Here is a 112,101-nt window from a genome sequence, read left to right on the forward strand (position 1 = left end):
AGATCAAGGAAATCCAGCATCAGCTCGGCTGCACCGTGGTCTATGTAACTCACGATCAGCGCGAGGCGCTCGCCATGTCGTCGCGCATCGTCGTTCTGCGCGACGGCCGGATCGAGCAGGTCGGCACCCCGTCCGAAATGTACGACGCGCCGAAAAGCCGCTTCGTCGCCGATTTCATCGGCCAGACCAACCTGCTGGCCGCCGATCTGTCGACGGCCGGATCGGTGTCCATTTCCGAACTGGGCGCCGTTTACCGGGATGCGGACTCCCAGGCCCGCCAAGGGGCTTGGTACGCCAGCGTTCGTCCCGAAAAGCTTCAGCGCCGCCCGGCCGAAGGGGCGGACATTGCCGTGGGCGTGACCGTTCAAGAAGCGGTGTTCCTCGGCGACGTGATCGAGTACAGCGCCCGCACCGCCCATGGTGCGCTCATCCACTTCCGGGAACAGAGACGCGACAGGGATCGGATCCCGGAACGCGGCGAGACGATCAGTCTCGTCCTGCGACCCTCCGACGTCGTCCTCGTTCCGGATCTCGCCAAGACCGGTCGCTAAAGAACTGATTGGGAGTGCCGTTATGAAGAAGCTGCTGTGGAGCCTCTCCGTTGGAGCGGCGATTGTCGGCGGTGCCGGCGACGCCGCCCTGGCCCAGTCCGGCAACAAGTCGATCACGATCGCCAATTACGGCGGTGCGTGGGCGGAAACCCTGAACCGCATCTGCATCGAGCCGTTCACCAAGGAGACCGGCATCACCGTCACCCAGGCGGCGACCGAAGACTCCCTTGCCCAGATCCGCGTCCAGCAGACCACCAAGAACATCCTGTGGGACATTGCGCCCACCGAACGTTCGGGCTTGCCGGTCTCGTCCAAGAATGGCTGGCTGGAGCCGATCGACTGGTCGGTGGTCGACCCGGACAACAAGCTCCCGCCGGTTGCCCGCAAACAGTACGCCATCGGCGCAATCGCCTATTCCACCACGATCGGCGTGCGCACCGATAAGCTGCCGGAAGGCAAGAGCTTCGGCGGCTGGAAGGACTTCTGGGACGTCAAGACCTTCCCCGGCCCGCGCACACTGCGCAACTCCCCGGCGGAAAATCTCGAATTCGCCCTGATCGCCGACGGCGTAAAGCCGTCCGAAGTCTATAACGTGCTGCGGTCGCCGGAAGGCGTCGACCGCGCGTTCAGGAAACTGGACGAGATCAAGCCGGCGATCACCGTCTGGTGGACCAGCGGCCAGCAGCCGGTCCAGCTGCTCGCCAGCGGCGAGGTCTTCTACGCGACAGCCTTCAACGGCCGCATCCAGCAGCTTCAAAAGGACAAGCTGCCGGTCAGGATCATCTGGGATGGCGGATCGCTGGACGTCAGCTACTATTCCATCGTGAAGGGCGCCCGCAACGTGGCCGATGCCCAGAAATTCATGAACTACTGCTGGAACACACCGACGCGCCTGGCCGAGATCGCCCGCGCCATGCCCTACTCCTCCTTCAACCCTGACATCTACAAGATCCTCTCGGCCGACGAGGCCAAGGAACTGCCGACCAGCCCGGCGAACCTCGACGTTCAGTTCGCGCTGGATTCCGAATATTGGGCTGAAAACCTCCCGCGCATTCAGAAGCGGTGGGAAGCTTGGCGCCTGCAATGAGCGACGGCGTTGCCATGCCGCGCGATGGGAAAGGGGCGGCGCGCGGCAGGCGCGCGCCTCTCTCCTCCCTCTGGCTGCTTGCCCCGGCGGCCGTGCTGTTCCTCTTCGTGTTCATCCTCCCGGTGGGCGAGGTCGCGTTGTGGAGCGTGCAGGGTGAAGCCGGGCTGTCGGCGGAGAATTACGAGGCGGCACTCGGCGCGGGCCCATACCGGACGATCCTGTTCGGAACCTTGCAGCTTTCCTTCGGCGTGGCCTGCGCCTGCATCCTGGTCGGTTATCCGGCCGCCTATTTCCTCGCATCCCGCCCGCCGCGCAACCGGACCCTGCTGCTCCTGCTCATCCTGACCCCGCTGTGGGTCAGCGTGCTGGTGCGCACCTTCGGCTGGATCGTCGTTCTCGGCCGGGAAGGGCTGGTGAACTCCATGCTGATCGGGATCGGCGCCGTCGACGGGCCGCTCCAGATGCTGTACACGCGCGGAGCCGTCTACATCGCGATGGTTCAGGTCCTGCTGCCGGTCGCCATTCTGGTCATGTTCTCGACCATGACCACCATCAACCGCTCTCTGTTGATGGCGTCCCGGATTTTGGGCGCATCGCCGTGGCGCGGCTTCGTCCACATCTTCCTTCCGCTGAGCGCGGGGGGAGCGGTCAACGCCTGGATGCTCACCTTCGTGCTGGCGCTCGGCTTCTTCATCACCCCGGCGCTGGTTGGCGGTCCGAAGGAGACGATGATCGCGAACCTGATCGCGACGCAGATCACGCTGACCCTCGATTGGGGCCTGGGTTCGGCGCTGGGCGTGGTGTTGCTGATCGCGGGCTTTGCCGTGGTGGGCGCCATCGCCCTGCTCTTCCGGCGCGTGACGGGGCTGAGCGGCCATGGAGGCTCGCGATGAAACGATCACTTTGGGAAAAGTCCGGGCGCTACCTGCTTCCGGTCTATTTCGTCGGCGTCCTGCTTTACCTGCTGCTGCCGTTGTTGCTGGTCATACCGATGTCGATCAGCGAAACGCGCTACCTGAAGTTCCCGCCGCAGGGCTTCACGCTGCGCTGGTATGAGGAGTTCTTCGCCTCCGCCGGCTGGATCGACGCCACCCTGCGCAGCCTGCTGATCGCCGCGGCCAGCGCTGCGCTGGCCACCGCCATCGGCACCGCGGCCGCCCTCGCACTGAGCCGGGAGAACAGCAAGGCTGCCCGCGCGGCCGGACCGGTCTTCCTGGGTCCTCAGGTGGTTCCGGTCATCATCCTGGCGCTGGGCACCCTGCTGGTCTTCAGCCGCTTCGGCCTTTACGGCTCGCTGTGGGGGGTGGTTCTGGTCCATGCCGTTCTGGCTCTGCCCTTCGTCACCACCACGGTGTCCGGGGCGCTGCGCCAGACCGGCGACACGCTGGCCCGCGCGGCCCGCGTGCTGGGGGCGAAGCCGCATGAGGCCTTCTGGCACGTCACCTTGCCGACGATCCGTCCGGCGGTGATCTCGGCCGGCGTGTTCGCCTTCTTCATCTCCTTCGACGAGCTGGTCATCGCCCTGTTCGTCATGGGGCAGAACGAAACCCTGCCCATGCGCATCTGGGCGGACATGCGTCACGACCTGACGCCGGTCGTGGCCGCCGTCGCCACGCTGCTGATCGTCGTCACCTTCGTCGCTGTCTTCATGAGCGATCTGATCCAACGCCGCGCCCAACGGCGCGCGGGGTGACGGGTCGCCCGGCACCGCGCGCCAGCGCCGCACCTCAAATGGGCCACCGCACCCGACGGCCCCATCACCCAGGGAAAGTGTGATGTTCTCAGATTTCCGCAGGGAAGAACCCGATGCTCTTGCCCACCGCCTGGAGGCGATGACGCTTCCAGATTCGGTGTATGACCTGCTGCTGACCACCGCCACCCGTGTCCCGACGGCGCCCGCTTGGCGCTTCCTCGACGATAGGGTGGAGCGGAACTGGGGCGAGGTCCTTGCCAGGGTCGATACCGCCGCCGCCGCCCTGTCCGCCATCGGCATCGGCCCGGGGGTCCATGTCGCGGTTATGGCGTGGAACCGCGAGGAATTCCCGATCACTTGGCTGGCGCTGTCGCGTCTCCAGGCGGTGATGGTGCCGGTCAACGCGACCTACACCGCGCGTGAGGTCGAGTATGTCCTGAGGACCTCGCTCGCCACCTACATGATGCTGGAAGCGGAGTTCCTGCCGCATCTGGACAGGCTGGAAACGGTGACGCTCGATCCCTCCCGCATCATCGTGATCGGCGATGCGGTGTCGGACCGTCACCGCAACTGGCAGGTCCTGATGGACGAGGCCCGTGGCCGTCAGGCCCCGGCGATCCCCCGTTCGATGGACGCCACGCTGAACCTCCAATACACCTCTGGCACGACGGGCTTCTCCAAGGCCTGCATGCTCAGCAACGAGTATTGGCTGTGCCTCGGCATCAGTTCGACCGAGTTCTTCGCCACCGACCTGCGCCGCTTCTATGTCGGTTCCAGCTTCTTCTACATGGTGGGGCAGCGCATCCTGCTGAACGCCATGGTCAGCGGAGGCTGCGCCTTCTTCCCGCGCAAACCGGGCGCCAAGCGCTTCATGCCCGACGTATCGGCGCTGGATTGCGATTACTGCGCCCTGTTCGAGATGGTTTACAAGCAGCCGCCGCGCCCGGGCGACGCGGACAACAAGCTGAAGATCGCCACGATCTTCGCATTCGGCCCGGAGAGCCACGTCGACTTCCAGCGCCGCTTCGACGTGTATGGCCAGGAATTTTACGGCATGACTGAAATCGGCGGCGGCAGCTATGTCCCCGCCCATCGCCTGCCGGAGATGACTGGATCGGGAAGCTGCGGCGTGGCCGCTCCCTTCCGCGAGCTGATGATTGCGGGCGAGGACGGCAAGCCGGTCCCAACCGGCCAAACGGGCGAGCTGTGGGTTCGCGGCCGTGGCATCCTCAAGGGCTATTTCGGCAATGAGGAAGCGACGGTGGACGCCTTCACCGACGGATGGTTCCGAACCGGCGACCTTTGCCGCGTGGATTCCGAGGGCTATCACTACATCCTTGGCCGCACCAAGGACATGGTCCGCCGCATGGGCGAGAACATCGCCTCGCGCGAGGTTGAAGTGGTGCTGCGCGCGCTCGACCAGATCCAGGACGCCGCCATCGTGCCGGTGCCCGACGATTACCGCGGCGAGGAGATCAAGGCCTACATCCTGCTGGCCCCCGGTGTGTCCCCGGACTCCTGCACGCCGGAATTCATCGCCGATCACTGCTCCCGCCATCTCGCCGGGTTCAAGGTCCCCCGCTACTACGAGTACCGCGACAGCTTCCCGCTGACCGACTCCCAACGGGTCCAGAAGAAGCATCTGATCGCCGAGAAGCCCGACCTGCGCGTCGGTGCCTATGACCGGCAGGAAAAGACCTGGCGCTGACGCCAACCCCATCCCATCCCCATCGACCCAATCCGAATAGGCCAGCCGGCCTTGAATGAGGACTATTGCCATGCCCGAAATTTCCACGCGGACGGAGGGCGCAATCCGCATCCTGACCATCTCCAACGAACGCAAGCGGAATGCGTTCGAAGGGTCGATGGCGGCGGACTTCCTCCGCCTTCTGAACGAAGCGGAAAGCGATGACGCGGTGCGCGTGATCGTGGTCACGGGGGCCGGGGACATCGCCTTCTCCAGCGGCCATGACCTGAACGAGATCGCGTCCGGCGCGCACGCCGAAAGCAACCTGGGGGAAGAACCCTTCTTGCGCCCACGCAGCATGCACAAGCCGGTGATCGCGGCGATCAACGGCCATTGCTATGCCGCGGCCCTCATCTTCGCGGTGAACTGCGACCTGCGGGTGGCGAGCGCGAATGCGGCCTTCGGTTCGCCGGGGGCGCGTCTCGGCATGCTGCCCGAGGGCGGCCAGATCGGCCGTCTGCCGCGTCTGATGACGTCGGCCCGCGCGCTCGAGATGATGCTGACAGCGAACCCGCTGTCGGCCGACGAAGCCTACCGGACCGGCTTTATCAACCGCCTGACTGAAAAGGGCGAGGCTTTGAACGAAGCCCTCGCCCTGGCGCGCGACATCGCCAGGAATTCCCCGTCTGTGGTCGCCGCGATCAAGGCCGGGGTAATCCTGGGTGAACTCGAAGGGGTCGAGGCCGCAGCCATCTATGAAGCGACGGTCGCCCGCCGACTGGAGACGGAAGCCGATGCCCGTGAAGGTGTCAGCGCCTTCCTGCAAAAGCGCGCTCCCGTGTTCCGTGGCGGTGCATGACGATGGTCTTGGAGGGTGGAAGACAACGGTACCGTCAATTTGTCATCCACCCAGTTGCCTGGGCCAACGGTAACGGGATATGGGGCAGCATGACAACGCGCCCCGATCCCCGCTCCGCCGGCTGCCGGTATCCCGCTGAGATCATCGCGACGGCGGTGTGGCTGTACTTCCGTGGTGCTGTCAGGTTGGCGAGCTCGCCCTGTTCGTGGCAGGTTTCCGGTCATGAGCACGACGCCAAATCCGTACCGCGGCTTCCGCTTTCCGGCGGCGATCATCAACGAGGCCGTGTCAGCCTGTGTGAAAACAGGATTCCCGCCGCCTGACGGTCGAGCGACAATGCCCGCAACGCAAGCTGCGGGCATTGTCATGTCAGGCCGCATTGAAGGTGTGAACCGCGCCGGCTTTGGCGGAGGCCGCGAGGGTCGGGACAGACCACAATGATGGTCTTCCCATCAGCCCACAGCGTAAGGCGGCGGACCAACCTCTACGCGCCCCCCCCCGCCGCGTACCAGCCCCTGCTCCTTGGCCCGGTCCAACAGGTTCTTCACCGACGACCGGCTCCAGCGCAGACCGCCGCGCGGCGTGCCCTGCCCTAAGCCCTGCAGCCGGCGCGCGGCGCGGCGTTGTCAGGTTGGCGTGGGCCTCTCCGGCGTGGCAGGCTGGCGAGCATGAGCACGGCGTCCAATCCCTATCGCGGTTTCCGCTTTCCGGCCGAGATCATCAGCGAAGCGGTGTGGCTGTACCACTGCTTCAGCTTGAGCCTGCGGGAAGTCGAATTGATCCTGGCGGCGCGGGGCATCGAGGTCAGTTACGAGACCATCCGGGAGTGGGGTTTGCGCTTCGGCCGGGAGTTCGCCACCACGCTCAAGCGCCGTCGACCCCAGCCGGGCGACAAATGGTTGTTGGATGAGGTGTTCATCCGCATCCGCGGCAAGCAGCACTACCTGTGGCGCGCCATTGACCAGAACGGGGTGGTGCTGGACATCCTGGTACAGAGCCGGCGCAACACGAAGGCAGCCAAGCGCTTCTTCCGCAAACTGCTGAAGAGGTTGCGCTATGCGCCGCGGGTCGTCATCACGGACAAGCTGAAATCCTACGCGGCAGCGAAGAGGGAGATGAGGCTCGCCAGTGAACATCGGCAAAGCCAATACCTGAACAATCGCTGCGAGGTCTCGCACCAGCCGACCCGACGGCGTGAGCGACACATGAAGCGGTTCAAATCCGTCCGGCAGGCCCAGCAATTTCTCTCCAGCCATAGCCCGATCCACAATCACTTCCAACTGCGCCGCCACCTGATCTCCGCCTCCGAGCACCGCGCCGCCCGCGCTCGCGCCTTCACCGCTTGGCGCGAGGTGACTGGCCTTGCTCAGGTCAGCTGACCTACGCCCCACAAGCGGGGCTGCTCATCTTCATTGCGTCCTTGGCTGGTCAAGTTGACAACACCCTTGCCGGCTTCACCGGCAGCTCCGGCAGGCCCGGCGGCGAACAGGGCCTCGTCTTTCCGCTCAGGAGCGGCGGCCAGCTGGTCGTCGCCTCGGGGGCGGGCGCGTCCGGCGCCACGGCCTACCGGGTTGCCGTCGCCGATCCGGCTGCCGTGGCGGAGCGCCTCCGGCACCGGAACCTGCCGTTCCGGACCGCCGGCGATGGCGTGACGGTTGGAGCGGCCGAGGCGTTCGGCGTGGCGATCCAGTTCGACACGGCCGGGACGCGGTGACGGGGGCCTGAGGACAAAGCTCATGCACGGCCGTCATGCCGCCGTGAACCGCCGCCGTCTCTGCTCGTGATCCTTCACCAACAAGACGGCCTTCGTCGGAGGCCGACCGCCAGGCGATATCAGAGAACCGCAATGTCATCACTCGAAGCCGGCCACGACACGCCCGCCGCGCCCGCCTCCCCGCATGCCCACGAGCGTGGCAATGTCCTGCGCCTTGCCGTCGCACAGGCGCTCGCCGGCGCGAACGCGGTGGTCATCTACGCGACGGGCGCCATCGTCGGTAACACGCTGGCGCCCAGCCCGGCATTGGCGACGCTGCCGATCTCCATCTTTGTTGTGGGGATGGCGCTGTGCACGCTGCCGGCCGGCGTCATCGCCCGGCGCCACGGCCGCCGCGCCGCCTTTCTGGCAGGAACGGGATGCGGTGTGCTCGTCGGCCTAATGTCCGCCCTCGGCGTCGTGCTGGGATCCTTCTGGCTGTTCTGCGCGGCGATGATCTTCGGCGGGGCCTACGCGGCCGTGGTGCTCTCCTTCCGCTTCGCCGCCGCCGATTGCGCCCCGATGGAGCGCCGGCCACGCGCCATGTCCGCCGTGATGGCGGGCGGGGTGTTCGCCGGGGTCATCGGTCCGCAGCTCGCCACCCACACGATGAACCTGTGGCCACCTTACCTGTTCGCGGCCACCTATCTGGCGCAGGCGGCCGTGGCAGCCGTATCCGCCCTCGTCCTGGTCGGCGTCCGGCTTCCGATTCCAACGGCGGCGGAGGTCGCCGGCGACCGTCCGCTCGGGGCCATCGCACGGCAGCCCCGCTTCATCACCGCCGTCATCTGCGGGCTGGTGTCCTATCTGCTGATGAACTTCCTCATGACGGCCGCCCCTCTGGCGATGCGGCTGTGCGGCCTGCCGCAGGAGACCGCGAATCTCGGCCTGCAGTGGCACGTGATCGCGATGTATGCTCCGAGCTTCTTCACCGGGCGGCTGATTACCCGATTCGGCGCTCCCCGCATGGCGACCGCCGGACTGGCGCTGATTGCCGCCGCCTCCGCGGTCGGGCTGGCCGGGATGGAGGTGGCGCATTTCTGGGTCAGCCTGATCCTGCTGGGCGTCGGCTGGAACTTCGGCTTCCTGGGTGCGTCGGCCCTCGTGTTGGAGTGCCACCGTCCCGAGGAGAAGACGCGGGTCCAATCGCTGAACGACTTCATCGTGTTCGGGACGATGGCTGTAGGCTCCTTCGCCTCCGGCGGCCTGCTGACAGCCTATGGATGGGACACCGTCCTCTGGGTGTCGTTCGCTCCCCTCGCGGTGGCGTTGGCCGCTCTCGCCGCCACGGCGGCCCTGCGACCCGACCATAATACGGTCGGCTGAAATCGGCACCCGGCTGGCGCGGCAACAGCGGCTCTCTGGACGGCTGCTGTGGCGAGCGCCAGGACAAAGTTACTGGCGGAGTGCTTGTCCTGTTTGCCTGCCTGCTGTTTCGCATCTTGAACACCCCGATCTTGCCACCGATCCGGCTGAAGGCGCATCATCAGTGCCCATGGACAGCGAGGCGAGGGTGTTCAGTGTCAGCCAGGACGAAGCCGCAGTTATCCAGAACGCTTTCCACGAAAGCGGGGAATGGGCAGCGGTGGCGGAACTACGGCGCTACTTTCCCATCCAGGACAACGCCGACGCGCTGAACGCCGTCCGGGCCATTGCCCGCTGGACGCAGCGGCCTCGCGCCCCCTCATCCGCCAATCCGTGATTTGGCTGGAAGCCAACTTATCTGCGAAGCGGCGTATGGATCGCGCCGATTTGCTCGGCATATCGGCTGCACGGATCATAAAGGGGGCACTCCATAGGACGGGCGAGAAACTACCGTAAGGAGACAGAGCCGGAACATGGGGCATGCCGGGATCAATAAGAACTCTTGGAAGCGCTCCAGGAAGCCGCAGAAATTCTTGGTTTCACGGAGCTGAAGTTCGGCTGGATCGATAGTGCCCGGTTTCTGGACTGCTCAGATGCCGGCGAGAAAAGTAAACCATATCAATGGCTTGCTGCTTATCGTATAACGTCGTCCGTCCTATGGAGTGCCCCCTCATTGGCGAAGAACCGGTAAGCCGCCTTGGTGTCGGCCCAGTCCTGACAAGCCAAGGGGATGCTGTCGCCCATCGCCCCGGCCATCTGATCGAGCAGTGTGCTCAGGCGCCGGCCCAGCCGCTCGTCGGCAGGCGGCAGCCGGCGAGTTCATCCTCGATCCAAGCGTTGATTCTCAAGGCCATCGGCACCCCCGAACATCATTCAATGCCAATAAGCTGGAGATCGCCAGGACCCAAGGCGGAACCCGCCGTTACCAACCCCTCGGCCGGATGTGGGTAATTGAAAGAATCACTCGATGCATACAGCAATGCTGCGTTCAGCTGCGGACATCGTCGGCGGTCGTGAGGCGTAGATCAGGTTCCGGCATGGAGGAGTCCGTGCTCATGCCGAGGGGGAGGCCAACGGTTGCGAGCACGCGAAGGCCATCCAAAGGGATGACCGTCATCTGTTGGCGCACGATCAAACTCGGGTCGGCGACGCCGCGATCCGTATAAGAAAAGGAGAGCACATCGCTTTTACCTTCGAGCATAGGCAGAGAATACTGTTCGGCCATTTCACCATTTCGCCCACTAAGCTTCGGCAACATTGAGGAGCCGAGAACCTCAAGCTGATGTGTGACGAACATTCTCTCCAGCGGGCGCGTCAGAGCATGGACGGTCAAGCCTGGCGTATAGAGCGCGGAAAGCTGGTCCGTCGCCCGGACCATCGCCTTGACGCCAAGGAAGGTCGGATGGTTTTCGATGTGGCCGGAGAGCAGGTCGCGTAAAGCCGCCTGCATAAACGGCCCGGGCACATCCAAGCTCTTTTCCCGGTGTTGTCAACTTGACCAGCCAAGGACGCAATGAAGATGAGCAGCCCCGCTTGTGGGGCGTAGGTCAGCTGACCTGAGCAAGGCCAGTCACCTCGCGCCAAGCGGTGAAGGCGCGAGCGCGGGCGGCGCGGTGCTCGGAGGCGGAGATCAGGTGGCGGCGCAGTTGGAAGTGATTGTGGATCGGGCTATGGCTGGAGAGAAATTGCTGGGCCTGCCGGACGGATTTGAACCGCTTCATGTGTCGCTCACGCCGTCGGGTCGGCTGGTGCGAGACCTCGCAGCGATTGTTCAGGTATTGGCTTTGCCGATGTTCACTGGCGAGCCTCATCTCCCTCTTCGCTGCCGCGTAGGATTTCAGCTTGTCCGTGATGACGACCCGCGGCGCATAGCGCAACCTCTTCAGCAGTTTGCGGAAGAAGCGCTTGGCTGCCTTCGTGTTGCGCCGGCTCTGTACCAGGATGTCCAGCACCACCCCGTTCTGGTCAATGGCGCGCCACAGGTAGTGCTGCTTGCCGCGGATGCGGATGAACACCTCATCCAACAACCATTTGTCGCCCGGCTGGGGTCGACGGCGCTTGAGCGTGGTGGCGAACTCCCGGCCGAAGCGCAAACCCCACTCCCGGATGGTCTCGTAACTGACCTCGATGCCCCGCGCCGCCAGGATCAATTCGACTTCCCGCAGGCTCAAGCTGAAGCAGTGGTACAGCCACACCGCTTCGCTGATGATCTCGGCCGGAAAGCGGAAACCGCGATAGGGATTGGACGCCGTGCTCATGCTCGCCAGCCTGCCACGCCGGAGAGGCCCACGCCAACCTGACAACGCCATCGTAGGCCTCCGGGGTGCATAGATGAAAATTCCCCACGCCACGGCGGCACAGGGCGATCTATCTCTCCCGCGCTGAGGAGCGTGCCGAGCTCCGCGGCGCCTGCCGTCCAGCCCCTTCTCCCACCAGCAGCTCGATTCCCGTCCGCAAGGCCGGGAGGGCCGTGGCCCGCGAGGGGTCGCCCTCCCACTGGCCGGCGAGCGCTTCCGACACGGTCAGGCGCAGCCGGATCTCATCGGGACTCATCGCCCGAACCAGCGCCTTCGCCTTCCGGCGGCCTTCCTCCGTCGGTTCGGCGAAAAACGGCTGGAGCGTCGCCGGTGCGATGTCGGCTGGGGCCAAGAGGCCGGCGAGGCGATAGGAGCTGTTCTTGCTTCCGCCCGGGTTGGCGGCCAGAAGCCCTTTGGCCAGGAGGTCGGCAATGTCGCGCTGCGCCGTCGGCAAGCTGCAGCCCGTCAGCTTCGCCCATTTCGGCGATGTTATGAAGCCTTTCCATTCCGGGTCCAGCATGCGAACGAGCACAGCCTCCTGACGCGGCGTGACGCCGGATTGGCGCGCCTGGTCCAGCATCTTCGTGCGGCGGAGCACGCCGCCGATCGCCACCTCGGCGTCGCGGGCCGAGCGGTCGTAAGCGTCGACGAACCACGCCAACCAGCCGGTCACATCACCGTTGCCCTTTTGGGTCTCCTCCAGCCGGTCCCAATACCCCTCCCGATCCCCCGCGATGGCCTGCGACAGGCTCAGCAGCCGCTGCGGCATCGCCTCGTCCTGGGCAAGAGCCCGGTCGGCGATGGCGCGCCCGATCCGGCCATTGCCATCCTCGAAGGGGTGGATGGTCAGGAACCACAGCTGCGCCAGGCCGGCCCGCAACACCGGGTCGAGCGCCGCGTGTTCGCCCGGGTCGTTGAACCAGGTCAGGAAGCGGGCCATCTCCGCCGGCACGGCGTCCGCCGGGGGCGCCTCGTAATGCACGACGGGGTTATGGGCCGGTCCGGACACCACCTGCATCGGCTCCGGCCCCGGGCGCCATTGCCCGACCGGTATCCGCCTCATCTCCGACCAACCGGTCGGAAACAGGGCCGCATGCCAGCCGAAAAGGGTTTCGTCCGTCAGGGGCCGGCTCGGGTCCCGTGTGGCGTCCAGCAGCATCGCGACGGCCCCATCCGCCTGGCGGTCGCTCGATCCTCCGGGGCCGGCTTCGAGGCCGAGGCGTCGCCGGGCGGACGCGCGGACGCTGTCGCGGGCCAGCGTCTCGCCTTCGATGCGCGACGACTGGATCGCGTCCTCGGTCACCGCGTCGGACTGGACGAGCAGCCGGTCCTGTTCTCCCAAGGGGTAGAGCAGCCCAGAGAGGGCTCCATGCCGACGCGCCGCGGCCGCAAGCGGTTGGATCAGGCGGGCGGCGTCCCATCGGAAGCTCGGCCAGTCGTCGCGTTGCCAGATGTACATCCGCTTCCCCGATGAGGCGAATGAGGCAACGTTCGCCTCATTTCGTGATGCGAATATCGGCTCATTCGCCTCACGGCGCAAGGGTGACCACTTTAGCTAGGACCAGAAATCTCATTGTTTGGGCGTGATCACAACCTCCAGCGACCTGACGGCACCAGTGCTAAGACCTGAGACAAATGGCGAATCTGGCAGCTTAGCCAAGCTTTTGAAGGCTTCCGATCCACTGCCGGATTCCGTGATGTTGACGGTGATCGTGCCAGCAGAGGGCACGGAGGTGAAGGTCACGTCCCTGAGCGTGGTGTAATACCAAGTCCTGCGGATTACGACTCATGCAATGATTACAATGCCGCCGCCCTGCGTCGGCTTGCCCGTTCCTCTCACGACCCCGGCCAGGTCCGCCGACTGCTTGCCCTGGCGACGATCTACGACGGAGAGCCGCGTTCTGCCGCGGCGCAGATCGGCGGGGTCGGCTTGCAGACGGTGCGCGACTGGGTGCTGCGCTTCAATGATGCGCGACCGGAGGGCCTGGTGACCAGCAAGGCGCCGGGGCCGCAGCCGCGTTTGGCCGAGCACCACCGGGCGGCCCTGCGCCACGTCGTCGAGGATGGGTCGATGCCGGCGGTGTATGGGGTGGTGCGTTGGCGGATTGCCGACCTGCTGCACTGGCTCTGGGATGAGTTCCACCTCTCGGTCTCCAAGCAGACGCTGAGCCGGGAACTGCGCGCTCTGGGTTTCCGCAAGCTGTCGGCCCGCCCCCGCCGAGGCGTTCACAAACGTATGGCCCGCCCCGTCGGCAAGTGGTTTTGATCCAGCGCTGAAAGTCTGCCCCAACGTATCCGGCCTCGGAGCAAGGCTCCCGGCCCAGATGGAGATCCGCGGACAATTCGGTTCCTTCAGCCGGATCCCACCCTGCATCCGATGGTGGAACGCGCCGCCTGGAGGCCCCCCCTGCCCTGGCGCCTTTCGAAGACGCAACCAATTCCGCCAGCTTCTGTTCTCCCGGCACGACGCCATCAGAATGGCTCACAGACACGGTCTGGAGCAACGCATGGTCCCGCCGACGGATGGTTGGTGGAATCGGCAGTGGCATGGCTGCAACAACGGTCGAACCGGCCTTTGCGCAGCAGAATCGGCAGCACACTCCCAGCCAACGCAGCGAGCCAACGATGCAGGATCCGCGCTCCAAGTACCCGAAGCCCCCCTTCCGAGCCCAGACCCAGCCATGGCCCGGCCTGGCGCGGGACATGGACCCAAAGCCGGACCATGGCGAGGCCAGCTACCGCGGCTCGGGCCGGCTCGCCGGACGCAAGGCGTTGATCACGGGCGGCGATTCCGGCATCGGCCGGGCGGCGGCGATCGCCTACGCGCGCGAAGGGGCGGATGTCGCGATCAACTATTTCCCCTCAGAGGAGCCGGATGCCCGCGAGGTCATCGAACTGATCACGGAAGCCGGCCGGAAGGGCATTGCCATCCCCGGCGACCTGCGCGACGAAGCCTTCTGCCAGCGGTTGGTGGCCGAAGCGGTGCAGGGGCTCGGCGGGCTCGACATCGTCGTCTGCAACGCCGCGCGGCAACAGGCCAAGCGCTCGATCCTTGACGTCACGACCGAGGACTTCGATGCGACGATGAAGACCAACATCTACGCGCCCTTCTGGATCATCAAGGCCGCCCTGCCCCATCTCCAGCCGGGATCCTGCATCATCGGCACGACCTCCGAACAGGCGTATGATCCGTCCCCGGATCTCTACGACTACGCCCAGACCAAGGCGGCCACCATGAACTACGTCAAGTCGCTGGCCAAGCAGCTCGGCCCGAAGGGGATCCGGGTCAACGGCGTGGCGCCGGGGCCGGTTTGGACCCCGCTGCAGATCAGCGGCGGCGCTTCGGAACCGAAATACGAGAAATTCGGCAGCACCACCGTCTTCGGCAGGCCCGGGCAGCCGGTCGAGCTTGCCTCCATCTATGTCCAACTCGCCGATGCCGACGCGAGCTTCGCCACCGGAAACGTGTACGGTTCGAGCGGCGGCCAGGGGCAGCCCTGATACGTTGTCTCGCAAACCGGCTCCGCAGCCGCCTCCTTGCCGCTCTTGCCGTTGGTCTCCGGCGGGAGTGCGGCACGGCGGCGGGCTCACGAACGGACAGGCCCGCCAGTGGTGCCGGGCGCGGTGTGCTCAGGCGCGCAGCGACAGCGCCGCCCAACGGGCCGGTGTCAGCCCGTAGGTTCGCTTGAACAGCCGCGACATATGGCTCTGGTTGGCGAATCCGGCCTCCACCGCTGCTTCGGCCAATGGCATGCCGTCCCGGATCATCCGGCGCACCCGATCCAGCCGCCGCATGGTGCGGAACGCGCTGGGGCTGGTGCCGAACGCCGCGCGGAATTGGCGCGCCAACGTCCACCGGTCCAGACACGACACGCGCTCCAGCGACTCGGCGCTGTGCGGTGTGAAGGGGTCGGCGGCGATCAGGTCGCGCACGTGCAGCAGGGACGGCAACCGGAGCGGCGTGCAGTGGTCGGTGCCGCCGGACAGCCGGACGAGCTTGTCGGACAGGGCGGCGACCAACTCCACCTGTTCGATGTCGGAAAGCGGGTCCTCCAACCGCCACAGGGCGGCGGGCAGAACGCTACGGAAAATGCGCCCTTTCGCAACAGCCACGTTGCGCCTTCGTACTGGCCGCGCTCGGTCAACTGGTCATCGGCTGACAGCAAGTCCAGGCGGTACAGCACACATCACGTCTGCCCCGACCCGCCGTGCATCGACCGCCCGACCAGATGCGCCCAGGGTTGGCCCCGGTAGTAGCTTATCAACGCCCGAACCATTGCCGGCGACAGCATGAGCAGCGCCGGCGCACCGTTCGCATCAGAATCAGCATCGTGTCATGCAGGACGGGGTGCACGACGGAAACTCCAGTCAACTCCGCTTGACGCGCGCCTTATCATGTAACAAGATGTGATACATGAGCCGCGATACTCGTTTATCTGGTGTTCTCCATGTGCTGCTGCACATGGCCGAGCACGAGGGGCCGGTCACGTCCGAGGTGTTGGCGCGGGCGATGCAAACCAACGCCGTTGTCATTCGCCGGACCATGGCAGGACTGAAGAAGCAGGGCTATGTCCGATCGGAGAAGGGGCATGGCGGCGGCTGGAGTCTGGCGTGCGACCTGAACACCGTGACCCTGGGTGATGTCTACGAGGCCCTGGGCCGCCCGCCGCTGTTCGCGATCGGCAATCGGAGCGAGGCGCCACAGTGCTTGGTGGAGCAGGCGGTCAACGCTGCACTGGACCAAGCCCTCCGCCAAGCTCAGGAGCTTCTTCTCGCCTCCTTCCATGGTGTGACGCTGGCGGCACTCAGCGCCGACTTCCACCGGCGCCTTGAGTGCCACCCGTTCAAACAGACCGGAACCGACCATGCCTGACGACAGCGCGAATGGCGCGAACCACTTCCTGAAGACCTTCTCCGATCCGGACGCGGTTGCCCGCTACACCGAGGGGCCGAAGCGTTTCGTTCCCGGGTTGGACGGGTTGCACCGGATGACCGGCGTGCTCCTGGCGGAAAAAGCGCCGCGCATTGCGCGTGTGCTTGTGCTGGGGGCCGGCGGCGGACTCGAACTCAAGGCCCTGGCCGACGCTCATCCCCACTGGCGCTTCGTCGGCGTCGATCCGGCTGCGGAGATGCTGCGGCTGGCGGAGCGCACGCTTGGGCCGCACATGGGCAGGGTCGAGCTTGTCGAAGGGTATATCGACGACGCTCCCGAAGGGCCGTTCGATGCGGCGACCTGCCTGCTGACGCTGCACTTCCTGGCGCCGCCGGAACGCGAGAGGACGGTTCGCCAAATCCATCGGCGGCTCGTCCCCGGTGCGCCGTTCGTCGCCGCGCACGGCAGCTTCCCGCAACGGCCGGCCGAACGCGGTCTCTGGCTGGATCGCTACGCCGCCTATGCCGTTGCTTCGGGGGCTGATCCCGAACAGGCAAACGCTGCTCGCAGCGCCGTGGAGGCGAGTGTGCAGATGTTGAGCCCCGAGGAAGACGAAGCAGTTCTGCGAAAGGGTGGCTTTACCGATGCCCAACTCTTCTACTCGGCGTTCACATGGCGCGGTTGGGTCGCTCACGCATGAAGCGTGTGGCGTAGTTGGGCGCTGAACAATGTGCAAAGTCTTTGATGAGCCGACATAGGGCCGCGAACCGCCTCGATCGCGGCGACGTCGATTTTGGTCATGCCCATCACCATCTGGAACGCATGCTTCGCTTCTGCTCCTGGCGCTTGGCCGACCTCGAAAGCGGTCGGCCAAGCTGCCAACCACTGCGTCGACAAGCGGCGATCGGCATTGAAAAGCAGTTGATGGCGCATTTCTATGATGCGCCTCGTGAAATACGCCGAGAGCGCGCCATCTTGCGGCGAGAGAGGCCGATCTTGATGCCGACCAGCACGGGAGCGGCGATCACGAAGAGCAGGGCGACGGCGGTGAACGCCGTGTCGAAGGCGATCACCGTGGACTGACCCGTCACGGTCCGGCCCAGAAGGCTCGTCGCGACCCGGCTTGCGGCCGCCGCCTCCAGCCCCTTCGCCGTCAGCGTGGCTGCGGTGGTCATCAGCCGCTCGATGGGCATGAGGCCTCCCGCGGCGACGTTGGCGCCGAGGACCGCGGCGTTGGCGGGGATGTCATGGTCGATCAGGGTCTGGAGCGCCGCGACTCCCATCAGGCCGCCAAGCTGGCGACCGGTGTTGAAGAGGCCGATTCCGGCCGCCAGACTCCGGCGATCGAGGGTGCCGAAAGCGATCAGTGTGATCGACAGGAACAGCAAGCCGAGGCCCAGACCGCGCAGCAGGATCGCCGCCATCATGTCGTCAGCACCACTCTCGGCGGTCGAGCCGGACAGCATCCACATGGCGCCCGTGATGGTCAGGATGCCGAAGGGCACCGTGGCGAACGGAGGGACGCGGCGCACCTGAATCAGAAAGGCGGCCATCAGGAGCGAGCCGATGAAAAGCGCGCCGCTCGGCAACAGCAGCAGGCCGGCCTCGGTGGGCGTGAAGGCGAGGACGGACAGGGCGAACGACGGAATCAGGAACGCGCTTCCGAACAGGGCGGCGCCGGCGACGAAGCTGACAATGAAGGCGAAGGAAAAGGCGTCCGACTCGAACGGGGAGACGTCGAGCAGGCCCTGGCCCTTCATCAACGCCTGTTGGCCGAGAAAGACCAGCAGGGCGGCTGCGCCGGTCACGGCCAGCCACAGGATGCGGGGCTCCTCGAGCCAGTCCCACCGGCTGCCCTGGCTGAGGACGCCGGTGACGCAGAAGAGTGTGACGGCGATCAGGGCAAAACCGACGCCGTCAAAAGGACGGGGAGCGGTCTTGGCGGGCATCGGTCCATCGGCGATCAGCAGAGGTCCCGCGGCCGCCAGGGCCAGCGGAACGACGCTGAAAAAGATCCAGGTCCAGGATTGGCTGTCGAGCAGCGCCCCCTGAAAGGCCGGGGCGATGGTCGCGGGAGCGACGACGGCCCCCATGGCGAACAGGGCCTGCAGGGCCGGCTGACGGGATCGGGGACAGGCGAGGAAAAGCATAGCCTGTCCCCCGACAAGCAGGGTGCCGCCGGCGAAGCCCTGGACGGTGCGAAGGGCGACCAGCAGGTCCAGCCGATCGGTCACAGCGGCCATGCCGCACGCCATGCCCATGACCAGGGTCGAGCCGACGACCACGCCGCGCGGAGGGTTGCGGGTCATCAGCCAGGGGGCGGCCATGAAGCCGATAAGCTTGAGCGTGGTGTAGCCAATGTCCAGCCAGGCGAACTCGTCGGGGGTCGCGTGGGTGTCGCCCATGATGTCGCCGCGCCCGAGCGACAGGACGGTGCCGGCGACCGCCTCCGTCAGTGTGGCGAGCAGGATGCCGGCAACGAGGAAAATTTCGGCCGCGGCCCTGTCGCGGCTCGGCGTGGCGGTGGGGGCGGTGGTCATTGGTCGCCTCCCTCGGTGATCTCGACACGCGCCGACAGGCCGGGCACGAGACGGCCGGGCAACGGGTTGCCGACAAGCCGAATCTTCACCGGCACGCGCTGGACGACGCGAACGAAGTTCCCCGTCGCGTTGTCCGCGGGCAGCAGGCTGAAGGCGGACCCGCTGCCGGGCGCAAGGCTGTCGACCACGCCGTCGAACGTCCCGTCCGGATAGCCGTCGACGGTGACGCGGGCGCGCTGGCCGGGCCGGATGTGTTCGAGCTGGGTTTCCTTGTAGTTCGCCACCACCCACACATCGTCGACCGGAACGATGTCGAGCAGGGAGGCGCCCGGCGCGACGAGGCGGCCGACGCGGACCTGGCGGTTGCCGACGGCGCCGCCGACCGGCGCGCGCACCACGGTGCTCTCGAGATCGATCTGGGCGAGGTCGCGCGCGGCCTGAGCCTGCGCCAGGGCGGCAACGGCCGCGTCGCGTTGCGCGGCAAGGATGGCGATGCGTTGCTGCTGGGCCTCGACCGTCGCCGAGGCGGCCGACAGGCCCGCCTCCGCTTTCAAGCGCGCCGCCTCGCTTTCATCGAGGTGGGATTGGCTGACGGCGTTGCCGCGGATCAGTTCACGGCGGCGGTCGTAGGCCCTGGCCGCGAGAGTCATCTCGGCCATGGCCGACCGTCTTTGGGCTTCGGCCTGCCGGATCAGGACGTGTTGAAGACGGGTTTCCGCATCGACGTTCGTAAGCCGGGCCTGGGCCGCCTCGACATTGGCCACCGCTTGAGCCAGCCGCGCGCGGTAATCACGGTCGTCGATCCGGAACAGGACATTGCCGGCTCCGACGGTCTGGTTGTCCTCGACCTCGACGGCCGTGACGTAGCCGGCGACCTTCGGGGCGAGCGAGGTCACGTTGCCGCGGACATAGGCGTTGTCGGTCGCCGTCCCGCCGTTTGAACGGGCCCAGTTCCACCCACCCGCCGCGACCATGACGGCGCCGAGGCACAGCAGCACGCCGACCGTCCTTCTTTTGCTGGGGCGCTCCGCGGCGGCACCGACCGCGGAGCGTTCGCCTGTGACGTTTGTGCCGGCGACGACGGCCCCCCTGTCCTCGAGCGTGTCCATTCCCTCGTTCCCTGTTGGGGGTGTCCCGAAGTCACAGCTAATCGCCACGCCACCGCTCCCATCCGCATCGGCTCAGGCCTTGGCGGCCACCGGGAGACGGAAGGGGGCACCCAGCCGGTTGAAGGCGTTCATCGCCGCGATGGCGATGGTGAGATCGACCAGATCCTTCGGCTCGAACGCCGACGATGCCGCCGCATAGGCGGCGTCGGACGCGTGGGTTTCGCTGACGCGGGTCACCTCTTCGGCCCAGGCCAGGGCCGCGCGCTCCGTGTCGGAGAACAGGTGCGGGACCTCCTCCCACACCGGCACCAGCGTGACCTTGTCGATCGACATGGTCTTCCGGAGGTCGCGGCTGTGCAGATCGATGCAGTGAGCGCAGCCGTTGATCTGCGAGACCCTGAGGAACACGAGGTGGATGAGTTCCTCGGGCAGGTTGGTGCGCTTCGTGACGTAATGATGGACGCCGAAGAGAGCCTTTGCGCCGTCGGGCGCGACCTCGTACCAAGCCAAGCGTGCCATGTCCCTTGCCTTTCCTATCAAGAATTGATTGCGGTTCCCACAGCGCCGGCCCATGGCCGCCGCTGGGTGTCTTCGACGCCCCTCAGCGCGCGGTTTGCCGGCCGAGCCAGTCCTCGAACCGGGTGGTGCCGAGGCGGGGGTTCCGGCCGGGGGTCAGCGATTGATCGTTGAGGACGTCGCCGAAGTAGCGCGCGTGGATGTCCGGCACGACCTTGCGCGTGTCCTTCGTCGCCTGCAGGAGGCGCCGAACCAGCTCGTCGAGCGGGATCGCCTCCGGACCGGCGACTTCGAGCGTGCCGTTGACCGGCGACGCGAGCGCGACCTCCGCGAGGGCCGCCACCACGTCGTCGGAGGCGATCGGTTGGATCAGCGCCGGCGACAGGCGGATCTCCCCGCCGACCGTGGCCGCCTGCGCGATCCCGCCGACGAATTCGAAGAACTGCGTGGCGCGCAGGATGGTGTGGGGAATGCCCGACGCCTTGATGAGGCTTTCCTGGGCGACCTTCGCCCGGAAGTACCCGTTGTCGGGAAGCCGTTCGCTGCCGACGATCGAGAGGGCGACGTGGTGACGGACACCGGCGGCCGCTTCGGCGGCGAGCAGGTTGCAGCCCGAGGTCTCGAAGAAGTCGAGGACGGCCTTGTCCTCCCAGACCGGCGCGTTGGTCACGTCGACGACGACGGCGGCTCCGTCCATCGCCTGGGCCAAGCCCTCGCGGGTGATGGTGTTCACGCCCGTTTTTGGGGAGGCTGCGAGCGCATCGTGGCCGCGCTCGCGGAGGGTCTGCACCAGCTTCGATCCGATGAGGCCGGTGCCTCCGATGACGACGATCTTCATGTGGGCTCTCCGCTTCTCGACGGAAACCAGCGCCGTCGATGGAAGGGAGAGTGCCCGCGCGCGCCGGGGAAGTCCTTGCGGCGGGCTTGAATTGCCCTCCAAGGACGCTTGGATTTCCGTCCAAGGAAGCCATACGGCGCATCTCGACGCGAACGGTGCAGCCGTCCATGCGCCGCCGTGCTATCAAGGGCGCATCGTTCGCCCGCTGCCCCGGACAGGGAGGCGATGGCGCTCGGTCCAGGGAGGTGCGGGCCTTGCCGTTCCGTTTCGGAGAGTGTGTGCTCGATCAGGAGCGCCGGGAACTGACCCTGCGCGGACAGGTCGTGGGCGTTGGCCCGCAGGTCTTCGACCTGCTGCTGCATCTCGTCCGCAACCACGACCGCGTCGTCAGCAAGGATGATTTGCTGGAGGCGGTGTGGAACGGACGGATCGTCTCGGAATCGACAATCACCAGCCACATCAACGCGGTTCGCAAGGCCATCGGCGACAGCGGCGGGGAGCAGCGTCTGGTCCGCACGGTCCCCCGCAAGGGGTTCCGCTTCGTTGGCGCGATAGACGTCAGGGGGGCCGAGGTCGGCGCGATCGGGGAGACACCGCAGCCCGGCGGGTCAGGCATCGCCAGCCGTTCCTCCAGCGAAGGCCGGGAGACGCCGTCCGGGCCGGTCCTGCCGGGCAAGCCCTCGATCACCGTGCTGCCATTCCAGAACCTGAGCGGCGACCCGGAGCAGGACTATTTCGCCGACGGCGTGGTGGAGGACATCATCGCCGCCCTGTCGCGCATCCGCTGGCTGTTCGTCATCGCGCGCAACTCGAGCTTTGCCTTCAAGGGCCGGGCGGTGGATGTGACGGACATCGGCCGCGAACTGGGCGTCCGCTACGTGCTCGAAGGCAGCGTCCGCAAGGCCGGGACCAGGGTGCGCATCACAGGGCAGCTCATCGACGCGACGAGCGGGACGCATCTCTGGGCCGAGCGCTTCGAAGGCATGCTCGACGACCTTTTCGAGCTGCAGGACCGGATCGCCGAAAGCGTCGTCGGCGCGATCGCGCCGCAGCTCGAGCGGGCGGAGATCGAGCGCGCCAAGCGCAAGCCGACGGAAAGCCTGGACGCCTACGATTACTATCTCCGCGGCATGGCGAAACTGCACAGCGGAACCCGCGAGGCGATCGACGCGGCGCTGCCCCTGTTCCACAAGGCGACGGACCTCGACCCGGAATTCGCATCGGCCTATGGCGGGGCGGCTTGGTGCCATCTCTGGCGCAAGGTGAACGGTTGGATGACCGACCGCCCCCGGGAGATCGCCGAAGGGGTGCGGCTGGCGCGGCTGGCGGTGGAGTTCGGCCGAGACGACGCCGTCGCGCTGACGCGAGCCGGACACGCGCTTGGTCACTTCGTCGGCGATCTCGATGGCGGCATCGCGCTCATCGACCGGGCCGTGCTGCTCAACCCCAATTTCGCCCCCGCCTGGTTCCTCGGCGGCTACCTGCGCGCCTTTCGCGGTGAAACGGAAAGCGCGAGCGAGCATTTCGCCCATGCCGCCCGCCTGAGCCCGCTGGACCCGGAGATGTTCCGGATGCAGGCGGGGACGGCGCTCGCGCATTTCTTCGCCGGGCGCTACGATTGCGCGGTGGCCTGGGCGGACAAGGCGTTGGGGAACCTGCCCAGCCTCCTGGTCGCCATCGCCCTAACGGCGGCGAGTCACGGGCTTGCCGGGCGGACGGAGGACGCGCGGGAGACGATGCGGCAATTGCGTGCGCTCGACCCGTCCTTGCGCGTCTCCACTCTCAGGGAGTGGCTGCCGATCCACCGTCCCGAGGATCTCACGCGGTTTGCGGAGGGGCTGAGACTGGCCGGGTTGCCCGAGTGAACGCAGCCCTTGTTTGAAGCGCGCCGATGAGCGGCGCTCGACATCGAGAAGCAACCAATGGCGCATTTCTATGATGCGCCTTGTGCAGTAGGCCGAGAGCGCGCCCTTTCGCGACACCCGCGACCGCTGCCGCCGGGCAGCAGCTCGCATCTTTTCCCGGACCTTCCCCAGCTCCGCCATCGGCCAGTTGGCCACGGCGCCTTCGTCGGCACCTTCCCTGAAGGAATCGACCATGTCCGCCGCGAACCGGATCGCGTCCATCTCAGCCTTGGTCAACGACAGCGAAGCCATGTCCGCGCCCTTTCGCAACAGCGTTGTCGGTCAGTAGAACTCTTCCAGCCACTCGGCATGGACCCACGCAAGATCACGGTCACCTGTGTCCGCTACGTCGTCACGCAATGGTTCATGAGCCACATGCATAACGCGAAGCCGCTGCACGCGACCGCGATCATCCGTAATGTTAATTCGATCCCCTGGAGACGGGAGTTGGATGAAACGGAATCTCCCCCACAGTTTACGGTCTCCATCACGGTAAACTATCAAAGGCACTGAAATCATATCTCGCCCTTTCACGACACCGGTTCGACGTATGCGCACACCGAATGAATCGGCTCACCGGTGTGCGTTGAGGGCGACCAGCCGGGCACGATCCAGTGCGCCACTTCCACCACCTTGAAAGAGGTGGTGCCGTGCTTTTCCCGGAAGGCTTCGCCGTCGGCTGCGATCCAGAGGTATTCCCCGACGCGCGGCGCCTCTCGCATCCACACGCTTGCGATCTCTTCGTCGCTTTGGCTGTGCACTTTGACTTCGATCATCTCGCGCACTTTTACGTCGGAGACGGAACCAACAATGCTGGCGTGCTGATGCCCTACTCTTTGCAGGGGCTCGGCTGGGTGGCCGTGTGGTTCGTGCGTCGTGGTTCGACCTTGGAAGCCTGGATGAATGGCACGCTAGTGGCCACCGTTTCCGCAGGCTCTGTCGGGTCCCTTGCCAACACCGCGGCCACTCTGACGCTCGGAAACGTGAGAACTCTGGGCGCCAACGCAAACTCGTCTCTTGCCATGTTCCGGGTGACTGGGACCGCCCCAACCCCGGCGTAAATTCGTCGGATGTACGCGGACGAGGCACCGCTGTTCCAGGCCGGCGCGAAGGAGCTGCTGGGCGGGACGAGCAACGCCGTGTCGGCCCTAAGCCAAGACCCGCTCACTGGCCGGTTGGCTGTCGGCACCGGTGATGGTGTGTCGATCTTCCAGGGCCTGCGACGGGTGTCCTATCTGGACGAGGTGGCTTTGGCCGCAACCACCAGCGATACCGTGCGGTCGGTCGCCTTGCGCGGCGGCGTGCTGGCCATCGGCACCGCGGCTGAGGTCGGTGTGGTGCTGGACGCCATCGGCGGCAAGGAGGCTATCGCAGTAGGCGGCCCCCGCCCGGTCGGTGGCGGCTTCGTCGCTCGCGGTGTGACCACCGACGCCACGCCGCTCGATCTGGCGCCGCGGGTGCCGGTGGGTGAACGTGAAACGGTGTTGGTCGAGGCGCGCATAGTCGGGCGTGTCGTCGGCGCCGCTGACACGGAGCGGCTGGGCTACGTCCGCAAGGCCACGGTCTACCGGGACGCGGGCGGCAACGTGACGATACAGGGCAGCGTCCAGACGATAGGCACGGACACCGAGGCGACCAGCACCGCCGACGCGACGTTGCAGATCGACACGACGGCCCAGACCGTGGCCGCCCGCGTGACCGGGGTGGCCGGCAAGCGGATCGCCTGGACCGCCGCCATTACCATCACCCTTATGAGCGAGGAGAACGCCTATGCTGCGTAGCGCGGGCATGCAGCCTGACCGGTACCGGCACGACCGGTACCTGCGGCAGTGGACCATATTCGACGGGCACCCCCGGTGCCTGCTGGATGCTATGGACACGGCCAAGGCGACCGAAGAGGAAGTCGTGGCGGTGGAGGAGCTAAACCGCGAACTGGCGGAGCGTCTGGCGGCGGTGGAGACGTTCGAAGCCGCGCAAGCCCTGCTCACGCAGGTGTCTGCGCAGGGCGCCCCGCCGCCGGAAACGATCCCGTCATTCGGGGCCAACGGCCAACCGGCAACAGCACCGAATCCCGAATGGGAGGCGTGGCACGCCGCCCTTGCGGTGGGGCGTGACGCCTCCGACCTGACCCGCGCTTATGCTCTCGTCCGTGCTGGCAAGCCGCCGGAGCCCGCGCCGGGTGGCGCCGTCTCGGCGGAATGGACGGCTTACCAGCAGGCGGTCGCCACCATTGAGGCGGCGGGCTGATCGCCCGCGACAAGACTCCCAACCCGTTCACCACCCGGCGCCCGCGAGGCGCCTTTTTCATGCCCGCGCCTCGGCGCCGGCCGCAGGAGGTCCCACGCCCGATCCATCGTCCGCCGCAGACGGCGGTGTACAGAACAATGCCCTCAGCTATCTCGGAACGGGCGCCCTCGGGGCGGCGGTTCTTTGGCGGGCGCTGGTCTACTTCGGCCGTCACGACCGCGCCGCCAAGATGGAGGCGGAGCTGCGCGACGATCTCCGCCTGCGTCTCGACAAGGCAATGACCGACATCGCCTCGATGGCCCATGAGCGGAACCAGGCCGTGATGGTGAAGCTGCAGCTCGAAACCGAACTGCGGCTTTCCAACGAGCATCTGGCATCGGCCCGGTCGGAACGGGATGACGCCCGAACCGCGCTGATGCGGGTCCAACAAGAGGTGGAAAACCTGATGGCGACGAACCAGCGGCTTGTCGAGGAGGCCGCGGTCGCTGAGGCTGAAGCTCGCGGCGCGCCGGCCGGCACAAAGCCCACAGCGCGGCAGGTGCCCGGAGAGCAGCCATGGAAACGCTGAGCGAGCCGGACCAGTTCGACGCCCAGCAGGTCGCCACGCAGGCTCTGTCCGATTGCGAGGGCAGCAAGGACGGCGCCCTCCTGCTGCTGGCGCACCTGCTCATCAACGCGCGCCTGGGCATGTCCCCCGGCTTCCTGCGGCTCGGGCCGCCGGGGTGGCGGTCTGCCGGCTGAACCTCTCCCCTGTCGAACCTCGGCGCGCCGGCAAAAAGAATGGCGGCCACAGAGAGCCGCCAAGGTTCAGCTAATTCTGCCGTGGAAAGCAGATGGCGCAACGCTAAACGGCGCCATTCTTTAAAACAATTCCAATGAGGAAGTAACTCATGACCACCACGCCCGCCGGCGCGGCGACCCCGCGCGAGATCCACGACGACGCCCTGGCCCTCGTCCGCCACTTCGAGGTCCTGTAACTCAAGGCCTACCTGTGCCCCGCGGGTGTTCCCACCATCGGCTACGGCCACACCGCCGGGGTCCGGATGGGCCAGACCATCACCTCCCTCCAGGCTGAGGTCTACCTGCGTGCCGACATGGCCGAGGCCGCCCGGGACGTCGACCGGCTCGTGAAGGTGCCGCTGACCGATCGGCAGCGCGGCGCCCTGGCCTCCTTCGTGTTCAACCTGGGGGCCGGCGCCCTGCAGACCTCGACGTTGCTGCGCCTGCTGAACCAGAGCGACCACAAAGGCGCCGCCGGCCAGTTCGGGCGCTGGGTATACGCCACGGTGAACGGGGAGAAGGTGGAGCTGGAGGGGCTGAAGAAGCGCCGGGCGGCGGAGAGAGCGATATTCGAGGCGGGCTGATTTGGGCACGGCTATCGCGTTGGGGGTGGCGTGTCAGCAGGCCGGTGGCTCTACAAGCAATAGTGCTCATCGGCACGGCGCGTGATAAAAAATTGAGCCTACCTCGTGCGAGATGAGAATGAGAACGCCTAAAGCCTTAACAGAATCCCGAAACGTCTTTTGTGGACTACTGGCGCTACTATCCGTTGCGGCCCTGACTGCGCCGGCTGCTGCGGAACCGGCCTACGGCTTCGCACCAGGGAACACACTGCCGATCTTCACATTCCACGGCGAGGACGGTGTGCGTCGCTCAACGGCGGAGTTTCGTGGCAAGTGGTTCCTTTTCAAGCGGGGAGCCGAATGGTGCATGCCGTGCATCGGAGAGCGGCCTTCGGTCGAGAGCTTCATGAAGGCCCACCCGGATGTGCCTGTCGTAATGATCGTTTCCCCGCGTCCCAGCGAGACCGACCTGGAAGGGGCATTCCAGCGTGACCTGAACTATCAGCGGCGAAAGGGGCTGCGTACGGATTACATCGCCGTGTCTGACAGCCGCGACCCAGCACCCCGCGACCTTCCATCGCCGAAGTCCGTCACCGACCTTCCGTTGACCATCGTCGTCGATCCTCAGGGCGTTATCGCCGCGCTGTGGACCAGCACGTACCAATACCAACGCCACTTCATGAGGCATGGGATCGTCGGCAAGGCTGAACCAGAGTTCCGTGACTACGTCGAGGCTTTGCTTTCGTGTAAGGGAGCTAAAGGGGTGGCTGCGACCTCCTCAGCGCTGGAGATTGCGAAGTCGTTCGACGCTTCCTGCTCATGACGTAAGGACGCCTCGGCGACCAGCCCAGCATCGCCGATCAGCACCGTAGACCCAGCCCGCCCGAACTTCCGCGGCGGGCTTTTCCTTTTCCGCAGCCCCCATGGCCGAACTCCTCAACCCGAAACCGGCCCGCCCACCGGCTCGGGCGATGGGGCAATGCCGCTGGGATCGACGGAAAGCGCTCATCGGAAAGGAGCAGCCAACCCCTGGAAGCAACTGGCTGGCGACTGGTTCAGGCTGGCCCAGAACGCGCTCAAACTACGGATCGCCTCAGATAAAGCTTCGGAATCCATGGGCTTAACAACGAACGCGTTCGCGCCCAGCTCGTAGCTGAGTATGATGTCGTTGTGCTCGCATGACGCCGTGAACATGACGATAGGGACGTGCCGGATGGCCGGGTTGCTCTTCACCCGTTCCAGCACTTCCAGCCCATCGATCTTCGGAAGATGGAGCTCGAGCAGGACGACTGCGGGAAGCTGGGTTGGCCATCCGGTTTCCGGATCGCGAAGAGACAGCAACCGCAGCGCTTCTTCACCATCGCGGGCGACAATAATACCGTTGGAAAGTTTGCATTTCTTCAGCGCCGCCAGCGTCAGTTCCAGGTCCCGTAGGTTGTCCTCGACCACCAGGATGGGCTTTAGGGCACTTGTCGTCACTCGCGTCTCCCGCATCAGTTAGTTTGTCGTTGAACACCGCGGGCGCGAAATTATTCACTCACTACCCAAATGTGACGATTGGTGCTCCTTCGATGCTGTCCAGGGAATTTAGGCGGAGGCGGGGCGGTACAGGTTCAGGCCTTCATTGGCTATCAGTTGCCGAACTGGTGAGGGTGACAGCAACCCGCACGCTCTCGCCGAATATTCCAGCGGGCGAGTTGGTTTGAGGGCGTGACCGCCGGGTAGGGACGTCACCCCCTACGTTCGGTCGCCCCACCCGAAGATGGGCCGACGCCGGCCCGTATTGTCCGGTCCACACAACGGTCACTGTCCGCGACGTGTGCGTGCTGAGCCGAGGCTCCCCCGCCACCCAACGTCCGAAACGTCTTCGCAGACTGCCCAAAGCCTACAGCACCGAGGTTTCACCCACCAGCCGCCCGGCCCTCGCCGAGGCGGCATTTTTCATGCTCGAAGGAGGGGCACCCATCATGCTGCCACTGCTCATCCCCATCATCTCCGCCCTGGCACCGGTGCTGCTGCCGGAGGTCGCCAAGGCTGCGGGCGGCACCGGCGAGACCGCCCAGAAGGTCGGCGAAGCCGCGGTGTCCGTCGTCTCCGCCGTCACCGGCGTGCCGACCGAGACCCCGGCGGACGCTGAGCGCGCCGTCGCCGCAGTGCAGACCGATCCGGCGAAGCTGGCCGAGCTGTACCGCCAGCAGAGCGATCAGGTCGTGGCGCTGCTCCGGCTGGACAATGAGGACCGGGCCGACGCCCGCGCCCAGACGGTCCAGCTTGCCCAAGCCGGAAGCCGCATCTCCTGGGGAGCGCCGGTCGTCTCGACCATCGTCCTGGTGACGTTCGGCATCGTGCTTTACCGGGTGCTGAGTCAGCCGGCCGGCGCGATCGACCAGAACGCCACGCTGATGCTCGGCGCCCTGACCACCATGGCATCGGCGGTGGTGTCCTACTGGGTCGGCTCCAGCGCCGGCAGCGCGGCGAAGGACAAGCTGCTGCGGAAGTGAGGGACTCGACGTGACCATTCCTCACCTCTCCGACCTTGCCTGGGCCGCCGGGTTCATCCTGGTTGCCCTCTGGCCCTGGCTGTCCGGGCACTGCCGCTTTTCCGGAAGCATCACCTTCGTCACAGTGGCTTGCGGAAAAAAACGACGCGTTCCGTCTCTTCAAAGCCGAGCGCGGCGTGCATGCGTTGGGACACGTCATTTCCGATGTCCGCGTCGGAGGCGAACTCCGAACAGCCCTTCTCCTTTCCCCAACTTTCAACGGCCTGGATGAGCCGGCGGGCGATGCCGCGTTTCCGCTGTTCCGCCCGCACGTAGATCCCTTCCAGGAACGCGACAGGTGAGGTCTCGCATCCATTCACATAGTCCCGACGCAACGAGGCCTCTGCAAAGCCCACAGCTACCCCATCCTGGTCCCAAACGATGAAAGCGACCGCTCGATCCGGAACACTGAGGTCATCGGCGGCTTCGGTGCGGTGGGTCTCGATCGGCGCCTCCGGCCAGAGTTCCCACCGCAGCGCGACCAAATCATCAAGCGTTTCGTGCGTGCATCGCTCGATGCGCATCCGGCACTCCCATCCTCTGCCCATCATCAGGTCGGGTGATTTGCGAAGCGATGATACGGCCTTCAAGGCGTACAATGTCTATTGGGGTTTACTACACGAAAGTGCGCAAATTGTTCGGGATGTGAGAACGCTGCATGAACTTAAACTCTGCCGCGCTCCAACGCTCTTTTCTGCGCCCTTTCGCGACAGCACCAGGGCGGGTGAGCCCGCCCCTTTCCGACGCAGCTTGAGTGAGCTTCTGCCCTGAAGCGGACGGCTGAAATTGGCTTACGGTGTGTCCGCCATCCTTCCTTCCCAAACGCATCTTCAGGGGCTGATGGGGATGGCCGGCATCCGTGATCGGCAAGTCGCTACCGGCCAGCTTGGCGGGTCTTCAACAGCAAGGCGAGACTGCTTGCGGCCGAAAGCACTGAACCGCCAAGAAGCGCGAGGCGTGGCCAAAGATTCCCATGACCAATGAACACAGCAGCCACACCGATAACCGCCAGAATGACGCAAACCAAAAAGAAAAACCAAAGAAAATTTCTGCCAGATCCATAAACTAGATCTCGCCAGGATCTTTGCCATAACTCAGAAAATGTTATTCGTTCATCTGAAATCTGATTACCTCTCACTGGTAAGTACGAAATGGTGTTCGCTACCGTAAAAAGCGCAGAAATGAGAAAAAATTTTACCATAAAAGAAGAATTTGCTCTTAATATAAAGAACGCTGCAGGAGAAAGAATTATAACACCCCAAAACAAAATTTTCTTTAATTTTTTCTCCTCTCTCTCGCTTGACAGAATGCGTCCACGCCCGAACGCCCCAAACGGGTAATATATCCGTTGCCCGGTGGCGCTCGTTTTGAAGACCATTTCGATCATATTGTCAGAGTAGCTCATTGAGATGCCCCACCCCACCGCTTCAAGCGCATGCTGTGGTGGAACAATTACACAAAATGGAGAAGAAAAAAAGAACAGCCGACATGGATTATTGTTTTATAGACGTCTGTTGCCGATATTAAAACCGGTGGTTGAGCAGCCTTCACACCAGGGTACAATTTGACGCAGCTCCGTGATGGCGCTCTCAAGCGCACCGTGACGCTTCGCACCCAGGATCACCGCATAAGGATCGCACCCACATCGGTCACAGTGTGAGGCGAGGTCTGGATGAGCTGGCCAACATGCTATAGGAATTCGCGCCCTTTCGCGACAGCACTCAGCACTCCTTGACACCTTCTGCCCAGCGCCGGAGTTGTGCGAAGTCAGCTAACAGCCTTTGTCCTTCTACGCTGACTTCGCTGCCACGGGGCGTATTGCGGATCATCAGATATCCGATTCTCAGGGGGATTGTGCTGTCGATGACGAGATGCCTCGCACCGTCCGGTAGCTCCTGTCCCTCCATTGGCCCCTGATCTAAGAAATCTTTCCGGCATGCAGCGATCATGGTCTTAAGCCGAAGAACAATGAGGGTTGGCTCATCCGCAACTAGCAGGGTGCGGAAAAAGGGCTGTGCACGGGCGGTTGGTCGTGATTCTTTTCGGTTGAGAAGAACGCGACCGACGAGGGGACGATGCGGGGTTCGGACGAACGCAGCGAGGGTCTGTTCAGCTACGTGAGCTGCGAGGCGCGGGTTCCAGCCAACCACCCGCTGCGAGCGATCCGGGCCATCGTGGACGAGGCGCTGGAGGTGATGTCGCCGGCGTTCGAGGGGCTGTACTCCAAGATCGGGCGCCCCTCGATCCCGCCGGAGAAGCTGCTGCGGGCGCTGCTGCTCCAGGCCTTCTACTCGGTGCGCTCGGAACGCCAGTTGATGGAGCAGCTCGATTACAACCTGCTGTTCCGCTGGTTCGTCGGCCTGTCCATGGACGCCCCGGTGTGGGACGTCACCGTGTTCACCAAGAACCGCGAGCGTCTTCTGGCCGGCGATGTGGCGGCCAAGTTCCTGGCGACCGTGCTGGGTCAGCCGAAGGTCAAGGCGCTGCTGTCGGACGAGCATTTCTCGGTGGACGGCACGCTGATCGAAGCCTGGGCGTCGGTGAAGAGCTTCCGGCCCAAAGACGGCAGCGGCGAGCCGCCGGGGCCGGGGCGCAACGGCGAGCGCGACTTCCATGGCGAGAAGCGGTCCAACGAGACGCATGCCTCGACCAGCGATCCCGAGGCGCGGCTCTACCGCAAGGGCAACGGCCAGCCGGCGAAGCTGGCCTTCATGGGCCACGCGCTGATGGAGAACCGCCACGCCCTGGTGGTGGACGTGCGGCTCACCGCGGCCAGCGGCCTGGCCGAACGTGCGGCGGCGGTGGCCATGATCGAGGCCATCCCCGGCCGCCACCGCATCACGGTCGGCGCTGACAAGGCCTACGACACCAAGGATTTCGTGGCGGACATGCGCGACTTGGGCGTGGCTCCGCATGTTGCCCGAAATACCAGCAACCGCCGCTCGGCGATCGACGGCCGGACCACCCGCCATCCCGGCTACGCCGTCAGCCTGCGGGTCCGCAAGCGGATCGAAGAGGTCTTTGGCTGGATCAAGGGAGCCGGCTTGCGCAAGACGCGCCATTGCGGAGCAGCCCGTGTCGGTTGGATGTTCACCCTAACCGCCACCGCTTACAACCTGATCCGCCTGCCCAAGCTGCTGGCTGCGGCATAATCACGCCCGCAATCCGCCTGAACGGCGGTTCTGGGAGCCTCGGAGCGAGGAAAAACGCTCCGTCCCGACCAAATCGCCCGCTGAAACCCGCATTCTCAGCCTCAGCGGAGGAAAAAGGCCGGAATATGTTCGTTTTTCCGCACCCTGCTAGAAACCATGGTGCTCTGGGATGGATAAGAGTTGCAGTCGCCATTCGCGGCGGCTCTGCACAAGCGGACAGCGCTAAAGCTGTAAATACGGGAAGGGCCGGGTGTAATTTTGAGCGTACACGTTCGGCAGCACCGACAAAAAAATCAATCATTACATGCCTTTTCGCGACAGCATCAAGGCGGGCGAGCCCGCCCCTATTCCGGCTGCAGCTTGAGTGACCTTCTGCCCTGAAGCGGACATCCGAAACTGGTCTACGGTATGTCCGCCAACCCTCGGCCAGTCGGACGCTCAACATGCAACGTATAGCCCGTGGGTTGATGAAAAGCGTCTACACCCCGTGCCGCCGCTGCAGGATGTCAGCGGCACGCTCGCCCACGATCGCGCACGGTGCTTGTGTGTTGCCCGTCGTCACCCTCGGGAGGATCGAGCCGTCCGCGACGCGCAGCCGGTCGATGCCGTGGACCGCCAGCGACGCGTCGACGACCGACCGGTCATCCATGCCCATCCGAGCCGTCCCGCATTGGTGCCAATAGGTCACCGCCGCGTCACGGAGGAATTGATCGTCGATCGCCGCCCCCGCCCCAGGGATCGCCTCGCGCCGGACATGGGGCGCGAAAGCCGCATCGTTCCCGATCTCGCGGCACAGCCGCACGCAGGCGCGTGCCGTTTCCAGGTCCCGCGGGTCGGACAGCATGTTGGGATCGACCACAGGCGCCACGGCCGGGTCCGCCGACCGCAGCCGCACCTCGCCACGGCTGTGGGGCTGCGCCAAGCCTGCGAACATCGTCCACCCGTGATCGGGGACGCCGCGCGCCGCCGTGCGCTCGCTGGGAACGGGGAATTCGACCTGGCAGAACAGAAGGTCCGGCGCCTCCAAGCCGGGGCGGCTTGTCCAGTAGAGCGTCGCCTCGCTTCCACTGGCGCGCGGAGCGATCGGCTCCCGGTACTCCCAGGTGCAGCCGAACGACACATGATCCTGCAGGCCGCGGCCGACGCCGGGCAGATGGCGCACGACCGGAATGCCGTGCCGGTCAAGCTGGCTCCGGTCGCCGATCCCGGACAGCATGAGCAGCTTGGGCGTGTTGATGGCGCCGGTGGACAGGATGACCTCCGAGCCTGCCGTGATCGACCGAATCCGGCCGTCCCGTTCGACCTCGACGCCGGTCGCCGTCGTCCCGTCGAGGAGCACGCGGCGCACGAGCGTGTCCGTCAGGATCGTGAGGTTCGGTCGATCGGCCACAGGATGGACATAGGCGCGGTAGAGCGAGTTGCGCCGTCCATCCCGCACGAGCATGTCGGTGTAGGCCACGCCTCCCGCGGTTTCCATCATCCGGCCATTGGGGCTGTCGTGGCGCGGGATGCCGAGGGACCCGGCCGCGCTGAGCAGAGCGTCGGCGATCGGACTCGGGTTCTGGGCAGGCTGCACCCACACCGGTCCGGAGTTGCCGCGGTAATGCGGGTCCGGCGCACCCCGCCAGTTCTCGATGCGTCGGTAGATGCCGAGAACCGCCTCATAGCTCCAGCCGGCATCGCCGGACTGGTCCGCGAAGTGATCCCAGTCGGCGCGATGGCCCCTTGCCCACACCATGACATTGATGCTCGACCCGCCGCCGAGCCCCTTGCCCATGGACATGGGAAGCGTGCGGCCACCCAGATGCGGGTTCGGCTCCGCCTGGAACCCCCAGTCGCGCCGACCGCCGAGGTTGGTGGGCCACAACGACGGATTCAGCACCGCCTCATCCTCGTCGCTGCCCCCCGCTTCGATGAGGAGCACGGAGCAATCGGCATTCTCAGCCAGGCGGCGTGCGATCACGGATCCCGATGCGCCGGCACCGCAGACGATGAAGTCATAGGCCGGCTTGAGGTTGGCGAGTCGTTGCGTCTGGTTGTCACGGACGCGCCGGTTGAACTCCTCGGAACCGCCGGAAATGGAATGGTTCATGGCATGGACCTTGTGATGAGCGGAGAGAATGGTCCGACGGGACCGGGGCCTAGGGCGAAACCGCGCCCGACTGCTGGGCCGCGTCGTCGATCACCGTCGCGACCACCTCCGCCCGCGTGACGTAGACGGCATGGCTGGCCGGGACGTTCGTGACCTTCGCACCGATGCGTTTGGCCATGTCCTGGAGCATCCGCTGATCGAAAGCCTTGTCCTCCGTCGCGATCACCGCCCAGCTGGGCTTGGTCCGCCAGGCGGCATGCCGGAGCGTCACGCCGAAGCTCGCCATGTTGATCGGAACCTGCGACGCCGTCAGGAAATCGACGTCGGCCTTCGTCGCATCCGCCGCGAAGCCGGCGGCGAAATTCTCCGGCTTGATGAAGCCGAAGCCGTCCCCGCTCGTCTCGATGACGAACTCGGGCGGTGTCGTATAGCCGTCATACTGCTGCGCCGTGGTTTCGCCGGCGTCGGGCGACAGGGCGGACACATAGACCAGACCACGCACCTTGGGATGGACACCGGCTTCGGTGATGACCGTGCCGCCCCAGCTGTGGCCGACCAGAACGGCGGGGCCGTCCTGCCTGTCGAGCGCCCGCCGCGTGGCCGCCACATCGTCTTCGAAGGAGGTGAGCGGGTTCTGGACGATCGTGACCCGGTATCCCCGGTTGGTCAGGTCCTCATAGACCTTCCGCCATCCCGATCCGTCGGCGAAGGCGCCATGGACGAGGACGATGTTCCTGACGACCGCCCGATCGACGGAATGGCTGGTCGGCTGCGCCTGCGCGATCGACACCGGGAGCGTGACGACTGACGCGGCTAGGATCAGGGTCCGAAGCGTGTTCTTCATGCTTGCCTCTGCTTGATTGCGATAATTGTTATTGCGATAACTGTGTGTACCGCCGGCGCATCTCCTTGTCCAGGAAATTTTATCGCGATATATGTCGGTGGAAGATGCGCTGCGAAGGGAGCCAGCCTGTGTCGAACGAGAACAACCCGCCGGTGCCGCTGGAGGATCAGCTCTGCTTCGCGATCTACTCGGCCGGCATCGCCATCCAGCGGGCCTACAAGCCGCTGCTGGACGCCCTTGGCCTCACCTATCCGCAGTATCTCGTCCTCAACATCCTGTGGCGGGAGGACGGACAGACGGTGGGGAGCATCGCCCAGCAGCTCGCCCTTGAGTCCAGCACGCTGACGCCCCTGCTCAAACGCCTCGAGGCTGCGGAGCTGATCCAGCGCACGCGCAACCCGACCAACGAGAGGCAGGTGATCGTGTCGCTGACGGCCAAGGGAATGGATCTGCGCTCCAGGGCCGGCTGCCTGGGCGATACGCTGCTCCACGCCTCCGGACAGTCGCCCGCCGCCTTGGCGAAGCTCAACCGCGAGATCGCGCAACTGCGGGATTCCGTTTACGCGCATATCGGCGGCTGGACGTCCCCCGACGCACATTGATGAGCGGGGCGCACGATGGTGCAGGGTGAGGGCAGTGCGAGGATGATGCGCCCCAACCGATCCTGTGGTCGATCCAGGCGTGGGCAAAGCCGGTGGCCGGGAGCGTCATGCCTGCGCCACAGGACCCGCTGCTTCCCGACGCCCCCCACGGAGGCCGAACGTCGGGGTGATGACCTCAGACAGTCCGAACGGTGCCGCCGTCGATGATAAACTCGGCGCCGTGGATCGCGGCGGCGCGATCCGAGGCCAGATAGGCAATGAGATCGGCAACCTCATCGGGCTTGGCCGCACGCCCGATCGGGATCCCACCCAGAGCATCAAGGACAGCTTGCCGCGCCTCCTCGATCGTTCCGCCATTGGCGGCCTGCAGACGCTTCAGAAAGTCGACGGACGACTCGGTCATGATCCAGCCGGGGGAGACGGCGTTGACCCGCACGCCCTTCGGTCCCAGCTCCTTGGAGATCGACTTGCTGTAGGTCCTGAGCGCAGCCTTTGCGGCGGCGTAGCCAGTGGTCGATTCGGGAAGCGGCAGGATCGATTGGATGGACGTGATATGCACAATCGCGCCGGCACCCCGTTCCATCATCTGCGGAGCCAAGAGGCGATCAAGGCGGACAGTGGCCAAAAGGTTAAGGTTCAGTTCGGCGAGCCAGTGATCTTCTGTCAGGGCAAGAAAGCCGCCGCCCGGCGAGGCCGAGCCGCCGATCACATGAGCGAGGATGTCGATGCCGCCCATACGCTCGAGCGCCGCCTTGGCCAGGGTTGCCCCGCCCTCGGCTGTCGTCAGGTCTGCCTGGACGAACTCGACGCCGTTGATCGGCTGTGGAGTTCCGCGGGCGGCGGTGATCACCTGGGCGCCACCGGCCAGGAAGCGATCGACGGTAGCGCGGCCCAAGCCCTTGGTGCCGCCGCTGACGAGCACTCGTTTCCCCGCGAACTCAGTTGGATCAGCCTTGATGTTCATACCGTGATCTCCAAGGCTTTGATCGCGTCGTGTTCGAGCGTGAAGCGATAGGTGAAGCGGATCGGGCTGCCCTTGAAGTCGCCATGGGCAGGGCCTTCGACCACGACTTGCCCGTTCTCGTCGCGAACAGTGTCCGGCGTGAAGATGGCCTTGACCGCAATCACCTCGTCTTCAAACAAGGTTCGCAGCTCGGCGTGGCCGTTGTGACGTTTTCCGTTGTCCAAGAGGACCGCGTCGGCGGCAAAAGGCGTCAGCATGCCGTCCACATCGAGTTGTGCATTAGCCTCGACATAGTCGGCTATGGGTTTGGGCAGTTCGATCGACATCGCTCGGCTCCTTGACGTTGCAAGGTTGATTTAGAGCCAAACATCAATCACGATAATCGGGGTAAATCAGCATGCGGTATTGCGAAAAGCGGGACAATGTCGAAACACGGTCTGATCGAATTTGATGCTGTTCTCGCCATTGCGCGGCGTGGATCGTTCCGGGCAGCGGCCTTGGAACTTGGCCTGTCGACCACCGCACTAAGCAACGTCATCGGGAAGCTGGAACGTCAACTCGGCGTCCGACTGTTCAATCGCACGACCCGGAGCGTCTCCCTGACCGACGCCGGGCGGCAGTTCGTGGATAAAATCAGTCCCGCGCTCCAGGACATCCATGAGGCGATGGAAAACGCCCAGTCGCAGCAGGATACGCCATCGGGCACCTTGCGGATCAACAGCTTTGCCGCAGCCGCGCGTGAGATCCTTCCCCTCCTGCTCCAGTTCCTGCGACTCTATCCGCAGGTCCATGTCGATCTCGTCACCGAAGGCCGGCTCGTCGACATCGTCGCGGACGGTTTCGATCTCGGCATCCGCACCGCGGACCTCGTCCCCAGCGACATGATCGCGGTGCCGCTCGGTCCGCACCGCCGCTATGCGGTGGTTGCATCACCGGGCTATTTCCGCACCCGGGGCCAGCCAAGGTCGCCCTCCGACCTGCTGTCCCATCCGTGCATCCGCGTGAGGCTGCCCAATGGAGCGCTTTATCGGTGGCAGTTCGAGAAGGGGGGACAGCCGATCCAGATCGACGTGGACGGCCCGATCACCCTGGACGAGGCCAGCCTCGCCCGCATGGCGGTGCTGGAGGAAATGGGGATCGGTTTCTTCATGGAGTCCGATGTTCAAGGCGACCTAGCCGCCGGCCGCCTCGTTCGCATTCTCGAAGACTGGACCCCGCCACTGGAGCAGCTTTGCCTCTACTATCCCAGTCGGCGACACCCGTCTGCCGCGTTCAAAGCACTCATTGATCTTGCCCGGAAATTTTCTGTTTCAACAACTGCGATGGCTTGATCATCGCCGCAGGGTTCCATTGCAAAGATTGACGGCGGGCGGCGATCGCCCCGCGTTTGTTGCCGTTGTCGGGTAGTTCGTGTGAAAAGCCGGATTCCAGGGATTCTAACGCCCTGCTTGGCCCCGTTTTGCAGACCGGATCATGCGAAATGCGGGCGGTTTATGCGAGAAGCTCCCCGGCGGGGCGCGTGGAATCGCCTCATGTGTGGACGGCCCTCTCGGCGCAAGGGGCGAATTCGTGTTGACGGTTGGTCGGGTGCATCCATGTGTCCGGCCTGTCGTCGCGACCTCTGGTCACCCCAGGTTTGCGACGGTCTGATGTAACGATGCCCATTCCCTGTTCCGCCGATCACGCAGCTGGTGGTGACTATATAACATAAACGCATACGGAATCGATAGCAGCGCATTTGATTTTATGCGCATCCCTGAATATCGTTCACCTCCATTTCTCACGGAACGAACGATGCCGACCACAACCGCAGCGGTCTCACGCTTCTTCTCGGAGTTCCAGCTCAAGGATGCGCCGACCGAGGTGCGTCATGAGGCCAAGCGCATCCTTCTCGATACGTTGGGTTGTCTCGCCGGTGGGCGGGCCTGCGAAATCGCGCCGACGTCCGACAGACTAGCGCTCTTGCTTGGGCAGCGGCTGGCGTCCGGGGGCAGCACGCTCGTCGGGCAGGGCAACACCACGTTGATTTCCGCGGTCTACGGCAACGCACGAATTGCCAACGCGCTTGATTTCGACGAAACCTTTCCGGTCGGTGTTCATTTCGGCGTGGCCGCGGTGGCGGCCGCTCTGGCGACGGCCGAGGAGCGTGGCGCCTCGGGCGACGATGTTCTGCACGCCGTCATCGTGGGCTACGAACTGGGGGCGCGGATCGCGACCTACATCGGTCCGATGACCGAGGTGGTCGACGGCCAAGTGAAAGGCTTCTCGAAGGTTTGGGGCGTGGCGGCGCCGGTCGTGCTTGCCGCCATGGGGGCCGCCGCCGCGGTCGCGCGACTGGACGAGCGCCAGTTTGCCCAGGCGATCGGGCTGGCCGTCTCGAACAGCCCCCTGCCCGCGGGGGCGCTGTGGTCCAACGCAGTCGACCTGCCCAACTGCAAATATTGTGACGCCGGTTGGTGCGCCGTCGCGGGGGTCTTCGCGGTGCTGTCCGTCGAGGCCGGTTCGACAGGTTTCACCGATGCGCTCGATGGCCCCTACGGCCTCGCCCGGATGTGCGGGGTGCAGACCTTCGACGAGGGGAGTCTGACGAGCGGACTTGGGACGAACTGGCTGATTTCCAACGCCACGTACAAGCCCTGGCCGACGTGCCGCTTCACCCACTATCCCCTGACGTCGCTCGCACGCATTCTCCGGCGCGAGACCATCGCCCCGGGCGAGATCGAGGAGGTCGTGATCGAGACCGGTCCGATGGCGGCTTCGCCCCGGTTTACCAAGCCTCTGCCGCGCACCTTCGCCAGCCGCAGCTTTAGCTATCCCCATATGGTCGCCATGCTTGTTCGTGGTGTCGCGGCGGGGCCGAAATGGCTGGACGCCGAGAGCGTCACGGACCCGGACACCCTGAGCATCGCGGACAAGGTCCGTGTGGTCGCGCATGAACGAGGCAACGACTTCGCCCGGACGATGGAGGCCAACCAGATCCGCACCATGCCGGGCGGCGTGCTCGTCCGAACGGTGAGGGGTGAATTCCGCGACGAGGACGATTTCGCCCTCGGCGATCCGTGGACGGACCATTCCCGACTGAGCGACGCCGATCTCACCGAAAAGTTTCTCGGCATGTCGGGGAGCGGGGCGGCCGATCTCGTCGACCGGATCTTCAACGTAGAGCGCGAACCCTCGGCTCACGCGCTGATGCAGCGGCTGAACGACTGCCTTGAGAACACCCGTGCGAACGCCGCCTGATGTGTTGAACGGTCGCTGGCTCGACGCCGCGAGCCGCTGGCCAAAGACTTCATTGAGCGCATTGCTTCGGTCGGTCAACGATCAATAACATGCAGAACAGAGAGGCGTAGAATGGGCCCGATTACTTTCAATCGCCGGCAGGCGCTGTCCTTGGTCGCTGCGGCTGCCACTCTGCCGATGAGCTTCCGCGCGCAGGCGCAATCGACGACGTCACAATCGCCGGCGTCTCTGCTGCGCGCGGCGATCACCGGCTACACGGTCATCAACACGTTCGATCCCGCGAAGGTCACGCAGCTGCCCGAAAGTTACGTCGTCTGGGCCGTGTTCAACGCGCTTGTCAAGTTCAACGACAAGATGGAGATCGTCCCCGATCTGGCCGAAAGCTATTCCTTCATCGATCCCACCACGCTTGAGTTCAAGCTTCGCAAAGGCGTGAAGTTCCACGATGGAAGCGAACTGACGTCCGACGACGTGAAGTTCTCGCTGCAGCGCGTGCTGGATGAAAAGACGGCTTCGCCGAACCGCGCCAAGCTTTCGTCGATCAAGACGATCGAAACCCCGGACGCCCACACGGTTCGGATCATCACCCATGCGCCTTTCGCGCCGCTCCTGACCTATCTGGCCAACACCCGCACGGGCACGCAGATCGTGCCGCGGAAGGCCGTCGAGAGGCTGGGCGACAAGTTCGATGCCAATCCGGTCGGCACCGGCGCCTATATGCTCAAGGAGTGGAAGACCGGGAGCGGCGTCAAGCTGGAGGCGTTCCCGGACTACTTCGACGGCGCGCCGAACTTCCAGACCGTGTCGATGCCCTTGATCGGCGAGGAATCCAGCGGACTGACGGCCCTGCAGGGGGGCAGATCGATCTGACCTCGACGGCGCCGTTCGCTTCCATTCCAAACCTCGTCAAGGACCCGAAGATCAAGGTCTACAAGCAGACCGGCCTGAACGTCCGCTACATCGGCTTGAACGGCCGCAAGGCGCCGTTCGACGATCAGCATTTCCGCCGTGCCCTCTCCATGGCGTTCGATCGCCAGGCGATGGTCCGCTCCGTCGTCTTCGGCGAGGGCAGCCCGGCCACCGGCCTGCTTCCGCCGGCCATCGCCAAACCCGGCCAGCCGGTGCCATCGCTGCTGAGCTTCAACCCGGCCGCGGCGAAGGCCGAGCTTGCCAAAGCGAAGTACCCGGCCGACACCGAGATCAAGCTCCTGATCTGGGGTCCGACATGGTGGCGGAAGATCGGCGAATTCTTCGTCATCCAGGTCAATCAGGTTCTCGGCACGAAGATTCAGATCGAGGCGGGAGAAAGCAACGCCGTCTTCAGTCGACTGCGTTCGGGCGACTATCAGGCGGCGGTCTGGGGCTGGCTCGGCTTCATCGACGCGGACGAGTATCTGGGCGATCTGCTCGGGAAGGACGGGTCGCGCAACTTCCACGGGTACAACAACCCGGCGTTCGAGACCCTGCTTGAAAAAGGCCGCAGCGAGGTCGACCCGGCGGTCCGCCGCGATGTCTATCACAAAGCGGAACTCCTGATGCTGGAAGACATGCCGCTGATCCCATGCTTCAACTCGAACGTGCACAACCTGTCGGTTCCGGCCCTGAAGGGCTTCACGCAGCTGCCCTATTCGAACTACGGCGATCAGTTCGCCAAGTTGCAGCTCGGCTGAGGTTGACATGGCTTTCGCACTCCTACGCCATGTCGTGACGCGAAGCGCCGGGGTGTTGATTCTGGCCCTGATGGGGGCGGCCGTGGTGTTTTTCGCCATGCGCGCCGCCCCCGGGGATCCGGCTTTGACGGCCCTTGGCGAAGGCGCCTCCACGGAAACCATCGCGGCCTTTCGGGCGCGATGGAATCTCGATGAACCTCTGCTCGTTCAGTTTGGGCTGTGGGTCGCAAACGCCCTGCGTGGAGATTTCGGACAGTCGCTGTCGATCGCTTCCGGAACGGCCGTGTACTCGCTGTTCGCCGACCGGCTGCCCAACACGCTCTTCATCGGTGTCTACGCCATCATCCTGGCGGTGCTGATTTCCCTCATCGCTGGCACCGTGGCGGCGCTCAACCGGGGGAAGATCATCGACACCGTTGCAACGTCGATCGCGGCGGCCGGCATCTCCATGCCGGATTTCTGGATCGGCTACGTGCTCATCTACGCCTTCGCGCTCGGCCTGGGCTGGTTTCCGGCCTACGGCTTCATCTCGCCGGTGGAATCCCTGGGGGGCGCCCTTCTCAGCGGATTCCTGCCGGCGCTTGCCATCGCGGCGCCGATGGCGGCCTCCTTCACGCGCATCCTGCGCTCCGCGCTGATCGACAACGCACACCGCGACCATGTGCGTGTCGCCCGATCGCTGGGGCACGGCCCAAGCTTCATCTTCCTGCACCATGTCCTGCGCAACGCGCTGATTCCCTTCGTCACCGTCATCGGCCTTCAGGTCCGCTACCTGCTCGGCGGCACGGTGGTCATCGAACGCATCTTCGGCATCAACGGCGTGGGATCCCTTATGATCGACGCCGCCTTCGGGCGGGACTATCCGATCATTCAGGCCTGCGCCCTCACGTTCCTGCTGATCGTCCTGCTCGTGAACATCGTCGTCGACCTGATCTGCACCATGCTGAACCCGAGGATGCGATGATCCCTGTGCTGAAGCGGCTTGCCGCAAACAAGACTGCATTGACCGGGGCAATCATTTCGGTTCTGGTCGCCTTCGCCGTCATCTTCGGGCCGATGATCTCCCCCTATGACGGGGACGCCATGGACGTCATGGCCATGCTGGCGCCGCCGAGCCTCGCCCATCCGTTCGGCACCGACACGATGGGACGGGACGTCCTGACGCGGGTCCTTTATGGAGCCAGGCTGTCCCTTCTGATTTCCATCTCGGGCGTCGGCATCGCCGCCGTTCTGGGGTCGATGATCGGCCTGTTCATCGCCTACCGGCCGGGGTTCGTCAGCAACGTGCTGATGAAGGCGTCCGACCTGCTGTTCTCGTTCCCCAGCTTCGTCCTGGCGCTGTTCCTGATGGTGGTCCTGGGCTATGGCGTCTTCAACGTCGCGCTTGCGATCGCGTTGATCTACCTGCCGATCTTCGTGAGGCTCGCGCGCAATCTGGCGCAGCTCATCGTGCAGGAGCCGTGGGTGCAGGCGGCGAAGCTGTTCGGCCAGCCCACCCATTCGATCCTGCTGCGGGAACTGTTGCCCAACGCCCTGTCGCCGCTCCTGGTGCAGGCGACGATCGGCGTCGCCTTCGGCATCGTCATCGAAGCGGGTGTCAGCTTTCTCGGCCTGGGCGTCCAGCCGCCGGCCCCGTCCCTCGGGCTCGTGATGTCGGATGGGCGCGAATACTTCAACACCGCCCCCTGGGTGCTCACCATGACGGGCCTGGCCATTTCCATCGCCCTTCTCGGCCTGAATCTCCTGGGCGACGGCCTGAGGGACCTGACCGATCCGAAACTGAAGGAGCGCCTGTCGTGATGCCGACTCCCCTTCTGCGCGTGCGTGACCTGAGAACCTCCTTCGGCTCGGGCGATCGGAGATCCGAGGTCGTCAAAGGCGTCTCCTTCGATCTGAACAAGGGCGAGGTGTTGGGCCTCATCGGCGAGTCCGGATCGGGGAAGACGGTGACGGGACTGAGCGTTCTCCAGCTCCTGCCCGACAACGCCCATGTGGAGGCGGCGGAACTGACCTACAACGGCCGGTCGCTGGCCGAGGTCGGCGCCAAGGACATGCAACGCCTTCGCGGCGCCGATCTGGCGATGATCTTCCAGGACCCCGTGGGCTCGTTCAACCCCGCGAAGACCATCGGCTGGCACATCGTGAAGGCACTGGGCCGCCATTCCGCCGGGCCATCCGGGGACCTGAGGCCCGGGGACCTGAAGGAGGTGGCCGCCGACCTTCTGAAGCAGGTCAACATCCGGGAGCCGGAACGCACCATGGCGTCCTATCCGCACCAGCTGTCCGGCGGGATGCTGCAGCGCGTGCTGATCGCGATGGTGTTCGGACTGAACCCGAAACTGGTGATCGCCGACGAGCCCACGACCAATCTCGACAATCTCGTGGAACGCCAGATCCTGGAACTCATCCGGAGCCAGCAGCGGCAACACGACACGGGCGTCCTGTTCGTCACGCACGACCTGACCGTCGCGCGGCATCTGTGCGACCGGGTTGCGGTCATGTACAGCGGCCGCATCGTCGAGATCGGCCCGACGGAGCGGATCCTCGAACGGCCGGCGCATCCCTACACGGCGGGCCTGCTGGCGACCGCGCGCTCCCTGGAGAAGCGCGACGCGGCGCTCTATGAGATCAAGGGCGAGCCGGGCGCCACGAGTTGGGCGAAGCGCTGCGCCTTTTCGGCGCGCTGCCCCCAGGTGACCGACCGTTGCACGGCCGCGGAGCCGACCGAGCGCACGGTGGAGGCTGGCCACAGCGTAAGGTGTTTCAATCATGCTGCATAACGCGATCGACGCGATGCCGGTGGGCGCCTCTCCGCTCATCCGCATTCGCGACGCCGTTCTCGAATTCAAGATCGGCAAGGCCTGGGGCGCCAAGCGCGACCTCCGCGTCCTCGACGACATTTCGCTCGACGTGAAGGAAGGGGAAATCATCGCGCTTCTCGGGGAATCCGGCTCGGGCAAGACCACGCTCGGCAAGGCGATGCTCGGTCTCCACCCGCTGACCTCCGGGAGCATCAAGGCCGAACCCCCGAAGGCCGCAGCGCCGCGCCGTCAGGACGCGCACGATCTGCAGATGGTGTTCCAGGATCCCCTGTCCTCGTTCAACCCGCGCTTCACCGTCGGGTCCTCGATCGCGCTGCCGCTGCGCTTGCATCGGAAGCTGTCCGAGGAAACCATCGTCGAACGGGTCGCCGAGCTGCTGAGCCGGGTTGGTCTCAACGCGGGCTTCGCTCAGCGCCACCCGCACGAGATGTCCGGTGGCCAGTTGCAGCGCGCCGCCATCGCGCGCGCCCTGGCCTTGTCGCCGCGCCTGATCGTCGCCGACGAGGCGGTGTCGAAGCTCGACGTCTCCGTGCGCGCCCAGATCCTCAATCTGATCAAGTCGCTGAACCGTTCGGAAAAGATCGCGTTCGTCTTCATCACGCACGATCTCGGCGTCGCGCAGTTTCTCGCCGACCGCGTCGCGGTGATGTATTTCGGCCGGATCGTCGAACTCGGCCCCGTCGATCAGGTCATGGACAGCCCGCGCCATCCGTACACGACGATGCTGATGAACGCGCGCAAGGGACAGGCCCCGGTGGCGGACGAGGCCAAGCGGAGCGCGAAGGGCTGCAATTTCGCGAACCGCTGCCCGCGCGCGCTCGGCAAATGCCACGAGGTCCGGCCCGAGGTCACCGTGTTCGGCGACGATCACGAATTCCGGTGCTTCAATCCGGTCTAGCGACCCGATCCGGCGACAAAAGAGGACATCCGATGAGAAGCGAGGATCGTGCAACCCCATCCGTTGCCGTGGTGGTCGGCGGAACGAAGGGAATGGGACGGGCCGCATCGCTGGCCTTGGCTCGGGACGGTTTCGAGGTCTTCGCCTGCAGTCGGGACCGGAAGGACGTCGATGCCCTGTGCGAGGAGGGGCGCCGGGCTGATCTGCGGATCGACGGGGCCGTCTGCGACGTCGCGGACGAAGCGGCCCTGAACGGCTTCATCGACGCGGCCGCCCACCGGCATGGGCGCATCGACACGCTCGTCTTCGCCGCGGGCCGGGCCTACCCCGGCAACGCGCTCGAACTCACCAGCGAGGACTGGGATTCCTGTTTCCGGCTCAACCTGCGCGCGCCGTTCCTTGCGGCGAAAAGGGCCTTGCCGGTGATGATCGCCGGCGGCGGAGGCTCTCTGGTGTTCGTCTCGACGATCTGGGCCTTCACGACGCCGTGCGACCGTTTGGCCTATCTGACGGCGAAGTCCGGATTGACGGCGCTCGTCCGCGGGCTGGCGGTCGATCACGGCGGCCAGGGCATTCGCGCCAACGCGGTCGCGCCGGGCTATGTCGACACGGAGTTCCTCCGGCGGTCCATCGAAACGGTTCACGGCAGCGCGCAGACGCCGGAGGTTCTGGCGAACGTGCTCAAGGCCCATCCCATGGGACGGATGGTCCGGCCGGAAGAGGTCGCCGAGGCGATAAGTTTCCTTGCCGGCGAACGGTCCAACGGCTTTAACGGCCAGACCTTGATCGTGGATGGCGGGGCGACGACCAAATTCTCGCTGGCCGACGCCTGGCGCCGGAATGAATGAACGAAACGAGTGAACGGCCGCGTTGGCGGGGGGCCACAATGGTGACGGATGCCGAGAAAACGCCGAAGGGCAGCGCCCGCGACATCGGCTATGGCCAGGTGCGGTTGAGCGTTCGCCAGCTCGAGGCGTTCCGGGCCTTCATGCTCGCCCGCACCACGAATGGGGCGGCTGCGATCCTCGGCATTTCCCAGCCGGCGATCTCGCGCTTGATCGAACAGCTCGAACGCTCGCTGCGCTTCGAGCTGTTCGACCGCAAGAACGGCCGCCTCGTCCCGACGCCGGAGGCCGACATCTTCTTCGAAGAGGTCGAACGGACGTTCGTTTCCGTCGACAAGATCTCGGAGATCGCGCGCGATATCCAGGCGGCCCGCATGGGCAGCCTCACCGTCGCGACCATGCCGGCTCTGGCGCACGCGTTTCTGCCGACGGTCATCGCTCGCTTCGCCAGGCAGCATCCCCAGGCTCGCATTTCGGTGCTGGTCTTCCCGTCCACGAAGATCGAGGAACTGGTCTCGGCCCACCACGTCGATTTCGGCCTGGGCGAGTTCCCCTTCGTCCGCAGCGGCATCAACGCCGCGGAGTTTTGCTGCACGCCCTACGTCCTCGGCATGCCGGCCGGGCACCCATTGGCGGCCTTGCCGCAGGTGTCGGTGACCGATCTGGCGGGCGTGCCGTTCATCTCGCTCAGCAGCAACACGGCGGCCCGGCACGCCATCGACCAGCAATTCCTGATGGCCAATGTGCCGCGAGAGCAATATTACGACGCCCAGAACTCCGGGGTAATCGCGGGCATGATCGCCCAAGGGCTCGGCGTCGGGCTGATCGATCCCTTTACGGCGCGGGATTTCCAGGGCCGCGGGATCGACGTGCGGCCGTTCGAACCGAACATCCCCTTCCGGGTCGGCGTCCTCCACCCCGCCCACCGTCCGCTCTCCCGGGTCGGCCGCGAATTCCTCGGGATGCTCCAGGCGATCCGGAAGGAATGGGGGATCAAGTGAGGCGGCCTCCCCCGGATGCCGTCCCACCCACCGCATTCGCGAGCGCATGCGTCCGCGCCGCGCAGCCGCGACAAGCTCGGCGGAGCGCTAGGAAAATCCATGAATCTCAGTCACTTCGAAGCCTTTCGCGCCATCATGCAGACGGGAACCGTAAGTGGCGCGGCGGAAATTCTCGGGCGCAGCCAGCCGGCGGTGAGCCGTATGATGGACCGCCTGGAGTACGAGATCGGCCTGACCCTGTTCGTCCGCCGCAAAGGTCGGGTGTCGCCGACCGCCGCGGCGCATCATCTGCTGGACGAGGTGGAACGCGCCTTCGTCTCGCTGTCCTCCCTGCAGGACTTCGCCCGCCGCCTGCAGGAAGGCGACGAGAGCGAGGTGGCCTGCTCCGTCATGCCGGCGCTCGGCATCGACTTCATGCCGCAGGTCATCAGCCGCTTCCTCGCCAGCCATCCGCGCACGCGCGTCACCCTGAACGTCCGCATGTCGGTCAACGTCGAGGATTGGGCGGCGACGCAGCAGGTGGATTTCGGCCTGGCGGAAACGCCTTTCAAACGGTCCGGTTTCCGCACGGAGCCGTTCAGCGAAGCTCCCTACGTCGCCGCCGTTCACGCCGATCATCCGCTGGCGAAGCGCGGCGAGGTCCGCGCGCGCGATCTGGCGGAGTTTCCCCTGCTGTCATGGTCTCCCTTCGCCACCGTGAACCGGATGCTGGAGGAGGTAATGCAGAGTGCGGGGGTGCGACCGCGTCCCATCTGCACCACCACCTTCTCCTCGTCCATCTGCGGCATGGTCAGGCGTGGGCTCGGCGTTGGAATCGTGGACCCCTTCACCGCGGCGGCGCAGAAAGGCAACGGCCTGTGCGTGCTGCCCTTCGTGCCGGACATCCCTTGCCGCGTCGCCCTGCTGCTGCCCGATACGCGCCCGCCGACGCCGCTCGCGAGCGCGCTCATCACGTATGCGGAAGAGGAGCGCGACCTCCTGCTGCGGGGGCTTTTCGACAAGGCGTGACTATGCGGTTTGCGCATAACGTAGGGAGTTCTTCTCATTTTGCGCAAACCCATCGCTGCCGCCTAATGGCTTCCTACGCTCCACGTTACCGACAAAGGTCAGAGGCGATGGCACAGACCACAGTGGCCGGCACACGGACCAGGCAGCAGGAACTGCCACAGGATGAGCCACTGTACGACTCCGTGATCATCGGCGGCGGCATCAACGGCACAGCGGCGGCTGTGGAACTGAGCCGAGCGGGATACTCCGTGCTGCTGTGCGAGAAGGGCGACTTTGCCGGCGGTGCGAGCGGGCGGTCCTCCCGGATGCTGCACTGCGGCCTGCGCTACTTCGAAACGCCCAGCCCGGTGCGCGATTTCGCCATGCATCCACGGCGCTTCGTCTCGGCGCTGTCCATGGCCCGGGCGGCCATGGAAGCCCGGGCGGATCTGGCGCAGGACCACCGGGTCGCGACACGGCCGATCACCCTGTGCTTTCCCATCTGGCCGGACAGCCCCGTCCAGCGCTGGCACCTCTCGGCGGGCTTGCGGCTCCTGCAGGCGCTGCACACCAAGGGTCCGTCCCTCGATGCCCGCATCCTCGGCGCGGCCGAGGCGCGCAGCCATCCCATCACGCAGGACCTGCGCGATCTCGACCGCTTGCAGGCCATGGCGGCCTTCCGCGAATACCTGTTCGTCCATCCGGAACGCCTGTGCCTCGACGCGGCCCTGGATGCGGAGGCCCACGGCGCGACGATGGAGCTTTTCACAACGGCGCGGATCGCTGACCGGCAGCCGGACGGCACGTGGCGGGTCGCGCTGGACACGCCGCGGAGCCAGCGCCATGTCCGGGCGCGCACCGTGATCAACATGGCGGGCACCTGGATGGAGTCGGCGGGCACCATTCCCGGTCGGCTGGTGCGGGGGACCAAGGGCGCCCACATCGTCGTCCGCCTGCCGGAGCGCTACCGCGACCACGGCATCGCGACCATGCATCGCGGCGGCCATCCCTTCTACTGCCTGCCGCTCGGCGACGAGTTCTTCTACTTCGGGCCGACCGAAACCCCCTTCGAAGGCGATGCGACCGACGTGGCGGCCGATCAGGAGGACATCGACTTCCTGCTGGCCGAAGCCAACCATCTGCTGCCGGGCCTGGGATTGACGCGCGCCGACGTGCACCAGACCTGGGCGGGTGTGCGGCCGCTGACATGGGACCCGCAGCGCCCGATGGGCGCCCGCGAGCGCATCCTTCACGACCTGGAAGGCCGCGGCATGCCGAACGTCTTCGCCATGACCGCCGGCCCAGTCATGAGCCACCGCAGCGCCGGCCGCGAGATCCTGGACAAGGTTCGCGGGCGGCTCGGCAGCCGCAAGCCGGTGAACGCGCAGTCCCCGGCCAAGCCCTCGGCGTTCGGCGCGGACCCCATCCTGCCCGGCCGCGGCGGTGTGCCGAGGCAGGCGCTTCTGGATGCCGTGACGCGTGAACACGCCCGCGACCTCTACGGCGTGCTCGTGCAACGGACAGGCCTGGTCTGGCAGGGTCTGCTCAGCCGCGAGGATGCGGCTGCGGTGGCCGATGTGATCGCCGGTCCGCTCGGCTGGTCGGAAGATGACAAAGCGCGGGAGGTCGATGCTTTCCTAGCGCTCCAGGCGCGGCGCTTCGCTCCCCCCACACCGACACCGACGGCATCGCCAAGCCGGCCATAGGCCGGGAAAATCGGAAGAACGGCGAGAACAACGCACGGCGAGAAGGCTCAAGGCCGGCCCACCGTTCAACATTCCCGTGCAGAGCGGCGGCGTCCGGGGTCACGAGGCTTCGGAGCCGAGGCCTCCTGCACCCACACTGAGTATCATAAGACATGCTCGACCAGGCCATCACGACGACGCACGACCCTCTGCTCGAATCGCTGACCATCAAGAAGACGGTCTTCCGCAACCGCATCATGAGCACCAGCCACGCCTGCGGCCTGGAAGAGGACGGGATGCCCAAGGAGGCCTACCGCGCCTACCATGTGGAAAAGGCCCGCGGCGGCATCGCGCTGTCCATGTTCGGCGGGTCGTCCAACGTCGACCGCGACAGCCCCAACATCTTCCGCCAACTCAATGCCGGTTCCGACGGGATCATCCCCCACCTGCAGCGCTTCTCCGAGGCCATGCACGCCGAGGGGGCGGCGCTCATGTGCCAGATCACCCACCTCGGGCGGCGGGCCGACCCCTACGCCCAGGACTGGCTGCCGGCCATCGGACCGTCCGCCCTGCGCGAGACCCTGCACCGCGCCATCCCGCGCGAAATGGACGATTACGACATCGAACGCGTGGTGAAAGCCTACGCCGCCGCCGCCCGCCGCTGTTGGGAGGGCGGCCTCGACGGAATCGAAACGCTCGCGGCTGGTCACATGATCGGCCAGTTCCTCTCGCCCAAGACCAACCAACGCACCGACCGCTTCGGCGGCAGCCTGGAAAACCGCATCCGCTTCGGTCTCATGGTCCATGAAGCGATCCGCAAGGCGGTCGGCGACGACTTCCTGGTCGGCATGCGTTTCGTCGTCGACGAAGGCATAGACGGCGCCCTGAAGGCGGACGACTGCATCGCCGCCGCCGAGATCCTCAAGCGGGAAGGGGCGGTCGATTTCTTCAACGCCATCTATGGTTCGATGGACACGGCGCGGGCCCTGACCGAGGAGAACATGCCCGGCATGGGCACGCGCCTTGCTCCCTGGGTGAGCGCCGTCGGCGCCTTCCGGCGTGAGATCGGGCTTCCGGTGTTCCATGCCGCCCGGATTTCCGACATCGCCACCGCCCGCTACGCCGTCAGCGAGGGGATGGTGGACATGGCCGGAATGACGCGCGCGCAGATCGCCGACCCCTATCTGGTTACGAAGCTGGCGCGCGGCGAGGAGCATCTGATCCGGCCCTGCGTCGGGGCGACGCACTGCCAATCGCCCTACCGCCCCCGCTGCCTGCACAACGCTGCGACCGGACGCGAGCTTGCCCTGCCGCACGTCGTCCGCCCCACCACCGGTCCACGCCGGCGCGCGGTCGTCGTCGGCGCCGGCCCGGCGGGGCTGGAGGCGGCGCGCGTGCTGGCGGAGCGTGGCCACGACGTGTCGGTACACGAGGCCGGTGCCGAGGCGGGCGGACAGGTGCGCATCGCGGCCGAAGGGAAGTGGCGCCGCGACATCATCGGGCTGGTCGACTGGCGGGTGGCGGAACTGGAGCGGCTGGGCGTGACCGTGTCCTACAATGCCTACATGGAAGCCGCCGACGTGCTCGCGCTCGCGCCGGATCTCGTCATCGTGGCGACGGGCGGACTGCCGCAGACGGAATTCGGCGAAGGGGCGGATCTGGTGGTCCCCTCCTGGGACATCATCGGGCGCCAGGTTCCGCCGGCGGCGGAAGTCCTGATCTTCGACGGCACCGGCCGCCATCCGGCGCCGCTTGCCGCCGAACGGGCGCATACGGCCGGGTCGAATATCCATTACTTCAGCATCGACGGGTTCCTGGCGCAGGAACTCACCTATGCCGAGCGGACCCGGTGGAAGCAGGAGTTCATCCGCATGGGGATCACGCCCCATCTGGAGCATCGTCTGGTGAAGGTGACGCGCGCCGGCAATCGTTTCGCGGCGACGGTGCTGGATGAGCTGACCCACGACCTGCGTGAGATCCAGGTCGACCAGGTCATCGTCGAGATGGGGACGGTGCCCATGGACGACCTGTTCGAAGGGTTGCGGAGCCACGCCGGCAACCGCGGAGTCACCGACATTCCGGCCCTGCTGGCAAACAAGCCGCAACCCATGCGCAACGAAGGGTTCGAGCTGCATCGTATCGGGGATGCCGCCGGCAGTCGGAATGTCCATGCCGCCGTGCTCGATGCTCTGCGGCTGGCTCATGTGTGCTGAGGCTTCAAAAGCTCAGCGGCCACATCCCTGAGGATTGGTGTAGCAACCGTGCCCGCCTGGAAGAGGGGAACCGGCACTGTCACACGAACGGTCGAGGCGCGCGATATTCCGTGAGCTTCGGGCGGTCTCACACCGCAGCGGTTGCGGCGTGCCAGTCGGCCACGGCCAGCGGCCATTGCCTGCGCGTCGACCGGCATGTCGATGCGGGCGCCCTGCGCCGAGTGCTCGCCGTTCTGGAGCGCCGATGCCGATGCCGCCTACAGCGAGGCCCTGACCATCTATCGCGCCCTGTCGGCGAACCAGCCAGACATCTGCTTAAGGAAGGTCGAGCAGATGACGGCCGTATTGGCAATAATCAGGGAAGCCTCTGCCCCGTCGCGATGATCGCGGAACGGCTTTTCCGGGAAACACGGATCCTCAACCGGCCGTGCCTCTTTTCGCCTTTTCGCGACAGCACCAAGGCGGGCGAACCCGCCCCTATTCCGGCTGCAGCTTGAGCAGCTTCTGTCCTGAAGCGGACACCCAAAACTGGTCTACGGTGTGTCCGCCAACCCTCCATTTCGCAACAGTTCTCCGCCGGCCTGGCTATGTCTGCCGGAAGTAGGCGATGACGTGGCGCCCCGATCCTGCCCAGCCGACCGGTGTCGATGCGCCGGACACGATCTTCCATCCCCTCAATGCCCCGTCGAAGTCAAGCCAAGTCGTCCGCGTCAAACTCCTCATCCGTCATGATGAGGATCGCTACGATGATAATTCCTCTCAGCGATTTCGTTCAATCTGAGGATGCTCTAGATTGACTTCCACTCACCTCGCCAATCATACAGCGGGTCTGTTGTGGCATATTCGCGCAAATACGAGATCTTACCATCACGCAACTTTGCAATGGTTGCTCCATCAAAGGTTCTCTCTTCGCCGCGCAAAGTGTAGTGGAATGTCCATTCGACAATTTCCAAGTCGCCCAGCGACTGCAAATCGTGGATTGTCCAGTCGAGGACGCAGCCGTTCTCGGCGAGCCACGTCGAAACCCATTGTTCCACCCAAGCGTGACCGCGGTAGACTGGTCCAAAACTCTCGATGACGACGCAGTCCGGAGTGAGCGTTGCGAGGATCGCATTCGCGTCCTGCGCGCGCCAGCCAGCGATGTACCGCTCTAATAACATCATTTATATAAACTCCTCGTTTTAGCGTCAGGCGGCGTTGAGGGTGGGGATGGTGGCCAGTTCATCCTCCAGCTCGGTGGCGAGGCGGGCCAAATCATAGCGGGCCTGGAGGTTGACCCAGAGATCCGGCCCATTGCCGCACAGCTTGCCCAGGCGCAGAGCCATAGCCGGGGTCACCGGCGCCTCTTCACGCAGGATGGCGTGCAGGGTCTGACGAGAGACCTTCAGCAGCTTGGCGACGTCGGACACCGGACGGTCGAGCGCCGGCAGCACGTCCTCGCGCAGGAGGGCGCCGGGGTGCATCGGGGCGAGGCCCCGCTTCAGAGTGGTGGCGGTCATCAGTGATAGTCCTCCAGGTCGACGTCGATGGCGTCCGGGGCGTCCCAGGCAAAGGTGATGCGGTAGTTGGCGGTGACCCGCACCGACCAGCGCTGTGGTGTCCCCTCCAGGCCGTGGAAGTGATAGCCGGGAAGGTTCATGTCCTCGGGCTTGGTCGCAGCGTCCAGCGCCAGCAGGATGCGGCCGACGCGGGCAACGGCGGCACCCTGCACCGGCAGCTTGTCGGCTTTGCCGGTTTCGAAGTAGCGCCGCAGCGCCTTATTCTGAATGGCGCGGATCATGAATGTAATGTACTGCTTTACACTCATGGCATCAACGGGAAAGTGTAAGGCAGCGGTTTACATTCTTGTCGGGTTCGCGGCTATGCCAAAACCGAGCGGTTCCGGCACTGGCCGCCTAAGTGACCCCAAGAGGCTCCAGCCGCTACCGCCTCCACCACGCGCCAACGACCGTTAAAGCTCGCCTCTCCAGCCCCTGCCGCTCCCAGACGGTGAGGCCTGACGCCCCTCCGCCAGCTTAAAATTCACGCCGATAAAGGGGGCACGCCATAGAACGGGCGAGAATATACGCTAAGCGGACAAAGCCGGAACATCATGCGGCCAAGAGTTCGGTTGGCGCGCGCAATGGGCGATAGCCGGTCATGCTTGGCACACGGTTCGCGCTCCAGAGGGCACTGTCAACTTGTTGATTCTGGCGGTTCTCGAGGGCACGTGTTACCTATGGACGCCCCGGGACCGGGCGATCACGCAGCAACCAGCGGCGCGCCGACGACCTCGGCCCAGGTGGCGAAGGCCTGGGCTCGGGCGGTGCGGTAGTCGGAGGCGGGACGGCTGTCGCGGCGGAGATGAAAAAGGTTGTTGACCGGGTCGTGGATAGAGAGGAAGCGCTGCACTTGGCGGGGTGACTTGAAGCGCTTCATCTGGCGTTCCCGTCGTCGGGTCGGTTGGTGAGAGTTCTCGGCGCGGTTGTTGAGCCCCTTGTGCTGACGGTGCTCCACCCCCGGCATGATGTCCCGCTTGGCGGCGGCGTAGGACTTCAGCTTATCGGTCACCAGCACTCGCGGCGCGCGGCCCTGCTTTTTCAGCAATTTGCGGAGCAGGTGCGTACGCCTCCGGTGAGCGCCGCCTTGGCAAAGTAGGGGTCAGCGTCTGAGGTTTGTGTGGCGCGTCATCGCGCGGACGCAAACGAGTTGCAAACGTCATGGCTTACCAGCGGGTCGAGGTTCTGACGGGAACGGAGCGGCGGCGGACCTACACGCCGGCGGAGAAGGTACGGATGGTCGAGGAGGCGTTCCGCCCCGGCGTGGTGGTGACGGAGGCGGCCCACCGGCTGGGCGTGCACGAAAGCCTGCTGTACCGCTGGCGGGGGCTGATGAAGGCCACGGGGGCCGTCGTGGCCGAACCGTCCAGCTTCGTCGCGGTGACCATCACGCCGGAGCCGACCCTAACCGAACCGCCGGTCGTGGAGCCCCCTGGGCCATTGCCGCTTCCGGCCGCGCCGGCCACGCGCCCGGCGGTCCTCGAGGTCATCTTGCCCAGCGGGGCACGCCTGCGTCTGGAAGGGCCGGTCGACCCGGCTTTGGCGGCGGCTGTCATCGGTGCCCTGGCATGATCCCGGTGCCGAGCGGGGTGCGGGTCTGGCTGGCCACCGGGCACACCGACATGCGCAAGGGCTGGGCGAGCTTGGCGTTGCTGGTGCAGGAACGCTTCGCCCAAGACCCGCACAGCGGCCATCTCTTCATCTTCCGCGGACGCCGCGGCGATCTGGTGAAGATCATCTGGCATGACGGCCAGGGCAGTTGCCTGTTCATGAAGAGGCTGGAGCGGGGCCGTTTCATCTGGCCCACGCCGGCGGACGGCGCGGTATCGATCTCGGTCGGGCAGATGGGCTATCTGCTCGAAGGCATCGACTGGCGCAATCCGCAGAAGACTTGGCGCCCCGAGACCGCGGGGTGACTGCGACACGGTGAATCGACGGACCGGTTCAGGGGGGATTGCGGCGGTTCGACGGCGCGATCCCAGGTAAACTGGCTCCATGACCGCCACCCTGCCCGACGACATCGCCCGCTTGCGCGCCGCCTTGGCGCAGGCCGAGGCACGGGCGGACGCGGCGGAAGCCGAAGCGGCCCGGGCCAGGGCGATGGCGTCGAACACCGAGGCGCTGATCGCCAGCCTGAAGCTGGAAATCGAGAAGCTCCGGCGCGAACTCTACGGCACGCGCTCCGAGCGCAAGGCGCGCCTGCTGGACCAGTTGGAGTTCCAGCTCGAAGAGCTGGAAGCAACGGCCAGCGAGGACGAACTGGCGGCCGAGCAGGCCGCCGCCAAAACCACCGCGGTGACGGCCTTCACCCGCAAACGGCCATCGCGCCAGCCCTTTCCCGACCACCTGCCGCGTGAGCGCGTCGTTGTGCCGGCCCCGGCGAGTTGCCCGTGCTGCGGCTCGGACAAGCTGTGCAAGCTGGGCGAGACGATCACCGAGACGCTGGAGGTGATCCCGCGCCAGTGGAAGGTGATCCAGACAGTGCGGGAGCGGTTCTCCTGCCGGGCCTGCGAGACGATCAGCCAGCCGCCGGCGCCGTTCCACGCCACCCCGCGGGGCTGGGCCGGCCCCAACCTGCTGGCCACCGTTCTGTTCGAGAAGTTCGGCCAGCATCAGCCGCTGAACCGGCAAGCCGAACGCTTCGCGCGCGAGGGCGTGCCGCTCAGCCTGTCCACCCTGGCCGACCAGGTGGGCACCGCCGCCGCGGTGCTGAAGCCGCTGCACGACCTGATCGCGGCGCATGTGATGGCGGCCGGGCGGCTGCATGGAGACGACACGCCGGTGCCCGTGCTGGCCAAGGGCAAGACCGACACCGGGCGGCTGTGGGTGTATGTGCGCGATGACCGGCCGTTCGCCGGCCAAGCCCCACCGGCGGCGCTGTTTCACTATTCGCGCGACCGTAAGGGCGAGCATCCCGAACAGCACTTGGCCGGCTTCACCGGCTGGCTGCAGGCCGATGCGTTCGCCGGCTACAACCGGCTGTACGAGCCCGACCGTCGGCCGGGGCCGATCCATGCCGCGCTGTGCTGGGCGCATGCCCGGCGCGGCTTCTTCAAGTTGGCCGACATCGCCGCGAACACCAGACGCGGCAAGGACGCCCCGCCGATCTCACCGCTGGCGCTGGAGGCCGTGAGGCGCATCGACGCCCTCTTCGATCTCGAGCGCGCCTTGAACGGCAAGCCGGCGGCCGAGCGGCGGGCGGCCCGCCAGGAGCACGGCATCGCCCTGGTAGCCGCGCTGGAGGGCTGGATGCGGATGGAGCGTGCCCGGCTCTCCCGCCATGCCCCCGTGGCCAAGGCGATGGACTACATGCTGACCCGTTGGGACGGCTTCACCCGCTTCCTCGGCGATGGCCGGCTGTGCCTGACGAACAACGCCGCCGAACGCGGCCTGCGCGGGATTGCCTTGGGCAGAAAGGCGTGGCTGTTCTGCGGCTCCGATCGCGGCGGCCACCGGGCCGCCATCATGTACGGCCTGATCACCACAGCCAAGCTGAACGACGTTGACCCGCAGGCGTGGCTGGCCAATGTGCTGGCCCGCATCGCAGACCTCCCGCAAAACCGCCTGCCCGAACTGCTGCCCTGGAACTGGAAGCCAGCCTGACCGCGGCGCTCACCGGATGCGTACGCAGGTGCTTGGCCGCCTTGGCATTGCGCCGGCTCTGCACCAGCACATCGAGCACGAAGCCATCGCGGTCGACGCCCCGCCAGAGATACAGCTTCTTGCCAGCGATGGTCAGGACAACCTCGTCGAGGTGCCACTTGTCGCCGCGCTGGGGAGCACGTCGGCGCAGTTGGTCGGCGATGTCGCGGCCGAACTTCAGGCCCCACTGCCGCACCGTCTCATAACTGACGAGGATGCCGCGCGCTGCCAGCATCTCCTCGACCATCCGCAGGCTCAGGGGAAAGCGGAAGGACAGCCAGACCGCCGTCGCGATGACCTCGGCGGGGCAGCGGTAACCAGTATAGCGGTGGTCGGCGCGGGTCGTCATGCCGCTCCATATCCCGCCTTCGTCCGATCCCGCAACCCGTCCAACGCCAAATTGACGGTGCCGACGTCACCGAAAAGCTCTTCCGCTCACGGGACGAGGGCGGCTTCTGAGCAGGAAATTTGGTCCCCATTTCCCGGATTAGATGTTCTCCCGCCGTGCGTTGCATCATTGTCGTCGGGAACAAGGACCATGTGCCGTCTACCCGGATCGAATCGCCGCGATCGAAGAACACACTGTTACCTCGTCGTACAGGGAGCGAGCCCGGCGTAGATCCTGCGTCCCCCAGCCTTCGCCGTACCGCCCGAGCACGTTGGACAACGTCGTGGTCGCTTCGGCCGTGTCACCTTGATCGCGGAGGAACCGGGCGAAGCTCGTCGCGGCACGCAATTCCCAGGCAAGGGCGCCCTGCCGTCGGCTCTCGGCCAATGCGCGTTCAAACCAGCGCCGCGCCTCCACCGGGTTGCCATTCCGGGCTGCCAGTTCACCACGCACCCGTTTCAAATCGGCCGCGCACCACCCTTCGCCATTCCGGCGCAGGCGGCCGAAGGCCTCGCGCAGGGCCCGCTCGGCCTCAACAGGGCGGCCGGCGTCGATCAGGATCGCCGCATACTCCCCAAGTATATGCGTCAGAAGCGGTCCATGTCGGATGTGGCGCAACTCGCCCAAGACCTCAGCCAGTTGACGCAGGCCGATGTCACGCCGGCCGTGACCGATCAGGAGGAAGCTCTCGTAGCAGCGGCCGAGAGTGTGCCAGATGGCCAAGCCGGCGCCCTTGGTGCGGGCCATCAAAAGGCCAGCGAAGCCATCCAACTCTTCGAGGTTGCCATTGCGCAGAGCGATCGGGCAGGCCGCCTCCGACAGGGCATAGCTGATGCTGCCGGCATGGTCACTGGACACCGCATCCTCGACGTTGCGCCGGCTGACGGCGCGCGCCTGTTCCGGGAAGCCCTGCAGCCACAGGATTTGCGCCTCGAAGCAGCGGGCGGCGACCGACTGGTCGAACTGGAAGGCGGCGATCTGCACCGAACGGGGAATGGTTCCGCTGCGCGCGAGCATGCGTTCGATGCTGCCGCGCGCTGTCGCGAACCGTCCGACAAAGAAGTGTGAGACGCCAAGCATCCGATCGCCGAGGATGGCGAACAGCGGATCGTCGACACCGCTGGACAGGCGCGCATAGGTTTGGGCGATCGTCAGCGCTCCACGGGCGTCACCCTGATTGCGCCGGTCGATCCACAGCCCCCACAGCGCCTTCAGCCGTGCCTCGCGGTCGCCCAGCTCCTCGGCGATGACCAGCACCGTACTCCAGGCGGCTTGCACGCGCTCGCCGGCTCCGTCGATGTTCATCAGAGCGCCGCCCAGCGCGGCGTGAAGCCGCATCACGTCGCGCCGCCGCGTGGGATCACCCGACGGGATGGCGTCGAGTGCGTGTCCGACGGCCTCGATGGTTTCGGCGATCAGCGACAGGTTGGTCCACAGCGGCACGGCGGCGAGGGTAAGGCGCACGCCAAGCGGTAGCCCCTCCTCCGTCGACCAGCACCAGCGCAACGCCGAACGGACGTTGGCGAGCATCGCCTCCCAGCCTGTCCGTTGTGAAGCGCTGTCCGCCGGCTCCGGCGTCCAGTTCTCCAACCGCATCGTCCAATGCTCGGCATGCCGTGCCATCGCGGCATCCTGTTCGCCGTTGGCGACCAACTCCGCCCAGGCGAAGTCCCGGTTGGTGTCGAGCATGCGACAGCGGACGCCAAGCCCGTCGGGCGTCACCTCGATCAGCGATTTCGAAGCCAGCCGCTGGAGCAGACCTTTCACGAGGGCGGCGTCGGCGGCGTCGAAGGAAAGGACGGCAACCGCGTCATCCCAGGCGACGGCGCCGCGGAGCACGCTGAAGCAACGAAAGACCCTCCGCTCCGCCTCGTCAAGCAGGCGATAGCTCCACTCCACCGTCGCCAACAAGGTCTGGTGGCGGGGCAGTGCCGTGCGGTAACCGCTGGTGAGCAGCGCGAAGCGATCGGAAAGTGCCTGCAGAAGACCGGCGACACCGAAATGGGGAACCAGGGCCGCAGCCAGTTCGATGGCCAGCGGCAGCCCGTCCAAGCGCCGGCAGATGTCCGCCAGGATGGGCGCCTCCGCCGCACCGAAGCGCAAACCGGCGGAGGCCGCGCCGGCGCGTTCGATGAACAGCCGCACCGCCGGGAAGGTTAGCGCGTCGGCCGGTGCCACTTGGCCGGCGACTGGCGACGGTAGGCCATGCACCGGATGAATCTGTTCCCCCGCAACACGCAGCGCCTCACGGCTGGTGGCAAGAATGCGGACCCCCGGTGCCACCGCCAGAACCGCCTCGACGAAGCGCGCCGCCGTAGCGACGAGATGTTCGCAGGTGTCGAGCAGCAGAAAGGTGCGCCGGTCCGACAGGTAGCGCAGGATCGTCGCCGTGGGGTTCAGGCTATTGCCCGGCAAACCGAGCCGACCGGCCACGGCGGCGGCCAGCAGTTCACCGTCCGGCAGCGGCGACAGATCGACGGGAACCACTTCCTCCCCTCTGCCCGCCGCCAAGGTGGCGACCCGCATTGCCACTGCCGTCTTGCCGGCGCCGCCCGGCCCGACCAGCGTGACCAGCCGATGAGCGCCGATTTGTCGTCCGACCTCGGTGACCAGCGCGTCACGGCCGATCAGCCGCGTCAGCGGAAGCGCCGGTTGGGGCGGCGACAGATCATGCTCTTCCGGCGCGGTGGAGAGCGGGCGGAGCGGAGTGGTGGACACCGATGGCACGGCAAACGCGTAACCGCGCCCCGTTACGGTGACGATGCAGTCCAGACAAGACGGCTCGACGCCGAGCAGTTTGCGCAGTGCGGCAATCTGGACCCGCAGTGTGTTGCGCTCGACGTGGATGCCGGGCCAGACGGCGGTCATCAGTTCTTCGCTGGTCAGGGTCCTTCCCGCCCGTGTGGCCAGCAGGATCAGCAGATCCATGGCCCGACTGCCGATGCGCACCATCGTATCGCCACGGTAGAGCTTGCGAGCCTGCGGCAACAGCCGATAAGGGCCGAAGACGATCTCGCCCAGGTCAACGGCGTGACTGGGAGCATGGATGGCGCGACCCAGCGAAATTGCGGGTGCCCCCGGAACGTGCGCGTTGCGTGCCGACTGTGATCCAGCAGCCGGACATGGTTCCACGTCACACCGGCTCCCGCCGAAATCCCCCATGGTACCCCCGGCGCTCTCCGGCCGCCCTCGCCCTCCGGCGGTGGTGCAAAATCATATCGTACGGGACCAAAACGGCAACTTCACCTTTGTAAAGTCAGCCTCACCTTTGTGATAGCGCGCCCCCCATCGGCGCGCCTCACACATTTTCACACCATTTAAGTCGGTCTGCTCAGTTCCGGCTGCCTAAGGTTGAGACCGCAAACCGACCCGTCTCTGCCTGACCGACCGCCGGGCAGCCACCGCACCAGGACATCGCAAGCACGGCCGAACATCGCAACAACAGCGCATCGCAAGGGAGCCTCCGACCATGCCCCACACCCTTAACGTCAATGGTATGACGCACACGGTCGATGTGGATGGAGACATTCCCCTGTTATGGGTGCTGCGCGACGTTCTCGGTCTGACCGGCACAAAGTTCGGCTGCGGCATCGCCATGTGCGGCGCCTGCACCGTCCATCTCGACGGGCAGGCGGTGCGGTCCTGCGTCACCACCGTTGCGGATGCCTCCTCCTCCACCATCACCACCATCGAGGCGGTCGGCAGGACCGACGAAGGCGCGCGCGTCCAGCGCGCTTGGCTGGCCGAAGAGGTGGTTCAATGCGGCTATTGCCAGTCCGGGCAGATCATGGCGGCGGCGGCCTTGCTGGCCGTCAACCCACAGCCCAACGACGAGGACATCAATGCGGTGATGTCCGGGAACATCTGCCGTTGCGGGACCTACCCGCGCATCCGTGCCGCCATCAAGCGCGCCTCCGGCGTCATCGTCAGCGAGGAGAATCTGTGACATGGCCATGGCTAACCGGAACACACTGTCCTCGCCTCCCGCCAGCCCGCTTTCCCGCCGGGGCTTCCTCATCTCCGCCGCCGCTGTGGGGGGCTCCCTGGTGATCGGGCTGCGCCCCGCCGAGGTCGCCGCACAGAATGAAGGTGGAACAGCGGCCGAAGCGGCGACGGTTGGCGATGCCACCCTCACTCCCTTCATCCGCATTCCGCCAGCCGGGGCGATCGAGGTGATCGTGCCATCGGCCGAGATGGGGCAAGGCGTTTATGCTGCGATCGCAACGCTGATCGCCGAAGAGTTGGAGGTGCCGCTGGAGCAGATCCGGGCCATGCCGGCGCCGGCCGACCCAGCGCGCTACGCCCACCCTTTGCTTGGCGACCAGATAACCGGTGGTTCGGTCACCATCCGCGGTTTCTGGACACCCATGCGCCAAGCCGGGGCGGCGGCACGGACGATGCTGGTCGCTGCGGCGGCGCGGCAATGGGGCGTGTCCGCCGACTCCTGCAAGGCCGAAGCCGGGGTCGTGCGCCACCCCGAGAGCGGACGCAGCGCTCCCTACGGCACGCTGGCCGCCGCCGCCGCGCGGGAACCGCTTCCGGAAACCGTGATGCTCAAGCCGGCCTCGGCCTTCACCCTGATCGGCAAAACGCTGCCCCGCATCGACTCGCCGGAAAAGGTGAACGGAACCGCCCGTTTCGGGCTCGACGCCCACCCACCGGGAGTCAAATTCGCGGCTTTGGCCATCTGCCCGACCTTTGGGGGCACGCTGAAGGCGATGGACGACAGTGCGGCGCTCGCCGTCAAGGGGGTCCGGCAGGTGGTCCGACTGAGCGATGCCGTCGCCGTGGTCGCCGACCACACCGGATCGGCCCGCAAGGGGCTGGCGGCGCTGCGCATCACCTGGGATGCCGGGCCGAACGGCGGCCTGACCACCGAGGAATTGGAGCGGCGCGCCGACGCCGCCATGGCGGGAGAGGCTCTGGTCGCCCATGAGGCCGGCGACGTGGCCGCGGCGGAGGCGGCACAGGCCCGCGGCCTTGACACCCTGTACCGGTTGCCCATCCTCGCCCATTCGGCGATGGAGCCGATGAACTGCACCGTGCATGTGCGCAAAGACTCCTGTGACGTCTGGGTTGGGACCCAGGTGGCCGGGCGGGCCCGCCAAGCAGCGGCGGCGGTCACTGGCCTGCCTGTGGAGAAGGTGGTGGTCCACAATCACCTGCTCGGCGGCGGCTTCGGCCGGCGCCTCGATTATGACGGCATCACCCTGGCAACCCGCGTGGCCCAGCAGGTCGACGGGCCCGTGCAGGTGGTGTGGAGCCGTGAGGAGGACATCCGTCACGACTCCTTCCGCTATCTGAACCTCAGTCGGCTGCACCTCACGCTCGGCCCCGACGGGCTGCCGGTGTCGTGGCGCCACCGCGTCGTCGGACCGGCGATCATGGCGCGCTTCTTGCCGGCCTTCTTCAAGGACGGCATCGATCTCGACATCGTTGGCGGCGCCGAGGGACCCTATGATATCCCCAACAAGCGCGTCGAGTACGTCCGTCACGAAGCGCCGGAGGGCATGTTGACCGGCAACTGGCGCGGCGTCGGCCCGACCCGCAACGCCCCAGCCATCGAATGCGGCATCGACGAGGCGGCCCATCTTGCCGGCCAGGACCCTGTGATCTATCGGCGGCGCCTGCTCACCGGCCTACCGCGGTTGCGCGCGGTGCTCGACCTCGCCGCGGAGCGGGCCGGCTGGGGAACGCCACTCGAACCGGGGCGCGGACGCGGCGTGGCGGTAATCGCTGACTTCGGAAGCTTCGCCGCCCTGGTCGCCGACGTTCAGGTGACACCGGGCGGTACCGTCCGGATCGACCGCATGGTCTGCGCCGTCGATTGTGGGCAGGTCATCAATCCGGTGATCCTCAAGCAGCAGGTGGAGAGCGGCATCGTCTACGGCCTGAGCGCGGTGCTCTATGGCCGTCTGACCGTGGCCGACGGCGCCATCGTCGAGGGCAATTTCGATGACTCGCCGGTTCTGCGCATCAACGAGTGCCCCCGGATCGACGTCCATGTCGTGCCGAGCACCGAGGCGCCGGGCGGCGTCGGCGAACTGGGCACGCCGCCCGTAGCCCCGGCGGTGATGAACGCGATCTTCGCGGCGACCGGACAAAGGCTCCGCAATTTGCCGATCGACGGCAGCCGGCTGAGGAGGGCATGACCATGCGACGTATCGCCTGTCTCATCCTTCCCGCCGTGACCGTGAGCGCCCTGGCCCTGGCCGCTGCCATCGGCGCCGCCCGAGCGGATACCACCGATCTCGGGCGCGGCTTGAAAAGCCCCGCCGAGATCGTCCCGACCGGAGATCCCGCGTCCCGCTCGCGCGCGCTCTTCACGGAAGCGGCCAAGGTTCTCACCGATCCCCGCTGCATGAACTGCCACCCGGCCGACCGCCAGCCGACCCAGGGCGATGCGATGCGCCCGCACGCTCCGTTCATGCAGGCCGGGGAGTCCGGGTTCGGTCAGCCCGGATTGAACTGCAACTCCTGCCACCGGACGGAGAACACCACCCTGGTCGGCAGCCGCATCGGCTCCGTTCCTGGCGCCACGCCATGGCTTTTGGCGCCGGCCAGCATGGCGTGGCAGGGGCTGACCCTCGGCGGGATCTGCCAGCAGTTGAAGGACCCGGCCCGCAACGGCGGCCGCAGCCTTGCCCAGATCCACACGCACTTGGCCGAGGATCATCTCGTCGCCTGGGCTTGGCATCCCGGCGAAGGCCGCCGTCCGGCACCAGGCACGCAGGCCGCCTTCGGCGCGTTGATCGCCGCCTGGATCGAGACCGGCGCAGAGTGCCCGCCCTGATCCGGTTCGCTGCAGGGATGCCGGCTCAGTGCCGCTCAAACAGATGCAGGCGGAGGGCGACCACTGTCGCGGTGGTCAGCAGTGTACCGTCGAAGCCCGCCACAGCCGCCCGCCGGTCCAACCCTTCTGGCGCCGCGTTGGCGTTTGCTATACGGCCTGCACGATCCGCGCCCGCGCGGCACCGATGGCCTGTTCGTGAGCTTCCGCCCCCAAAGCCAGCCGTTCCGCGCGGATGAATGTGACGTCGGTGATGCCCATGAACCCAAGCAAGGCTCGAAGATGCGGCTCCTGTGCGTCCATCGCCTGCGCCGGGCCCTCACTGTACAGACCACCCCGGCTCTCGATGACGATTGCCCGCTTTTCCGTGAGCAGCCCCGCCGCGCCGCTGGCGGAATACTGGAACGTGACGCCGGCGCGCAGCACATGGTCGAACCATGATTTCAGGGTCGACGGAATGCCGAAGTTGTACATCGGCGCACCGATGATCACCGTATTGGCCGCTTTGAGCTCGGCAACGAGATTGTCCGAAAGTGCGCGGGCTTCCGCCTGATCGGCGTTGGCCGGATCACCGCCCCGCAGCGCGACGGCGGCATCAATGGTCAGGTGGGGAGGCGGATTGCGGCCAAGATCCCGGGCGATGACGTGAAGATCGGGTTCTTGCGAGCGTAGACGTGCAACGACCTCTTCGACGAGGCGGTTCGAGACGGACGCGTCGCCAAGGACGCTGCTGGTAAGGACGAGAACTGTGGACATGGATTTGGACCTCTTGAGCCATCCGACGATGGCGACCGGTCCAAGTTAGCGGTTCACCTGGCGGGCCAGAATGGCCTTAAATGCGCCCAGACTGTTGCCTGATTGGGAACACCGGCATGCCAGAGTTCGCGGACCTGAAGAGCTTCGTCGAGATCGTCGACAGCGGCGGCTTCAACCGGGCGGCGCATCGTCTGGGCATTTCAAAGTCGATCCTCAGCCGGCGCATGGCGCGGCTCGAAGCCGAACTCGGCACCCGCCTTCTCAGCCGCACCACGCGCGGCATCAGCCCGACCGATGCCGGTCTCGAATTCAAAGCGCGGTGCGAGCGGATTCTGGCGGACTTGGAGGACGCGCGTGACTCCATCGCCCAACGAGGGGGTGGGATGATCGGGCGGTTGCGCCTTTCCGTGCCCGCGGCTTTCGTCCATCACATGGCTCCAGTCCTGGCGGACTTGGCCCGGCTCCACCCCAGGCTCGCCATGGATGTGTCCTACAGCGACCGGATTGCCGACCTGATTGGCGAGCGTTTCGATGCCGCGGTCCGCATTGGCACGCTGCGCGATTCCAGCCTCGTGGCGCGCCGAATCGCGCCGGTCCGAGCCGTGCTGGTCGCCAGCCCGGAGTATATCGGGCGACACGGCCGACCGGACGCGCCGCCTGACCTTGCCGCCCATGAATGTCTGATCTACAGCGGCGCGGTACAGACGGAGTGGCGGTTCCGCTCCGGTAAAAATTGGCTGTCGGTTCGCCCGGAAGGGCGCCTACGGACCGACAGCGGGGATGCCATCGTGCAGTGGGCGCTTGCGGGGCTTGGGATCGCCGCCGTTCCGTTGTTCCTCGTGTCGGAGTTCATCGCGAGCGGAAGGCTCGAAGCGCTCCTTCTCGATTACGACATGCCAGAACATGGTCTCTACGTTTTGCGACCTCCCGGCCCCCATGTTTTGGGAAAGGTCCGGATATTGATCGATACGCTTGTCGCGCGCTTCGGCGGCGAACACGCCTCATGCGTCGGTTCGCCGTCTCCGCAGGAGGAAGGTCCGCCACGCGGGAATTGATGCGCCTGCCACGCGGTGGGCAGGACAGCCGCTCTGCTACTGCGTCGGCGTCACGCGCTGCCAGAAATCGTTGAACGCGATGCTGTCGAAGAACGCGGTCGCTTTGATGATCCGGTCGTTCCGCAGCGTAAGGAACCACGCGTAACTGTTGCGATACGGCTGGCCATCGCGGGCCGTTCCTTCCGCATCGAAATGCACGATCACCGTGTCGCCGTCAGCATAGAGATTCCGGATTTCCGGAACGAAACGGCTGGCCATGCGGGCACCGAAGGGCCGGATCACGTTGCTGAGGAAGTCCTCTCGGCCCGTGTAGGTGCGTGCAACCAGGGATGCACCGACGATGGTCCAGTCGGCGTTCTCGTCAAGCAGGTCGTAGGGGCTTCCCGTACCGTCCCGCCACGCCTCGAAGCCTTTGGTAACCGTCGCCCGATTGCGCACCTCCACGCTGTCGGGCGTCTGCTCCGCCGCAACCGCCGGAACCGAAAGGGCGCTTCCGAACGCCAGCGGCACGCACAACGCCAAGGGAGCAAGGGTCCATTTCCTTTTCCGTTGCCGCGTTTGCACGGTCACGCCTCCTTCAGAAAATGATCGATCCGAGCGTTGGCAGAGCAGCGTGCAACACGCTGAGCGCTTTGGGCCGTGAAGCGTTGTTGCGTAATGTTAAGAGGTGTTCAATGTGCCGAGGTGGGAACAGGCGTTTCATCGTTGCGATGCTGTTGCCGGCCGTCGTACCTCCCCGCTCCCCGTCTGAACGATGCCCTTACCGGTTCCTCGTGCTGCCGACAAAACTGCCGACCGCAGCTTGTCGAGGCCGAACGGCATTTCGAGAATCGGCACCTTGTCCTGCATCAGCCAATCTGACGTAAGAAAATGTGCCGCCAAGCCGATGGCGCCGATCGGGTGCCGACGCAACAGGCTTTCGATCTCGTTCAAATCGCTCATCAAGTCGATGTTGAACAGAACAACGTCGGGTGTGGCCTCGCTCAGCGCCGCGGCCAACTCGGTGCGCGTGGAAACCGCTTCGCACCCTCCCACACCCCACTGCTCAAGCATCAGGCGGAGGCCCGACGCAATGGCAGGATTGGCCTCGGCAATCAAGACTCTGACTTCGCTTAGCATGGGCATTGTCATTCCGCCTGCTGAGTCGGAATTACGCCAAATCTCTTGCTGCAAGAACCCACGCAGTCGAGCCGGCGTCTGTTCCGCGATTGATACGGCACGCTGTGCCTGAAAGCGGTTGTACGCCGTTCACGCCGGAGTCATAATCCGGAGATTTCTTTTTTCCTTGATGAGCTGGATTCAGCAGTGGTGATTGTTGCGATACCCCCGTCGGACCGGGGGATCAAGCTTTGATCGCCTCGATCAGAGCGCGCATCGCCGCCGATACATGGCGCCGGTTGGGATAGTACAGGTAAAGCCAATCCTCCGATGCGCACCAATCATCCAGACATTGGATCAATCGACCCGCCTCAATATGAGGGCGCGCGTAGCCTTCCCAGACATAGCCCAGGCACACACCGCCCAACACAGCCTCGATCATCAGTTCGTTGTCGTCGAGCGCCAGCGGCCCGCTCGGTTCGAAGACAACGCGCTCACCATCCTTTTCAAATTCCCAGGGATAGGAGATGCCGCTCGGGTACACATTCTGGATGCAGGTGTGCTGCCGCAGATCCTGCGGCAACTGCGGGAGGGGACGAGTTTCAAAATACTCGGGTGATCCCACGACGACGAGGCGCAGGCGCGGTCGCAGCTTTACACCGACCATGTCCTGCGAAATCGTTCCGCCCAGCCGGATGCCCGCGTCGAACCCGTCGTTGACGATGTCCACCATCCGGTCCGTCGCAATGACTTCGAGACGGAGCGCGGGATTGTTCCGGATCAGGGGGCCGATGACCTTGCCGAGGACGAATCGTCCGATGGAGTGCGGCACGTTGATGCGCACCGTTCCGAAGGGAGCATCGCGAAACTGGTTGAGGCTGTCTACGGCATCACGGATCTCCAGAAACGCCGGAGCCAGCCGCGCGTTCAGGAGATCGCCTGCGTCGGTCAACGACACGCTGCGCGTCGTGCGGTTCAGCAAGCGGACCCCGACGCGTTCCTCCAAGCTCGTCACCGCATGGCTGATCGCCGATGCGGTGACTCCGCGTTCCAGGCCGGCAAGCCGGAAATTCCGTGTCTTGGCCACGGAGACGAAGGCTGCCAGCTCAGACAGTTCGGACGCGCGCATTCCCAAATCCGTTCATCAGCGTCATGACCAACCCGACTCTAGCCGAGGCAGGCGGCCGACACCACGGATCAGAGATCAACGCGGCGCCATCCGCTTGAAGCTTCCCTGCGCCGTCGCAACGACCGAACCGTCGCCGGCATGGACCACTCCGTTTGCGAAATAGATGCGCCTTCCGCCCCCCGTGACCGTCCCGACGGCGCGCAAGCGACCACCCTCCACACGCGCCAGATAGTTCACCATCAAGGACAGCGTCACAGCTTGACCCTCGCCCACACCCTCGGCCACGCCGGTCCCGTCATGGAGGCCGGCATAGCCGCAGGCGGCATCAAGCATGGTCGCAAGAACTCCTCCTTGCAGGATGCCCTGTCGGTTGGTGTGGCGATGATCGACCACAAGGTCGAACTCCGCCATGCCCGGCTCCCATCGCGAGAGCGTGAGGCCGATCATGGTGAGGAATGCATTGTTGTGATGGTCGAGATTCATGACGCCTTCCAAAATCCGCCACCTACAGCTTGATGATGACCGACTTCAGCTGGGTGTAGTGCGACAGGGCGTCGATGCCCTGCTCACGCCCATAGCCGCTGTGCTTGAAGCCGCCGCAGGGCGTCTGGACGAAGCCGCCGCTATAGTCGTTGACGACGATGCGCCCGGCTTCGAGCCGTGCGGCAACGCGGTGGACACGCCCGACATCCCGGCTCCAGATACCTGCGGCCAGCCCGAAGTCGGACTCGTTCGCAATGCGCACCGCGTCGCCCTCGTCCTTGAACGGAATGACGCACACCACCGGGCCGAAGATCTCCTCGCGCGCGACGGTCATGTCATTGGTGACGCCGGTGTAAACCGTGGGCTCGATGTACCACCCGCCGCCCAGGCGGGGATCGTCGGCCACGCGGCCACCGATGGCGGGCGTCAGCCCGTCGCGCGCCGCGGCCTCGAAGTAGCTCTGGATCTTCAGGAACTGCGCGTGGGTGGTGATGGGACCGGACGTCGCGCCATGCTCGGGACCGACGCGCAGTTCGGCCACGGCCGTCAGCAGCTTGTCCACGAAGCGGTCATGGATGCTCTCCTGCACCAGAAGGCGCGTGCCCGCCGCGCACCACTGCCCGCTGTTCCAGGTGAAGGCGCGCGTCGAGCCGATGGCTGCGGCGTCGAGGTCGGCGTCGTCGAAGACGATGTTTGCCGACTTGCCGCCGAGTTCGAGCGTGAGCGGAAGAACGCGGTCCGCCGCGATGCGGCCGAGTTCCTGGCCAACGCGCACGCTGCCCGTGAAGGAGATCTTGCGCACCTCCGGATGGTTGGCCATCGCCGGGCCGATCACGCTGCCCCTGCCCACGATCACGTTGAGCACGCCGGGCGGCAGCCCGCCTTCCTCGACCGCGATGCGGGCCAACTCGACCAGCGAACCCGACGTGTGTTCGGACGGCTTGGCGGCGACCGTGTTGCCCGTCGCCAGCGCCGGCGCGATCGCCCGTGCCGCCTGATGAAGCGGGGCGTTCCAGGGCAGGATCACGCCAATCACGCCGAACGGATCGCGGCGGGTGTAGACGTGATGTCCGGGCCCGACATTGATCACCTCGCCGTCCATCACGTTGACGATGCCGCCGTAGAACTCGAAATACTGGGCGGTCAGGTCGATGAGCTGGGCCATCTCGATGCCCGGCTTGCCGGTCTCGCGGGATTCGATGGCGCCGAGCCGCTCTTCGTTGCGGCGGATTGCGCGCGCGGTCTCGACCAGGATGCGGCCGCGTTCGGACGGTCGCGTGTCGCGCCACGCGGCCAGTGCGTCCGACGCCGCAGCGACGGCCCGGTCGAGATCCTCGGGCGTGCTGTCGGCGACCCGCTGCATCCGGGCGCCGGTGCGCGGATCGAACTTGTCGAGATAGGCGCCCTTCAGCGGTGGCGCGGAGCGTCCCGCAATGTGGCTGTCGACGGTCGCAAGCATGGCTTCTGTCCTCCCATAATCTGTTCTTGTCATGGGGCCGTCCGCGGGTGCCGGGAGCCGATCACCTTGCGGTCGAGCAGTTCCGCGATGGCGCCGCGGGAAAATCCGAACGACGCGAGGATGTCGGCGGAATGCTCGCCGAGCGCGGGGGCGGGGGCGTGCGGCACCGCGTTGGACTCGCGACTGTTGATCGGGAAGCCGGGAACCTGGATCGTTCCCAAGGCAGGATGGCTCATCCCGGCGATCATGGCGTTGGCCGCCACCTGTGGATGCCCGACAAGGTCTGTGTAGTCGGCCACCCGTGTGCACAGGACGTCCACCTTGCGCAAGACGGCCAGCCAGTGTTCGCTCGGCTGCGCTTTGAAGAGTGGCCCGAGCGTGTCGCGCATCGCCTCCCGATTGGCGACCCGCGTTGCGGAGGTTTCGAACCTCTGGTCGTGGATCAGGTCGACGCGCCCCAGCACCTCGCACAGCCGGTCCCAGCGACCGCCATTGTAGGCCGCGACCATGATCCAGCCGTCAGCGGTCTCGAATGCCTCGTTGGGGGCCGAATAGGGCGCGGCGCTGCCCTGGCGCTTCGGCAGCACACCGTCCGCCAAGTAGCCGGCAATGGAGGGCTGCTGGAGTGCCAGGGCGGCGTTCAGCAGGTTGATGTCGAGCTGGCCGCCCTTGCCGTCGCGCCGGCGCTCCATCATCTTGGCCAGGATGCCGAGCGCCGCGACGTAGCCGGTGAACACGTCGACCACCGGCGCCTGGACCTTGCACGGTTCGCTCGCGGGCGTTCCGATGATGCTCATCAGGCCGCTGTCGGCCTGGATGATCCCATCGACACCGGGGCGCTCGGCGTAGGGACCGTCCTGTCCGTAGGCCGAGATCGACGCGTAGACGAGACCGGGGTTGTGCGCCGAAAGCACGTCGTAGCCGAGGCCGATGCGCTGCATCACGCCGGGCCGCATGCTCTCGACCAGCACGTCCGCCGTCCGGGCAAGGGTCCGGGCGACCTCGACTCCCTGCGGGGTCTTGAGGTCGAGCGACATCCCCAGTTTGTTGCGGTTGAAGGCGTGGTACAGCGCGCTGTCGTCCCCGATCCAGGCCGGGCCGAGTTGGCGGCCGAGTTCGCCTTGCGGCGGCTCGACCTTGATGACGCGGGCGCCCATGTCGGCCAGGAGCATCGTGCAGGTCGGACCCGCACCGATGTGCGTGAAATCGAGGACGGTCAGGCCGTCGAGAGCATGACGCATCATGGCGTGACTCCATTCATTCGGGGAACGGCGGCGGCCGCCTCTGGCGTCAGGAACGGGCGATCTCCGCTCCAGCGGCGCGCTCCAGCTCCTTCACGACGACCGTCATGTCGTCCTGTCCGCCACCATGGGCGTGGGCCAATTCGTAGAGTTGCTTGGCGAGCGCGCAGATCAGCATCGGCGCGCCGGCGGCCTCCGCCTCGGCCACGCACAGCCGCAGATCCTTGCGCATGAGTTCGAGTCGGAAGCCGAAGTCGAAACGCCGGTCGAGGATGCGGTCCGCGAGGATGCTCTCCGTGACGAAGCTGCGCGCCGTGCTGGCGTTGAGCATGTCGAGGATGGCGTCGGCGGACAGGCCGAAGCGGACCCCGAACAGGATCGCCTCGCTGGCCGCGACGAGGTTGGCGCCCACGATCATGTTGTTGATCAGCTTCAGCGCCTGCCCCTGGCCGACGCCCGTGCCGACATGGACGACGTGGCGGCCGAAGCTGCGGAAGACGGGGGCGAGCGCCTCGTAGGCCCAGGTCTCGCCGGACACCATGACGGACAGCGTGCCGGCCTGCGCGCCGGACACCCCACCGGCCAGCGGTGCGTCCAGGGCCGTGATTCCACGGCCCGCGAGCCGGTCCGCGATCTCGCGGGCGGCGCTCGGCCCCGTCGTCGAGTGGTCCACGCAGATCCGGACCTTGCTCCCCTCGATCACGCCGCCGGGGCCGAGCACGACCTGCCGGACGATGTCCGGTGTCGGAAGGCAGACCAGCACCGCCTCCGCCGCATGGCCGACCGCCGCCGCCGACGGGCAGACCGTCGCGCCGAGCGCCGCCGCGGCTTCAAGGGCGGCGGGGTTGGTGTCGAAGACGTGCAGGTCCTGGCCGGCCTTCGCGAGATGGCGCACCATTGGGGCGCCCATCGCGCCAAGCCCGATGAAACCGATCGCCATGCCTTCCTCCCGTCTGTTGAAGCGACCGCCGGGTCGCCTTGAATTGCCGACCACGCTGCGGCACGACGGTTCGCCGGGCAAATGAGTTTCCGGCCGCGGTCCGTTGACCTGAACTCAACGACATGGGGCGCAACGGATAAGAGAAAGCGCCCAGACCGACAGCCTCTGTTGACCTGAGGTCAACAGCGCCCTGCGAAAAGCTCGCTTATTGTTGGATGACCGAACATTCACCCTCTCCCCATCGGCGCGGCTGGTCGCCGCATCGTCAGCAACGCTTGGGGAGGAAAAGGAAATGGAACGGTTGGAGGCGGCGCGTGCGCCGAATTCCGCAGCGATCTTCGCGTCATCGGACGACGCCGTCGTCCGGCGGCTGACCGCCGCTCAGAAGAAGGCGATCATCGCCGCAACGGCGGGCACGATCGTCGAATACACGGACTGGGTGATCTATGCGATTTTCGCGTCGATCCTCGCGAACAAGTTCTTTCCGGCGGGCAACTCCTTCACCGCCCTTCTTTCGGTTTTCGCCATCTTCGCGGTCGGCTTCATCATGAGGCCGGTCGGCGGCGCGGTCCTCGGCGCCTTTGCTGACCGCCACGGCCGCAAGAAGGGCCTGACCCTGTCCATCCTGCTCATGTCGGGCGCGTCCTTCGTGATCGGCGTCTGCCCAACCTACGACCAGATCGGTCTGGCCGCCCCGATCATCCTCGTGCTGGCGCGCCTGACGCAGGGATTCTCGGCCGGTGGGGAATTCGGCTCCGCCTCCACCTTCCTGATCGAATCCGCGCCCGCGGACCGGCGGGCCTTCGCCGGGTCCTGGCAATGGTTCGCCATCAACGCGGGCACGCTGATCTCCTTCGTGCTCGCCTTCTCCTTCACGGTCATCGGGAGCGACGGGGGGCTGTCGTCCTGGGGATGGCGCGCCGCCTTCATCATTGCCGGCCTGCTGGGCCTGGTCACGCTGTGGATTCGCCTCTCCGTCGGTGAGACCGAGGTCTTCAAGAAGCGAGCGGCCACGGAGGGCGTCCAACGGCACCCGATGGTTGACGTGTTCCGCAAGCATCCGCGCGACGCCCTCCGCGTCATCGGCATCGCCATGGCCGGCAATCTGCTCAACTATGTGTGGATGGTGAATTACCCGAGCCACGCGCACCTCGTCACCGGCCTGCCGATGAGCCAGACGCTCCTGGCGGGCATCGTTTCGGTCACCGTGTCGCTCGTCCTGATCCCCTTCGTCGGCATGCTTGCCGACCGGATCGGGCGGCGCCCGGTGCTGATTGCCTTCGCCTTCAGCTCCGCCCTCTACGCTTGGCCGAGCCTCGCTCTGCTCTCCCCGGCCACCAGCTTTCCCGAACTCGTGGCGATCCAGACGGTCGCCATGGTGCTCATGACCGGCTTCGCCGGGGCCGGGGCCGTCACGATGGCCGAGCAATTTCCAACCGAAGTGCGGGTCACCGGCATTGCGCTGCCCTATGCCCTGTCCGTCACGCTGTTCGGCGGAACCGCGCCCTACCTGATCACGGCCATGGGCGGCTGGGGATACGGCCACCTCGTGTGGATTTACCTCGCGGCCATCAGTGTGATCGGCGGGATCGTCTACACGCTCATGCCGGAAACCAAGGGAAAGCCGCTGCCCTGACCGGTTCTCTCCCCGAGGGGCGGCTGGCGGATGCCCGTCAGCCGCCCTTTGGCACGTCCTGGCCGACGCTTACGTCCGGGTTTGCGCCAAAAGCCACTCCCGGAACCGGCGGAAAGCCGGGTTGCGCATCCGGTTGCGGGGATAGATGAAGTAATAGGTGAACTCCCCGCGGTCGAGCGGCGGCCCGAAGGGCTGCACCAGACGGCGGGCACGCAGATCCTCGGCGAACAGCGCCTTCTGCGCGATCATGACGCCTTGGCCTTCCAAGGCCGCCTGATAGGCGAGCGTGGAACTCGCGTATTTCGGCCCGGCATAGGGATCGATGCCTTCGGCGCCCGCCGCTTCCAACCAGTAGCGCCAGTCGTCGAGCCGCACCAGCGAGTGAAGCAGCGTCTGACCCGCAAGGTCGCCGACCCTTTTCAAACCCGCGTGCCGCCGCAGGGCGGGGCTGCACAACGGCACCAGTTCGTTCGCGATGAGCCGGTCCACCTCGACGCCGGGCCAGTTGCCGTCCCCCAGCCGGATGGCGCCGTCGACGTTTTCCCGGTCGAAATCCACCGCCTCCACGGAAGTCGTGAGGCGCACCTCTGTGGTCCTGTTGTCCGCATGGAACGACGATAGGCGTGGAATCAGCCATTTGACCGCGAAGGTCGTGTAGGCGCGGATTCGGACGACCTCGATGGTCGTCTGGCCGGTGAGCTTCCGGGTGGCCTCGCGGATGCCGTCGAAATGCAGCGTGATCGCCGCCAGATACTGCTCCCCCTCGGGCGTCAGGACGATTTCCCGCGGTTCCCGGCGGAAGAGCGGCGTGCCGAGATGGCTTTCCAGGCTCTGCACCTGACGGCTCACCGCACCCGGCGTGACGGACAGTTCATCCGCAGCCTTGCGGATGCTCCTGAGCCGGCCGGCGGCTTCGAAGGCGCGCAACGGGTTGAGAGGGGGAAGCCGATCCATGGCATTAGGATTGATCCGCTGTTGAGCTTTGGTCAACGGTGAATTCGGACCCGTTCGGGGCGCTCCACCGCACTCCATTGCTGAACGCCGTGCAACAGCCTGTGAAAAGGGCGGCGGATTGTTCGGGCCGGCGCCGGGGCGTAGCTTTTCCTCACCACGCCGGACCGGCGGGGCCAGGAGAAACGGACGGGCTTTCATCCCCGGCCGCTCCGTCACAAAGACGACCCTTCGTTCCATTGTTCCTGAGAAGAGGAGACGCTCCATGCGTGTGTGGTTCATCACGGGTGCTTCCCGCGGTTTCGGTTCGCTCATCGCTGCCGAAGCCCTCGCCGCCGGCGATGCGGTCGTCGCGACTGCCCGCAATCCGAAGGCGGTCACCGAGCGGATCGGCGATCATCCCAACCTGCTCCCCGTGGCGCTCGATGTGACGGACGAGGCTCAAGCCCAGGCGGCAGCCGCGGCGGCTGTGGAACGCTTCGGTCGGATCGACGTGCTGGTCAACAACGCCGGTTACGGCCTGCTCGGCGCGGTCGAGGAGTCGAGCGGTCCCGAAGTCGAGAAGATCTTCGCGACCAACGTCTTCGGCCTTCTCGCCGTAACCCGGGCCGTGCTGCCGCACATGCGGCGCCAGCGTTCGGGCCATGTCATCAACATCTCGTCCATCGGCGGCTATGGGGCTTTCGTCGGCTGGGGCGTCTACGGTTCCACCAAGTTTGCGGTGGAAGGCATCACCGAGGCGCTCGCCGCCGAACTGGCCCCCCTCGGCGTCAAGGCGACCGTCGTGGAGCCGGGCTTCTTCCGCACCGATTTCCTGGACGGGCAATCGCTGGCGGTGAGCGCTGAAATCGCCGACTACGCCGAGACGGTGGGAGCCATGCGCCGTTTCGCGGCGGACGCTAACCACGCCCAGCCCGGCGATCCCACCAAGTTCGCCAAGGCGATGCTCACGCTCGCCGGTGCCGAGAATCAGCCGGTGCGGCTGGCGGTGGGCAGCGACACGGTGGCCCACATCGAGCGCAAGAACGCGACGGTCGCAAGGGAACTCGATGCGTGGCGGGAGCTTTCGCTGTCGACCGACTTTCCGGTGTCCGCCGCGTAACGCCTCCCGCATCGCAAGCGCATATCGTCTTCTGAACGAAGGACCGTGGCTGCCGGGTTTTCCCGGCAACCACGGTCCTTTTCGTCGTTCCGCCCGCCTGTCGGCAACCGGCCTTCCTGTTGAGTTTTGCTCAACCATGCTTGCCGCATTGTCGTTCTGAATGCCGGGCTTTCCTCACCTATCCTCTCACCATCGCAGCGCTGCGCTGCGCATCCAAAGGAAGGGGAGGACCCATGGAAGGGCCGAACGGAGAGAACCCGCATCCGGAGCCGTCCTGGCTCGACCGGAGCAACGGCGCGCCCCGGCTGGCCGCCTCACGCCACCGGGAAACGGGCCGCTGCGTGTTTCCGCGCGTGCCGGCCACGTCGCCGGCCGCGCCGCGCTACGAGCCGGTCACCTTGTCGTCCCATGCCCGGCTCTACAGCCACACCGTCATCCACCCCAACCCGAAGACCGGCCAGGCTCCGTTCGCTCTCGTCTATGCGGATTTTCCGGAAGAGGTCCGGGTTTTCGGCCGGCTCGACCTGCCGGAGGGTGAGCGCCCGTCCATCGGAGCGCGGCTGGAAGCCGTCATCGACGAGTCCGCGGACGGCAACGCCCGCTATGTGTTCGTTCCCGCAGAGGAGGCCGTTCCATGAGCCGCGACGTCTACATTGCCGGGGCCGCGATGACACCGTTCGGGCGCCATGACGCCCGATCCATGCAGGATCTGGCGCAGGCCGCCGTGCTGGGGGCGCTTGCCGACGCTGGTGCGGACCCGAACCGCATCCAGGCCTTCTACAACGCCAACGTCTATGGCGGCATGGTGCTGGGGCAGGTGCTGATGCGCGATCTCGGCATCACGGGGCCGGCGCTCTACAACGTGGAGAACGCCTGCGCCAGCGGTGCTACCGCCGTGCATCTCGCCTGCCAAGCGCTGCGCCTTGGCCTGTATGACACCGTCCTCGTCTGGGGTGTGGAGCAACTGACCCGGCTGGGTGGCGGCACCATCCCCCTCCAGCGCAACGACTACAAGACGGAGCTTTACGCGGCACAGGGCATGACGCTGCCCACGGTCTATGCCATGCGCGGCAGCCGCTATCTTCATGAACGCCGGGAGACGCCGGAAATCCTCGCCCGCATCGCCGTGAAGAACCGCGCCCACGGCGCGCGCAACCCCTACGCCCAGCAGCGCAAGGAGGTCACGGTTGAGGAGGTGCTGAATTCCCGCCCCGTCGCGGAGCCGCTGACGCTGCTGCAATGCTGCCCGTCGCAGGTCGATGGGGCCGCCGCCCTCGTGCTGACGACGGTGAAGCCGGCATCCTCCCGGCGCCCGGTGCGTGTTCTCGGCTCCGCCGTCCAGTCCGGCCATCTCGAAGAGGGCTGCGACGACATCCTTGACGCGGAAATCACCGCCCGCACGGCGCGCCTCGCCTATGAGGAGGCTGGTGTCGGCCCGCGGGACGTCGGTGTCGTCGAGCTGCACGACGCCTTCACCATTGCCGAACTTCTCTATTACGAAGCGCTCGGCCTCTGCGAGAAGGGCGGGAGCGCCGATATGCTGCGGCGTGGGGACACCGCGCTCGGTGGCCGCGTTCCCGTCAATCCGAGCGGCGGCCTGCTCGCTAAGGGTCATCCGCTGGGCGCCACCGGCGTCGCGCAGATGGTGGAGATCGCTTGGCAGCTTCAGGGCCGTGCCGACGGGCGTCAGGTCGAAGGGGCCCGCATCGGTCTGACGCAATGCACCGGTGGCGGAATCGCCGGCGTCGACCATGCGGCGTCCTCTGTCCATATTCTGGGGGTGTGAGCCATGGAAGCGCGGGATATCGTCGTCGTCACGGGCGGAGCCCGTGGCATCGGCTTCGGCATCGCCCGCCTCATGGCGAGCAGGGGTTACGACGTCGCTCTGTTCGACCGTGACCGGGCGGCACTGGACGAGGCGGCCGCCATACTGCGCGACAGCAGCGGTGCGCGGGCAGTCCCGGTCGCCGTGGACGTCACCAGCCGCATCGAGGTCGAAGAGGCCGTCGCCGCGGTCGCGGCGGAGTTCGGCCGCATCGACGTGCTGGTCAACAATGCCGGCATCGTCCGTGACAAGCGGCTTTTTGCCATGGAGGAAGAGGATTGGGACGCCGTGGTGGCGACCAATCTCAAATCGCAGTTCCTCACCTGCAAGGCGGTCCTGCCCGGCATGGTCGAGCGCGGCTATGGCCGGATCGTCAACATCTCGTCGCGCGCCTGGCTCGGCGGCTTCGGTCAGGCGAATTATTCGGCAGCCAAAGGTGGTGTGGTCAGCCTCACACGCAGCCTGGCGGTCGAGTTCGCTGCAAAGGGTGTCACCGTAAACGCCATCGCTCCAGGCATCGTCGATACGCCCTTGTTCCGCACGTTCAGGGAGGATGTGCAGGAGCGCTTGAAGACGAGCGTTCCCGTGCAGCGGATCGGCACACCGGAGGACATTGCCCAGGTGGTTCTGTTCTTCGCGGCGCGCACGAATTCCTACATCACTGGCCAGCTTCTCTACGTGTGCGGTGGCCGGTCGCTCTCAAGCCCCAGCGTCTGAACGAGAGGTGCGCCATGACCATCACCAGCAACGTCGAGGATCGGATTGGCACAATCACGATCGACCGCGCCGAAAAGCTCAACGCCCTCGACCCGGAGCATCTGCGGGCGCTGCGGCGGCATCTGGCCGGCCTTTCGTCCGATCCGTCCGTGAACGTCATCGTGATCACCGGTGCGGGCGGTCGGGCCTTTTGTGTCGGCGCCGATCTCACTTCCGCTCCGACCAGCGATGCGGGCGTCGCCGAGGCCTTTCCCATGGATCTGGAACAGTCAGGCGAGAACGGGCTCTACATCCGCCTGTTCGACCTCTCCGGCCTGCAGATCCGTAAGCCGTTGATTGCAGCCGTCGACGGATACTGCCTTGGCGGAGGACTGGAACTGGCTCTGCAATGCGACCTCGTTGTCGCATCGGGCAAGGCATCTTTCGGTCTGCCCGAGGTGGCGGTGGCGAGCGTGCCCGGAGGAGGCGGAGCGACCAACCTGATGCGGGCCATCCCTCGCGCCGTCGCGATGCGGATGCTGCTGACCGGCGAGCGCATCGATGCGCAACGGGCGCTCGCCATCGGCCTTGTCAGCGACGTCTGGCCCGCGGAACGTTTTGCTGACGAGACCAATGCGCTCGCACGCCGTATCGCCGACAATGGCCCGCTGGCGGTTCAAATGATCAAGATGCTGGCCAGTCAAACCACGACGTTGCCAAGTCTTCAGGCGTTCCAACTGACGGAACTGGCCTGGAGCCTGCTGCGCGACACGGCTGACCGCCGCGAGGGGCGGCAGGCCTTTGCCGAAAAACGTAAGCCGGTTTACATTGGCCGCTGATGGTTTGGGATGGTGCCGGAAACTTGTAATCTCTCCGGTTTCCGGTGCAGTCGTGATGAGCAGACCGCCGCGGGGCACCGTCAATTTGGCGTTGGACGGGTTGCGGGATCGGGCGAAGGCGGGATATGGAGCGGCATGACGACCCGCGCCGACCACCGCTATACTGGTTACCGCTACCCCGCCGAGGTCATCGCGACGGCGGTCTGGCTGTCCTTCCGCTTTCCCCTGAGCCTGCGGATGGTCGAGGAGATGCTGGCAGCGCGCGGCATCCTCGTCAGTTATGAGACGGTGCGGCAGTGGGGCCTGAAGTTCGGCCGCGACATCGCCGACCAACTGCGCCGACGTGCTCCCCAGCGCGGCGACAAGTGGCACCTCGACGAGGTTGTCCTGACCATCGCTGGCAAGAAGCTGTATCTCTGGCGGGGCGTCGACCGCGATGGCTTCGTGCTCGATGTGCTGGTGCAGAGCCGGCGCAATGCCAAGGCGGCCAAGCACCTGCTCCGCAAATTGCTGAAAAAGCAGGGCCGCGCGCCGCGAGTGCTGGTGACCGATAAGCTGAAGTCCTACGCCGCGGCCAAGCGGACCATCATGCCGGGGGTGGAGCACCGTCAGCACAAGGGGCTCAACAACCGCGCCGAGAACTCTCACCAACCGACCCGACGACGGGAACGCCAGATGAAGCGCTTCAAGTCACCCCGCCAAGTGCAGCGCTTCCTCTCTATCCACGACCCGATCAACAACCTTTTTCATCTCCGCCGCGACAGCCGTCCCGCCTCCGACTACCGCACCGCCCGAGCCCAGGCCTTCGCCACCTGGGCCGAGGTCGTCGGCGCGCCGCTGGTTGCTGCGTGATCGCCCGGTCCCGGGGCGTCCATAGGTAACCCGTGCCCTCGAGAACCGCCAGGATCAACAAGTTGACAGTGCCGGCTGCCGCGCTTACGCAGACTGGCCTCATAGGCCGCCCAATTCGTCACACGGTACTTGGCGCGGGGGAATTGGTGGCGGTGGGCGGAGTGGTGTTTGAACGGCATCGGTCAACGGGGCGGCAGGCATCAACGGGCCACGCCTTCTACGCCGAGCCATAGGCCGCCACCACCCCCATCCACGCACCACGCTGGCGGGCGTACGAGATCGGCGTCATCCGAGAACGGTAACCTCATTGCCAACTGGCCGCCACCGTTCTCGTGACAACACCTCTTTTCGTGGTTGACCTCCGGGCGGCGGTTCAGGACGTCTTGCCTGCCGTCTGACGCCGGTATTCCTCAACCGGCAACCCGCCCATGCCCCAGTTCTCCATAGGAACCTCGTCGATCACGACGAAGGTCGCCGCGTGCGGCTTTTTCAGCACCTCGAACAACAGATCGCTGACACCCTTGATCAGGGCCGCCTTCTGCTCCGGCGTCGCACCGGTTGCACCGGGGCTCGTACCCTCACGGGTGATCTGGATGTTCACGTACGGCATCGGGTGCTCCTTTCTGATTGTTGGCGTTACCGCCAGGGCCTTACCAGCGACCGGCATGCTGGCCGCCATCGACGTGCAGCGTTTCGCCGGTGACGAAGTTGGCGGAGTCGAGGAAGAGCACCGCGTCCACGATGTCCTGAATGTCGCCCAGGCGGCCGACCGGGTGCAGAGCGGCCAGGAACTCGTGCGTTTCCGGGGCGTGCATTGGCGTCTTGATGATGCCCGGCGACACCGCGTTCACGCGGATGCCCTTGCCGGCGTATTCGATGGCGAGCGAGCGGACCACCGCGTCCAAGCCGCCCTTGGTCAGGGAAGCCAGCGCCGCGGGCACGCTGGCCAGCGGCTGTTCCACCAGCGTGGTGGTGATGTTGACGATGTGCCCGCTGCCCTGGTTCAGCATCTGCGCCGCGGCCAGCTGGGACACATGGAAGAAGCCGGTCAGGTTGGTGGCGACGACCGCCGCGTAGTCGGCCGCGGTGTATTCGGTGAAGGGCTTGGCGATGAAGATGCCGGCGTTGTTGACCAGCGTGTCGATGCGCCCGAAGCGTTCGCGGGCGGTCTCCACCAGGCGCTTGGCGGTGTCCGGGTCGGCGACGTCGCCGCCGACGGTCACGACGTTCGGGTCGTCGCTGGCCTTGATGGAGCGGGAGTTGGCGACGACGGCGAAACCGCGCTGGCGGAAGCCCGCCACCAGACCCGCACCGATGCCCTGCGACGCGCCGGTGATCAGCGCAACCTTCTGCGTGCTCATGATGGTTCCTTTGGGTTCGGACAAGGGTCGTGTGTGGATGGCCCGCCACTCGCGGGTCGCTTCACGCCCCTTGGCGTGGGTTAAAACGATGAGAAATTCTGTCGTGAGGCGGGAGCCGGAGGACCGTCGGAACTTGCGAGCGCCCTGTCTTTCCGCCCCGCTTTCCCGTTGAAAAATGCCGCAGGGCGCGTAGAACGGCAAACGAGCTTTCCTCATCGAATCGACAAGGTGGATTTGTCGATGTCGCGACCGTTGCTGCCCCTCAGCGGGTTCCGCGCCTTCGAGGCCGCCGCCCGCCACCTCAGCTTCGCCCGCGCCGCGGACGAACTGCGCGTCACCCCGGCGGCGATCAGCCATCAGGTGCGGACGCTGGAGGATTATCTCGGCGTGCCGCTGTTCCGACGCAGCGGCCGGCGCGTGCTGCTGACGGAGGCGGGGCAGATCCTGCTGCCGGACCTGCGGCGCAGCTTCGACCTGATGGAGGCCGCCATGGGGCAGGTCAAGCGGCTGGCCGCGGGCGGCATCCTGACGGTCAGCATGTCGCCGTCCTTCGCGGCCAAATGGCTGATGCCGCGCATCGAGCATTTTCGGACGCGCCACCCCGACATCGACCTGCGCATCGACGCAGACGTGCGGCTGGTGGATTTTTCCGCCAACGAGGTGGACATCGTCATCCGCTATGGCCCCGGCTCCTACCCCGGCCTGAAAAGCGTGCTGCTCTTCGAGGAGGAGCTGTTTCCGGTGTGCAGCCCCCGGCTGCTGTCCGGCGCCGTTCCGTTGCGGAGCATCGCCGACCTGCGGCAACACACGCTGCTGCACGACGAAACGATCAATTTCGCGGGACCGATCCCGTCATGGCGGGTCTGGCTGCAAACGGTCGGGCTGGAGCAGGCCGTCGACCTCAACCGGGGGCTGCGCTTCAATTCCTCGGTGACGGCGACCCAGGCGGCCGTCGATGGGCATGGGGTGCTGCTGGGGCGCAGCCTGATCGTGGCCGACGATCTCTCGGCCGGGCGGCTGGTCCGCCCCTTTGCGGAGTCCTGCCCGGCGGGGTTCGGCTATTACCTCGTGCATCCGCCCCAGGTCGCGTCGCGAGCGAACGTCCGCGCCTTCGTCGACTGGATCATTGAAGAAGCGGCCGGGGAGGGAACCGGCGGAGAGGGATGACGGGCTGCCGTCACCCCCCTTTGCTCACCTCCAGCAATGTGTCGCGCAGGTTCGCGACGGCCTTTTGCAGCTTCGCAAACTCATCGGGCGGCAGGCCGGTCTGCTTGACGAGGGTCATGTTCAGGCCCTTCTCGCGCAGGCGGCGGCCGGCGTCGGTGAGGCCCACCCGGACCTGACGTTCATCCTCCGGATCGCGCTGCCGGGTGACGTAGCCCATCGCCTCCAGCTTCTTGAGGATCGGCGTGAGCGTGTTGGACTCCAGGAACAGCTTTTCGCCAAGCCCCCGGACCGTCTGGTTGTCTTCCTCCCACAGCGCCACGACGGTGATGTACTGGAGATAGGTGAGGCCGAGTTCCTCAAGGATTGGCCGGTAGGCCCGCCCGAAAGCGAGGTTGGCCGAATAGACCGCGAAGCACAGGAAATCGGCCAGTCTGGGGCTCGCCGGGTCGTCTGGAGTCAGTGGGGGAGTCATCGTCATCCTCTCCGGCACACGAAAATGTGAAGGGCCTGGAGCCAATATAACTCGCATCCGATGAAATCGGAAGGTTGACTCTCCCGCGTTCCCCGCATAGATTCAAATCGTATCCGATGCGATCGGATACGTTATAAAAAGCTTCCCCAGCAAGGACCCCACCATGCCCCAGCTGACCAAAGTGATTTACACCGGCCGGACCCACACCTCTGCCGGAGGACGGGACGGCACTGCCCGCAGTGACGACGGCCGCCTGAACATCGCCCTGTCCTCCCCCGGTTCGTCGGGTGGCGGCACCAACCCGGAGCAGCTGTTCGCCGCCGGCTGGTCGGCGTGCTTCATCGGCGCCATGAACATTGCCGCCCAGAAGATGCAGATCACGCTTCCGGCCGACCTCGCGGTCAACGCGGAAGTGGATCTCGGCACCACCGGCGCCGGCTACGGCCTCGCGGCCCGTCTCAACGTCAGCCTGCCGGGGCTCGACCGCGAAACCGCCGAAACCGTGGTGCAGACCGCGCACGGAACCTGCCCCTATTCCCTGGCGACGCGCGGCAACATCGACGTCACGATCACCGTCGTCTAAGAACGCGCGCCCCGGTCCAGGATCGGAGGCGGTCAAATCGGAACGCTGCCGCGTGAAGCGATCCGCAGATAAAAATCGCATCCGATTTGATCGCTTCCGCTTCCATGGGTCTCTCAGCCCCATTGCTCCATCCCGCCGGAGACAGACAGATGCCCGAGGCCATCAACCGTGACCGCCGCCGTTTTCTGGGCACCGCGGCCATGACTCTTGCCGCAACGCAGATCGGCCTTTCCGGGCCAGCCACCGCACAGGCCGCCGAAGCGAAGCCGACGGCGCGCCCCATCAAGCCGGGAACGGACACGCCGTTCGGTCCGCTGAAGCAGATCGACGCGGGCGTCCTGAATGTCGGCTATGTGGACGCCGGCCCTGCCGATGGCCCCGTGGTCGTCCTGCTGCACGGCTGGCCCTACGACATCCACAGCTTCGTCGATGTCGCGCCCGCGCTGGCATCGGCGGGCCACCGGGTGATCGTGCCCTACCTGCGCGGCTATGGCACGACGCGGTTTCTGTCCGGCGAGACCTTCCGCAACGGCCAGCCGTCGGCGCTCGCCCTCGACACCATCGCATTGATGGACGCCCTCAAGATCGAGAAGGCGACGCTCGCCGGCTTCGATTGGGGGGCGCGGACCGCCAACATCGTCGCGGCGCTTTGGCCGGAGCGGACCAAGGCCATGGTGTCGGTCAGCGGCTACCTCATCGGCAACCAGGAGGCCGGCAAGAAGCCGTTGCCACCGACGGCCGAACTCGAATGGTGGTATCAGTTCTATTTCGCCACAGACCGCGGCCAGGCCGGCTATGACCGGTACCGGCACGACTTTGCCAAGCTCATCTGGCGGCTCGCCTCGCCGAAGTGGGAGTTCGACGACGCCACGTTCGACCGCTCCGCGGTGGCCTTCGACAACCCCGACCACGTCGCCATCGTCATCCACAATTACCGCTGGCGGCTTGGCCTGGCTCAGGGCGAACCGAAGTATGACGAACTGGAAAAGCGGCTTGCCGCAGCTCCGGTGATCGCCGTGCCGACCATCACCATGGAAGGCGACGCCAACGGCGCCCCCCACCCGGACGCCAGCGCCTACGCCAAGAAATTCTCGGGCAAATACGCGCACCGGCTCATCGCCGGCGGCACCGGCCACAACCTGCCCCAGGAAGCCCCGCAGGCCTTCGTGGACGCGGTCGTCGACGTTATCAAGTTCTGACCGGTTCCGGCGCACGCATTCCCCCAGCCACCCCCCTTCGCCGGAGGCGAGCGGCGCAGGCTGCCGCTCCGCCCCAAGGAAACGATGATGACCCTTCTGGTTGTTGCCTACCTCGGGGGCATTCTGACCATCGTCAGCCCATGCATCCTGCCGGCTCTTCCCTTCGTCTTTGCGCGCGCGGAAAAGCCGTTCGTCACGAGCACTCTGCCGATGCTGGCCGGCATGGCCACCACCTTCGCCGCGGTCGCGACGCTGGCCGCGGTTGGCGGCGGCTGGGCCGTCCAAGCCAATGACCTGGGCCGCCTCGTCGCGCTGGCGCTGCTGGCCGTGTTCGGGGTGGCGCTGATCTCCCCGCGGGTCGCCGGCATCCTGACACGGCCGGCCGTCGCCTTCGGGACCCGCATCCTGCACACGGCGGGCGAGCCTGGTCCGGCCCCGACCTTTGGCGGATCGCTCCTGATCGGGGTGGCGACGGGGCTGCTCTGGGCACCCTGTGCCGGGCCGATCCTCGGCCTCGTTCTGACCGGTGCGGCCCTGCAGGGCGCCAACCTGCAGACCACGCTTCTCCTCCTGGCCTACGCGGCCGGGGCGGCCACGTCGCTGGCGCTGGCGCTGCTGGTCGGCGGCCGGCTGTTCGCCGCCATGAAGCGGTCGCTCGGCGGCGGAGAATGGGTTCGCCAGGGCCTTGGCGTGGCCGTCATCGCGGGGGTTGCCGCCATCGGGCTTGGCCTCGACACCGGGCTTTTCGCCACCCTGTCGAGCACCAACACCGACCGGATCGAGCGCGCCCTGCTCGACAATTTTGGTCCGGAGGATCCGGAGTCGGGCCAGGAACTTGGAATGAGCAGGGTGGCGAGCAACGCCGTGGTCCAAACGGCGGGCAAGCCGTTCCAGAGCGACCTCCCGGTGGAGGGGGCGTTCCCGTCGCTCGACGGAACGGTGGAGTGGCTGAATTCGGCGCCGCTGTCGACGGAAGCCCTGCGGGGCAAAGTGGTCCTGGTGAATTTCTGGACCTACTCGTGCATCAACTGCATCCGCGCCCTGCCCTATGTCCGCGCGTGGGCGGACAAGTACAAGGATCAGGGACTTGTCGTGATCGGCGTGCACACGCCCGAGTTCGCCTTTGAACGAAACGTCCAGAACATAAGGAAGGCGCTAACCGACTTCCAGATCGGCTATCCGGTCGCGGTCGACAGCAATTTCAAGGTCTGGCGCGCCTTTCGGAACAGCTATTGGCCGGCGCTGTACTTTATCGACGCCAAGGGCCGCATCCGGCACCACGCGTTCGGCGAGGGCAACTATCAGGAATCCGAAAAGGCCATCCAGGCGCTTCTGGCGGAAGCCGGCGAACGCAGCGCGTCCAACGACGTCGTAACGCCCGACGCCAAGGGCGCGCAAGCCGCGCCGGACCTTGCCCACATCCGATCCTCCGAAACCTACATCGGTTATCAGCAGGCGTCGAACTTCGCCTCTCCGGAAGGGATGGGCGGCGACCGCGCCCGGACCTACACGACGAATCCGCTGAGGCTCAACCAGTGGGCCCTGGCCGGCAACTGGACGGTCGGTGCCGAACAGGCGACCCTCAACCAAGCCGGGGGCGGAATTACCTATCGGTTCAGCGCGCGTGACCTTCACCTGATTCTTGGGCCGGGCGCGGATGGCCAGCCAGTCCGTTTCCAGGTGACCATCGACGGCAAGGCGCCGGGCGAGAACCATGGCGCCGACATCGCCGCCGACGGACACGGCACCGTCAGCCAGACCCGCCTGTACCAGCTCGTGCGGCAGAGCCGCGACATCGGGGAGCGTACGTTCGAAGTCCGCTTCCTGGATCCGGGTGTCGCAGCATTTGCCTTCACCTTCGGCTGAGCGCCGCGCCGATGGAGATCCTGAAGGAGTTTCCCGCCATGATGAAGCTTGCCATCATCCTCGTCCTCAGCCTGTCGGTCCTGGCAGCCCCCTGCGTCTATGACACCGACCCCCGCGAGCCGTCACCGCTAGCGGCCTTCTTCGCCAGGAACTGATGGTCCTGCCGCAGCGTTTCGTCGCAGAAGCACCTCCACCTGCCGGCACATGACCGCGGCGGGCATCGTCACGCCAATCCTGGCGGCGGCGGGACGGGGAGGTTACGCATCATCCGATGACGCCGTTCACGTGTGCCCGCCACCAGTTCCCGGCCGCCGTGATCCAGCACGCGATCTGGCTGTATCTGCGGTTCACGCTGAGCTACCGGGACGTCGAGGAGCTGCTGGTTGAACGCGGCATCGACGTGTCCCACGAGACGGTCCGCCGCTGGGTCGTGAAGTTCGGGCCAGCCATCGCCGTCAACCTGCGGCGCCTCCGGCCAAGGCCCAGTCCTCGCTGGCATTTGGACGAGTGGTGATCAGGGTGTGAAAAAGCCCGCGGTCGGGACCCTTCAGTTTCCATTATTGTCAAAGCGTTCCCGTGCCGATCGGCGCCAGAACCCCATGCCGATTCACATATGGTGCGTCAGAGGCTTGGGTCGGTGACCGCAAATCGGAGGTCCTGTGCCATTGCGTCCAGGACGAGGATGCTGTCTCCGTCTCCGAGATCGACATGCACGCTTCCCCCCAGCTCGATGACGTGCTCCGCCCGCCATGCCGCCGCACCGATGTCCCGCTCGAATCCCTTCAGAATGATGACGTCCAGCAGCGGGTCGAGGGCGGTCAGCACATCAGCGCCGCTGCCTGGGGCGAAGAAGAACTGGTCGCTCTCGCCGTCCCGCTCGGCAAGCAGCACATCATCGCCGACACCGCCATCCACGATGTCGCGCCCAGCTCCCGGAACCAGGACATCCCGCCCGGACATGCCATAAAGGCGATCGGCGCCTTCCGCCCCGTCGATGAAGTCTGCGCCGGCGCCGCCGTTTAACCGGTCGTCCGCGGCACCGGCCAAGATGCGATCATCACCACCCAATCCATGAATCCGGTCCGCACCATCTCCGCCCAGCAACGTGTCGTTGCCTTCAGACCCTCGGTGGATACCGTCCGGTGCTGCGATGACACCGAGCAGCTTGGCCGTGTGATCCCAATAGTCGTTTCCTATTCCAGGGGGAAGCTCCGCGAGCACGATGGTGCCGTCCGTCGTGCCGTCGGACAGGAAGAATCGATCGGTCTTGGCGATGTAATCACGATCGAACCCCAGCATGTGGCCATCAAGATCCCCGAGGAGCTTGTCGCCGAAGGCTCCCCCCGACGTGTCCTGCACCTTGTGTGTGCCTTCGGGCGTGCCATCAGTCACCCACAGAGCAGCGGGATTGGCTCCGCTCTGGTCCGTCAGAAAGAAGGCCCGGCCGCCGGCAATCTCAATGTCCTGGTACATCCAATCGTTCTGATGAAGTTCGGCGGTCCCCCCAGGTGTGCCATCGCTCGCCAACAGGCGTTGCGAGCCCGACCAATAGCTTTCGTCCAGGAAGAGAAGGCGATCTCCTTCGTCGCCGGGCGGTCCCTTATCGAGCCATGCGATCGGGCTGGCGAGTTCCTGGCTCGGCAGGAAGCTCACCTTGCCAGTAGCCTCCTCCAAAACACCAATCAGCGAGGCAGAACCTTGTTCCACCCGGTAGGTATCCATGTCGGTCGTGAACACCACATGGCCGTTGCGCACGCCGGCGATCCGTTCAAGGTCCCACCCCTGCATGGTCAGGTCGCCAAGGTAGCGCGTGCCCTCGGACGTGCCATCGGTGACCCAGAAGGTCGAATGCCGGACGGCGGTAGGCCACTCCATGCTCCCGGTCCAGTCGATCACATTCGTGACTGACACCACAATCCCCTCAGGCGAGGGCAAATAGCGGACGGCCCCGCTGTCGGGGATGAGGTTCGCAAACGCCGTCGCGGCGCCGTTGGCATTGACGAAGGTGAGCTTGGAAGGCCAGGACGCCGCCCCCTCGTGGAAGGCCAGCCCCCCGTCATTCATGCTGACCAGCGTGATGCCGTAGGACCAGGAGGGGAGCGGCGCCATCTCATGGAAGAGGACAGTTCCGGCGGCGGTGCCATCGGAGCTCCAGATTCCGTCCTGAGTGTCGCCGTCTGCGTGCAGGTAGATCCGGCCGTGTGCAGCCGTCAACGCCGATGGGGACGACCCTTGCGTCCCCGGCATGAGGTCGGTGACCATCCGGGTCCCCGCTGCGGTTCCGTCGCTCACCCACAGCTCCCGGCCGTGAATCCCATCGTCCGCAGTGAAGAACAGCCGGTCGCCGACCACAGTCAGGTCGTCCGGGGCGCCTGATGCGGCGCCGGCCGCAGCGTCGAACATCCGGGTCCCGCTGCTGGTGCCATCCGTGACCCAGAGTTCGCGTCCGTGCAGGCCGTCGTCGGCGGTGAAGAACACCTTACCGCCGGCAACGATAGCGTCCTGGGGGGCGCTTCCCTCCTCGCCGGGTCTGATGTCGGCAACAAGGCGCGTTCCCAACGGCGTACCGTCGGTGACCCACGGTTCAGCGCCCGTGTTTTGCATGGTAGCTGTGAAAACAGCGATCTTCGTTAGTGACATGCCCCCTCCAATCGGATGAAGCATTGATCAAAAGGTTGCACATCGCAGAATGACAATTTTGAGCTGAACGCGCCCCAATCATAATCAGATTATTTCAATCTCATAGTCTTGATAATTTTATACTTTATGTGGGCCCTAATGCACTTTCATGCATTGAAAGCGCGGGAGCACGGCGCTTCTTCCACAAGACGCTGAAGGAGACGCACACCGTCAACCCGCTCGCCGTCACCGTTGACAAGAACTCTATCTACCAGAATGCGGCAAGACGATGAAGAACGCCGGTGAGTTTGGGCGGCTCACCAAGCAACGGCAAAGCAAGTATGTGAACAATATGTTGAACAGGATCACCGCTGCATTAGGCGGTCTTTGCAAAGAAATCCATCGTTGCCACGATTCGCCCACCGTGATAATCGCCCTTCGTGAGACAAAATTTCAGTTGGTTAGTATAAGATATTGTCTGCTGAGCCGAGGCAAGGCCACCCTCTGATTATATTGGTCATGCAACCAGAGCCTTCATGCGCCGTCCCAATCACGTTTGGGCCGTAGTGCAGGATCAGGCTGCCGTCGTCGTACGAAAGCGCTTCCGGTAGTCGGCCGGATTGATGCCGAGATTGCGGACAAACGCACGCCTCATGGTGCTGGCGTCACCAAAACCGCAGACATAAGCCACCCGCTGGAGCGGCGTGGATGAATCCACCAACATCCGGCGCGCCGCGTCGAGCCGCGCCGCTTCCACGAAATCGGCCGGAGGGCGGCCAACGTCGCGCTTGAACACCCTGGCAAAATTCCGCGAACTCATGCCGGCCTGGGACGCCAAGGCCTCCACGGACAGATCGGCGGAAAGGTTATCCAGCACATACTCCTGGATCTTTTGGATTCCGGTACGGCTCGACACTTGGGCGGCGAGATGGGCACTGAATTGCGACTGCCCTCCAGGCCGCTTCAGAAACATCACCATGTAGCGCGCGACCAGCAGCGCCAGTTCCCGCCCGTGATCCTCCTCCAGCAGGGATAGCGCCAAGTCGATGCCAGAGGTGACGCCGGCGGCGGTGGAGATGTTGCCGTCGCGAATGAAGATCTGGTCCGAATCGACCGTCAGAGTTGGAAACTCAGCGCGAAGCTTGTCGGCGCATTCCCAATGGGTGGTGACACGGCGGCCATCAAGCAGCCCGGTGGCCGCCAGCAGGAACACCCCCGTGCAGATCGATCCGTAGCGGCGGACTTCGGGCGCGCGGCGCCTGAGCCAGTCGATCACCGCCGGATCGATGGCGCTGAACGACGGGTCACCGGCGATCAGCAACGTGTCGATCGGTTGATCGGGGTCGTGGATGGTTCGGTCGGCGAGGAACCGCAGGCTGCCGGTTCCACAAACCGGCCCCTCCGCGGTGCCCATCACCTGAACCTCGTAGGCCTTCGGATCGCCGAGGCGGCGCGCCGCTTCCCAGAACACCTCCGCCGGCCCCACCACATCCAACGCCTGAACCCCGGGAGGGGCGAGAAGCACAATCCGCATGAAAGACGCTCTTCCTGCAATCGGGCAGCCAAAGGGCACAGCCGCCCGATTGTATTTGGCATGCCAATTATCAGGCAAGAGCCGGGCTGCGGAGCGTGGTGACACGAAGCAGCGGATTGCCGGCGTCCAGCCGGCCCAGCGCCCGCAGAAGCCCGCAACTGATTGCCGGTTCGCACAGCACGACCGGCAGATAGGCGGCGGCGAAGACCGCCCAATCCGCGAACGGCGTCGCCCGCTCGCCCATCATCAGCCAGAAGCCGACCATGGCAACCACGCCGCTGTAATAGACGGCGTCGAAACGCAGCACCGATGACCAGCGGATCGAGGCCAGTCCAATGGATTCCAACAGGCGCTTTCCACCCATGGCGTGTGCGGCAACCAGCGGCACCATCAGCGACAGCGAATTCACGGCGAGATGCCCGAGATCCTGCGGCTCGAACAGCAGGGCCTGCAGCGTCAGGCCAATGCCGAACCCGAACAGGGTCGCGGGAAATCCGAAAATGAAATAGATGGCCGAGGCGCCGATGAAGTGCAGTTCCGACGGGCCGACCGGCTGGTGCCAAAACTCCATGAAGACCGAGAAGAAGATGGCCGCCAGAAGCGCCTTGCCCCATTCGAGAGGCCGGCGCAGGAAGGCCGGAGCGTGCGAGGCGAGAAGGCTGAGCGCGGCCGCGTTGGCACCGACGATCTTCGCGGCCGACAGCATGCCGGGTTCGATGTGCATGGACGTCTCCCGATGTTCGGATGGTTGGTATCAGGCCGACCACGTGTCGGCGGTCGCGGTGGCCGTGGCGAGGCGGGCCGACAGTTCGTCGGGCGTCGCGAGGCCGGATTGAAGGATCGTCGCCTCCAGGGCGCTCAACCACTGTTCATAGTAGCTCCAGGATGGACCGTCGGGGGCCTGGGTCCGCTCCCAGTCGCCGATGGCGGCGATCAGGTTCTGGCGGAAATCCTCCCACTCGAAATGGCCCTCTCGGGCCAGCGCAAGCGCCACCCCGAAGGCCGACCGCTCCCACTCCTCCGCGAAGCAGAGGGTGCCGTTGGCGCGGGGAGGGGAATCCTCGGCCCCGGCCATGCTGGTCAGGGCGAAATGTTCGAATCGGGTCAGCATGCCCGTTCCTCCGGACAATGTTGTGGGGCCGGTTCGGAGGTCAGGCGGACGCCGCGACCGCCACGCCCATCATGGCTTCCGGTGTGACCAGTGCCGCGAGTTCGCCTTCGCTCTTGCCCTCGGTTCCGGCGGGGCGCTCGGGAATGACGAACCAGCGGATCTGAGCGCTGCTGTCCCAGACCTTGACCTCGGTGCTTTCGGGCATGGTGAGCCCGAACTCCTTCAGCACGGCGCGCGGCTCGCGCGCGGCGCGGCTGCGGAAGGTCGGGTCCTTGTACCAGTACGGCGGCAGCCCAAGCACCGGCCAGGGATAGCAGGAGCAGAGCGTGCAGATAACCAGGTTGTGAACGCCCTCGCCATTCGCCACGGCGCGCATGTGCTCGCCCTCGGCCCCGGCCATGCCTTCCGGCAGATCCGTCAATTCGGCGATGGCGGCCGGCGCATCCTCGATCAGCCGTTGCTTGAAAGCCGGATCGACCCAGGCGCGGGCGACGATCCTGGCGCCGTTGAACGGACCCATCTTCGTTTCGAACACGTTCAGCACCGTGTCCACGGTCTTGCTGGTGATGACGCCCTTTTCGATGAGCAACGCTTCGAGGGCGCGGACGCGCGCGGCGCTCCGGGCCTCGCGGTCGTCGGGATGGTGGAAACGATCGGTCATTCTCGATGGCTCCGGTCAGGCGGCGGGCTTGGTGACGTAGGCGGCGTAGAGATCGGCATAGAGCGTCACATTCGGTTCCGTGTTGCCGGGCCACAGGTCCTTGGCCTCGAAACGCACGCAATAGACGGGCATCGGCGCGCCGACGCCGTCCGCCCCGGTGTCGGTCAGATACCCATAGACACCTGGATAGACCGTCTCGACCACACCGTTTTGGTTGCGCAGGAAGCCAGGAAGGCGAGTGTGTTCGACCGTTGGCACATTCCTGACCGTCACCGTGTCGCCTTCCCGGAAGTCGGGCAATATTGCGACGTCACGCTTCGGGGAATCCCCTTCCGCCAAATAGCGTTCAACGCGCTGGTCGATTTCCGGCGCGCCCCCTTGCGGCAGAGGCTTCTCAGGATCGGCGAGATACTCGGCCGTGCGCGCGTCCAACTCCTCCTCCGTGATGTAGCCGTTCTCGATGAAGTAGCCGCTGATGCCGCCCAGCCACTTCTCGTAATAGCGGTACTTGAAGTAGTCGAAGGGGTTTAGCCCTTCGGCCCCGGTGCGCAGATGGGCCCAGGTCCAGACGGTGTGGAAGGCGCTCGGCGTGGCGGGAAGCGGCAGTTGCGCGCTGAGCGCCATCATCGCCGTGTGAATGCCGAAGATGCGCTTCTCCCACTCCTCCACGAAGACGCGCGTTTCAACGGTGATGGGACCCAGGCCTTCCAGGCCCCCGAGGTAATGTTGCAGCTTCATTGGTTGCTTCCTGAAATCGGGAACGGAAACAGAAGCGTCAGAGGGCGGCGACGTCCGCCGCGACGGCGCAGCCGCGAAGCCCCTCCAGCAGCCTTTCGGCATCGAGGTCGCGGCCGATGAAGACGAGTTGGTTCAGCCGTTCCTCGCCGGGTTTCCAAGATCGGCCCGGCCGCCCGTCCAGCGTCATGTGGACGCCGTGAAAGACGAAGCGGCGGCCCTGGCCGTCGAGGTCCAGCACGCCCTTGGCGCGCAGCAGGTCGCGCCCCTTGTCCTGGACAAGCTGGTTGAGCCAGCGGTCGACGGCCGCCGGGTCGAGCCGCCCGCGCTCGCAAAAGGCCACGCAGCCGATGCCGGCGTCGTGTTCGTGCTCATGCTCATCCAGGATATCGGGGTCGAGGCGCAGGATGTTCTGCAGGTCGAAGGCGCCGATGCCGAGGATCTCCGAGAGCGGCAGAGCGCACTCCTCGGTGCGGTGGATGCGCGCCAGCGGGTTGAGCCGGCGGATTTCGCGTTCCACGGCATCAAGCGCCGCGGCGGGTTCCAGGTCGATCTTGTTCAGCAGGATAACGTCCGCGAAGGCAACCTGTTCGCGCGCTTCGTCATGACCGAGTTGCAGGGGAAGGTGGCGGGCATCGGCCACGGTGATGATGGCGTCCAGCGCGAAGCGGCCACGCAGCCCTTCGTCCAGCACGAAGGATTGAATGACGGGGGCTGGGTCGGCAAGGCCGCTCGTCTCGATCACCACCCGGTCGAATCCGCGTTCGCCTTCGGCCAGCCTTACCAACGCCTCGATCAGATCACCACGGACGATGCAGCAGACACAACCATTGTTGAGCTCGACGATCGTCTCGTCCGTTGCCGTCACGAGCAGCCCGTCGATGCCAAGCTCCCCATATTCGTTGACGATGACGGCGGTCCGCCCGTCACCTCGCTCCGCCAGGATGCGGTTGAGCAGGGTCGTCTTGCCGGCCCCGAGAAATCCGGTCAACACGGTCACCGGAATCGGTCGCATGGCGATGCTCCGTTGCTTCAGGTTGCAAAGGGCAGCTTTCACCTGCGGAGATAGCCGAAAAGATCCGGACGTTCCGCTTCAGTGCCGCTGTGGTATACATTGCACCGCATACCATTCGCTGACTCAACAAGCGGCAGCGGGCAATTCCAGACAAAGCGCCTATCAGAATCGGCCAACCGCATTGTGAAGCGGCGTGGGAATACGGTGGTTCCGTTGCAAAGTTTGCCTGCCGCCGAAAGAGGACGGGTTTTACCCAATCTCCGCCCGCAGGCAAACTTTGCAACGGAACCCCAGCCGCTACCGCCTCCACCACACGCCGACGAAGATCGACCGACAGTGCTTTCGCCATCCAGACTGGCCTCCTCCAACCAGTCCAAACCTTGAATCACAACTGCCCTTTCAGGGGAATCCCCGATCCAGATGCCGGCAATCCGCTCCAGCGGCAGACGCCGCCCTCCCGCGGGGTCAGAACGGTGGTGATGTCGAGGAACTTACCAGACAGGCCGGCTTCGGCTATCGCCCTGATCAGCGCCAAGGCTGCGGCCTCCACGGCGGGATGGGGGCGCCCCGCCTCGGCTTCTGTGATGGAAAGGCTGCGGCGGCTCATGCTGCAAGTCCGACAGCGGTGGCGAACGCCTCATCCGGAACCTCGAAAAAGCCCTGCGCGCCGCGCCAAGGAACCGGCTCCGGAAGGGCGCGGACATCGCCCAACTCCCACGCCCAGCGGCCTGGGGAGAAGTCGCCGAAGTGACCCCATTCTGCCATGGTTCGGGATTCCGTCCGGTGCGCGGCGACCAGCAAGGCGGTGCCGAGCAGGCAGTCGCGCGCGATGTCGACCAGCTTGTCGAACCGCCGGCGCAACGCGACACGGAATGCTTCTTCACAGGCGAACTCAGGTCCACCGGCGTCCCGGTCGAGGATGTAGGCCTGCAAGCCTTCGAGGTCTGCTGTGTTCTTCGCGGCGTGGATGCCGATGCGCTGGCCGATCAGCCGGGCCGGCGGCGCCCAGCGGCGCGTCTCGTGCAGCTTGAAGGGGCGCCCGCCCGGTGGCAGGGTTGATGATGAACAGCAGGGAACCGTGCGGCTGGCAGAGGGAGATCGTCGTCATGGATGGTCCTCCGTCGGCACGGGGTCGGCGCTCCCGGCGGCCGTCAAAGGGGCCTGTCCGGTTACGCCCCTGCTTACCCCCTCCTCGCAATGGCGTGGACTGCCGACGAGAACCAATCTCGGCTTATGAACCCGGTCTACGACATTGCCCCCAACCCCGCTGGAAATGGCTGGATGGTCATCGACACCACGACCGGTGACGTCGCTCGCGTCGGGGACCGGGAGATGCCCTCGCTCAGCATCGAGGACGCCGACGACTTGGCCGACCTGCTCAACCACCTGGAGCGGATCAAGCGCGCCAGGATGCATTGACGCTTCCCTGAAGGCGCCAACCTGAATGCTGCATTCCGCGGGATCGTCCATCGCTGCTGCGATGATGGAGGCAGCGCGCGACAGGCCTGCGACTTTGCCGATCAGCATGTCGGTCACTCCGGGAAGCTGCGCGGCGTCTTCGCGGGCAGCACCGGCAAGCGTCATGATGTCCTTGAAGGTCCGGAGCAGTTCCGCCTCTGCCGCGGCGACGGCATCGGCGCCGTTCCAGTTGTCCGCCTTTCCCGAAGTGGCGATGGCCAGCACACCGCTGGTCGGTACGTCGGCCGGCCGCCAGATGCAGCCGCAGTCGGCGCAGAGATGGCTCCGGTGGGGCGGGTAGGTCCAGCCGGCCCTCTCGTCCGATGCGTCGATATGCTGAAGGCCGCAGCGGGGACAGAACAGCAGCATGGGGAGTGGAGCGGGGTTCGTAAGGGCGGCGGGGCCGTCATCAGCGAGTGTGGCCGCTGGAAGCGAAGGTTCGGTGATGAAATGGGGCATGTCGTTTCCTGTGCTGATCAGGAGCCAGGGCTTGGAAGGGCGGTCACTCCGCCGGCAGCAGGCCCATGCTCACGGCGTCACGGTGGAATGAGGCGAGGTGGAGCCCGTCGAAGAGGCCGGCGATACCGAGGCCTTGCGCGTTTGCTTCGCCACGGAGCCGCAGGTGCTCCTTCGCGTAGAAGCGGACGACTGCCTCTCGGCAGGCCGTGCTATACGCGTCATCTTCGAACGGGTCGGCACCTGGATCGCGGGCGTGTGCGGGATGATTAGGATCGGGCAGCAATAGACCGTGCAGCTTGGCGCGGAGCGCGAGGCGCCGACGATACTTTGCCCAGCGCACCGGGTCGCGGCGCTCCCATGGCTCCTGCCGAAGGCCGCCTTCCGCGATGGTCTCCAACTCGGAGACGGAGAGCGGCGCCTTTCAGGCTCCCAGCTCCACCACCTCCGCCATAGCCGTCGCGAAGGCGCCGCACTTCAGGCAGAAGCAGCCGCCGTTGGTGTAGGTGTTGACGCGGACGACATGGCCCCGGCGTGGGCGCGGATCTTTCCCGTCACCACGAGCCTTCAGCCGCCGCGCCCGCGTCCAGCGGTGACCGCTGGACGTGTTGCAGGCGTGCTGGCGCTGCCACTAGCTGAAGCAATCGGCTTCCGCCTCCTCTACGGTCTTCCCTTCACCGCGCAGGTAACCGCGGCTGCCGTCGTGGGGAAACGCCTCGAAGAACGCTGTGCCGTAGGCCGGGCAGGTTCTCCAGCCGGCTGACGGTCGGCTGCGAGCAGAGATCGCCTCCGCTCTCCGGCAGCCGGCCGACCGCCATCTTGAAGGCCGGATCAGCGCGCAGGGCGTCGCAGTCATTAGCGTCCGGGTAGCCAGCGGCGATCAGCAGGGCACCGAACCGGATCATCGCGGCCAGCGTGTGCCGGACGCGCTCGGGCGCACGGGGATCCTCAATGCAGCCTGCCAAGCGCTCGCAGATCCCGAGCCGCCGGTCGATCTCTGCCAGCAGCAGGACGCCGGCGTCGGAGGTGAGGCGGCCGCCATCGAAGGCGGCGTGAACCGGCTTGCCGGCAACCGGTGACAAGCCGGGCAAAACTCCGGCACTTTGGGCCATGGCGGGCGTGGACTCCGTCGATACGTTGCGAGGCTGCTTCAGCACAAGAGTCATACACAAACTCAGCTACTTAACCTCATACCCGCCACCCTCATGGTCACGTTCACGCCTGAAACGTTTCGCGGGCTAAGCGATCGGCAAGCTTTGCTCTCGACGCGATGAGTTGGTCGATGTTCTTCAGGAAGACCTGCAGGATGGGCGAGGGATTGTCCGCTCGATAGCCGGCGGCGATCTCGATTACAGGCGCGTTGCCGGTGAGCGGCCGGCTGACCAGCGAACGCGGCAGCAAGGGGTCCACATAGGCCGGTAGCAGCGTGACCCCACCGGTGGACGCCACCAGCGAGATCCCGGTGGCGATGCCGTCCAGCACGTGGACCGGCGACACGACCACGCCACGCTCCCGCAGATAGCGGTCCACGATGCCGCGCAGCACATGTGGTGTGTCGGTGTAACCGATGAAGGAGTCCGGATCGATGTTACGCACGTCGATGGCGGAGCAGGCGGCCAGGGGATGGTCCCGCGGCAGGATGACCAGGATCGGCTCATGCGCGATGACCTTGTAGGAGACATCTGGCTGCGGTTCGAGCCGACAGAAGCCGAGATCGATCTCGCCCCGCTGGATGGCCTCGCCGATGTCGGGCGAGAAGTCGCTGGAGACCCGGAAGTCGATGTCCTTCAGCTGACTGCGGAGCACGTTGGTGACGTGCGACAGCCATTCGACTTCCTGGCCGGTCAGGAAGCCCACCGCGAAGCTGGGCTTGGGCGGCCGGACGACCCGCCGCGCCGCGGCGATCGCGTCGGCCGCCGCCTGTAAGGTCAGCCGCGCATGATCCAGGAAGACACGTCCGGCCGGCGTCAGCTCGACGCCGCGGGAGCTTCGTACCAGGAGCTGGGCGCCGACCTCCTGCTCCAGGTCGCGCAGCTGGCGGCTCAGCGACGGTTGCGCCGTGTGCAGACGCCGTTCGGCGGCGACCGTGAGGCTCCCCTCCTCGGCCACGGCGACGAAGTAGCGGAGGTGACGGAGTTCCATCCTGTGCGACGCCTGCCAGTGTCATCCCACCAGGGCCATGCCTGAAAGGTATGGGCGATACATAAACGAAGTCGTTCCCAGGAGGCAAGCGGCCGGATATCAACGGGGTGCAGACACGCAATCGCTGCCGCCTGGGCATGACAGGCCGGTGATGGTCCACCCCCAACCGGCGGCATTCCGTGTCCATCGTCCGCAATTGACGTCCGCGCAACCGATGCCCGGCCCCGGAACTCCACGATGTTCGAAGATCCTTTCGCCTCGCTGTCGTTCGTCGCCGGCCCGGCGATCCTGATCAACGCCTGCGCCATCCTGCAAACGGAGCCACCACCCGCTGCAATCTGGCGATCGTCCAATGGCGCGACCTCCATGCTTCGGTCGCTGCCGGAGACGACCGCATCGCTTTGCAATATGCCGAGCCGACCCCGAGGCGGCGGTCGTATTCGCCGACCGGCGGGTCCGGTCGCCGCTCCGTAGGATGGCGCTGCTCAACAGCGCGGTGGCTCTGCTCGGCGCCACAGCGACCTTCTTCCTCGAGAGTGCCTGCGGCTGGGCGCTGATCCGTCTGCACCGAGGCGGAGACGGTTCAGCAGCGGCGCTGCCCCTACGCACTCACACACATTCAGCAACGGGAGACGTGCAATGTCCACCATCTCGATCGTGACCGGCGGCAGCCGCGGCCTCGGCCGCAACACCGCCCTCAGCATCGCCCGGCGCGGCGGCGATGTGATCCTCACCTACCGCAGCAAGGCCGCCGAGGCCGACGCCGTCCTGGCGGAAATCCGGGCGCTCGGGCGGAGGGCGGCGGCGTTGCAGCTCGACACCGCCGACATCTCCGGCTTCCCCAACTTCGTGGGGCGCGTCCGCTCCACCCTGGAAGGCTGGGGCCGCGACCGCTTCGACCATCTGGTCAACAACGCTGGCCACGGCGAGATGGCCGCCTTCGCCGAGACCAGCGAGGCGCAGTTCGACATGCTCTTCAACGTCCATGTGAAGGGCGTCTTCTTCCTGACCCAGGCCCTGCTGCCGCTGCTGGCCGATGGCGGCCGGATCGTGAATTTCTCCTCCGGCCTGACCCGGGTGTCCTATCCCGGCTTCTCGGCCTATTCGGCGGCCAAGGGCGCCGTCGAGATCCTGACGCTCTATCTGGCCAAGGAACTCGGCGCCCGCGGCATCACCGCCAACACGGTGGCACCCGGAGCCATCGAGACCGACTTCCTCGGCGGGGCGGTGCGCGACACCCCGGCCTACAACGAGGCTTTCGCGACGATGACCGCGCTGGGCCGCGTCGGGGTGCCGGACGACATCGGCCCGGCGGTAGCGAGCCTACTCGGTCCCGACAACCGCTGGGTCACCGCCCAGCGCATCGAGGTTTCCGGCGGCCAGAACATCTGACGCCAGGCAAGACGGAGACGGCGATCTGCTGACCGGCCAGAATCCGGCCTCGTCGGCAGCGTTGGCGGCGGCGGTGATCGCCGCCCTCCGCTGAACTGACGGGCTCCATCAGGCACCGTCAGGTTCATCGTAGGAGGGAGCGCGAGTAAGGTTGTCCATGACGATGCCATGCGATCCCCGGTACGCCGACACCGGAAACCCGTCGATTCAACGGACCCAGCGCGTCAGGCGCTCGCTGACGTCGATCCGCAGGTCGATCGCGGCGATAACCAGCTTGCCGACAACCGGTGACAAGACGGGCAGAACTCCGGCACTTTGGGCCATGGCGGGCGTGGACTCCGTCGATACGTTGCGAGGCTGCTTCAGCACAAGAATCATACACGAATTCAGCGACTTAAACTCGCACCCGCCACTTCAAATTCAGCTCTGGTGAATTATCAGGGTTCGACACCCGCCTCGCCACAAACCCACCCCTCGACGGGGGTCAGCGCTGATGGTCTGAAGGTAGCCGTCACGGAGAGGTTAGCGGTGATGGTCGGGCCGGAGCTGAGCCTCCGGCTTTCACGAGTGCCGTCGCACTGGGCACCGGAGAAGGCGGAATCTAGCGCGGTGGATTCCGCCTTCTCCGGTGCCCAAGACCCGCCAGCCGAGAGCATGGCTCGGCACCTTTGGGGCCTTAGCTCAGTTGGGAGAGCGCCCGCTTTGCAAGCAGGAGGTCGTCGGTTCGATCCCGACAGGTCACGTCCCTGAACGTGGTGTAGGAGCTGTGGGGAACCGGCCGGCCGAAGCGCCCCCCAGAGCTGGCGTAGGCGGGCCGGTTTTCCACAGCGGGGCGGTCATCGTGGGTCTTCGGTAGAGTCTGGTCACCACACCTCAACCCACACGAAGGGTGACCACGATGACCGACGCGATGATGGCGCTTCGCGCGATGCTTGAGAAGGGCACGGATGCCGATCTGCTGCGCGAGATGATCGGCTTTGCCGCCGAGCGCCTGATGGAACTGGAGGTCCAGGGACTGACCGGCGCCGGCCACGGCGAACGCTCGGCCGAGCGGCTGGTCCAGCGCAACGGCTACCGGGATCGCGACTGGGAGACCCGCGCCGGCACCGTCAAGCTGCGCATCCCCAAGCTGCGCAAGGGCTCTTACTTTCCCAACTTTCTGGAGCCGCGCCGGATGGCCGAGAAGGCGCTTACCGCGGTGATCCAGGAAGCCTACATCCAGGGCATCTCGACGCGCTCCGTAGATGATCTGGTCCAAGCCATGGGGATGTCGGGCATCTCCAAAAGCCAGGTCAGCCGGCTGTGCGCCGACATCGACGAGCGGGTGAAGACCTTTCTGGGCCGTCCCATCGAGGGCGACTGGCCCTACCTGTGGCTCGACGCCACCTACGTGAAGGTCCGCCAGAACGGGCGCATCGTCTCGGTCGCCGTCACCATCGCAGTGGCCGTGAACACCGATGGCCGGCGTGAGGTGCTGGGCATGGACATCGGTCCGTCGGAGGCCGAGACCTTCTGGATCGAGTTCCTGCGCAAGCTGAAGCGCCGGGGGCTGAACGGTGTCAAGCTGGTCATCTCCGACGCCCATGGCGGCATCAAGGCCGCCGTCACCCGGGTCTTCCAAGCGACGTGGCAACGCTGCCGCGTGCATTTTTCCAGGACCGCTCTCGCCCACGCCGGCAAGAGCGGCCGGCGCGTCGTCGCCGCCTTCATCGCCACCGCCTTCGCCCAGGATGATGCAGCCTCCGCCCGCGCGCAATGGCGGCAAGTGGCCGATCAGGTCCGGGGCAAGCTGCCGAAACTGGCGGCGTTGATGGACGAGGCGGAAGAAGACGTCCTGGCCTACATAACCTTTCCCTAGGAACATCGGGCCAAGATCCACTCGACCAACCCGATCGAGCGCCTCAACGGCGAGATCAAGCGGCGCACCGAGGTCGTCGGCATATTCCCGAACGAGGAGGCGATCACACGCCTCATCGGTGCGATCCTCTTGGAACAGAACGACGAATGGGCCGTCCAGCGCGCGCGCTACATGACGCTGGAAACCATCGCTCCGCTCGGCGATGATCCCCTCGTCAGCCTGCCTGCCGTGGCCGCCTGACCCAGCCGGCCAGACACGCCGGAGACCAAATGAGCGTCCCAGCTCCTACACCACGCTCAGGGACACGATCCCGCCAGCCCAGGTCGATCAGCCTTGGCTCCGGATGCTGATCCGGGAAGACCCGCTCGCAGTCCGCCTTGGCCAAGGTGTCGAATTGCAGGGCCGGATCCTGGTCAGCGGTCGAGACTCTGGCATAGCCGATGTTCGCCACCGCCCGCTCCGTTTGTCCGGAAACCCGTCCGCCAACCGATGTGAGCGGCCCCGCTGTCTCGCTGACACTGTTGCAGCATGGCACCAAGCCGGCCCGTTCAGGTGAGTCCCGGTCCTAACAGGGTGCGGAAAAAGGGCTGTGCACGGGCGGTTGGTCGTGATTCTTTTCGGTTGAGAAGAACGCGACCGACGAGGGGACGATGCGGGGTTCGGACGAACGCAGCGAGGGTCTGTTCAGCTACGTGAGCTGCGAGGCGCGGGTTCCAGCCAACCACCCGCTGCGAGCGATCCGGGCCATCGTGGACGAGGCGCTGGAGGTGATGTCGCCGGCGTTCGAGGGGCTGTACTCCAAGATCGGGCGCCCCTCGATCCCGCCGGAGAAGCTGCTGCGGGCGCTGCTGCTCCAGGCCTTCTACTCGGTGCGCTCGGAACGCCAGTTGATGGAGCAGCTCGATTACAACCTGCTGTTCCGCTGGTTCGTCGGCCTGTCCATGGACGCCCCGGTGTGGGACGTCACCGTGTTCACCAAGAACCGCGAGCGTCTTCTGGCCGGCGATGTGGCGGCCAAGTTCCTGGCGACCGTGCTGGGTCAGCCGAAGGTCAAGGCGCTGCTGTCGGACGAGCATTTCTCGGTGGACGGCACGCTGATCGAAGCCTGGGCGTCGGTGAAGAGCTTCCGGCCCAAAGACGGCAGCGGCGAGCCGCCGGGGCCGGGGCGCAACGGCGAGCGCGACTTCCATGGCGAGAAGCGGTCCAACGAGACGCATGCCTCGACCAGCGATCCCGAGGCGCGGCTCTACCGCAAGGGCAACGGCCAGCCGGCGAAGCTGGCCTTCATGGGCCACGCGCTGATGGAGAACCGCCACGCCCTGGTGGTGGACGTGCGGCTCACCGCGGCCAGCGGCCTGGCCGAACGTGCGGCGGCGGTGGCCATGATCGAGGCCATCCCCGGCCGCCACCGCATCACGGTCGGCGCTGACAAGGCCTACGACACCAAGGATTTCGTGGCGGACATGCGCGACTTGGGCGTGGCTCCGCATGTTGCCCGAAATACCAGCAACCGCCGCTCGGCGATCGACGGCCGGACCACCCGCCATCCCGGCTACGCCGTCAGCCTGCGGGTCCGCAAGCGGATCGAAGAGGTCTTTGGCTGGATCAAGGGAGCCGGCTTGCGCAAGACGCGCCATTGCGGAGCAGCCCGTGTCGGTTGGATGTTCACCCTAACCGCCACCGCTTACAACCTGATCCGCCTGCCCAAGCTGCTGGCTGCGGCATAATCACGCCCGCAATCCGCCTGAACGGCGGTTCTGGGAGCCTCGGAGCGAGGAAAAACGCTCCGTCCCGACCAAATCGCCCGCTGAAACCCGCATTCTCAGCCTCAGCGGAGGAAAAAGGCCGGAATATGTTCGTTTTTCCGCACCCTGCTAAACGTGTGTGACGCAGGCGCGGGCCGTCACGCCCTTCCACCCGGCGCTCCGTACCCGGCACGAGCCAGCTGCTCCCGAAGCTGCTCTTCCGTCTCGTGGGCTAAGTCCAGCAGGAGGCGATAGGGATCACCTTTGAGGCCCAAAGCGGCGGCGAAGGCTGGCTCCGTTTTCAGCCCCGCCCACCGGTGCGCCATCACGCGTGTCCGGAACCCGGCGCCTCCCAGCCGCAGCAGCCGCTGTTCGACGATGAAATGCCGCCAGCCAGCCTGTTCGGCCACCGGCCTTGACGATGCGAACAGCTCGAACGTCCAGCCTTCCGCGTCGAAGGTGGCGATTACCGCCCGCTCGCCGCCGATCCACTGCCGAATGGAAAAGGCCGGCGCATCCCCGTACGCCGTCCAGACGGCCGCCGTGAAGGCCAGTGGGTCCGGCGCGTGGCACAGCACGTCGATGTCGCTCGCCGGAAGCGCCAAGCCTAAGGGCGGCGTTCCGGCCAGATGAGGATCGAACGCCGCCAGGATCGTCATGATTCCGGTGCGGCGCACCGCGTCGACGTGATTCAAGCGAGCCGGCATGAGCCGCGGCTGCAATCGGAGCAAGGCGCCATTCTAGTCCTTCCATCACTTCGATCGCCCGATCCGCGTACCCCGGAGCGGGCTGGTTCAGGACAGGGTCGCGCGATGATCGGCGTCGGGTCAAGCCAGGGAAGCCGCAACTATTGTGTCCGGTATTGACAATGCCGCTGCAGCTAAAAGGAGCCTGACCGCGGCACTCACCGGATGCGTACCAACGGCAGTCGGCTCACGATGCTGGTCGCGCTTCCGGTGGAGGTGACAAATGCGATCTACAAGGGCGCGCTCACCCGCGTTGGCTTCACCTTCCCGTTCCAGTACGCTGGCTTCCTGTTCAGCGAGTTTCAATCCAAGATGCGGTCGGAAGCCCTCGCCCTGACGCTCAAGAACTGCATCCGCCGATGGTAACGTGAATCGACGTGTTGCGGAGAGGGGAGAAGGGCAAAATTTGGCCGCAGCCCCACGGCTGATTGGGCGACGCGGACGGAGTTGGGGCGTCCGAGGTGGTTCCGTTGCAAAGTTTGACGGCAGGCGCGGAGTGCCGCGGCGGCATCGCTTGGCACTGAGCCGGACGTCGATCACCCGCCCGCGTGCGTCGACGGCGCGGTAAAGGGACATCTACCGGCCCCCCGCCCCTGCACACAGGTGTTGCGCTGAGGTGCAGAATGGCGTGCAAAGCCTTCTCGCGCCTCGACTTTGCCGACCCGCCGCTGCCGAAGAAATCTCCGGCTGAAGCACGCGCAGACCAAGATGCTGGCGCATCGGCTCGAAATCCTCGTCGTTGTGCAGCAGCACGTGTCCGCCTTCCATACAGAAGGTTCCGATCACCATGTCGATGGTCTTCCGGACCGTGATGCCTTTCGCACGCAGAGCGCGGTGGTTGGCGGCGACCTTGGGCGCGGCGGTCGGCGACAGCATCGCCTGCACCGCGTGCGTCCGCAGGGCCTGCTCGACGCGTCTCGCTACCGCTTCGTCACGCACACCTTGCGGAACCTCCACCAGATCGCTGTCCCAATCGACGGTGCCATAGAACGCCAGCGTGCGTTCCTACTGCTTCAGGCGGATCAGGCAGCGAAGCGCCTTCTCGACAACGGCCTTCTTCGTGCTCAGTCCGGTTGTCTCCATCGCTTTGGCGATCAGGCACCGATCCGCAGAGGCGGCCCGCCCGACCGGGCTCAGGGTGCCGCTGGCCAGCCCCTTCTGCACGGTGGCGACAAGGGCATGCCGATACGCAGGGCTGCCGCTGCGCGGTGCGTGGCCGAGCACGCGGGTCAGCGTGTCGCGCTTCCAAACCCGGACGGCGCCGTGGTGCTTGTTGAGGTACGCGGCCAGACCCTCGACACCGCCGCACGCGGCGAGGATGTCCTGAAAGCGGCGGGCGAAGGCGGCCTTGTCCAGCGTCGCGATCTCGTCCGGCGCGATCGCCAGCGTCACGGCCACCGGCGCCGTGCCGGATTCCGGCGATGCCGCCGGGCCGGTCACGAGAGTAGGAACCGGCGGCGGTTCGGGCTCCTGGCGCTGGCCGGGGCGAGCCTGATGGCTGGCGCCGGACTGCTGCTGGTCGGAGCCTCCCGGCTGGGTGCGCCGTTCGCCGAAACACCGGCGCTGCATCTGGCGCTGATGGGTGGACTGGGCCTCGGCGTGCTGGCGGTCTTCGCCATCCCCGTGCTGTTCCACACCGGCCGGACCTTTCCCCTTCCGGCGGCGGCGCGGCTGGCCCTTCCACTGCTGGTCGGGGCCGTGGCCCTGCGGGTTCTGCCGGAGCTGGGTGCCCTGCCCGCCCCACGCGCTGGCGGCGCCGCTCTGGGCGGCGGCCTTCCTGCTCTGGCTCAAAGTCTATTGGCCGTTCCTGTCGACGCTGCGCGTGGAAGAGGCCGCAGTGTCGGGATCGGGCATCGATCCGAACATCCGGCTCGTTGGCGATGGATCCGAAGTGACCTGAGACCGGACAGTTCCTTCAGGAATGGGTCGAGTCCATCACCGGAGCCACCGAAAGCCGGCCCGCTCCCGTTGCGGATGTTCACCCTTGCGGTCGGGGGTGAAGCGGTACGGCACCGACGGCAAATCCTGTCCGACGTGCGGGAGTTCATCATACAGGCGCCGATACCGTCGCTGCCCATCGAGCGCACCGGACCGCAACCATCCCGGCTCTTTTCACAAGCTCCCCGGCATGTTAGCGCGACAGTGACGAGGTTCCGCACACCACCCAACGAGGCTTCGCACACCGGCAGAAGGGTTTCGCACACCGTCAACGAGGTACCACACACCGCCAAGGAGAATCCGCGCTTTCCAGGATCGAGGTTTCACCCACCGTCATGCCAGTGGAAAGGTTTCACACACCGCGATTCAAGGTTTGGCACACCACGAATCGCGGGCACACCCACCGGAACTCGTGGCATCACACACCGTTAGACGAGGAACCACACACCGAAAACGCCGTAAAACTTTGATAAAACTCCTGAATTCGGTTCCGTAACTCTATAACCTGCTAACTTTGAAAACCATATAATAGATTCAATATGTCGGGGCGCTCCCAAACGCTCACGCCAAAGGAATGGGCAGTCTCACGACGGTGCCCACAGACACGCGCTGAACCGGCAGAGTCACAAGCCTATGCTCACCGATCTGGTGCCCAAAATGGAAAGGCATAGCTTATGCTGACATGAATTCCGGTGTGCAAAACCTCGTCGCCAGCCGACGACCTAGGATTCCCAACGGGTTTTGGTGTGTGGAACCTCGACAACGCCATATGTTGCCAGCCCCGAGGGGATGTTGGTGTGCAGAACCTCGTCGCCTCACCCCGGTTGGACGATCTTCCCACGTCTGCGCCGATTCGACCTCCCCAATCACCGCCAAAATAGCCGATTCGAGAGTATGTTCGAGGTTTCACCCACCTAACCTCAAGGTTTCACACACCTGTCGTCGAGGTTCCACACACCAAAATCTCCTCCGCTGGACGACGCTGTCCACATCCCTCAGAATGCGCGGACAGGAGGGACCGTGTATGGCTCGGGCAGCAGAATCGAAGACGATGGTTGTGGCCGGAGCAAAGCCCCGGTCAAAATCTCAAATGGCTGCCATTCCTGGGCCGGACCCGGCGGAGCGACCGAAAAGGCGCAGTGCGGCAAAGCCTCCGACCTTGGAGAATCTCGGACAACTGGACCTGTTCGAGGAAGCCGTCACCAAGCTTGGAGAACGTCCGGACTCGCCGCTGATCGGCAGCGTAAAGAACGCTCGGACGATGATGGTCTGGAGCTTCTTCTCGCTCGGCCGCGAACGCGTGACCGAGCTTCCAGTCTACAACGACGGCAAAGTCTGGATCGAAGTGACGGGCACCAAGCACGGCGTGCCGACGATGCTCGACAAGGAAGTGCTCATCTACATCGTCAGCCTCATCCAGGATAAGATGAACCGGGGAGAGGTGACCTCCCGCGTGGTGACCTTCCGAGCCAACGACTTCTTCATGCGCACCGGCCGCAAACCCGCGGGCACCGCCTATGATTGGCTTGAAGAAGCGCTGATCCGTCTCAAGGGCACCCTGATCCGCACGAACATCCAAAGCGGCGACGGCGTAAGCGGCACCGACGAAGGCTTCTCTTGGATCGACCGCTACCGATTCCGTTACACCAAGAGCGACACCGGGGAAAAAGTCGGCGACACCGTCGTCGTCATGCTGTCGGACTGGGTCTATGGCTTGGTGACCGGTGGCAATGTGCTGACGTACAACCCGAGCTACTTCGACCTGAAGCCGTTGGAACGGCGGCTGTACGAGGTTGCCCGTGCGCATTGTGGAAGCCAAAGCGGCTTCCGCATGAACATCGAGAAGTTGCGCCTCCGCGCCGGGTCGGACGCTCCGCTCAAGGAGTTCAAACGGATGCTGACCAACATGGTCACAAGCCGCAAGTTTGCCTTGATCGACTATGGCTTCATCATCCGCGACCCGCGCCAAGCCCGGCAACGCCTGGGTGAGGACACCGTCAAACGCCGGACCCCCCTCAAGGCGTACGAAGTCTTCTTTTATCCGAGAGACGGCGTCATGGCCGCCATGACGCAGGACGTCAACGATGGTGCGCCGCTGATCGAGGACGGCGATGCCTTTCTCACCATGAGCGACGAGCTTTGAGCGCGGTCCGCGAAGCCTTGTCTCAGGCCCGCGTACGTGAAATCGACCACCCACAACGCATTCGGACGCGGCGCCTGGAACGGCCGTAAGACGCGGCAATCACGGTGAGAGCGGGCATCAATCCGGGGTATTTTTTCCCACACTTCCCGCGCAAGACATCCGCCCGTAGACTTGATATTTGGACAATGCCCCCGTGGAACGGACAAATTCACGCACTGTCCCGCGGATGAAGAAGCCGTATCTTCACAGTATGCTCATGTAGATGGACGTCGCATCTTTCCAGCTTCTGGGTAGCCGTTGCTTTTCGATCCTGAAACCGTTCTTCTGAACGGTCTCTTCATTGTTCCATTTTTCCCAATTATTGATCACATAGTTCTCGTCGCCAAGTCGACAGCAAGGGAACCCACCAGCCTGTTGTGCGGCCATGCGTCCGCCGGCGTTCACGGCACCTGCAAGCGCCGGCCCATCGATCCGCCTTGGCAGGGCATCCGCGCAAAATTTCAGGTCATCGCACGTCGCTTCTGCTGCTCGGTCATCACGTGCCGGCGCCGGATCGTCACCGAGCGCCTGCCGGATGTTGCCCTGCCCCAGGGCCCGACGCACGCCCCGTCTGGCCCAGGCGCAACGGGACATCGACCTGACTGTGTGGGGTGAGCCCAAATCGTGCTTCGCGCGCCACGATCGGCCCGATGCCTTCGCCAGCGGCATTCGGGCGGAGGCCTTGGCCAAGCCCTTCACGGGCCTGTTCCAGGAGCGCCGCGCTGATCGGCTCAACGCCTGGATCCGGGCCCCGCGCAGCTTTGCGGACAACTTGATGCGGAACGAGGCGGCGGTGCGCGCCGATGCCACTGAACCATGCAGCACCAGAGCGGTTGGAGAACAGATCAACGGGCTGAAAGGGCTGAAGCGGCGAATGCACGGCCAGGCAAAGCACGACCTGCTGCGCGGCCGGGTTCTGACCACTTCGGGAAGGTTGCTTCCAGCAAAAACCGATCAACTGACGATTCCTTTCATCAGAAGTGCGGAAGAACCCCTGAGTGTCGCGCCATGCTGATCGGAACGTTTGCGTGGCCGCAGTGGGCAACCTGAGGGCGTTGGAGATAATCAGCCTCACGCCCGCCGGTCGGCAACGCTTGAGCGTGTGCAGCAACTCGACCCCAAGGTTTCAGCCTGTGAGGCGCCGACGCCCGTGCCCAGCACTTAGCATCGGCCATAAGCTTTCACCGCCACGGCGATGGCGATAGCCACCGAGACGATGGGCCTGTTCTGGCGGACCTTCATGCGGGTGTCGTCGATTTACACAGTGGGCCAATCGCCTTCGACGGGACGCTCCAGGCAGCTTTCCGCCTTCCTCGCCGGTGCCCCCTTGCACACCCCCGCACGGATTCCGTTCCTGCGGTGCTGGCCTGCCCTTCTGCATTGGTGTTGAGCTTCCTTGTTACCCTGCCCCTGCCCCTGCCCCTGCCCCTGCCGCCCTGCCCTTCCCGCTCCCGTTCGCGCGTCTGCTGGATCATTGCTCGACCGGCGAGCCCGACGCCATCACACCGACGACGGTCCGGCGTCGGCAGACAATGGTCTCCCCTCCCCTTTGCCGGTCAGGGGTCTGCCCTGCCCGCTCCGCCGCCGGTCCAGGCTGACCAGAGCGCGGACAAGGCGATGCCGCCCGTATCCACAGATGAGCAACAGCCGCCCAATCTGGACGCTCCCTTGTTGGTGGCCGTGTGAGCGACGATCCTCGAGTTGGTCCCGAACGAACGGCGGCGTGACGGGGTATCAGCCGCACCAGCGCGTCGTCGGGGAGATCTTGAAGGCGATCGGCCAAGCCACCGGAGAATGGCGTTGGCGAGGCGTCGTGCAGCCTCCAGCGGATCGCTAGGCTATCTGCGGCACGGATACGCTTCCATGCGTCCATGCTAAAGGGATTTGCGACGAACGCCAGGCAGGCGAGGCCGCTGCAGGCCTCGCGGCGTCCCCAGAAGCCGACATCCCCGCGTTGGGAAGGTTCGGCATCAATCAGGGCCTCCTCGACGATCCGCTTCAGGCAGCTTACCCGGAGCAAATCCAGCGTTCCAGGCTCAACGTCACGCTCGGTCCGTCTCAAGGGGATGCCGGCGGCAAGCCAATCAGTGGCGTCCTTGAGGAACTCACGGGCAACCACATGGACCGGGGGGGGCGCCGTGACGACGGGTGACGTCCGGTTACCAGCTCTTGGCGAAGCGGCGCTTGTTGTCGACGAGTCCGGCGGTGGTGCGGGTGAGGATGACCGGTGTCGAGCGGTGATCGGTCTCCAACCGCACCATGCCGGCCATGCTGTCTTTCTTCCGCCACCGCCGTGTCTTTCACGGCGGAGGTTTCGCGTGGTCAGTGGGATTTCAGCATGGAGTTTCGAACGCTTTCGAGCCCCCACGCGTCCTGGCTCTGGTTGCGACATCGCAACTGTGTTCGGGTGCGTCGCATCGGCGCCATACATCGAGTGCTTTCAAGAACATGCCCGGTTGCGACATCGCAACTGTGTCGGACTGCGCCGTATCCGCGATCGGCGCCGACGGACTCAGGTTCCGTTGCACCATAAGGATGTTGACGATAATGTAGACATTTTTTCCGGATTTCACCCTTTTTGTTGACAGTGTTCCGTCTCCCTGCCACGTTGAAGCTCAGCAGCAACCGTGGGGCAGGGGAGCGCCGTCATGACGACCGCCGGAGAATCCCTCAAACATCATCGCGAGTCTCGAGGCCTTACACAGGCACAATTCGCGGAGCATCTCAATAGCGCGCTTCACCGCAGCTATGACCGGCAACGGATCAGCCGGTGGGAGGGAGGGCGAGAGCCGGTGCCGAAGATCGTCTCCACGTTCCTGTCCAGCGGCGCGACGGAACTGGCGACGAGCGGGCAGGGGGCAACCATCATCGCCGTCGCGAACCAGAAAGGCGGGGTTGGCAAGACGACGACCGCCGTCAACGTGTCGTGGCTTTTGGCAAATGAGGGATACCGCGTCCTGCTCATCGACGCCGATCCCCAGGGCAATGCAACGGTCCATCTCGGCATCGACGGCATGAAGCAGGAGAAGGCGGGCACCACGCTTTACCAGGTGCTGCGCCTTGAAAAGAACGTCGAGGACGTCGCGCAGGCCGTCGGCGAGATGCCTCTGCATGTGGTGCCGGCAACGATCACGCTCGGCGAGGCGGAGATCGAGCTGCTGACCGTGCCCTACGGCACGATGCGCCTGAAGGCATCGCTCAACAAGGAGCATCCCGACGTCAAC

At 65.6% G+C, this 112,101-nt stretch carries 110 protein-coding genes and 9 pseudogenes (2 of these 119 only partly in view); 64 read left to right on the plus strand and 55 right to left on the minus strand.

The annotated features are described in order from the left end of the window. The 10 genes from D3869_RS29935 to D3869_RS29980 all read left to right on the plus strand — a co-directional run. Positions 1–551: the end of an ABC transporter ATP-binding protein gene (locus tag D3869_RS29935; RefSeq protein ID WP_247896105.1), read on the plus strand. It extends 592 nt beyond the left edge of the window; only the last 551 of its 1,143 coding nucleotides appear in the window; its start codon lies beyond the left edge, outside the window; it ends in the stop codon at positions 549–551. Positions 552–573: 22 nt separating this feature from the next. Beyond that, positions 574–1,638: an ABC transporter substrate-binding protein gene (locus D3869_RS29940; protein WP_137143283.1), complete on the plus strand. Its 1,065-nt coding sequence runs from the start codon at positions 574–576 to the stop codon at positions 1,636–1,638. Continuing rightward, the gene (locus tag D3869_RS29945; protein WP_137143284.1) at positions 1,635–2,531 is read left to right on the plus strand and encodes an ABC transporter permease; all 897 of its coding nucleotides are present in this window, start codon (positions 1,635–1,637) and stop codon (positions 2,529–2,531) included. The genes D3869_RS29940 and D3869_RS29945 overlap by 4 nt, the downstream gene beginning before the upstream one ends. Continuing rightward, on the plus strand, positions 2,528–3,331 hold the full coding sequence (locus tag D3869_RS29950; RefSeq protein WP_137143285.1) for an ABC transporter permease: 804 nt from the start codon (positions 2,528–2,530) through the stop codon (positions 3,329–3,331). Before D3869_RS29945 ends, D3869_RS29950 begins: the two co-directional genes overlap by 4 nt. A 139-nt stretch (positions 3,332–3,470) precedes the next feature. Next, complete coding sequence (locus D3869_RS29955; protein ID WP_247896106.1) at positions 3,471–5,039, plus strand: class I adenylate-forming enzyme family protein; 1,569 nt, start codon at positions 3,471–3,473, stop codon at positions 5,037–5,039. Between the two features lie 70 nt (positions 5,040–5,109). Beyond that, on the plus strand, positions 5,110–5,877 hold the full coding sequence (locus tag D3869_RS29960) for an enoyl-CoA hydratase/isomerase family protein (RefSeq protein ID WP_137143287.1): 768 nt from the start codon (positions 5,110–5,112) through the stop codon (positions 5,875–5,877). A gap of 668 nt (positions 5,878–6,545) precedes the next feature. Then, on the plus strand, positions 6,546–7,256 hold the full coding sequence (locus D3869_RS29965) for an IS6 family transposase (protein ID WP_137143288.1): 711 nt from the start codon (positions 6,546–6,548) through the stop codon (positions 7,254–7,256). 41 nt (positions 7,257–7,297) lie between these two features. Beyond that, positions 7,298–7,591 (plus strand): hypothetical protein, encoded by a 294-nt coding sequence (locus D3869_RS29970; protein ID WP_137143289.1) that lies wholly within the window; start codon positions 7,298–7,300, stop codon positions 7,589–7,591. Positions 7,592–7,723: 132 nt separating this feature from the next. Continuing rightward, a complete protein-coding gene (locus D3869_RS29975) occupies positions 7,724–8,956 on the plus strand; it encodes an MFS transporter (RefSeq protein WP_137143290.1) in 1,233 nt (410 codons plus the stop codon). A gap of 169 nt (positions 8,957–9,125) precedes the next feature. Continuing rightward, positions 9,126–9,332 (plus strand): hypothetical protein, encoded by a 207-nt coding sequence (locus tag D3869_RS29980; RefSeq protein ID WP_137143291.1) that lies wholly within the window; start codon positions 9,126–9,128, stop codon positions 9,330–9,332. A 296-nt stretch (positions 9,333–9,628) separates the two neighbouring features. On the opposite strand, the gene D3869_RS34585 is transcribed toward D3869_RS29980, so the two are convergent. From D3869_RS34585 to D3869_RS30000, 4 genes are all read right to left on the minus strand, one after another. Further along, positions 9,629–9,751, minus strand: coding sequence for an IS4/Tn5 family transposase DNA-binding protein (locus D3869_RS34585; RefSeq protein ID WP_137143292.1), 123 nt, complete (start codon positions 9,749–9,751; stop codon positions 9,629–9,631). 232 nt (positions 9,752–9,983) lie between these two features. Continuing rightward, positions 9,984–10,466 carry a hypothetical protein gene (locus D3869_RS29990; RefSeq protein WP_137143293.1) on the minus strand — a complete coding sequence of 161 codons (483 nt, stop codon included), beginning with the start codon at positions 10,464–10,466 and terminating at the stop codon, positions 9,984–9,986. Positions 10,467–10,542: 76 nt separating this feature from the next. Then, the gene (locus tag D3869_RS29995) at positions 10,543–11,253 is read right to left on the minus strand and encodes an IS6 family transposase (protein WP_137143288.1); all 711 of its coding nucleotides are present in this window, start codon (positions 11,251–11,253) and stop codon (positions 10,543–10,545) included. Between the two features lie 109 nt (positions 11,254–11,362). Beyond that, positions 11,363–12,751: a Fic family protein gene (locus tag D3869_RS30000; RefSeq protein ID WP_137143294.1), complete on the minus strand. Its 1,389-nt coding sequence runs from the start codon at positions 12,749–12,751 to the stop codon at positions 11,363–11,365. A gap of 402 nt (positions 12,752–13,153) precedes the next feature. Here D3869_RS30000 and D3869_RS30005 point away from each other — a divergent pair, with 402 nt between their 5' ends. Together D3869_RS30005 and D3869_RS30010 are read left to right on the plus strand one after the other, a co-directional pair. Next, positions 13,154–13,558: a helix-turn-helix domain-containing protein gene (locus D3869_RS30005; RefSeq protein WP_432613452.1), complete on the plus strand. Its 405-nt coding sequence runs from the start codon at positions 13,154–13,156 to the stop codon at positions 13,556–13,558. A 359-nt stretch (positions 13,559–13,917) separates the two neighbouring features. Then, positions 13,918–14,793, plus strand: coding sequence for an SDR family oxidoreductase (locus tag D3869_RS30010; RefSeq protein WP_247896121.1), 876 nt, complete (start codon positions 13,918–13,920; stop codon positions 14,791–14,793). Positions 14,794–14,922: 129 nt separating this feature from the next. Here the strand turns inward: D3869_RS30010 and D3869_RS30015 are convergent, their stop codons facing one another. Further along, complete coding sequence (locus tag D3869_RS30015; protein ID WP_137143297.1) at positions 14,923–15,405, minus strand: helix-turn-helix domain-containing protein; 483 nt, start codon at positions 15,403–15,405, stop codon at positions 14,923–14,925. Between the two features lie 301 nt (positions 15,406–15,706). Here D3869_RS30015 and D3869_RS30020 point away from each other — a divergent pair, with 301 nt between their 5' ends. Beyond that, entirely contained in the window at positions 15,707–16,165 is a 459-nt protein-coding gene (locus D3869_RS30020) for an Rrf2 family transcriptional regulator (RefSeq protein WP_094307244.1), read from the plus strand. Next, a complete protein-coding gene (locus tag D3869_RS30025; RefSeq protein ID WP_137143298.1) occupies positions 16,158–16,865 on the plus strand; it encodes a class I SAM-dependent methyltransferase in 708 nt (235 codons plus the stop codon). The genes D3869_RS30020 and D3869_RS30025 overlap by 8 nt, the downstream gene beginning before the upstream one ends. Here D3869_RS30025 and D3869_RS34260 read toward each other — a convergent pair. From D3869_RS34260 to D3869_RS30050, 5 genes are all read right to left on the minus strand, one after another. Further along, a complete protein-coding gene (locus D3869_RS34260) occupies positions 16,856–17,098 on the minus strand; it encodes a hypothetical protein (RefSeq protein ID WP_247896107.1) in 243 nt (80 codons plus the stop codon). The two genes, D3869_RS30025 and D3869_RS34260, sit on opposite strands and share 10 nt — an antisense overlap. Before the next feature lie 2 nt (positions 17,099–17,100). After that, on the minus strand, positions 17,101–18,705 hold the full coding sequence (locus tag D3869_RS30035) for an MFS transporter (protein WP_137143299.1): 1,605 nt from the start codon (positions 18,703–18,705) through the stop codon (positions 17,101–17,103). After that, positions 18,702–19,814, minus strand: coding sequence for an HlyD family secretion protein (locus D3869_RS30040; protein WP_137143300.1), 1,113 nt, complete (start codon positions 19,812–19,814; stop codon positions 18,702–18,704). The genes D3869_RS30035 and D3869_RS30040 overlap by 4 nt, the downstream gene beginning before the upstream one ends. Before the next feature lie 72 nt (positions 19,815–19,886). Beyond that, positions 19,887–20,333: a carboxymuconolactone decarboxylase family protein gene (locus tag D3869_RS34675; protein WP_137143301.1), complete on the minus strand. Its 447-nt coding sequence runs from the start codon at positions 20,331–20,333 to the stop codon at positions 19,887–19,889. 82 nt (positions 20,334–20,415) lie between these two features. Next, the gene (locus D3869_RS30050; RefSeq protein WP_137143302.1) at positions 20,416–21,168 is read right to left on the minus strand and encodes an SDR family oxidoreductase; all 753 of its coding nucleotides are present in this window, start codon (positions 21,166–21,168) and stop codon (positions 20,416–20,418) included. 254 nt (positions 21,169–21,422) lie between these two features. Here D3869_RS30050 and D3869_RS30055 point away from each other — a divergent pair, with 254 nt between their 5' ends. Beyond that, positions 21,423–23,033, plus strand: a complete 1,611-nt coding sequence (locus tag D3869_RS30055) for a winged helix-turn-helix domain-containing tetratricopeptide repeat protein (protein ID WP_137143636.1) — start codon at positions 21,423–21,425, stop codon at positions 23,031–23,033. Between the two features lie 57 nt (positions 23,034–23,090). Beyond that, complete coding sequence (locus D3869_RS30060) at positions 23,091–23,585, plus strand: hypothetical protein (protein ID WP_137143303.1); 495 nt, start codon at positions 23,091–23,093, stop codon at positions 23,583–23,585. Between the two features lie 17 nt (positions 23,586–23,602). Here the strand turns inward: D3869_RS30060 and D3869_RS30065 are convergent, their stop codons facing one another. Next, positions 23,603–23,857 (minus strand): hypothetical protein, encoded by a 255-nt coding sequence (locus D3869_RS30065; RefSeq protein WP_137143304.1) that lies wholly within the window; start codon positions 23,855–23,857, stop codon positions 23,603–23,605. Positions 23,858–24,142: 285 nt separating this feature from the next. On the opposite strand from D3869_RS30065, the gene D3869_RS30070 reads away from it, so the two are divergent. The 6 genes and pseudogenes from D3869_RS30070 to D3869_RS30095 all read left to right on the plus strand — a co-directional run bounded on the left by D3869_RS30070 (position 24,143) and on the right by D3869_RS30095 (position 27,485). Then, positions 24,143–24,853, plus strand: a complete 711-nt coding sequence (locus D3869_RS30070; RefSeq protein ID WP_137143305.1) for a hypothetical protein — start codon at positions 24,143–24,145, stop codon at positions 24,851–24,853. Beyond that, positions 24,843–25,319 carry a hypothetical protein gene (locus D3869_RS30075; RefSeq protein ID WP_137143306.1) on the plus strand — a complete coding sequence of 159 codons (477 nt, stop codon included), beginning with the start codon at positions 24,843–24,845 and terminating at the stop codon, positions 25,317–25,319. Before D3869_RS30070 ends, D3869_RS30075 begins: the two co-directional genes overlap by 11 nt. A gap of 229 nt (positions 25,320–25,548) precedes the next feature. Further along, complete coding sequence (locus tag D3869_RS30080; RefSeq protein WP_137143307.1) at positions 25,549–25,887, plus strand: hypothetical protein; 339 nt, start codon at positions 25,549–25,551, stop codon at positions 25,885–25,887. Next, the gene (locus tag D3869_RS30085) at positions 25,875–26,060 is read left to right on the plus strand and encodes a hypothetical protein (protein ID WP_137143308.1); all 186 of its coding nucleotides are present in this window, start codon (positions 25,875–25,877) and stop codon (positions 26,058–26,060) included. Before D3869_RS30080 ends, D3869_RS30085 begins: the two co-directional genes overlap by 13 nt. A 149-nt stretch (positions 26,061–26,209) precedes the next feature. After that, positions 26,210–26,683, plus strand: a pseudogene (locus tag D3869_RS30090) (lysozyme). Between the two features lie 385 nt (positions 26,684–27,068). Further along, positions 27,069–27,485: a hypothetical protein gene (locus tag D3869_RS30095; RefSeq protein WP_247896108.1), complete on the plus strand. Its 417-nt coding sequence runs from the start codon at positions 27,069–27,071 to the stop codon at positions 27,483–27,485. Positions 27,486–27,667: 182 nt separating this feature from the next. Here the strand turns inward: D3869_RS30095 and D3869_RS30100 are convergent, their stop codons facing one another. After that, positions 27,668–28,156, minus strand: coding sequence for a response regulator (locus tag D3869_RS30100; RefSeq protein ID WP_137143309.1), 489 nt, complete (start codon positions 28,154–28,156; stop codon positions 27,668–27,670). A 473-nt stretch (positions 28,157–28,629) separates the two neighbouring features. On the opposite strand from D3869_RS30100, the gene D3869_RS30105 reads away from it, so the two are divergent. After that, positions 28,630–29,163, plus strand: coding sequence for a hypothetical protein (locus D3869_RS30105; RefSeq protein WP_137143310.1), 534 nt, complete (start codon positions 28,630–28,632; stop codon positions 29,161–29,163). A gap of 119 nt (positions 29,164–29,282) precedes the next feature. Here the strand turns inward: D3869_RS30105 and aac(6') are convergent, their stop codons facing one another. Together aac(6') and D3869_RS30115 are read right to left on the minus strand one after the other, a co-directional pair. Then, positions 29,283–29,726, minus strand: a complete 444-nt coding sequence (gene aac(6') / locus D3869_RS30110) for an aminoglycoside 6'-N-acetyltransferase (RefSeq protein WP_137143311.1) — start codon at positions 29,724–29,726, stop codon at positions 29,283–29,285. Between the two features lie 350 nt (positions 29,727–30,076). Then, complete coding sequence (locus tag D3869_RS30115) at positions 30,077–30,607, minus strand: hypothetical protein (RefSeq protein WP_137143312.1); 531 nt, start codon at positions 30,605–30,607, stop codon at positions 30,077–30,079. Between the two features lie 670 nt (positions 30,608–31,277). Between D3869_RS30115 and D3869_RS30120 the strand changes: the two genes are divergently transcribed. Continuing rightward, positions 31,278–32,354, plus strand: coding sequence for an IS5 family transposase (locus tag D3869_RS30120; RefSeq protein ID WP_137141134.1), 1,077 nt, complete (start codon positions 31,278–31,280; stop codon positions 32,352–32,354). A gap of 478 nt (positions 32,355–32,832) precedes the next feature. Here the strand turns inward: D3869_RS30120 and D3869_RS30125 are convergent, their stop codons facing one another. After that, complete coding sequence (locus D3869_RS30125; protein WP_137143313.1) at positions 32,833–34,446, minus strand: GMC family oxidoreductase; 1,614 nt, start codon at positions 34,444–34,446, stop codon at positions 32,833–32,835. A 49-nt stretch (positions 34,447–34,495) separates the two neighbouring features. Further along, complete coding sequence (locus tag D3869_RS30130; RefSeq protein WP_137143314.1) at positions 34,496–35,290, minus strand: alpha/beta fold hydrolase; 795 nt, start codon at positions 35,288–35,290, stop codon at positions 34,496–34,498. A gap of 128 nt (positions 35,291–35,418) precedes the next feature. Between D3869_RS30130 and D3869_RS30135 the strand changes: the two genes are divergently transcribed. Continuing rightward, a complete protein-coding gene (locus D3869_RS30135; RefSeq protein WP_137139955.1) occupies positions 35,419–35,892 on the plus strand; it encodes a MarR family winged helix-turn-helix transcriptional regulator in 474 nt (157 codons plus the stop codon). Positions 35,893–36,067: 175 nt separating this feature from the next. Here the strand turns inward: D3869_RS30135 and D3869_RS30140 are convergent, their stop codons facing one another. Together D3869_RS30140 and D3869_RS30145 are read right to left on the minus strand one after the other, a co-directional pair. Further along, on the minus strand, positions 36,068–36,856 hold the full coding sequence (locus D3869_RS30140) for an SDR family oxidoreductase (RefSeq protein WP_137143315.1): 789 nt from the start codon (positions 36,854–36,856) through the stop codon (positions 36,068–36,070). After that, a complete protein-coding gene (locus D3869_RS30145; RefSeq protein ID WP_137143316.1) occupies positions 36,853–37,182 on the minus strand; it encodes a nuclear transport factor 2 family protein in 330 nt (109 codons plus the stop codon). Before D3869_RS30145 ends, D3869_RS30140 begins: the two co-directional genes overlap by 4 nt. 96 nt (positions 37,183–37,278) lie before the next feature. Between D3869_RS30145 and D3869_RS30150 the strand changes: the two genes are divergently transcribed. The 12 genes and pseudogenes from D3869_RS30150 (at position 37,279) to D3869_RS30210 (ending at position 52,217) form a co-directional block, all read left to right on the plus strand. Beyond that, positions 37,279–38,187: a LysR family transcriptional regulator gene (locus D3869_RS30150; protein ID WP_137143317.1), complete on the plus strand. Its 909-nt coding sequence runs from the start codon at positions 37,279–37,281 to the stop codon at positions 38,185–38,187. 463 nt (positions 38,188–38,650) lie between these two features. Then, positions 38,651–40,096, plus strand: a complete 1,446-nt coding sequence (locus tag D3869_RS30155) for an MmgE/PrpD family protein (RefSeq protein ID WP_175426679.1) — start codon at positions 38,651–38,653, stop codon at positions 40,094–40,096. A gap of 354 nt (positions 40,097–40,450) precedes the next feature. Continuing rightward, positions 40,451–41,766: pseudogene (locus D3869_RS30165) on the plus strand (ABC transporter substrate-binding protein). A 7-nt stretch (positions 41,767–41,773) separates the two neighbouring features. Beyond that, positions 41,774–42,730 (plus strand): ABC transporter permease, encoded by a 957-nt coding sequence (locus D3869_RS30170; protein ID WP_137143321.1) that lies wholly within the window; start codon positions 41,774–41,776, stop codon positions 42,728–42,730. Beyond that, positions 42,727–43,566: an ABC transporter permease gene (locus D3869_RS30175; protein WP_137106629.1), complete on the plus strand. Its 840-nt coding sequence runs from the start codon at positions 42,727–42,729 to the stop codon at positions 43,564–43,566. The genes D3869_RS30170 and D3869_RS30175 overlap by 4 nt, the downstream gene beginning before the upstream one ends. Next, positions 43,566–44,546 carry an ABC transporter ATP-binding protein gene (locus D3869_RS30180; RefSeq protein WP_137143322.1) on the plus strand — a complete coding sequence of 327 codons (981 nt, stop codon included), beginning with the start codon at positions 43,566–43,568 and terminating at the stop codon, positions 44,544–44,546. Before D3869_RS30175 ends, D3869_RS30180 begins: the two co-directional genes overlap by 1 nt. Then, a complete protein-coding gene (locus D3869_RS30185) occupies positions 44,536–45,486 on the plus strand; it encodes an ABC transporter ATP-binding protein (RefSeq protein ID WP_137143323.1) in 951 nt (316 codons plus the stop codon). Before D3869_RS30180 ends, D3869_RS30185 begins: the two co-directional genes overlap by 11 nt. Before the next feature lie 32 nt (positions 45,487–45,518). Continuing rightward, on the plus strand, positions 45,519–46,334 hold the full coding sequence (locus D3869_RS30190) for an SDR family NAD(P)-dependent oxidoreductase (protein ID WP_175426681.1): 816 nt from the start codon (positions 45,519–45,521) through the stop codon (positions 46,332–46,334). 38 nt (positions 46,335–46,372) lie between these two features. After that, positions 46,373–47,332, plus strand: a complete 960-nt coding sequence (locus tag D3869_RS30195; protein WP_175426682.1) for a LysR substrate-binding domain-containing protein — start codon at positions 46,373–46,375, stop codon at positions 47,330–47,332. 99 nt (positions 47,333–47,431) lie between these two features. After that, positions 47,432–48,340: a LysR substrate-binding domain-containing protein gene (locus D3869_RS30200; RefSeq protein ID WP_137143326.1), complete on the plus strand. Its 909-nt coding sequence runs from the start codon at positions 47,432–47,434 to the stop codon at positions 48,338–48,340. A gap of 107 nt (positions 48,341–48,447) precedes the next feature. After that, on the plus strand, positions 48,448–50,025 hold the full coding sequence (locus D3869_RS30205; protein ID WP_137143327.1) for an FAD-dependent oxidoreductase: 1,578 nt from the start codon (positions 48,448–48,450) through the stop codon (positions 50,023–50,025). Positions 50,026–50,177: 152 nt separating this feature from the next. Next, positions 50,178–52,217, plus strand: a complete 2,040-nt coding sequence (locus tag D3869_RS30210) for an FAD-dependent oxidoreductase (RefSeq protein WP_137143328.1) — start codon at positions 50,178–50,180, stop codon at positions 52,215–52,217. Between the two features lie 788 nt (positions 52,218–53,005). On the opposite strand, the gene D3869_RS30215 is transcribed toward D3869_RS30210, so the two are convergent. The 4 genes and pseudogenes from D3869_RS30215 to D3869_RS30230 all read right to left on the minus strand — a co-directional run. After that, positions 53,006–53,380: a nuclear transport factor 2 family protein gene (locus D3869_RS30215; RefSeq protein WP_137143329.1), complete on the minus strand. Its 375-nt coding sequence runs from the start codon at positions 53,378–53,380 to the stop codon at positions 53,006–53,008. A gap of 24 nt (positions 53,381–53,404) precedes the next feature. After that, positions 53,405–53,716, minus strand: a complete 312-nt coding sequence (locus D3869_RS30220; RefSeq protein ID WP_137143330.1) for a HigA family addiction module antitoxin — start codon at positions 53,714–53,716, stop codon at positions 53,405–53,407. Continuing rightward, complete coding sequence (locus D3869_RS30225) at positions 53,716–53,997, minus strand: type II toxin-antitoxin system RelE/ParE family toxin (RefSeq protein ID WP_137143331.1); 282 nt, start codon at positions 53,995–53,997, stop codon at positions 53,716–53,718. The genes D3869_RS30220 and D3869_RS30225 overlap by 1 nt, the downstream gene beginning before the upstream one ends. Before the next feature lie 461 nt (positions 53,998–54,458). Beyond that, a pseudogene (locus D3869_RS30230) lies at positions 54,459–54,815 on the minus strand (DDE-type integrase/transposase/recombinase); the annotation flags it as partial. A gap of 101 nt (positions 54,816–54,916) precedes the next feature. On the opposite strand from D3869_RS30230, the gene tnpA reads away from it, so the two are divergent. From tnpA to tnpC, 3 genes are all read left to right on the plus strand, one after another. Next, the gene (tnpA, locus tag D3869_RS30235) at positions 54,917–55,327 is read left to right on the plus strand and encodes an IS66-like element accessory protein TnpA (protein ID WP_137143332.1); all 411 of its coding nucleotides are present in this window, start codon (positions 54,917–54,919) and stop codon (positions 55,325–55,327) included. Then, positions 55,324–55,671 (plus strand): IS66 family insertion sequence element accessory protein TnpB, encoded by a 348-nt coding sequence (gene tnpB, locus D3869_RS30240; protein WP_137138615.1) that lies wholly within the window; start codon positions 55,324–55,326, stop codon positions 55,669–55,671. The genes tnpA and tnpB overlap by 4 nt, the downstream gene beginning before the upstream one ends. Before the next feature lie 79 nt (positions 55,672–55,750). Further along, positions 55,751–57,358 (plus strand): IS66 family transposase, encoded by a 1,608-nt coding sequence (gene tnpC, locus D3869_RS30245; RefSeq protein ID WP_137138614.1) that lies wholly within the window; start codon positions 55,751–55,753, stop codon positions 57,356–57,358. A 25-nt stretch (positions 57,359–57,383) separates the two neighbouring features. Here the strand turns inward: tnpC and D3869_RS30250 are convergent. Both D3869_RS30250 and D3869_RS30255 read right to left on the minus strand, forming a co-directional pair. Beyond that, positions 57,384–57,746, minus strand: a pseudogene (locus tag D3869_RS30250) (IS6 family transposase); the annotation flags it as partial. Positions 57,747–57,944: 198 nt separating this feature from the next. Next, positions 57,945–60,947, minus strand: coding sequence for an ATP-binding protein (locus D3869_RS30255; RefSeq protein WP_137143333.1), 3,003 nt, complete (start codon positions 60,945–60,947; stop codon positions 57,945–57,947). Between the two features lie 307 nt (positions 60,948–61,254). Here D3869_RS30255 and D3869_RS30260 point away from each other — a divergent pair, with 307 nt between their 5' ends. Genes D3869_RS30260 through D3869_RS30270 form a run of 3 tightly spaced genes read left to right on the plus strand, consistent with a single transcriptional unit; the run spans position 61,255 to position 64,578 of the window. After that, positions 61,255–61,731, plus strand: a complete 477-nt coding sequence (locus tag D3869_RS30260; protein ID WP_059399765.1) for a (2Fe-2S)-binding protein — start codon at positions 61,255–61,257, stop codon at positions 61,729–61,731. A gap of 1 nt (position 61,732) precedes the next feature. Next, positions 61,733–63,937 (plus strand): xanthine dehydrogenase family protein molybdopterin-binding subunit, encoded by a 2,205-nt coding sequence (locus tag D3869_RS30265; protein WP_137143334.1) that lies wholly within the window; start codon positions 61,733–61,735, stop codon positions 63,935–63,937. A 2-nt stretch (positions 63,938–63,939) separates the two neighbouring features. Continuing rightward, entirely contained in the window at positions 63,940–64,578 is a 639-nt protein-coding gene (locus tag D3869_RS30270; RefSeq protein WP_137143335.1) for an Isoquinoline 1-oxidoreductase subunit, read from the plus strand. Positions 64,579–64,725: 147 nt separating this feature from the next. On the opposite strand, the gene D3869_RS30275 is transcribed toward D3869_RS30270, so the two are convergent. Continuing rightward, positions 64,726–65,331: an FMN-dependent NADH-azoreductase gene (locus D3869_RS30275; RefSeq protein ID WP_137143336.1), complete on the minus strand. Its 606-nt coding sequence runs from the start codon at positions 65,329–65,331 to the stop codon at positions 64,726–64,728. Positions 65,332–65,447: 116 nt separating this feature from the next. Here D3869_RS30275 and D3869_RS30280 point away from each other — a divergent pair, with 116 nt between their 5' ends. Next, the gene (locus tag D3869_RS30280; RefSeq protein ID WP_137143337.1) at positions 65,448–66,386 is read left to right on the plus strand and encodes a LysR family transcriptional regulator; all 939 of its coding nucleotides are present in this window, start codon (positions 65,448–65,450) and stop codon (positions 66,384–66,386) included. A 36-nt stretch (positions 66,387–66,422) separates the two neighbouring features. Here the strand turns inward: D3869_RS30280 and D3869_RS30285 are convergent, their stop codons facing one another. From D3869_RS30285 to D3869_RS30315, 7 genes are all read right to left on the minus strand, one after another. Next, the gene (locus tag D3869_RS30285) at positions 66,423–66,890 is read right to left on the minus strand and encodes a nuclear transport factor 2 family protein (protein WP_432613453.1); all 468 of its coding nucleotides are present in this window, start codon (positions 66,888–66,890) and stop codon (positions 66,423–66,425) included. A 195-nt stretch (positions 66,891–67,085) separates the two neighbouring features. Then, the gene (locus D3869_RS30290) at positions 67,086–67,505 is read right to left on the minus strand and encodes a response regulator transcription factor (protein ID WP_137143339.1); all 420 of its coding nucleotides are present in this window, start codon (positions 67,503–67,505) and stop codon (positions 67,086–67,088) included. A gap of 223 nt (positions 67,506–67,728) precedes the next feature. After that, positions 67,729–68,613 carry a LysR family transcriptional regulator gene (locus D3869_RS30295; RefSeq protein ID WP_035684140.1) on the minus strand — a complete coding sequence of 295 codons (885 nt, stop codon included), beginning with the start codon at positions 68,611–68,613 and terminating at the stop codon, positions 67,729–67,731. A gap of 75 nt (positions 68,614–68,688) precedes the next feature. Continuing rightward, positions 68,689–69,096 carry a PaaI family thioesterase gene (locus D3869_RS30300; protein ID WP_137143340.1) on the minus strand — a complete coding sequence of 136 codons (408 nt, stop codon included), beginning with the start codon at positions 69,094–69,096 and terminating at the stop codon, positions 68,689–68,691. Between the two features lie 22 nt (positions 69,097–69,118). Continuing rightward, on the minus strand, positions 69,119–70,555 hold the full coding sequence (locus D3869_RS30305; RefSeq protein WP_137143341.1) for an aldehyde dehydrogenase family protein: 1,437 nt from the start codon (positions 70,553–70,555) through the stop codon (positions 69,119–69,121). 29 nt (positions 70,556–70,584) lie between these two features. Further along, positions 70,585–71,799 (minus strand): CaiB/BaiF CoA transferase family protein, encoded by a 1,215-nt coding sequence (locus tag D3869_RS30310; protein ID WP_137143342.1) that lies wholly within the window; start codon positions 71,797–71,799, stop codon positions 70,585–70,587. Positions 71,800–71,845: 46 nt separating this feature from the next. Continuing rightward, a complete protein-coding gene (locus D3869_RS30315; RefSeq protein WP_059399761.1) occupies positions 71,846–72,736 on the minus strand; it encodes an NAD(P)-dependent oxidoreductase in 891 nt (296 codons plus the stop codon). 292 nt (positions 72,737–73,028) lie between these two features. Here D3869_RS30315 and D3869_RS30320 point away from each other — a divergent pair, with 292 nt between their 5' ends. Next, the gene (locus D3869_RS30320) at positions 73,029–74,372 is read left to right on the plus strand and encodes an MFS transporter (RefSeq protein ID WP_137143343.1); all 1,344 of its coding nucleotides are present in this window, start codon (positions 73,029–73,031) and stop codon (positions 74,370–74,372) included. A 69-nt stretch (positions 74,373–74,441) separates the two neighbouring features. On the opposite strand, the gene gcvA (D3869_RS30325) is transcribed toward D3869_RS30320, so the two are convergent. Then, positions 74,442–75,326 (minus strand): transcriptional regulator GcvA, encoded by an 885-nt coding sequence (gene gcvA / locus D3869_RS30325; RefSeq protein ID WP_035684131.1) that lies wholly within the window; start codon positions 75,324–75,326, stop codon positions 74,442–74,444. A gap of 262 nt (positions 75,327–75,588) precedes the next feature. Here gcvA (D3869_RS30325) and D3869_RS30330 point away from each other — a divergent pair, with 262 nt between their 5' ends. The 6 genes from D3869_RS30330 (at position 75,589) to D3869_RS30355 (ending at position 80,637) form a co-directional block, all read left to right on the plus strand. Further along, positions 75,589–76,425 carry an oxidoreductase gene (locus D3869_RS30330; protein WP_137143344.1) on the plus strand — a complete coding sequence of 279 codons (837 nt, stop codon included), beginning with the start codon at positions 75,589–75,591 and terminating at the stop codon, positions 76,423–76,425. A gap of 233 nt (positions 76,426–76,658) precedes the next feature. Beyond that, positions 76,659–77,063, plus strand: a complete 405-nt coding sequence (locus D3869_RS30335) for a Zn-ribbon domain-containing OB-fold protein (RefSeq protein ID WP_137143345.1) — start codon at positions 76,659–76,661, stop codon at positions 77,061–77,063. Then, entirely contained in the window at positions 77,060–78,211 is a 1,152-nt protein-coding gene (locus tag D3869_RS30340) for a thiolase family protein (protein WP_137143346.1), read from the plus strand. Before D3869_RS30335 ends, D3869_RS30340 begins: the two co-directional genes overlap by 4 nt. 3 nt (positions 78,212–78,214) lie before the next feature. Beyond that, positions 78,215–78,967 (plus strand): SDR family oxidoreductase, encoded by a 753-nt coding sequence (locus D3869_RS30345; RefSeq protein WP_137143347.1) that lies wholly within the window; start codon positions 78,215–78,217, stop codon positions 78,965–78,967. Positions 78,968–78,981: 14 nt separating this feature from the next. Next, a complete protein-coding gene (locus tag D3869_RS30350; RefSeq protein WP_137143348.1) occupies positions 78,982–79,785 on the plus strand; it encodes an enoyl-CoA hydratase/isomerase family protein in 804 nt (267 codons plus the stop codon). A gap of 135 nt (positions 79,786–79,920) precedes the next feature. Next, positions 79,921–80,637: an IS6 family transposase gene (locus D3869_RS30355; RefSeq protein WP_137143349.1), complete on the plus strand. Its 717-nt coding sequence runs from the start codon at positions 79,921–79,923 to the stop codon at positions 80,635–80,637. A 373-nt stretch (positions 80,638–81,010) separates the two neighbouring features. Here the strand turns inward: D3869_RS30355 and D3869_RS30360 are convergent, their stop codons facing one another. Further along, positions 81,011–81,247: a tautomerase family protein gene (locus tag D3869_RS30360; protein ID WP_035681468.1), complete on the minus strand. Its 237-nt coding sequence runs from the start codon at positions 81,245–81,247 to the stop codon at positions 81,011–81,013. 40 nt (positions 81,248–81,287) lie between these two features. Then, positions 81,288–81,998, minus strand: a complete 711-nt coding sequence (locus D3869_RS30365) for an SDR family NAD(P)-dependent oxidoreductase (protein ID WP_079285184.1) — start codon at positions 81,996–81,998, stop codon at positions 81,288–81,290. Between the two features lie 240 nt (positions 81,999–82,238). Here D3869_RS30365 and gcvA (D3869_RS30370) point away from each other — a divergent pair, with 240 nt between their 5' ends. Further along, positions 82,239–83,165, plus strand: a complete 927-nt coding sequence (gcvA, locus tag D3869_RS30370; RefSeq protein ID WP_137143350.1) for a transcriptional regulator GcvA — start codon at positions 82,239–82,241, stop codon at positions 83,163–83,165. A gap of 10 nt (positions 83,166–83,175) precedes the next feature. Here gcvA (D3869_RS30370) and D3869_RS30375 read toward each other — a convergent pair whose 3' ends face one another. Then, positions 83,176–83,637: a MarR family winged helix-turn-helix transcriptional regulator gene (locus D3869_RS30375; RefSeq protein ID WP_137143351.1), complete on the minus strand. Its 462-nt coding sequence runs from the start codon at positions 83,635–83,637 to the stop codon at positions 83,176–83,178. A gap of 163 nt (positions 83,638–83,800) precedes the next feature. Between D3869_RS30375 and D3869_RS30380 the strand changes: the two genes are divergently transcribed. From D3869_RS30380 to D3869_RS30395, 4 genes and pseudogenes are all read left to right on the plus strand, one after another. Beyond that, positions 83,801–84,220 carry an organic hydroperoxide resistance protein gene (locus D3869_RS30380; protein ID WP_137143352.1) on the plus strand — a complete coding sequence of 140 codons (420 nt, stop codon included), beginning with the start codon at positions 83,801–83,803 and terminating at the stop codon, positions 84,218–84,220. A gap of 149 nt (positions 84,221–84,369) precedes the next feature. Beyond that, a complete protein-coding gene (locus D3869_RS30385) occupies positions 84,370–85,419 on the plus strand; it encodes an alpha/beta fold hydrolase (protein WP_137143353.1) in 1,050 nt (349 codons plus the stop codon). 87 nt (positions 85,420–85,506) lie between these two features. Then, positions 85,507–87,285, plus strand: a complete 1,779-nt coding sequence (locus D3869_RS30390; protein WP_137143638.1) for a cytochrome c biogenesis protein DipZ — start codon at positions 85,507–85,509, stop codon at positions 87,283–87,285. A 271-nt stretch (positions 87,286–87,556) separates the two neighbouring features. Then, a pseudogene (locus D3869_RS30395) lies at positions 87,557–87,793 on the plus strand (IS6 family transposase); the annotation flags it as partial. Positions 87,794–87,906: 113 nt separating this feature from the next. Here the strand turns inward: D3869_RS30395 and D3869_RS30400 are convergent. From D3869_RS30400 to D3869_RS30460, 13 genes and pseudogenes are all read right to left on the minus strand, one after another. Continuing rightward, positions 87,907–89,925, minus strand: coding sequence for an ELWxxDGT repeat protein (locus D3869_RS30400; RefSeq protein ID WP_137143354.1), 2,019 nt, complete (start codon positions 89,923–89,925; stop codon positions 87,907–87,909). Positions 89,926–90,478: 553 nt separating this feature from the next. Then, the gene (locus D3869_RS30405) at positions 90,479–91,438 is read right to left on the minus strand and encodes a GlxA family transcriptional regulator (protein WP_137143355.1); all 960 of its coding nucleotides are present in this window, start codon (positions 91,436–91,438) and stop codon (positions 90,479–90,481) included. A gap of 70 nt (positions 91,439–91,508) precedes the next feature. After that, positions 91,509–92,162 carry an energy-coupling factor ABC transporter permease gene (locus tag D3869_RS30410; RefSeq protein ID WP_137143356.1) on the minus strand — a complete coding sequence of 218 codons (654 nt, stop codon included), beginning with the start codon at positions 92,160–92,162 and terminating at the stop codon, positions 91,509–91,511. Between the two features lie 30 nt (positions 92,163–92,192). Beyond that, positions 92,193–92,549, minus strand: coding sequence for a nitrile hydratase accessory protein (locus D3869_RS30415; RefSeq protein ID WP_137143357.1), 357 nt, complete (start codon positions 92,547–92,549; stop codon positions 92,193–92,195). Positions 92,550–92,589: 40 nt separating this feature from the next. Further along, the gene (gene nthA / locus D3869_RS30420) at positions 92,590–93,210 is read right to left on the minus strand and encodes a nitrile hydratase subunit alpha (protein ID WP_137143358.1); all 621 of its coding nucleotides are present in this window, start codon (positions 93,208–93,210) and stop codon (positions 92,590–92,592) included. Between the two features lie 15 nt (positions 93,211–93,225). Then, positions 93,226–93,948, minus strand: a complete 723-nt coding sequence (gene nthB / locus D3869_RS30425) for a nitrile hydratase subunit beta (protein WP_137143359.1) — start codon at positions 93,946–93,948, stop codon at positions 93,226–93,228. Between the two features lie 37 nt (positions 93,949–93,985). After that, on the minus strand, positions 93,986–94,960 hold the full coding sequence (locus D3869_RS30430) for a CobW family GTP-binding protein (RefSeq protein ID WP_137143360.1): 975 nt from the start codon (positions 94,958–94,960) through the stop codon (positions 93,986–93,988). 385 nt (positions 94,961–95,345) lie between these two features. After that, positions 95,346–95,567, minus strand: coding sequence for a hypothetical protein (locus tag D3869_RS30435; protein WP_137143361.1), 222 nt, complete (start codon positions 95,565–95,567; stop codon positions 95,346–95,348). Beyond that, positions 95,564–95,893 carry a hypothetical protein gene (locus D3869_RS30440; protein ID WP_137143362.1) on the minus strand — a complete coding sequence of 110 codons (330 nt, stop codon included), beginning with the start codon at positions 95,891–95,893 and terminating at the stop codon, positions 95,564–95,566. The genes D3869_RS30435 and D3869_RS30440 overlap by 4 nt, the downstream gene beginning before the upstream one ends. A 171-nt stretch (positions 95,894–96,064) precedes the next feature. Beyond that, a complete protein-coding gene (locus D3869_RS30445) occupies positions 96,065–96,877 on the minus strand; it encodes a hypothetical protein (RefSeq protein ID WP_137143363.1) in 813 nt (270 codons plus the stop codon). Positions 96,878–96,920: 43 nt separating this feature from the next. Next, positions 96,921–97,274, minus strand: coding sequence for a hypothetical protein (locus D3869_RS30450; RefSeq protein ID WP_137143364.1), 354 nt, complete (start codon positions 97,272–97,274; stop codon positions 96,921–96,923). A gap of 313 nt (positions 97,275–97,587) precedes the next feature. Continuing rightward, positions 97,588–97,986: pseudogene (locus D3869_RS30455) on the minus strand (transposase); the annotation flags it as partial. Positions 97,987–98,089: 103 nt separating this feature from the next. Next, positions 98,090–99,016, minus strand: coding sequence for a LysR substrate-binding domain-containing protein (locus D3869_RS30460; RefSeq protein WP_137143366.1), 927 nt, complete (start codon positions 99,014–99,016; stop codon positions 98,090–98,092). Positions 99,017–99,655: 639 nt separating this feature from the next. Here D3869_RS30460 and D3869_RS30465 point away from each other — a divergent pair. Then, positions 99,656–100,408 carry an SDR family NAD(P)-dependent oxidoreductase gene (locus D3869_RS30465; RefSeq protein ID WP_137143367.1) on the plus strand — a complete coding sequence of 251 codons (753 nt, stop codon included), beginning with the start codon at positions 99,656–99,658 and terminating at the stop codon, positions 100,406–100,408. Positions 100,409–100,615: 207 nt separating this feature from the next. On the opposite strand, the gene D3869_RS33360 is transcribed toward D3869_RS30465, so the two are convergent. Continuing rightward, complete coding sequence (locus D3869_RS33360; RefSeq protein WP_175426684.1) at positions 100,616–100,786, minus strand: hypothetical protein; 171 nt, start codon at positions 100,784–100,786, stop codon at positions 100,616–100,618. A 520-nt stretch (positions 100,787–101,306) separates the two neighbouring features. Between D3869_RS33360 and D3869_RS30480 the strand changes: the two are divergent. Then, a pseudogene (locus tag D3869_RS30480) lies at positions 101,307–102,506 on the plus strand (IS256 family transposase). 71 nt (positions 102,507–102,577) lie between these two features. Here D3869_RS30480 and D3869_RS34280 read toward each other — a convergent pair. Further along, positions 102,578–102,717, minus strand: a pseudogene (locus D3869_RS34280) (recombinase family protein); the annotation flags it as partial. Between the two features lie 199 nt (positions 102,718–102,916). Here D3869_RS34280 and D3869_RS30490 point away from each other — a divergent pair. After that, the gene (locus tag D3869_RS30490) at positions 102,917–103,993 is read left to right on the plus strand and encodes an IS5 family transposase (RefSeq protein WP_137141134.1); all 1,077 of its coding nucleotides are present in this window, start codon (positions 102,917–102,919) and stop codon (positions 103,991–103,993) included. Between the two features lie 176 nt (positions 103,994–104,169). Here the strand turns inward: D3869_RS30490 and D3869_RS30495 are convergent, their stop codons facing one another. Continuing rightward, positions 104,170–104,706 carry a DUF4269 domain-containing protein gene (locus tag D3869_RS30495; RefSeq protein WP_349017917.1) on the minus strand — a complete coding sequence of 179 codons (537 nt, stop codon included), beginning with the start codon at positions 104,704–104,706 and terminating at the stop codon, positions 104,170–104,172. Positions 104,707–104,949: 243 nt separating this feature from the next. On the opposite strand from D3869_RS30495, the gene D3869_RS33365 reads away from it, so the two are divergent. Next, a complete protein-coding gene (locus D3869_RS33365) occupies positions 104,950–105,123 on the plus strand; it encodes a hypothetical protein (protein WP_175426685.1) in 174 nt (57 codons plus the stop codon). Between the two features lie 210 nt (positions 105,124–105,333). Here the strand turns inward: D3869_RS33365 and vapC are convergent, their stop codons facing one another. Both vapC and D3869_RS34285 read right to left on the minus strand, forming a co-directional pair. Continuing rightward, the gene (gene vapC, locus D3869_RS30500; protein WP_137143368.1) at positions 105,334–105,714 is read right to left on the minus strand and encodes a type II toxin-antitoxin system VapC family toxin; all 381 of its coding nucleotides are present in this window, start codon (positions 105,712–105,714) and stop codon (positions 105,334–105,336) included. Positions 105,715–105,762: 48 nt separating this feature from the next. Continuing rightward, the gene (locus D3869_RS34285; RefSeq protein ID WP_349017918.1) at positions 105,763–106,326 is read right to left on the minus strand and encodes a type II toxin-antitoxin system VapB family antitoxin; all 564 of its coding nucleotides are present in this window, start codon (positions 106,324–106,326) and stop codon (positions 105,763–105,765) included. Between D3869_RS34285 and D3869_RS34820 the strand changes: the two are divergent. Both D3869_RS34820 and D3869_RS30515 read left to right on the plus strand, forming a co-directional pair. Further along, positions 106,252–106,434: pseudogene (locus tag D3869_RS34820) on the plus strand (NnrS family protein); the annotation flags it as partial. The gene D3869_RS34285 and the pseudogene D3869_RS34820 overlap by 75 nt on opposite strands. A gap of 1,285 nt (positions 106,435–107,719) precedes the next feature. Further along, positions 107,720–108,838 carry a replication initiator protein A gene (locus D3869_RS30515; RefSeq protein WP_175426686.1) on the plus strand — a complete coding sequence of 373 codons (1,119 nt, stop codon included), beginning with the start codon at positions 107,720–107,722 and terminating at the stop codon, positions 108,836–108,838. A 243-nt stretch (positions 108,839–109,081) separates the two neighbouring features. On the opposite strand, the gene D3869_RS30520 is transcribed toward D3869_RS30515, so the two are convergent. Then, the gene (locus D3869_RS30520) at positions 109,082–109,441 is read right to left on the minus strand and encodes a hypothetical protein (RefSeq protein WP_137143370.1); all 360 of its coding nucleotides are present in this window, start codon (positions 109,439–109,441) and stop codon (positions 109,082–109,084) included. 118 nt (positions 109,442–109,559) lie between these two features. Here D3869_RS30520 and D3869_RS30525 point away from each other — a divergent pair, with 118 nt between their 5' ends. Both D3869_RS30525 and D3869_RS30530 read left to right on the plus strand, forming a co-directional pair. Then, complete coding sequence (locus tag D3869_RS30525; protein ID WP_137143371.1) at positions 109,560–109,892, plus strand: hypothetical protein; 333 nt, start codon at positions 109,560–109,562, stop codon at positions 109,890–109,892. A gap of 1,633 nt (positions 109,893–111,525) precedes the next feature. Beyond that, positions 111,526–112,101, plus strand: partial view of an AAA family ATPase gene (locus D3869_RS30530; RefSeq protein WP_247896111.1) — the 5' portion only. The gene runs 456 nt beyond the window's last position; the window shows 576 of its 1,032 coding nt (coding positions 1–576); it begins with the start codon at positions 111,526–111,528; its stop codon lies beyond the right edge, outside the window.

Source organism: Azospirillum brasilense (assembly GCF_005222205.1).
Lineage (GTDB): Bacteria > Pseudomonadota > Alphaproteobacteria > Azospirillales > Azospirillaceae > Azospirillum > Azospirillum brasilense_G.

Coding starts and splice junctions, on each gene's coding strand:
- D3869_RS30405 (WP_137143355.1), bottom strand. CDS start 91,438: ATGCGGATTGTGCTTCTCGCCCCTCCCGGGGTTCAGGCGTTGGATGTG.
- gcvA (WP_137143350.1), top strand. CDS start 82,239: ATGTCGCGACCGTTGCTGCCCCTCAGCGGGTTCCGCGCCTTCGAGGCC.
- D3869_RS34585 (WP_137143292.1), bottom strand. CDS start 9,751: ATGGCCGGGGCGATGGGCGACAGCATCCCCTTGGCTTGTCAGGACTGG.
- D3869_RS30350 (WP_137143348.1), top strand. CDS start 78,982: ATGACCATCACCAGCAACGTCGAGGATCGGATTGGCACAATCACGATC.
- D3869_RS30400 (WP_137143354.1), bottom strand. CDS start 89,925: ATGTCACTAACGAAGATCGCTGTTTTCACAGCTACCATGCAAAACACG.
- D3869_RS30145 (WP_137143316.1), bottom strand. CDS start 37,182: ATGTCGATCGAACTGCCCAAACCCATAGCCGACTATGTCGAGGCTAAT.
- D3869_RS30180 (WP_137143322.1), top strand. CDS start 43,566: ATGCCGACTCCCCTTCTGCGCGTGCGTGACCTGAGAACCTCCTTCGGC.
- D3869_RS30330 (WP_137143344.1), top strand. CDS start 75,589: ATGCGTGTGTGGTTCATCACGGGTGCTTCCCGCGGTTTCGGTTCGCTC.
- D3869_RS30340 (WP_137143346.1), top strand. CDS start 77,060: ATGAGCCGCGACGTCTACATTGCCGGGGCCGCGATGACACCGTTCGGG.
- D3869_RS30335 (WP_137143345.1), top strand. CDS start 76,659: ATGGAAGGGCCGAACGGAGAGAACCCGCATCCGGAGCCGTCCTGGCTC.
- D3869_RS30105 (WP_137143310.1), top strand. CDS start 28,630: ATGCTGCCACTGCTCATCCCCATCATCTCCGCCCTGGCACCGGTGCTG.
- D3869_RS30035 (WP_137143299.1), bottom strand. CDS start 18,705: ATGACCACCGCCCCCACCGCCACGCCGAGCCGCGACAGGGCCGCGGCC.
- D3869_RS29950 (WP_137143285.1), top strand. CDS start 2,528: ATGAAACGATCACTTTGGGAAAAGTCCGGGCGCTACCTGCTTCCGGTC.
- D3869_RS29965 (WP_137143288.1), top strand. CDS start 6,546: ATGAGCACGGCGTCCAATCCCTATCGCGGTTTCCGCTTTCCGGCCGAG.
- D3869_RS30140 (WP_137143315.1), bottom strand. CDS start 36,856: ATGAACATCAAGGCTGATCCAACTGAGTTCGCGGGGAAACGAGTGCTC.
- D3869_RS30175 (WP_137106629.1), top strand. CDS start 42,727: ATGATCCCTGTGCTGAAGCGGCTTGCCGCAAACAAGACTGCATTGACC.
- D3869_RS30255 (WP_137143333.1), bottom strand. CDS start 60,947: ATGGGGGATTTCGGCGGGAGCCGGTGTGACGTGGAACCATGTCCGGCT.
- D3869_RS30270 (WP_137143335.1), top strand. CDS start 63,940: ATGCGACGTATCGCCTGTCTCATCCTTCCCGCCGTGACCGTGAGCGCC.
- D3869_RS30070 (WP_137143305.1), top strand. CDS start 24,143: ATGTACGCGGACGAGGCACCGCTGTTCCAGGCCGGCGCGAAGGAGCTG.
- D3869_RS30390 (WP_137143638.1), top strand. CDS start 85,507: ATGACCCTTCTGGTTGTTGCCTACCTCGGGGGCATTCTGACCATCGTC.
- D3869_RS30365 (WP_079285184.1), bottom strand. CDS start 81,998: ATGAGCACGCAGAAGGTTGCGCTGATCACCGGCGCGTCGCAGGGCATC.
- D3869_RS33360 (WP_175426684.1), bottom strand. CDS start 100,786: ATGATTCTTGTGCTGAAGCAGCCTCGCAACGTATCGACGGAGTCCACG.
- gcvA (WP_035684131.1), bottom strand. CDS start 75,326: ATGGATCGGCTTCCCCCTCTCAACCCGTTGCGCGCCTTCGAAGCCGCC.
- D3869_RS30360 (WP_035681468.1), bottom strand. CDS start 81,247: ATGCCGTACGTGAACATCCAGATCACCCGTGAGGGTACGAGCCCCGGT.
- D3869_RS30210 (WP_137143328.1), top strand. CDS start 50,178: ATGCTCGACCAGGCCATCACGACGACGCACGACCCTCTGCTCGAATCG.
- D3869_RS29975 (WP_137143290.1), top strand. CDS start 7,724: ATGTCATCACTCGAAGCCGGCCACGACACGCCCGCCGCGCCCGCCTCC.
- D3869_RS30300 (WP_137143340.1), bottom strand. CDS start 69,096: ATGAATCTCGACCATCACAACAATGCATTCCTCACCATGATCGGCCTC.
- D3869_RS34675 (WP_137143301.1), bottom strand. CDS start 20,333: ATGGCACGCTTGGCTTGGTACGAGGTCGCGCCCGACGGCGCAAAGGCT.
- D3869_RS30075 (WP_137143306.1), top strand. CDS start 24,843: ATGCTGCGTAGCGCGGGCATGCAGCCTGACCGGTACCGGCACGACCGG.
- D3869_RS30085 (WP_137143308.1), top strand. CDS start 25,875: ATGGAAACGCTGAGCGAGCCGGACCAGTTCGACGCCCAGCAGGTCGCC.
- D3869_RS29960 (WP_137143287.1), top strand. CDS start 5,110: ATGCCCGAAATTTCCACGCGGACGGAGGGCGCAATCCGCATCCTGACC.
- D3869_RS34260 (WP_247896107.1), bottom strand. CDS start 17,098: ATGCGCCATCAACTGCTTTTCAATGCCGATCGCCGCTTGTCGACGCAG.
- D3869_RS30205 (WP_137143327.1), top strand. CDS start 48,448: ATGGCACAGACCACAGTGGCCGGCACACGGACCAGGCAGCAGGAACTG.
- D3869_RS30040 (WP_137143300.1), bottom strand. CDS start 19,814: ATGGACACGCTCGAGGACAGGGGGGCCGTCGTCGCCGGCACAAACGTC.
- D3869_RS30380 (WP_137143352.1), top strand. CDS start 83,801: ATGCCCCAGCTGACCAAAGTGATTTACACCGGCCGGACCCACACCTCT.
- D3869_RS30320 (WP_137143343.1), top strand. CDS start 73,029: ATGGAACGGTTGGAGGCGGCGCGTGCGCCGAATTCCGCAGCGATCTTC.
- D3869_RS30375 (WP_137143351.1), bottom strand. CDS start 83,637: ATGACTCCCCCACTGACTCCAGACGACCCGGCGAGCCCCAGACTGGCC.
- tnpB (WP_137138615.1), top strand. CDS start 55,324: ATGATCCCGGTGCCGAGCGGGGTGCGGGTCTGGCTGGCCACCGGGCAC.
- D3869_RS30280 (WP_137143337.1), top strand. CDS start 65,448: ATGCCAGAGTTCGCGGACCTGAAGAGCTTCGTCGAGATCGTCGACAGC.
- D3869_RS30120 (WP_137141134.1), top strand. CDS start 31,278: ATGCGGGGTTCGGACGAACGCAGCGAGGGTCTGTTCAGCTACGTGAGC.
- D3869_RS29955 (WP_247896106.1), top strand. CDS start 3,471: ATGACGCTTCCAGATTCGGTGTATGACCTGCTGCTGACCACCGCCACC.
- D3869_RS30125 (WP_137143313.1), bottom strand. CDS start 34,446: ATGAACCATTCCATTTCCGGCGGTTCCGAGGAGTTCAACCGGCGCGTC.
- D3869_RS30275 (WP_137143336.1), bottom strand. CDS start 65,331: ATGTCCACAGTTCTCGTCCTTACCAGCAGCGTCCTTGGCGACGCGTCC.
- D3869_RS30150 (WP_137143317.1), top strand. CDS start 37,279: ATGTCGAAACACGGTCTGATCGAATTTGATGCTGTTCTCGCCATTGCG.
- D3869_RS30435 (WP_137143361.1), bottom strand. CDS start 95,567: ATGAGCCGCCGCAGCCTTTCCATCACAGAAGCCGAGGCGGGGCGCCCC.
- D3869_RS30460 (WP_137143366.1), bottom strand. CDS start 99,016: ATGGAACTCCGTCACCTCCGCTACTTCGTCGCCGTGGCCGAGGAGGGG.
- D3869_RS30465 (WP_137143367.1), top strand. CDS start 99,656: ATGTCCACCATCTCGATCGTGACCGGCGGCAGCCGCGGCCTCGGCCGC.
- D3869_RS30260 (WP_059399765.1), top strand. CDS start 61,255: ATGCCCCACACCCTTAACGTCAATGGTATGACGCACACGGTCGATGTG.
- D3869_RS30415 (WP_137143357.1), bottom strand. CDS start 92,549: ATGCTGACCCGATTCGAACATTTCGCCCTGACCAGCATGGCCGGGGCC.
- D3869_RS30010 (WP_247896121.1), top strand. CDS start 13,918: ATGCAGGATCCGCGCTCCAAGTACCCGAAGCCCCCCTTCCGAGCCCAG.
- nthA (WP_137143358.1), bottom strand. CDS start 93,210: ATGACCGATCGTTTCCACCATCCCGACGACCGCGAGGCCCGGAGCGCC.
- D3869_RS30315 (WP_059399761.1), bottom strand. CDS start 72,736: ATGGCGATCGGTTTCATCGGGCTTGGCGCGATGGGCGCCCCAATGGTG.
- D3869_RS30490 (WP_137141134.1), top strand. CDS start 102,917: ATGCGGGGTTCGGACGAACGCAGCGAGGGTCTGTTCAGCTACGTGAGC.
- D3869_RS30080 (WP_137143307.1), top strand. CDS start 25,549: ATGGAGGCGGAGCTGCGCGACGATCTCCGCCTGCGTCTCGACAAGGCA.
- D3869_RS30345 (WP_137143347.1), top strand. CDS start 78,215: ATGGAAGCGCGGGATATCGTCGTCGTCACGGGCGGAGCCCGTGGCATC.
- D3869_RS30305 (WP_137143341.1), bottom strand. CDS start 70,555: ATGCTTGCGACCGTCGACAGCCACATTGCGGGACGCTCCGCGCCACCG.
- nthB (WP_137143359.1), bottom strand. CDS start 93,948: ATGAAGCTGCAACATTACCTCGGGGGCCTGGAAGGCCTGGGTCCCATC.
- D3869_RS30195 (WP_175426682.1), top strand. CDS start 46,373: ATGGTGACGGATGCCGAGAAAACGCCGAAGGGCAGCGCCCGCGACATC.
- D3869_RS30215 (WP_137143329.1), bottom strand. CDS start 53,380: ATGATGTTATTAGAGCGGTACATCGCTGGCTGGCGCGCGCAGGACGCG.
- D3869_RS30220 (WP_137143330.1), bottom strand. CDS start 53,716: ATGACCGCCACCACTCTGAAGCGGGGCCTCGCCCCGATGCACCCCGGC.
- D3869_RS30295 (WP_035684140.1), bottom strand. CDS start 68,613: ATGCGCGCGTCCGAACTGTCTGAGCTGGCAGCCTTCGTCTCCGTGGCC.
- D3869_RS30000 (WP_137143294.1), bottom strand. CDS start 12,751: ATGTACATCTGGCAACGCGACGACTGGCCGAGCTTCCGATGGGACGCC.
- D3869_RS30410 (WP_137143356.1), bottom strand. CDS start 92,162: ATGCACATCGAACCCGGCATGCTGTCGGCCGCGAAGATCGTCGGTGCC.
- D3869_RS30020 (WP_094307244.1), top strand. CDS start 15,707: ATGAGCCGCGATACTCGTTTATCTGGTGTTCTCCATGTGCTGCTGCAC.
- D3869_RS30310 (WP_137143342.1), bottom strand. CDS start 71,799: ATGATGCGTCATGCTCTCGACGGCCTGACCGTCCTCGATTTCACGCAC.
- D3869_RS30225 (WP_137143331.1), bottom strand. CDS start 53,997: ATGATCCGCGCCATTCAGAATAAGGCGCTGCGGCGCTACTTCGAAACC.
- tnpA (WP_137143332.1), top strand. CDS start 54,917: ATGGCTTACCAGCGGGTCGAGGTTCTGACGGGAACGGAGCGGCGGCGG.
- D3869_RS29945 (WP_137143284.1), top strand. CDS start 1,635: ATGAGCGACGGCGTTGCCATGCCGCGCGATGGGAAAGGGGCGGCGCGC.
- D3869_RS30515 (WP_175426686.1), top strand. CDS start 107,720: ATGGCTCGGGCAGCAGAATCGAAGACGATGGTTGTGGCCGGAGCAAAG.
- D3869_RS30200 (WP_137143326.1), top strand. CDS start 47,432: ATGAATCTCAGTCACTTCGAAGCCTTTCGCGCCATCATGCAGACGGGA.
- D3869_RS30130 (WP_137143314.1), bottom strand. CDS start 35,290: ATGAAGAACACGCTTCGGACCCTGATCCTAGCCGCGTCAGTCGTCACG.
- D3869_RS30185 (WP_137143323.1), top strand. CDS start 44,536: ATGCTGCATAACGCGATCGACGCGATGCCGGTGGGCGCCTCTCCGCTC.
- D3869_RS30050 (WP_137143302.1), bottom strand. CDS start 21,168: ATGAAGATCGTCGTCATCGGAGGCACCGGCCTCATCGGATCGAAGCTG.
- D3869_RS30025 (WP_137143298.1), top strand. CDS start 16,158: ATGCCTGACGACAGCGCGAATGGCGCGAACCACTTCCTGAAGACCTTC.
- D3869_RS30290 (WP_137143339.1), bottom strand. CDS start 67,505: ATGCTAAGCGAAGTCAGAGTCTTGATTGCCGAGGCCAATCCTGCCATT.
- D3869_RS29940 (WP_137143283.1), top strand. CDS start 574: ATGAAGAAGCTGCTGTGGAGCCTCTCCGTTGGAGCGGCGATTGTCGGC.
- D3869_RS30115 (WP_137143312.1), bottom strand. CDS start 30,607: ATGAGCTACTCTGACAATATGATCGAAATGGTCTTCAAAACGAGCGCC.
- D3869_RS30430 (WP_137143360.1), bottom strand. CDS start 94,960: ATGCGACCGATTCCGGTGACCGTGTTGACCGGATTTCTCGGGGCCGGC.
- D3869_RS30265 (WP_137143334.1), top strand. CDS start 61,733: ATGGCCATGGCTAACCGGAACACACTGTCCTCGCCTCCCGCCAGCCCG.
- D3869_RS30385 (WP_137143353.1), top strand. CDS start 84,370: ATGCCCGAGGCCATCAACCGTGACCGCCGCCGTTTTCTGGGCACCGCG.
- D3869_RS30170 (WP_137143321.1), top strand. CDS start 41,774: ATGGCTTTCGCACTCCTACGCCATGTCGTGACGCGAAGCGCCGGGGTG.
- D3869_RS29995 (WP_137143288.1), bottom strand. CDS start 11,253: ATGAGCACGGCGTCCAATCCCTATCGCGGTTTCCGCTTTCCGGCCGAG.
- D3869_RS30095 (WP_247896108.1), top strand. CDS start 27,069: ATGAAGGCCCACCCGGATGTGCCTGTCGTAATGATCGTTTCCCCGCGT.
- D3869_RS30190 (WP_175426681.1), top strand. CDS start 45,519: ATGAGAAGCGAGGATCGTGCAACCCCATCCGTTGCCGTGGTGGTCGGC.
- D3869_RS29980 (WP_137143291.1), top strand. CDS start 9,126: ATGGACAGCGAGGCGAGGGTGTTCAGTGTCAGCCAGGACGAAGCCGCA.
- D3869_RS33365 (WP_175426685.1), top strand. CDS start 104,950: ATGCTGGTCGCGCTTCCGGTGGAGGTGACAAATGCGATCTACAAGGGC.
- D3869_RS34285 (WP_349017918.1), bottom strand. CDS start 106,326: ATGCAGCGCCGGTGTTTCGGCGAACGGCGCACCCAGCCGGGAGGCTCC.
- D3869_RS30355 (WP_137143349.1), top strand. CDS start 79,921: ATGACGACCCGCGCCGACCACCGCTATACTGGTTACCGCTACCCCGCC.
- D3869_RS30060 (WP_137143303.1), top strand. CDS start 23,091: ATGGCGCATTTCTATGATGCGCCTTGTGCAGTAGGCCGAGAGCGCGCC.
- D3869_RS30100 (WP_137143309.1), bottom strand. CDS start 28,156: ATGCGGGAGACGCGAGTGACGACAAGTGCCCTAAAGCCCATCCTGGTG.
- D3869_RS30445 (WP_137143363.1), bottom strand. CDS start 96,877: ATGCCCCATTTCATCACCGAACCTTCGCTTCCAGCGGCCACACTCGCT.
- tnpC (WP_137138614.1), top strand. CDS start 55,751: ATGACCGCCACCCTGCCCGACGACATCGCCCGCTTGCGCGCCGCCTTG.
- D3869_RS30155 (WP_175426679.1), top strand. CDS start 38,651: ATGCCGACCACAACCGCAGCGGTCTCACGCTTCTTCTCGGAGTTCCAG.